126 protein-coding genes, 1 pseudogene and 1 riboswitch (1 of these 128 cut by a window edge) are annotated in these 115343 nt (G+C 41.6%); of the genes and pseudogenes, 35 read left to right on the top strand and 92 right to left on the bottom strand.

Going from position 1 to position 115343, the window contains the following annotated elements:
* On the top strand, positions 1-369 hold the end of the coding sequence (locus CKW02_RS15680; RefSeq protein ID WP_003213451.1) for a sodium/malate symporter MaeN. It extends 969 nt beyond the left edge of the window; 369 of the gene's 1338 nt are visible here — the last part of the coding sequence; its start codon lies off the left edge, out of view; it ends in the stop codon at positions 367-369.
* A gap of 74 nt (positions 370-443) precedes the next feature.
* On the opposite strand, the gene CKW02_RS15685 is transcribed toward CKW02_RS15680, so the two are convergent.
* Positions 444-653: a hypothetical protein gene (locus tag CKW02_RS15685; RefSeq protein ID WP_003213300.1), complete on the bottom strand. Its 210-nt coding sequence runs from the start codon at positions 651-653 to the stop codon at positions 444-446.
* A gap of 219 nt (positions 654-872) precedes the next feature.
* Between CKW02_RS15685 and CKW02_RS15690 the strand changes: the two genes are divergently transcribed.
* Genes CKW02_RS15690 through mnhG form a run of 7 tightly spaced genes read left to right on the top strand, consistent with a single transcriptional unit; the run spans position 873 to position 6649 of the window.
* On the top strand, positions 873-3284 hold the full coding sequence (locus CKW02_RS15690) for a Na+/H+ antiporter subunit A (RefSeq protein ID WP_003213519.1): 2412 nt from the start codon (positions 873-875) through the stop codon (positions 3282-3284).
* Positions 3281-3712, top strand: a complete 432-nt coding sequence (locus CKW02_RS15695; protein WP_034620105.1) for a Na(+)/H(+) antiporter subunit B — start codon at positions 3281-3283, stop codon at positions 3710-3712. The genes CKW02_RS15690 and CKW02_RS15695 overlap by 4 nt, the downstream gene beginning before the upstream one ends.
* Positions 3712-4053 carry a Na(+)/H(+) antiporter subunit C gene (locus tag CKW02_RS15700; protein WP_003213576.1) on the top strand — a complete coding sequence of 114 codons (342 nt, stop codon included), beginning with the start codon at positions 3712-3714 and terminating at the stop codon, positions 4051-4053. The genes CKW02_RS15695 and CKW02_RS15700 overlap by 1 nt, the downstream gene beginning before the upstream one ends.
* Positions 4046-5524 (top strand): Na+/H+ antiporter subunit D, encoded by a 1479-nt coding sequence (locus CKW02_RS15705; RefSeq protein ID WP_034620106.1) that lies wholly within the window; start codon positions 4046-4048, stop codon positions 5522-5524. Before CKW02_RS15700 ends, CKW02_RS15705 begins: the two co-directional genes overlap by 8 nt.
* 6 nt (positions 5525-5530) lie before the next feature.
* Positions 5531-6010, top strand: a complete 480-nt coding sequence (locus CKW02_RS15710) for a Na+/H+ antiporter subunit E (protein WP_003213059.1) — start codon at positions 5531-5533, stop codon at positions 6008-6010.
* Entirely contained in the window at positions 6010-6291 is a 282-nt protein-coding gene (locus CKW02_RS15715; protein WP_003213177.1) for a Na(+)/H(+) antiporter subunit F1, read from the top strand. Before CKW02_RS15710 ends, CKW02_RS15715 begins: the two co-directional genes overlap by 1 nt.
* The gene (gene mnhG, locus CKW02_RS15720) at positions 6275-6649 is read left to right on the top strand and encodes a monovalent cation/H(+) antiporter subunit G (protein WP_003213369.1); all 375 of its coding nucleotides are present in this window, start codon (positions 6275-6277) and stop codon (positions 6647-6649) included. The genes CKW02_RS15715 and mnhG overlap by 17 nt, the downstream gene beginning before the upstream one ends.
* A gap of 107 nt (positions 6650-6756) precedes the next feature.
* On the opposite strand, the gene CKW02_RS15725 is transcribed toward mnhG, so the two are convergent.
* The 6 genes from CKW02_RS15725 to degQ form a co-directional block, all read right to left on the bottom strand.
* Positions 6757-7146: a hotdog fold thioesterase gene (locus CKW02_RS15725; RefSeq protein ID WP_003213775.1), complete on the bottom strand. Its 390-nt coding sequence runs from the start codon at positions 7144-7146 to the stop codon at positions 6757-6759.
* Between the two features lie 23 nt (positions 7147-7169).
* Positions 7170-7811: a two-component system response regulator ComA gene (locus CKW02_RS15730; RefSeq protein WP_003213500.1), complete on the bottom strand. Its 642-nt coding sequence runs from the start codon at positions 7809-7811 to the stop codon at positions 7170-7172.
* 80 nt (positions 7812-7891) lie between these two features.
* The gene (locus tag CKW02_RS15735) at positions 7892-10183 is read right to left on the bottom strand and encodes an ATP-binding protein (RefSeq protein WP_003213749.1); all 2292 of its coding nucleotides are present in this window, start codon (positions 10181-10183) and stop codon (positions 7892-7894) included.
* Between the two features lie 6 nt (positions 10184-10189).
* Positions 10190-10369, bottom strand: a complete 180-nt coding sequence (gene comX / locus CKW02_RS15740) for a competence pheromone ComX (protein WP_034620107.1) — start codon at positions 10367-10369, stop codon at positions 10190-10192.
* Entirely contained in the window at positions 10347-11270 is a 924-nt protein-coding gene (locus tag CKW02_RS15745) for a polyprenyl synthetase family protein (RefSeq protein ID WP_003212977.1), read from the bottom strand. The genes comX and CKW02_RS15745 overlap by 23 nt, the downstream gene beginning before the upstream one ends.
* A 151-nt stretch (positions 11271-11421) precedes the next feature.
* Positions 11422-11562 carry a degradation enzyme regulation protein DegQ gene (gene degQ / locus CKW02_RS15750; protein ID WP_003213123.1) on the bottom strand — a complete coding sequence of 47 codons (141 nt, stop codon included), beginning with the start codon at positions 11560-11562 and terminating at the stop codon, positions 11422-11424.
* 505 nt (positions 11563-12067) lie between these two features.
* Here degQ and CKW02_RS15755 point away from each other — a divergent pair.
* Positions 12068-12421, top strand: a complete 354-nt coding sequence (locus tag CKW02_RS15755) for a YuzC family spore coat inner layer protein (RefSeq protein ID WP_034620108.1) — start codon at positions 12068-12070, stop codon at positions 12419-12421.
* A gap of 30 nt (positions 12422-12451) precedes the next feature.
* On the opposite strand, the gene CKW02_RS15760 is transcribed toward CKW02_RS15755, so the two are convergent.
* The 9 genes from CKW02_RS15760 to CKW02_RS15800 all read right to left on the bottom strand — a co-directional run bounded on the left by CKW02_RS15760 (position 12452) and on the right by CKW02_RS15800 (position 18835).
* Entirely contained in the window at positions 12452-13678 is a 1227-nt protein-coding gene (locus CKW02_RS15760; RefSeq protein WP_003212852.1) for an EAL and HDOD domain-containing protein, read from the bottom strand.
* A 139-nt stretch (positions 13679-13817) separates the two neighbouring features.
* A complete protein-coding gene (locus CKW02_RS15765; RefSeq protein ID WP_003212630.1) occupies positions 13818-15287 on the bottom strand; it encodes a nicotinate phosphoribosyltransferase in 1470 nt (489 codons plus the stop codon).
* A gap of 17 nt (positions 15288-15304) precedes the next feature.
* The gene (locus CKW02_RS15770; protein WP_003213138.1) at positions 15305-15856 is read right to left on the bottom strand and encodes a cysteine hydrolase family protein; all 552 of its coding nucleotides are present in this window, start codon (positions 15854-15856) and stop codon (positions 15305-15307) included.
* Positions 15857-15916: 60 nt separating this feature from the next.
* A complete protein-coding gene (locus tag CKW02_RS15775) occupies positions 15917-16324 on the bottom strand; it encodes a YueI family protein (protein ID WP_003212896.1) in 408 nt (135 codons plus the stop codon).
* A gap of 27 nt (positions 16325-16351) precedes the next feature.
* A complete protein-coding gene (locus CKW02_RS15780; RefSeq protein ID WP_034620109.1) occupies positions 16352-16600 on the bottom strand; it encodes a YueH family protein in 249 nt (82 codons plus the stop codon).
* A gap of 96 nt (positions 16601-16696) precedes the next feature.
* Positions 16697-16918, bottom strand: a complete 222-nt coding sequence (locus CKW02_RS15785; RefSeq protein WP_003212906.1) for a spore germination protein — start codon at positions 16916-16918, stop codon at positions 16697-16699.
* Between the two features lie 98 nt (positions 16919-17016).
* On the bottom strand, positions 17017-17238 hold the full coding sequence (locus CKW02_RS15790) for a spore germination protein (protein ID WP_003213446.1): 222 nt from the start codon (positions 17236-17238) through the stop codon (positions 17017-17019).
* 71 nt (positions 17239-17309) lie between these two features.
* Positions 17310-18413 carry an AI-2E family transporter gene (locus CKW02_RS15795; protein ID WP_003213254.1) on the bottom strand — a complete coding sequence of 368 codons (1104 nt, stop codon included), beginning with the start codon at positions 18411-18413 and terminating at the stop codon, positions 17310-17312.
* Between the two features lie 185 nt (positions 18414-18598).
* The gene (locus tag CKW02_RS15800) at positions 18599-18835 is read right to left on the bottom strand and encodes a YuzF family protein (RefSeq protein WP_003213721.1); all 237 of its coding nucleotides are present in this window, start codon (positions 18833-18835) and stop codon (positions 18599-18601) included.
* Between the two features lie 182 nt (positions 18836-19017).
* Here CKW02_RS15800 and CKW02_RS15805 point away from each other — a divergent pair, with 182 nt between their 5' ends.
* Complete coding sequence (locus tag CKW02_RS15805) at positions 19018-20502, top strand: esterase/lipase family protein (RefSeq protein WP_095117874.1); 1485 nt, start codon at positions 19018-19020, stop codon at positions 20500-20502.
* On the opposite strand, the gene CKW02_RS15810 is transcribed toward CKW02_RS15805, so the two are convergent.
* From CKW02_RS15810 to CKW02_RS15845, 8 genes are all read right to left on the bottom strand, one after another.
* Complete coding sequence (locus CKW02_RS15810; RefSeq protein ID WP_003212819.1) at positions 20499-21032, bottom strand: HD domain-containing protein; 534 nt, start codon at positions 21030-21032, stop codon at positions 20499-20501. The genes CKW02_RS15805 and CKW02_RS15810 overlap by 4 nt on opposite strands.
* A gap of 145 nt (positions 21033-21177) precedes the next feature.
* The gene (locus CKW02_RS15815) at positions 21178-21921 is read right to left on the bottom strand and encodes a (S)-benzoin forming benzil reductase (RefSeq protein ID WP_034620110.1); all 744 of its coding nucleotides are present in this window, start codon (positions 21919-21921) and stop codon (positions 21178-21180) included.
* A 99-nt stretch (positions 21922-22020) separates the two neighbouring features.
* Positions 22021-22506, bottom strand: a complete 486-nt coding sequence (gene essA, locus CKW02_RS15820; RefSeq protein ID WP_034620111.1) for a type VII secretion protein EssA — start codon at positions 22504-22506, stop codon at positions 22021-22023.
* The gene (gene esaA, locus CKW02_RS15825; protein WP_003213435.1) at positions 22496-25393 is read right to left on the bottom strand and encodes a type VII secretion protein EsaA; all 2898 of its coding nucleotides are present in this window, start codon (positions 25391-25393) and stop codon (positions 22496-22498) included. Before esaA ends, essA begins: the two co-directional genes overlap by 11 nt.
* Positions 25390-29865, bottom strand: coding sequence for a type VII secretion protein EssC (gene essC / locus CKW02_RS15830; RefSeq protein ID WP_003213214.1), 4476 nt, complete (start codon positions 29863-29865; stop codon positions 25390-25392). Before essC ends, esaA begins: the two co-directional genes overlap by 4 nt.
* A gap of 51 nt (positions 29866-29916) precedes the next feature.
* Positions 29917-31230, bottom strand: a complete 1314-nt coding sequence (gene essB, locus CKW02_RS15835) for a type VII secretion protein EssB (protein WP_003213460.1) — start codon at positions 31228-31230, stop codon at positions 29917-29919.
* 14 nt (positions 31231-31244) lie between these two features.
* Positions 31245-31484, bottom strand: coding sequence for an ESX secretion system protein YukD (gene yukD, locus CKW02_RS15840; RefSeq protein ID WP_003213579.1), 240 nt, complete (start codon positions 31482-31484; stop codon positions 31245-31247).
* Positions 31485-31579: 95 nt separating this feature from the next.
* Positions 31580-31873, bottom strand: a complete 294-nt coding sequence (locus tag CKW02_RS15845) for a WXG100 family type VII secretion target (protein WP_003213769.1) — start codon at positions 31871-31873, stop codon at positions 31580-31582.
* Between the two features lie 404 nt (positions 31874-32277).
* On the opposite strand from CKW02_RS15845, the gene CKW02_RS15850 reads away from it, so the two are divergent.
* From CKW02_RS15850 to CKW02_RS15860, 3 genes are all read left to right on the top strand, one after another.
* Complete coding sequence (locus CKW02_RS15850) at positions 32278-33507, top strand: sporulation transcriptional activator AdeR (protein WP_003212688.1); 1230 nt, start codon at positions 32278-32280, stop codon at positions 33505-33507.
* A 110-nt stretch (positions 33508-33617) separates the two neighbouring features.
* Entirely contained in the window at positions 33618-34754 is a 1137-nt protein-coding gene (gene ald / locus CKW02_RS15855; RefSeq protein ID WP_003213662.1) for an alanine dehydrogenase, read from the top strand.
* Positions 34755-34869: 115 nt separating this feature from the next.
* On the top strand, positions 34870-35466 hold the full coding sequence (locus CKW02_RS15860; RefSeq protein ID WP_003212636.1) for a biotin transporter BioY: 597 nt from the start codon (positions 34870-34872) through the stop codon (positions 35464-35466).
* A 70-nt stretch (positions 35467-35536) separates the two neighbouring features.
* Here the strand turns inward: CKW02_RS15860 and CKW02_RS15865 are convergent, their stop codons facing one another.
* The 3 genes from CKW02_RS15865 to CKW02_RS15875 form a co-directional block, all read right to left on the bottom strand.
* Positions 35537-36313 carry a sporulation protein gene (locus CKW02_RS15865; RefSeq protein ID WP_003212856.1) on the bottom strand — a complete coding sequence of 259 codons (777 nt, stop codon included), beginning with the start codon at positions 36311-36313 and terminating at the stop codon, positions 35537-35539.
* Between the two features lie 159 nt (positions 36314-36472).
* Complete coding sequence (locus tag CKW02_RS15870) at positions 36473-37801, bottom strand: Na+/H+ antiporter family protein (protein WP_003212911.1); 1329 nt, start codon at positions 37799-37801, stop codon at positions 36473-36475.
* Between the two features lie 141 nt (positions 37802-37942).
* Entirely contained in the window at positions 37943-39433 is a 1491-nt protein-coding gene (locus CKW02_RS15875) for a leucyl aminopeptidase (RefSeq protein WP_003213038.1), read from the bottom strand.
* A 325-nt stretch (positions 39434-39758) separates the two neighbouring features.
* Here CKW02_RS15875 and CKW02_RS15880 point away from each other — a divergent pair, with 325 nt between their 5' ends.
* Entirely contained in the window at positions 39759-40235 is a 477-nt protein-coding gene (locus CKW02_RS15880) for a divergent PAP2 family protein (protein WP_003212726.1), read from the top strand.
* Positions 40236-40277: 42 nt separating this feature from the next.
* Here the strand turns inward: CKW02_RS15880 and CKW02_RS15885 are convergent, their stop codons facing one another.
* From CKW02_RS15885 to CKW02_RS15895, 4 genes are all read right to left on the bottom strand, one after another.
* Entirely contained in the window at positions 40278-40922 is a 645-nt protein-coding gene (locus tag CKW02_RS15885; protein ID WP_003212854.1) for a 3D domain-containing protein, read from the bottom strand.
* A gap of 99 nt (positions 40923-41021) precedes the next feature.
* Positions 41022-41342 (bottom strand): YuiB family protein, encoded by a 321-nt coding sequence (locus tag CKW02_RS15890; RefSeq protein ID WP_003212933.1) that lies wholly within the window; start codon positions 41340-41342, stop codon positions 41022-41024.
* An 81-nt stretch (positions 41343-41423) separates the two neighbouring features.
* Positions 41424-41549, bottom strand: a complete 126-nt coding sequence (locus CKW02_RS20345; protein ID WP_157957789.1) for a YuiA family protein — start codon at positions 41547-41549, stop codon at positions 41424-41426.
* A gap of 128 nt (positions 41550-41677) precedes the next feature.
* Positions 41678-42895 carry an NAD(P)/FAD-dependent oxidoreductase gene (locus CKW02_RS15895; RefSeq protein ID WP_161792789.1) on the bottom strand — a complete coding sequence of 406 codons (1218 nt, stop codon included), beginning with the start codon at positions 42893-42895 and terminating at the stop codon, positions 41678-41680.
* 391 nt (positions 42896-43286) lie between these two features.
* On the opposite strand from CKW02_RS15895, the gene yumC reads away from it, so the two are divergent.
* Positions 43287-44285, top strand: a complete 999-nt coding sequence (yumC, locus tag CKW02_RS15900; protein ID WP_003212844.1) for a ferredoxin--NADP reductase 2 — start codon at positions 43287-43289, stop codon at positions 44283-44285.
* A 46-nt stretch (positions 44286-44331) separates the two neighbouring features.
* Here the strand turns inward: yumC and CKW02_RS15905 are convergent, their stop codons facing one another.
* Entirely contained in the window at positions 44332-44538 is a 207-nt protein-coding gene (locus CKW02_RS15905; protein ID WP_003212737.1) for a paraquat-inducible protein A, read from the bottom strand.
* A 195-nt stretch (positions 44539-44733) separates the two neighbouring features.
* On the opposite strand from CKW02_RS15905, the gene CKW02_RS15910 reads away from it, so the two are divergent.
* From CKW02_RS15910 to CKW02_RS15920, 3 genes are all read left to right on the top strand, one after another.
* On the top strand, positions 44734-45150 hold the full coding sequence (locus tag CKW02_RS15910) for a hypothetical protein (protein ID WP_003212807.1): 417 nt from the start codon (positions 44734-44736) through the stop codon (positions 45148-45150).
* A gap of 235 nt (positions 45151-45385) precedes the next feature.
* Positions 45386-46153 (top strand): MerR family transcriptional regulator, encoded by a 768-nt coding sequence (locus tag CKW02_RS15915; protein WP_003212704.1) that lies wholly within the window; start codon positions 45386-45388, stop codon positions 46151-46153.
* Positions 46137-47033, top strand: coding sequence for a DUF2268 domain-containing putative Zn-dependent protease (locus CKW02_RS15920; RefSeq protein ID WP_003213071.1), 897 nt, complete (start codon positions 46137-46139; stop codon positions 47031-47033). Before CKW02_RS15915 ends, CKW02_RS15920 begins: the two co-directional genes overlap by 17 nt.
* A gap of 153 nt (positions 47034-47186) precedes the next feature.
* Here CKW02_RS15920 and erpA read toward each other — a convergent pair whose 3' ends face one another.
* The 3 genes from erpA to CKW02_RS15935 form a co-directional block, all read right to left on the bottom strand.
* Complete coding sequence (erpA, locus tag CKW02_RS15925; protein ID WP_003212931.1) at positions 47187-47549, bottom strand: iron-sulfur cluster insertion protein ErpA; 363 nt, start codon at positions 47547-47549, stop codon at positions 47187-47189.
* A 73-nt stretch (positions 47550-47622) separates the two neighbouring features.
* A complete protein-coding gene (gene dapF, locus CKW02_RS15930; protein ID WP_003213441.1) occupies positions 47623-48477 on the bottom strand; it encodes a diaminopimelate epimerase in 855 nt (284 codons plus the stop codon).
* Between the two features lie 270 nt (positions 48478-48747).
* The gene (locus CKW02_RS15935; RefSeq protein ID WP_003213414.1) at positions 48748-48984 is read right to left on the bottom strand and encodes a YuzB family protein; all 237 of its coding nucleotides are present in this window, start codon (positions 48982-48984) and stop codon (positions 48748-48750) included.
* Positions 48985-49239: 255 nt separating this feature from the next.
* Here CKW02_RS15935 and CKW02_RS15940 point away from each other — a divergent pair, with 255 nt between their 5' ends.
* Complete coding sequence (locus CKW02_RS15940; RefSeq protein WP_003213534.1) at positions 49240-50307, top strand: NAD(P)/FAD-dependent oxidoreductase; 1068 nt, start codon at positions 49240-49242, stop codon at positions 50305-50307.
* Between the two features lie 50 nt (positions 50308-50357).
* Here CKW02_RS15940 and CKW02_RS15945 read toward each other — a convergent pair whose 3' ends face one another.
* A complete protein-coding gene (locus CKW02_RS15945; RefSeq protein ID WP_003213664.1) occupies positions 50358-50588 on the bottom strand; it encodes a hypothetical protein in 231 nt (76 codons plus the stop codon).
* Between the two features lie 100 nt (positions 50589-50688).
* A complete protein-coding gene (locus CKW02_RS15950; RefSeq protein WP_003212989.1) occupies positions 50689-51018 on the bottom strand; it encodes a YuzD family protein in 330 nt (109 codons plus the stop codon).
* Positions 51019-51139: 121 nt separating this feature from the next.
* Here CKW02_RS15950 and CKW02_RS15955 point away from each other — a divergent pair.
* Positions 51140-51439, top strand: a pseudogene (locus CKW02_RS15955) (NifU family protein).
* 211 nt (positions 51440-51650) lie between these two features.
* Here CKW02_RS15955 and CKW02_RS15960 read toward each other — a convergent pair.
* The 6 genes from CKW02_RS15960 to yutH form a co-directional block, all read right to left on the bottom strand.
* The gene (locus CKW02_RS15960) at positions 51651-53621 is read right to left on the bottom strand and encodes a S9 family peptidase (RefSeq protein WP_003212838.1); all 1971 of its coding nucleotides are present in this window, start codon (positions 53619-53621) and stop codon (positions 51651-51653) included.
* Between the two features lie 302 nt (positions 53622-53923).
* Complete coding sequence (gene thrB, locus CKW02_RS15965) at positions 53924-54856, bottom strand: homoserine kinase (protein ID WP_034620114.1); 933 nt, start codon at positions 54854-54856, stop codon at positions 53924-53926.
* Positions 54853-55914, bottom strand: a complete 1062-nt coding sequence (gene thrC / locus CKW02_RS15970; RefSeq protein ID WP_044140848.1) for a threonine synthase — start codon at positions 55912-55914, stop codon at positions 54853-54855. Before thrC ends, thrB begins: the two co-directional genes overlap by 4 nt.
* Complete coding sequence (locus tag CKW02_RS15975; protein WP_003213524.1) at positions 55914-57215, bottom strand: homoserine dehydrogenase; 1302 nt, start codon at positions 57213-57215, stop codon at positions 55914-55916. The genes thrC and CKW02_RS15975 overlap by 1 nt, the downstream gene beginning before the upstream one ends.
* A 208-nt stretch (positions 57216-57423) precedes the next feature.
* Positions 57424-58407 (bottom strand): 2-hydroxyacid dehydrogenase, encoded by a 984-nt coding sequence (locus tag CKW02_RS15980; protein ID WP_003213540.1) that lies wholly within the window; start codon positions 58405-58407, stop codon positions 57424-57426.
* Between the two features lie 85 nt (positions 58408-58492).
* Positions 58493-59503, bottom strand: coding sequence for a spore coat putative kinase YutH (gene yutH / locus CKW02_RS15985; RefSeq protein ID WP_034620180.1), 1011 nt, complete (start codon positions 59501-59503; stop codon positions 58493-58495).
* Positions 59504-59635: 132 nt separating this feature from the next.
* Here yutH and CKW02_RS15990 point away from each other — a divergent pair, with 132 nt between their 5' ends.
* Entirely contained in the window at positions 59636-60136 is a 501-nt protein-coding gene (locus CKW02_RS15990; RefSeq protein WP_003213652.1) for a phosphatidylglycerophosphatase A family protein, read from the top strand.
* 41 nt (positions 60137-60177) lie between these two features.
* On the opposite strand, the gene CKW02_RS15995 is transcribed toward CKW02_RS15990, so the two are convergent.
* Genes CKW02_RS15995 through CKW02_RS16005 form a run of 3 tightly spaced genes read right to left on the bottom strand, consistent with a single transcriptional unit; the run spans position 60178 to position 61699 of the window.
* Positions 60178-60951, bottom strand: coding sequence for a TIGR01457 family HAD-type hydrolase (locus CKW02_RS15995; RefSeq protein WP_095117955.1), 774 nt, complete (start codon positions 60949-60951; stop codon positions 60178-60180).
* An 18-nt stretch (positions 60952-60969) separates the two neighbouring features.
* Complete coding sequence (locus CKW02_RS16000) at positions 60970-61404, bottom strand: DUF86 domain-containing protein (protein ID WP_034620115.1); 435 nt, start codon at positions 61402-61404, stop codon at positions 60970-60972.
* A 19-nt stretch (positions 61405-61423) separates the two neighbouring features.
* Complete coding sequence (locus CKW02_RS16005; protein WP_003213192.1) at positions 61424-61699, bottom strand: YutD family protein; 276 nt, start codon at positions 61697-61699, stop codon at positions 61424-61426.
* Positions 61700-61819: 120 nt separating this feature from the next.
* Between CKW02_RS16005 and CKW02_RS16010 the strand changes: the two genes are divergently transcribed.
* Entirely contained in the window at positions 61820-62455 is a 636-nt protein-coding gene (locus CKW02_RS16010) for a YhcN/YlaJ family sporulation lipoprotein (RefSeq protein ID WP_003213612.1), read from the top strand.
* A 38-nt stretch (positions 62456-62493) separates the two neighbouring features.
* On the opposite strand, the gene lipA is transcribed toward CKW02_RS16010, so the two are convergent.
* Positions 62494-63390 (bottom strand): lipoyl synthase, encoded by an 897-nt coding sequence (gene lipA / locus CKW02_RS16015; protein WP_034317455.1) that lies wholly within the window; start codon positions 63388-63390, stop codon positions 62494-62496.
* Between the two features lie 326 nt (positions 63391-63716).
* On the opposite strand from lipA, the gene CKW02_RS16020 reads away from it, so the two are divergent.
* A complete protein-coding gene (locus CKW02_RS16020) occupies positions 63717-64661 on the top strand; it encodes a M23 family metallopeptidase (protein WP_223251234.1) in 945 nt (314 codons plus the stop codon).
* A gap of 56 nt (positions 64662-64717) precedes the next feature.
* On the opposite strand, the gene CKW02_RS16025 is transcribed toward CKW02_RS16020, so the two are convergent.
* From CKW02_RS16025 to CKW02_RS16045, 5 genes are all read right to left on the bottom strand, one after another.
* Positions 64718-64948: a hypothetical protein gene (locus tag CKW02_RS16025; RefSeq protein WP_003212760.1), complete on the bottom strand. Its 231-nt coding sequence runs from the start codon at positions 64946-64948 to the stop codon at positions 64718-64720.
* Between the two features lie 128 nt (positions 64949-65076).
* Positions 65077-65841 (bottom strand): sporulation protein YunB, encoded by a 765-nt coding sequence (gene yunB, locus CKW02_RS16030; protein ID WP_372706105.1) that lies wholly within the window; start codon positions 65839-65841, stop codon positions 65077-65079.
* A gap of 75 nt (positions 65842-65916) precedes the next feature.
* Complete coding sequence (locus CKW02_RS16035) at positions 65917-66222, bottom strand: YunC family protein (protein ID WP_003213694.1); 306 nt, start codon at positions 66220-66222, stop codon at positions 65917-65919.
* A gap of 67 nt (positions 66223-66289) precedes the next feature.
* Complete coding sequence (locus tag CKW02_RS16040; protein ID WP_003213502.1) at positions 66290-67663, bottom strand: bifunctional metallophosphatase/5'-nucleotidase; 1374 nt, start codon at positions 67661-67663, stop codon at positions 66290-66292.
* A gap of 63 nt (positions 67664-67726) precedes the next feature.
* Complete coding sequence (locus CKW02_RS16045) at positions 67727-68578, bottom strand: DUF72 domain-containing protein (RefSeq protein WP_003212748.1); 852 nt, start codon at positions 68576-68578, stop codon at positions 67727-67729.
* 320 nt (positions 68579-68898) lie between these two features.
* Between CKW02_RS16045 and CKW02_RS16050 the strand changes: the two genes are divergently transcribed.
* Both CKW02_RS16050 and CKW02_RS16055 read left to right on the top strand, forming a co-directional pair.
* On the top strand, positions 68899-70059 hold the full coding sequence (locus tag CKW02_RS16050) for a PucR family transcriptional regulator (RefSeq protein WP_003213151.1): 1161 nt from the start codon (positions 68899-68901) through the stop codon (positions 70057-70059).
* A gap of 64 nt (positions 70060-70123) precedes the next feature.
* Complete coding sequence (locus tag CKW02_RS16055) at positions 70124-71281, top strand: oxalate decarboxylase family bicupin (protein ID WP_003213134.1); 1158 nt, start codon at positions 70124-70126, stop codon at positions 71279-71281.
* Between the two features lie 53 nt (positions 71282-71334).
* On the opposite strand, the gene CKW02_RS16060 is transcribed toward CKW02_RS16055, so the two are convergent.
* On the bottom strand, positions 71335-72525 hold the full coding sequence (locus CKW02_RS16060; RefSeq protein WP_003213581.1) for a tetracycline resistance MFS efflux pump: 1191 nt from the start codon (positions 72523-72525) through the stop codon (positions 71335-71337).
* Between the two features lie 159 nt (positions 72526-72684).
* A complete protein-coding gene (locus CKW02_RS16065) occupies positions 72685-73920 on the bottom strand; it encodes a pyridoxal-phosphate-dependent aminotransferase family protein (RefSeq protein ID WP_034620181.1) in 1236 nt (411 codons plus the stop codon).
* Between the two features lie 169 nt (positions 73921-74089).
* On the opposite strand from CKW02_RS16065, the gene CKW02_RS16070 reads away from it, so the two are divergent.
* Positions 74090-74968: an endonuclease I family protein gene (locus CKW02_RS16070; RefSeq protein ID WP_003213322.1), complete on the top strand. Its 879-nt coding sequence runs from the start codon at positions 74090-74092 to the stop codon at positions 74966-74968.
* Between the two features lie 81 nt (positions 74969-75049).
* Here the strand turns inward: CKW02_RS16070 and CKW02_RS16075 are convergent, their stop codons facing one another.
* The 11 genes from CKW02_RS16075 to CKW02_RS16125 form a co-directional block, all read right to left on the bottom strand.
* Complete coding sequence (locus CKW02_RS16075; protein WP_003212829.1) at positions 75050-75508, bottom strand: hypothetical protein; 459 nt, start codon at positions 75506-75508, stop codon at positions 75050-75052.
* Between the two features lie 111 nt (positions 75509-75619).
* Entirely contained in the window at positions 75620-76339 is a 720-nt protein-coding gene (locus CKW02_RS16080) for an IucA/IucC family C-terminal-domain containing protein (protein ID WP_003213057.1), read from the bottom strand.
* A gap of 21 nt (positions 76340-76360) precedes the next feature.
* Positions 76361-77398, bottom strand: a complete 1038-nt coding sequence (locus CKW02_RS16085) for a FecCD family ABC transporter permease (RefSeq protein WP_003212627.1) — start codon at positions 77396-77398, stop codon at positions 76361-76363.
* On the bottom strand, positions 77391-78407 hold the full coding sequence (locus CKW02_RS16090) for a FecCD family ABC transporter permease (RefSeq protein WP_003213394.1): 1017 nt from the start codon (positions 78405-78407) through the stop codon (positions 77391-77393). Before CKW02_RS16090 ends, CKW02_RS16085 begins: the two co-directional genes overlap by 8 nt.
* A 70-nt stretch (positions 78408-78477) precedes the next feature.
* Positions 78478-79431, bottom strand: a complete 954-nt coding sequence (locus tag CKW02_RS16095; RefSeq protein WP_003213260.1) for an ABC transporter substrate-binding protein — start codon at positions 79429-79431, stop codon at positions 78478-78480.
* A 139-nt stretch (positions 79432-79570) separates the two neighbouring features.
* Positions 79571-80479 carry an alpha/beta fold hydrolase gene (locus CKW02_RS16100; RefSeq protein WP_003213600.1) on the bottom strand — a complete coding sequence of 303 codons (909 nt, stop codon included), beginning with the start codon at positions 80477-80479 and terminating at the stop codon, positions 79571-79573.
* A 257-nt stretch (positions 80480-80736) separates the two neighbouring features.
* A complete protein-coding gene (locus tag CKW02_RS16105; RefSeq protein WP_003212706.1) occupies positions 80737-81483 on the bottom strand; it encodes a hypothetical protein in 747 nt (248 codons plus the stop codon).
* Positions 81476-82021 carry a PadR family transcriptional regulator gene (locus CKW02_RS16110; RefSeq protein WP_003212810.1) on the bottom strand — a complete coding sequence of 182 codons (546 nt, stop codon included), beginning with the start codon at positions 82019-82021 and terminating at the stop codon, positions 81476-81478. The genes CKW02_RS16105 and CKW02_RS16110 overlap by 8 nt, the downstream gene beginning before the upstream one ends.
* A gap of 220 nt (positions 82022-82241) precedes the next feature.
* Positions 82242-82670, bottom strand: a complete 429-nt coding sequence (gene psiE, locus CKW02_RS16115; protein WP_003212694.1) for a phosphate-starvation-inducible protein PsiE — start codon at positions 82668-82670, stop codon at positions 82242-82244.
* A gap of 37 nt (positions 82671-82707) precedes the next feature.
* A complete protein-coding gene (locus CKW02_RS16120) occupies positions 82708-84015 on the bottom strand; it encodes a HAMP domain-containing sensor histidine kinase (RefSeq protein WP_003213249.1) in 1308 nt (435 codons plus the stop codon).
* The gene (locus tag CKW02_RS16125; RefSeq protein WP_003213710.1) at positions 84002-84697 is read right to left on the bottom strand and encodes a response regulator transcription factor; all 696 of its coding nucleotides are present in this window, start codon (positions 84695-84697) and stop codon (positions 84002-84004) included. The genes CKW02_RS16120 and CKW02_RS16125 overlap by 14 nt, the downstream gene beginning before the upstream one ends.
* Positions 84698-84951: 254 nt before the next feature.
* Here CKW02_RS16125 and CKW02_RS16130 point away from each other — a divergent pair, with 254 nt between their 5' ends.
* Entirely contained in the window at positions 84952-86151 is a 1200-nt protein-coding gene (locus tag CKW02_RS16130) for a DUF418 domain-containing protein (protein ID WP_003213374.1), read from the top strand.
* A gap of 76 nt (positions 86152-86227) precedes the next feature.
* Here the strand turns inward: CKW02_RS16130 and CKW02_RS16135 are convergent, their stop codons facing one another.
* Positions 86228-87157 carry a helix-turn-helix transcriptional regulator gene (locus CKW02_RS16135; protein ID WP_003213589.1) on the bottom strand — a complete coding sequence of 310 codons (930 nt, stop codon included), beginning with the start codon at positions 87155-87157 and terminating at the stop codon, positions 86228-86230.
* Positions 87158-87240: 83 nt separating this feature from the next.
* Here CKW02_RS16135 and CKW02_RS16140 point away from each other — a divergent pair, with 83 nt between their 5' ends.
* On the top strand, positions 87241-87891 hold the full coding sequence (locus tag CKW02_RS16140) for an FMN-dependent NADH-azoreductase (RefSeq protein ID WP_003212749.1): 651 nt from the start codon (positions 87241-87243) through the stop codon (positions 87889-87891).
* Between the two features lie 52 nt (positions 87892-87943).
* Here CKW02_RS16140 and sufB read toward each other — a convergent pair whose 3' ends face one another.
* From sufB to CKW02_RS16230, 19 genes are all read right to left on the bottom strand, one after another.
* Positions 87944-89341: a Fe-S cluster assembly protein SufB gene (gene sufB / locus CKW02_RS16145; RefSeq protein WP_003213112.1), complete on the bottom strand. Its 1398-nt coding sequence runs from the start codon at positions 89339-89341 to the stop codon at positions 87944-87946.
* Positions 89342-89358: 17 nt separating this feature from the next.
* Positions 89359-89805 carry a Fe-S cluster assembly sulfur transfer protein SufU gene (gene sufU / locus CKW02_RS16150; RefSeq protein WP_003212941.1) on the bottom strand — a complete coding sequence of 149 codons (447 nt, stop codon included), beginning with the start codon at positions 89803-89805 and terminating at the stop codon, positions 89359-89361.
* Entirely contained in the window at positions 89795-91015 is a 1221-nt protein-coding gene (locus CKW02_RS16155; RefSeq protein WP_003213010.1) for a cysteine desulfurase, read from the bottom strand. The genes sufU and CKW02_RS16155 overlap by 11 nt, the downstream gene beginning before the upstream one ends.
* On the bottom strand, positions 91015-92328 hold the full coding sequence (gene sufD / locus CKW02_RS16160; RefSeq protein ID WP_003213450.1) for a Fe-S cluster assembly protein SufD: 1314 nt from the start codon (positions 92326-92328) through the stop codon (positions 91015-91017). The genes CKW02_RS16155 and sufD overlap by 1 nt, the downstream gene beginning before the upstream one ends.
* Before the next feature lie 18 nt (positions 92329-92346).
* Positions 92347-93132 carry a Fe-S cluster assembly ATPase SufC gene (gene sufC / locus CKW02_RS16165; RefSeq protein ID WP_003213654.1) on the bottom strand — a complete coding sequence of 262 codons (786 nt, stop codon included), beginning with the start codon at positions 93130-93132 and terminating at the stop codon, positions 92347-92349.
* A 211-nt stretch (positions 93133-93343) separates the two neighbouring features.
* Positions 93344-93481 carry a YuzK family famiily protein gene (locus CKW02_RS20350; protein ID WP_162839378.1) on the bottom strand — a complete coding sequence of 46 codons (138 nt, stop codon included), beginning with the start codon at positions 93479-93481 and terminating at the stop codon, positions 93344-93346.
* A gap of 215 nt (positions 93482-93696) precedes the next feature.
* Entirely contained in the window at positions 93697-94065 is a 369-nt protein-coding gene (locus CKW02_RS16170) for a carboxymuconolactone decarboxylase family protein (protein WP_003212803.1), read from the bottom strand.
* A gap of 104 nt (positions 94066-94169) precedes the next feature.
* Complete coding sequence (gene metQ / locus CKW02_RS16175; protein ID WP_003212678.1) at positions 94170-94991, bottom strand: methionine ABC transporter substrate-binding lipoprotein MetQ; 822 nt, start codon at positions 94989-94991, stop codon at positions 94170-94172.
* 14 nt (positions 94992-95005) lie between these two features.
* Positions 95006-95674 (bottom strand): methionine ABC transporter permease, encoded by a 669-nt coding sequence (locus CKW02_RS16180; RefSeq protein ID WP_003213651.1) that lies wholly within the window; start codon positions 95672-95674, stop codon positions 95006-95008.
* Entirely contained in the window at positions 95667-96692 is a 1026-nt protein-coding gene (locus CKW02_RS16185; RefSeq protein ID WP_003213439.1) for a methionine ABC transporter ATP-binding protein, read from the bottom strand. The genes CKW02_RS16180 and CKW02_RS16185 overlap by 8 nt, the downstream gene beginning before the upstream one ends.
* 155 nt (positions 96693-96847) lie before the next feature.
* Positions 96848-96956: riboswitch (SAM riboswitch) on the bottom strand.
* Positions 96957-97058: 102 nt separating this feature from the next.
* Positions 97059-97400 (bottom strand): SCP2 sterol-binding domain-containing protein, encoded by a 342-nt coding sequence (locus CKW02_RS16190; RefSeq protein ID WP_003212918.1) that lies wholly within the window; start codon positions 97398-97400, stop codon positions 97059-97061.
* A gap of 120 nt (positions 97401-97520) precedes the next feature.
* Positions 97521-97823 carry a thioredoxin family protein gene (locus CKW02_RS16195; protein WP_003213095.1) on the bottom strand — a complete coding sequence of 101 codons (303 nt, stop codon included), beginning with the start codon at positions 97821-97823 and terminating at the stop codon, positions 97521-97523.
* Between the two features lie 12 nt (positions 97824-97835).
* The gene (locus CKW02_RS16200) at positions 97836-98180 is read right to left on the bottom strand and encodes a toprim domain-containing protein (RefSeq protein ID WP_003213068.1); all 345 of its coding nucleotides are present in this window, start codon (positions 98178-98180) and stop codon (positions 97836-97838) included.
* Positions 98181-98308: 128 nt separating this feature from the next.
* On the bottom strand, positions 98309-98545 hold the full coding sequence (locus CKW02_RS16205) for a YusG family protein (RefSeq protein ID WP_003212882.1): 237 nt from the start codon (positions 98543-98545) through the stop codon (positions 98309-98311).
* A 45-nt stretch (positions 98546-98590) separates the two neighbouring features.
* Complete coding sequence (gene gcvH / locus CKW02_RS16210; protein WP_003213614.1) at positions 98591-98974, bottom strand: glycine cleavage system protein GcvH; 384 nt, start codon at positions 98972-98974, stop codon at positions 98591-98593.
* Positions 98975-99040: 66 nt separating this feature from the next.
* On the bottom strand, positions 99041-99397 hold the full coding sequence (locus CKW02_RS16215) for an arsenate reductase family protein (protein ID WP_003213086.1): 357 nt from the start codon (positions 99395-99397) through the stop codon (positions 99041-99043).
* Positions 99398-99507: 110 nt separating this feature from the next.
* On the bottom strand, positions 99508-101289 hold the full coding sequence (locus tag CKW02_RS16220; protein ID WP_003213312.1) for an acyl-CoA dehydrogenase FadE: 1782 nt from the start codon (positions 101287-101289) through the stop codon (positions 99508-99510).
* A gap of 14 nt (positions 101290-101303) precedes the next feature.
* The gene (locus tag CKW02_RS16225; protein WP_003213349.1) at positions 101304-102479 is read right to left on the bottom strand and encodes an acetyl-CoA C-acetyltransferase; all 1176 of its coding nucleotides are present in this window, start codon (positions 102477-102479) and stop codon (positions 101304-101306) included.
* Positions 102480-102491: 12 nt separating this feature from the next.
* The gene (locus CKW02_RS16230; RefSeq protein WP_003213084.1) at positions 102492-104879 is read right to left on the bottom strand and encodes a 3-hydroxyacyl-CoA dehydrogenase/enoyl-CoA hydratase family protein; all 2388 of its coding nucleotides are present in this window, start codon (positions 104877-104879) and stop codon (positions 102492-102494) included.
* Between the two features lie 199 nt (positions 104880-105078).
* On the opposite strand from CKW02_RS16230, the gene CKW02_RS16235 reads away from it, so the two are divergent.
* Genes CKW02_RS16235 through CKW02_RS16245 form a run of 3 tightly spaced genes read left to right on the top strand, consistent with a single transcriptional unit; the run spans position 105079 to position 105854 of the window.
* A complete protein-coding gene (locus tag CKW02_RS16235; protein ID WP_003212904.1) occupies positions 105079-105216 on the top strand; it encodes a YuzL family protein in 138 nt (45 codons plus the stop codon).
* Between the two features lie 44 nt (positions 105217-105260).
* Entirely contained in the window at positions 105261-105494 is a 234-nt protein-coding gene (locus CKW02_RS16240) for a hypothetical protein (protein ID WP_223250686.1), read from the top strand.
* Between the two features lie 12 nt (positions 105495-105506).
* A complete protein-coding gene (locus CKW02_RS16245) occupies positions 105507-105854 on the top strand; it encodes a spore coat protein (protein WP_003213219.1) in 348 nt (115 codons plus the stop codon).
* A gap of 33 nt (positions 105855-105887) precedes the next feature.
* On the opposite strand, the gene CKW02_RS16250 is transcribed toward CKW02_RS16245, so the two are convergent.
* The 3 genes from CKW02_RS16250 to CKW02_RS16260 all read right to left on the bottom strand — a co-directional run bounded on the left by CKW02_RS16250 (position 105888) and on the right by CKW02_RS16260 (position 107637).
* Positions 105888-106139: a YusU family protein gene (locus tag CKW02_RS16250; RefSeq protein ID WP_003213733.1), complete on the bottom strand. Its 252-nt coding sequence runs from the start codon at positions 106137-106139 to the stop codon at positions 105888-105890.
* A 72-nt stretch (positions 106140-106211) separates the two neighbouring features.
* Entirely contained in the window at positions 106212-107042 is an 831-nt protein-coding gene (locus CKW02_RS16255; RefSeq protein ID WP_003213584.1) for an ABC transporter ATP-binding protein, read from the bottom strand.
* A 148-nt stretch (positions 107043-107190) separates the two neighbouring features.
* A complete protein-coding gene (locus CKW02_RS16260; RefSeq protein WP_189282639.1) occupies positions 107191-107637 on the bottom strand; it encodes a YusW family protein in 447 nt (148 codons plus the stop codon).
* Positions 107638-107748: 111 nt separating this feature from the next.
* Here CKW02_RS16260 and CKW02_RS16265 point away from each other — a divergent pair, with 111 nt between their 5' ends.
* Positions 107749-108594 (top strand): oxidoreductase, encoded by an 846-nt coding sequence (locus CKW02_RS16265; protein WP_003213363.1) that lies wholly within the window; start codon positions 107749-107751, stop codon positions 108592-108594.
* A 46-nt stretch (positions 108595-108640) separates the two neighbouring features.
* On the opposite strand, the gene CKW02_RS16270 is transcribed toward CKW02_RS16265, so the two are convergent.
* The gene (locus CKW02_RS16270) at positions 108641-110011 is read right to left on the bottom strand and encodes a S1C family serine protease (RefSeq protein ID WP_003213179.1); all 1371 of its coding nucleotides are present in this window, start codon (positions 110009-110011) and stop codon (positions 108641-108643) included.
* A gap of 336 nt (positions 110012-110347) precedes the next feature.
* On the opposite strand from CKW02_RS16270, the gene CKW02_RS16275 reads away from it, so the two are divergent.
* Positions 110348-111025, top strand: coding sequence for a response regulator transcription factor (locus CKW02_RS16275; RefSeq protein ID WP_003212732.1), 678 nt, complete (start codon positions 110348-110350; stop codon positions 111023-111025).
* Positions 111022-112353, top strand: coding sequence for a sensor histidine kinase (locus CKW02_RS16280; protein ID WP_003213777.1), 1332 nt, complete (start codon positions 111022-111024; stop codon positions 112351-112353). Before CKW02_RS16275 ends, CKW02_RS16280 begins: the two co-directional genes overlap by 4 nt.
* Before the next feature lie 20 nt (positions 112354-112373).
* Here CKW02_RS16280 and spxO read toward each other — a convergent pair whose 3' ends face one another.
* Positions 112374-112538: an anti-adapter protein SpxO gene (gene spxO / locus CKW02_RS20355; RefSeq protein ID WP_003212782.1), complete on the bottom strand. Its 165-nt coding sequence runs from the start codon at positions 112536-112538 to the stop codon at positions 112374-112376.
* A 192-nt stretch (positions 112539-112730) separates the two neighbouring features.
* Here spxO and CKW02_RS16290 point away from each other — a divergent pair, with 192 nt between their 5' ends.
* Positions 112731-113609: a TetR/AcrR family transcriptional regulator gene (locus CKW02_RS16290; RefSeq protein WP_003212684.1), complete on the top strand. Its 879-nt coding sequence runs from the start codon at positions 112731-112733 to the stop codon at positions 113607-113609.
* A gap of 79 nt (positions 113610-113688) precedes the next feature.
* On the opposite strand, the gene fumC is transcribed toward CKW02_RS16290, so the two are convergent.
* A complete protein-coding gene (gene fumC, locus CKW02_RS16295; protein ID WP_003213304.1) occupies positions 113689-115083 on the bottom strand; it encodes a class II fumarate hydratase in 1395 nt (464 codons plus the stop codon).
* A gap of 88 nt (positions 115084-115171) precedes the next feature.
* On the bottom strand, positions 115172-115339 hold the full coding sequence (locus tag CKW02_RS16300; RefSeq protein ID WP_003213147.1) for a YvzF family protein: 168 nt from the start codon (positions 115337-115339) through the stop codon (positions 115172-115174).
* Positions 115340-115343 lie beyond the last annotated feature (4 nt).

Genomic DNA, 115343 nt, shown 5'->3' on the forward strand with positions numbered 1-115343 from the left:
GGCTCACAGCAGTTCTACAAGTTTGTATCAAGAAGCTTTACATGGCCGCTTATGGTCGGTCTAGGGATTCTATACATTCCACTTGATGATGTAGCAACAGTGATTTCTATTCCATTCGTTTGTGTATGTATCGCTGTCGTTCTTGGAATGGTGGGTTCTGGTTACTTCGTTGGGAAATTGATGAACATGTACCCTGTAGAATCTGCGATTGTGACAGGCTGTCACAGCGGACTTGGCGGTACTGGTGACGTTGCGATCCTTTCAGCTTCTGGAAGAATGGGTCTCATGCCTTTCGCACAAGTATCTACACGTCTTGGCGGAGCAGCAACTGTGATCTGCGCAACAATCTTACTTAGAATGTTTACTTAAAACATTGAAACATCAAAAGCATGTGCCCTCTCATAGGCACATGCTTTTTTATATTTCTTTTATCCTATATGATTTTATTCATCAGCTAATACAATTCGTAAATATTCCCTAGGCTGAAAAGGATACAGCTTAGTTTCCTGATAGCTCATGCGGAAAAGGTGCTCAGAAAATAGCGGCCATTCACTGCCGTCCTGCCACCTTTTTTGATCATTTCGGTCAATCAAGAATGCTCCTCCTAAAATCGTGCAGAATATGCTTAAGCTGATGGCGATCTTTCGTTTCATTTAATCAGCTCCTTTAAGAAAAGCATGTACGAAAAACAAAACAATATACAATGAGTTTCATTTTTGATAAAATTATTTTTGTGGTCAAAAGAACCCAAAACAAATACAGTTTGCTCGAAATCGTTTCAAACCAATGCACTATGGCTGTATTTAAGATATAATTTTAATTACCAGTTCTTTAGAACGTGAATTTATATTGATCAAAGGAGGTTCATTTTCTTGCAGCTTATTCACTTCGCCATCCTATCACCTTTTTTACTCGCCTTTGTTGTACCTTTCCTTTTTAAATATGTAAGGCGTATACATACAGGGTGGTTTGTTCTCATCTTGCCGATTCTTTTATTCACCTATTTCATCCAAATGTTACACATTACCTCGAATGGACGAACGCTTTTCTCACAAGCTGAATGGATTCCATCTTTAGGGATGAATTTTACTGTATATGTTGATGGCCTTAGCTTGTTATTTGCATTATTAATTACAGGTATTGGCGCACTTGTGGTCTTGTACAGTATTTTCTACTTATCAAAAGAAAAAGAACAGCTTGGCTCTTTCTATACGTATTTGTTAATGTTTATGACCGCTATGCTTGGTGTGGTTCTCTCTGACAATATGGTGGTTCTGTACTTGTTTTGGGAGCTAACGAGTATTTCTTCCTTCCTCTTAATTGGGTATTGGTATAAGAGGGAGCGCTCTAGATATGGGGCAACCAAATCACTGCTTATTACTGTTTTTGGCGGATTAGCTATGCTTGGTGGCTTCATCCTCATCTACCTGATCACTGATTCATTCAGTATTCGTGAAGCAGTCAATCAGCTTCAGCTCATTATGGCATCACCTTACTTTATCCCTGCCATGATCCTGATCTTACTAGGTGCCTTTACGAAATCAGCGCAATTCCCATTCTATATCTGGCTGCCTGATGCAATGGAAGCACCTACCCCTGTGAGCAGTTATCTGCATTCTGCTACGATGGTGAAAGCTGGTATTTATCTTGTTGCCCGCTTCAGTCCGATCTTTGCTATATCAGAGGTGTGGTTCTGGACCATATCCATTGTCGGACTTATCACATTATTCTGGGGATCATTCCATGCCGTCCGGCAAAATGATTTGAAAGCCATTCTGGCCTACTCGACAGTTAGTCAGCTCGGCATGATTATGCTCATGCTTGGCGTCGGCGCAGCTGCGATTCATGAAAACAACTCTGCCTTTTTTGGCGCAGCCGTTCTTGCTGCTATTTTTCACCTCATTAACCATGCTACGTTTAAAGGCAGTCTCTTTATGGCAGCAGGTATTATCGATCACGAAACAGGTACTCGTGACATTCGGAAATTAGGTGGTTTAATGACCATCATGCCGATTACCTTTACGATTACGCTAATCGGTACATTTTCAATGGCTGGACTACCGCCATTTAACGGCTTCTTAAGTAAAGAGCTGTTTTTCACAAGTATGTTACGTATTTCTGAGATCAACTTTACAGATATTTCGACATGGGGCGCTATTTTTCCAGCAATTGCTTGGCTCGCTAGTGTCTTTACGTTCATTTACAGTATGATGCTTCTCTTTAAAACATTTAGAGGCAATCTTCAGTTAGATCAATTAGAGAAAAAGCCGCATGAAGCACCAATTGGCATGCTCATCCCGCCAATCATTCTCGCTGCACTTGTGGTCACTTTCTTCTTTTTCCCAAATATTCTAGCTTATTCTGTCATTGAACCTGCAATTGCAGCCATTATCCCTGATGCGATTGATCCTGGAAAACGCATTGTTGTCAAAATTGAAGCATGGCACGGCTTTAAGCCAGAGCTCTATATGACAATGGGTGTTGTCGCTTTAGGAATCATCGGATATTTGACGTTGTCAAAATGGCGTCCAATGTACAATATATTTAAGGAAAAATGGTCATTTAACACGTTATACGATCGTTCTCTAATCGGTTTAGAAAAAGGTTCATACCGCCTGACAAACAGTTATATGACCGGTTTCCTTCGTGATTACCTTGTCTATGTGTTTGGGTTCATGATTATTGTACTTGGCAGCGTGATGTTCTATCAGCAAGCTTTCTCATTTGAAACAGAAAAAGCTGCGCCAATTGGCACGTATGAAGCCATTCTTTCACTTGTGATGGTGGCGGCGACGGTCACGACCGTATTCGCCCGCTCACGCTTAACTGCCATTATTGCTCTAGGTGTCATGGGATACACGCTGTCATTATTCTTCGTGATTTTCAGGGCACCTGACCTTGCCCTGACACAGCTGATTATTGAAACGATTTCTGTCGCACTGTTTTTACTTTGCTTCTATCATTTACCGAAGCTGAGCTTGAAGCAAAAAACGAGAAAATTCAAATTAACCAATTTGATCATTTCAATAGGTGTTGGTCTCACTGTCACTTGTCTTGCTTTTGCTTCCACAAGTCAGCAGTCACTTGAGTCCATTTCAACTTACTTTATTGAAAACAGCTATAAACTTGCTGGCGGCGACAACATTGTCAATGTCATTCTTGTAGATTTCAGGGGCTTTGATACACTCTTTGAAATTACCGTACTTGCCATTGCGGCACTCGGTATTTATGGATTATTAAAGGCACAGGCACAAGGAAAACGGAAGAGAGGCGTGCGGCGATGAGGAAGATTGATACGAATGATATGCTCTTACAAGTCACAACAAAAATCACAGCATTCATCATCTTGCTTTTTTCCCTTCACTTATTTCTTGCGGGACATAACAATCCTGGCGGGGGGTTCATTGGCGGCCTGATGAGTGCCAGTGCTGTCGTCCTTCTGCTTTTAGCCTACGATCTGAAAACAGTGAGACGTATTCTGCCCTTTAACTTTATTTATGTTGCAGCGACCGGGCTGCTCGTCGCGATCCTGACGGGTATGGGATCCTTTCTATTCGGTGCACCTTTTCTATCCCATGCATTTGATTATTTTCAACTGCCGTTTTTAGGGAAAACAGAACTGGCGACAGCCGTACTGTTTGATATCGGTGTATATTTAGTTGTTGTCGGTGTCACCATGACCATTATTCAAACGATTGGAGAGAAGGAATAATGGAATTTCTAATGTCTATTATCGTCGGTATTATTTTTATGGCGGCGACCTATTTAATGCTTTCAAAAAGCCTTCTACGGGTCATCGTCGGTACTGCTGTTTTAAGTCACGGCGTCCATTTGCTTCTTTTGACAATGGGCGGCTTAAAAAAAGGAGCTCCACCTATTTTAAAAGAGGGGCTCACATCCTATGTAGATCCATTACCACAAGCATTAATTTTAACAGCCATTGTCATTGCTTTTGGTGTGACATCCTTTTTACTTGTCATGGCCTTCCGTGCCTTCCAAGAGCTGCGAACAGATGACATGGATCAAATGAGAGGAAATGATCAGCATGAATAATCTCGTGATCCTGCCAATTTTAATTCCATTATTAGCTGCTACACTATTGATCTTTATGAATAAGAACATCATGCTGTCGAGAGGCTTTAGTGTGTTTGCTTCGCTCTTAGCCATTGTCTGTAATGTGTATTTAGTCCAAACCATCTTTACTAATGGGATTCAAACTCTCTATTTAGGAGGCTGGAAAGCACCATTTGGGATTGCCCTTGTGGCCGATCAGTTTGCTGCGCTCCTTGTGCTCACCGCTTCCGTTGTTGGGCTAGTGACAGTTCTATTCTCCTTTCAAACAATTGGGAAGGAAAAGGAGCGGCTTTTCTATTACTCTGGCGTACAATTTTTGTTAGCTGGCGTAAGTGGGGCCTTTTTAACGGGCGATATTTTTAACCTGTTTGTCTTTTTTGAGTTGCTGCTAATGGCGTCTTATATGCTCATTGTGTTAGGCGGATCAAAGCCTCAGCTTCGAGAATCACTCAAATATATTGTATTTAATATCATCTCGTCGGCATTATTTATTGTCGGTGTCGCTTGCTTATATGCAGTCACGGGCACTTTGAATATGGCTGATTTAAGCGTGAAAATAGCTGAATCAGGGCAAACAGGATTAATCACTGTCATTTCTATTCTGTTTCTCATTGTATTTGGCTTAAAAGCTGGGATCTTCCCGCTTTATTTCTGGCTGCCAGGATCATATCATGCACCGCCAGCGGCTATTTCTGCTCTATTTGGTGCACTGCTGACAAAGGTTGGCTTATATGCGATTGCCAGAGTCTTTACGTTAATTTTTATACATGATACAGGGTTTACACATACACTCATGGCTTGGTTTGCCGCACTAACGGTGATATTCGGTGTGATTGGCTCTATTGCCTATTCTGATGTGCAAAAGATCGTCATCTATAACATTGTCACAGCAGTTGGGGTCATTTTGTTTGGGATTGCAGCCAATACACCCGCCTCACTCCAAGGGGCCATTTATTATCTCATTCATGACATGGTGATTAAAGGCGCTTTATTTATGCTGGCAGGTGCACTCTTTGTATACGCTGGCACAAACCACTTGAAAAAGATGGGCGGACTGATTCAATCTCAGCCTTTACTAGGGTGGATGTTTTTCATTTCGGCTTTATCCCTAGCAGGAATTCCTCCTCTGAGTGGGTTTGTTGGAAAGCTAAAGATTGTAGAAGGTGGATTTTCTGCTGGACACATGACCTTTTCTATCCTTGTCTTAATGTCCAGCCTTCTTGTCCTGTATTCGATTATGAGGATCTTCATACTCGCATTTTGGGGCGAGGATCAAGATATGCGAAGAAGGAAACCGTCGATTAAAGGAATGGTGTACCCTGGCGTACTGCTTGTGATCTTGTCGCTTGCCATTGGGTTAGGGACAGAGTTCATTGCCCCTTATATCAATCAAGCAGCGGAAATGCTCTCAACACCAGAAAAATATATTCAAGCTGTGCTGAAGGAGTAGATGAACATGGCCTTTCAAATATTACTAAACGCTCTCCTCGCCTTTACATGGATGTTTATGAATGATACATACAGAGCCGCAGACTTTGTATCAGGCTTTGTACTAGGGATGGTCGCCATTTTTATGCTTCGGCGGTTTTTCCCGCAGCGTTTTTACGGCTATGCCCTGTTTGCGATTTTCAAGCTCGTCATGATATTTATTCGAGAGCTGCTTCTTGCCAATTTAAGTGTATTAAAGACCGTATTATCTCCAAAGCTCACCATTAAGCCCGGTATTTTCGCCTTTCGTACAGACTTGAAAACGGATTGGGAAATCACCATACTGGCTAATATGATTACATTGACACCAGGCACACTCGTCATTGATATTTCTGATGATCGTTCCATTTTATACATTCATGCGATGGATATTGAAGATGCAGAAAAAGCCATTCACGATATCCGGGTTTCATTTGAAAAAGCGATTCAGGAGGTGAGCGGTAAGTAATGGAGCTCATATTACAAATTTCACTTGGCATTCTTGCACTGTCCACCTTTCTTTTTGTGATACGGGTTATCAAAGGTCCCTCTATTCCTGATCGTGTAAGTGCGCTTGATGCGATAGGAATCAATTTAATTGGGATGACAGCTATCGTTTCTATTTTGCTGAAAACGACAACGTTCTTTGAAATTATTTTACTGCTCGGTATCCTTGCCTTTATCGGCACTGTCGCTTTTTCCAAATTCCTTGAGAAAGGGGAAGTGATTGAAAATGATCGTCATCGCTAAAGCTATTGTCATTTTCTTTATCCTGCTCGGCGCCATCCTTTGTCTCATTTCAGCCATTGGCGTTCTTCGCCTGCCGGATGTTTATACACGTATGCATGCTGCATCAAAAGCATCGACACTTGGTGTTGTCCTCATATTAGTTGGGGTATTCTTTCACGAATGGTTTCTTGCAGGCATTATTTCTGCGAAGATTCTACTTGGGATTGTCTTTATCTTTTTAACAGCTCCGGTCGGCGCACACTTGATCGGAAGAGCCGCCTACAATACTGGTGTCAAGATGGACAAACGAAGTGTACAAGATGATTATGGTGGTTTTCGTAACTTCGTGATTAAACGCAAAGAAGACTCGTACTTATAAACCGAAAGAAGGACCTCACATGTGGGGTCCTTTCTTTTATTTCTATGGAAAAACCTTTTTATGAATCAATCCAACCTAAAAAAGCTTCCGCTGCACCGGGAGCTTTTTTATATGCGATCAATGACAGCAAGTGTGCATCTTGACGTACAGATGTGCCGGTCTCGATCATCTTTAATATCAATTTGAAATACCATTGTACGGCGCCCGACATGTACAGGAACAGCCGTCGCTGTCACTACTCCATCACGTACAGATTTTAAGTGATTGGCATTGATTTCAATCCCTGAGCAAACTTGCTGAGTTAAGTCTAAATGAGCCGCAGCTCCCATGCTTGCCACTGTTTCTGCTAGAGCAGCAGAAGCTCCTCCGTGCAGCAGTCCAAATGGCTGTTTTGTTCTGTGATCAACTGGCATTGTCGCTACGCATCGAGACTCATTACACTCTACAATCTCAATCCCCAGTGCCTCAAGCAGTGTATTTGATCCACTCACTTCCATCAGGGTTCTCTCCCTTCACACGTTTACAGCACACTTTCAGATTTTGCAATTAACACCGCTTCGGTTCGAGAGCCAACATTCAGCTTATTAAAGATGGACGTCAAGCTGTATTCAATCGAGCGTTTGCTCAAATGCAGCACATCGGCAATCTCTTGGTTCGTGTATCCTTTTTCCACTTCTCTGAGGATCAAACACTCTCGCTCTGTTAACAGCTCGTGATCGGTCTCCTGCGCCTGTTCTGGCTTTTCTTGCTGCTGTGAAATTAATTTCTTTAAATAGGATAGCTGAATGACAACTTCTCCTTGCAATGTGCGGTGTATGTATTCAATAATTTTGTCTTTTGTCTCTGTTTTACTAATTGCACCGTGCAATCCAGCCCGAATGGCCTCTTCAAAATAATCATCTACTTCATACCCTGTATAAATGATGATTTTCACTTGTTGGTTGGTTTCTAGAATTTGTTTCGCAATGTCCATTCCATTGATATCCCCGAGATTTAAATCCATCAAAATCACATCATAGATGGAAAAGTCATGCGTCTTTAAAAAGGCGGCTTCTGCATCAGGACTTAAACAATCGACTGATAGCTGCTGATCTGATTCTAATATGCTTTTTGTCCCTTCCATGACAGCCGGATGATCATCAATGACCAATATCTTCTTCATGTCTTCCTCCCTTTAAATCACTCACTTCCATTTTATATAAAAGACTTGGCAGATGCCAAGTCTTATTCCTTAATAAATCGTTACAATTCCATTTCAATTTTCACCTTCAGCCCTTTTTCAGGTGCTGTGTGAATGTGAAGCTTCCCATTTAACGCCTTGACTCGTTCTCTGATGCCAGAAAGGCCCATGCTCATGGTGTGCTGATCAAGATGTCTTGCGTCAAACCCAACTCCATCATCCTCGTAGTGAAGAACAACCTGATCTTTAATACAAATCAGCATTACGAGCACTTGGCTGGCTTGAGAATGTTTCAAGGCATTGGATAACAGCTCCTGAACAATTCGGTAAATATTGAGCTGGGAGTCAATATCAATGTCCAGCTCCTTATCAAAGCGTGTCGTATTCAGCCGAATATGAAATGGTGCTTCCTCCTGAATTTGAGAAGTCAGCTTCGATATCGCCTTCACTAAACCTAAATCGTACAGCAGCTGCGGCCGAAGTTCATGACACGTTTCTCTCGTCGTTTGAATCACCTTAGACATTTGCTCATTCCATGAGATAAGCGATTGTTCAATAGAAGTCGGGCATTGGTCATTTTGGAAATTCGTTAAAAACATCTCTGACTGCCTTTTCAGTGATATCAAATCCTGCAGCACAGAATCATGAAGATCTCTTGCTAAATCTGATCGCTGCTTTTCTTCCATCGCAAACATGACTTTTTTCAGCCAAGCTGGATTCGCTTCACGCTGCTTCAAATCTTCAAGATGCTCCATCAATTCTTCAATCTTGACGACATTTTCTAAACTGACACTTGTATAAAATGCCAATGTTTTCAGCCAAGAAATCTCATCACGCGTCAATTTTGGTATCCGTAAATTAGATAAACAGCAAATCACAAAAGAGTGACCGCCCCGCTCGCCAATTTTCATCATGAACCCTTTATCAAGCCCGACGATTTTTCCAACTTCACCTAATAATTCTTGAAATTGGTCTACATACTTTTTCCATAGCTCACTATCACCTGAAGATTCATCAATCTCTTCTATTTGTCCATCTGGCTTCACTTCAAGCACAAAGGCTTTATTAACAACTAGCACTTCTAAAATGGTGTATTTCAAATGATATAACACTTGGTGAAGTGATGATGCCTCGCGAATGAGCTGCGTAAATTTAAACACACTGTCCTGATAATTATGCTTCTCTGAAAAACGCTTCAGGCGAAAGCAAAAATCGATGATTTCTTTAAAGTAAAAGACTGTCAACATAAGAATATACGTGATAATCGTAAACTTCACTGTATAAAAGTTAGCACTAGGTTTTTGAATGAAATCAAATATGATAACCACTACTATAGTTGGTGTAATGGCTAAAAGGCAGTAATATTTGATCCTCCCCATAAAGAAATCCACATTATACAATTTATTTGACATAAATTGATAGACTAAGAAAAACGGAATTAATAATGCAAACGAAGCAAGAATATAAGGCGAAATAAAATACTTATGAAAAAAATATGGAATGATAAAGAACAGCATAAAAGGACTGAATGACGTGATTAAGACAAGTCCAAATGCACTAAGGACATTACCAATTTCCGTGCCTTTCCACCTTTTAGCTGATCTGAATGTGATAATAATCGTAATAAATGCAAGTGCAAAAAACGAAAGTAAGTTGAAAGCAGCTAAAACCATATTTTTAAAATAAATTTCTAAAACAAGATTTATAAATGGAACTGCATACAAAGAAAGAAGCACACGTACACTAATAATTTTCGTACCCAATTCCTTCAAATACTGATACATAAAGTGCATATATAAAGGAGGTACACAAGTCATCGTAGAAATGACGATAAAACCACTAATATACTCACCTTTACCAGAACCACCAGAACTGACATATGCTACAGCAACAGCCAATAAAAAAAGGGCAAGAATATATGCAGACTCTTTTTTCCTAGATTTGTTGATTTTTAAAATCATAAATATACAAAATAGACAGATTGAATAAAAAATGATCGGTATTAAGTAGATAAATAGATTTTCTTGACTTAATAACCTCACATTCTCTATGACAATTTCATCACCATGTCTATCAACAACTAAACTTTTGACGTTTGCTAAATAACCTCTTCTTACTTCTTCGGTTGGTTCTTTATTACCGTTCACTTCAAGGATGATATCGCCTTTTCTAACACCAGCATAATAACTGTCTGTAAAATCAACAACATCCTCTATTTCAAGTTGTCCGTCACTATTCACCGAAACGACTGCTCCTACAAAGATATTAAACACATTGATGTAAGAAATATAAATCACATAAATGAAGCTAAGGATGATTAAAATAACAGTTAATTTCGAGTAAAATTTTTGCATAGAGCCTCAATAATCACCAGCATCTCTCCATTTTTTTGATCTAATGGTATCTTCTTTCTGAAAACCTTCAACAATAATACTCGCAGTCACTTGATCAACGTGAAGTAACGATGCATTTCCATTAGCAACTTGCTTTAACGCCGAGGGGTTTCCCACTAGATAACTAACCAGTTTCTGAATGTTCATCTTCTCCATCTCCAATTAAAAAGAGTAACAGCTTTTCCTTTTTAGAAGCCTCTAAATGTAGTTTCTTGAATGATTCTTTAAACTTATTTCTGAGGAGGTTTCTCATAATAAATACATATTGTTGAACACCAGATTCTTTTAATTTATCCTTGAATTCTTCAGAACCTATGCTCTTATTCTCTGATTGAAAATAACTGAACAAGCCTGAACTGGATGGGTTAAATTCATTTTTTAAATAGACAAGCGGTAGTGTTTGCATTCTTTTAAAATCAATATTCTCTTTATTAAAAAGACCTAAATAGTCATTTTCAAGCTGTTCTGCCATACCTAGATAATACGCATATTCTTCTACATTCTTTTCAAAAGAACCTGTTGCCAAAATAACCCCTAACACACAGGGTAACACAAACAGTGATCCTGCTTTTGACTTCATGATATCTAAACAATCCTGCTCATTCTTCGGCTCCAGTGTCATATCCATATGCTGCCCTTGCATTGACTGAATGGAATAGGAATATACATTGTTTAACAGCTCTGTTGCATGGTCGAGCATTGAAAAGACTTCAAAACTCAATGTAAAAAGAACATTCGCCGCATTAATCGCAATTCCGCTCTGACGCTTCATCCAAGGATACGAATCTTTATCCTGATCTTCGATATCATCTAATATATCGGCTGATAAGATGAGAAGTTCAATCCCTGCTGCCAATTGTGTAATCGCTTGCTTGTCTTGTCCGCCAAATGCCTCATAATGCTTGTAAGCCAATTGCCCAAAGGGAAATTCATTCTTTATATCTGTAAATTCTAGAAGCAGTTGTTGTAAATCTTTCTGCCTGACTGCATGTTGAATAAAATCAGACATATTCTGCTTGATTTTTGTATTCTCTAGATAGTTTAGCATACTCGGTCTTGTCCCTCACCCTTCCGCCTTTTATTTTACTAAAAAGACATGAGCAAATGTCCACTGACATCACTATTTAACAATTATATAATAATATATCCTTTTTTTGTATGTATTTGGATAAAAAAAAGACTTGATGATTATCAAGTCTTTAAGAAATTTTCACATATTCATATTTGTCGTATTGATCAATGCTTTTGTTAATGTTATGAAGAGAAGCCGTTGTTTCTCTAATTTCGTTTTCAAGTTTCCATAATAATTGTTTAAGTTCTTCGATTTCATACTTTTCCATCGATTCCACTCTCCTTTTTTGGAAGATCAATGTATTTGTGTATGGTGATTGGGTCATAAGTATTTGATCTGTTACTAACAGTGTAAATGTAATTGAGTATTTTTTCACCGAAAAGTATGCACAAAATGTGTGCGTGATACCGCAAAATTCAATAGGTCTTTTTTCATCATTTTCTGACTTTTCAAATCATACTTTTATCTTAATTTCAAAGGAACTGCGTCATTTTTGCGACAAGAATAAGCATCATTCGTCACACTTCTCTCACAATAGAACATACGATCCCTTCTGTAACCTCGGTTTTGCGTGTTATAGGTCAGACGACAGACCCCATTGTGGACACCGCAATTTTTTGGCGACATTCACCGAAATTGACCGCAAAAGTACCTATTTTTATGTTAGATTTATAAAGATAGAAAGATCATTTTGATTCTTTATTCTGATTTTCTACATACATTTAGAACAGATATCCGTCCAATTTCACGTCAATGAGAGAAGAGGTGACGATGTGTTTTACTATGTTCCTTATCCTGCTTTGCAGGGTCCCGCAATGAGCCGTGCATATCCGCGCACGCCTATGACTTTTCCTCCAGTAGATGCCCACTCGTTTCAACGAGCCGCAAAGGAATCAGCCCGACTTGTTGCTGATGCTTCACTTATTACACAGCAAATTTCCAGCTCGCTTTCGTTTGCACAGCGGATCATGGAGGCTGCTGAGCGCTCTGATTCGACAAGTGTCATCAGAATGCTGAAACAAATCGGTGTGAAAAGTGGTATTGACATCCGCTTTAGTCCAGAAGGCATTCGTATCTACTTGTCTCTCGCCTCTAGCAGACTGTTTCTTCTTTTGCAGTGGGCATAACAAAAAAAGCCGCTCTGACGTGGGCGGCTTTTAAGATTCAAACATTTTATGACACCATTCAATGGCTTCTATATAACATCCGTAGGCTTCTTGCTTCGGGAGATTCCCATCTAACATCTCATCATCCCATTCATTTCGTTCAATCCGTTTGGCTACACCGAGTACAAATGAATAATCATTTTCATAGCCAAGCAGTGCCTCGCCCACTTCATCAGAAAGCGGCAGCTCTTTTACAAGTTCTGTGATATCTGCCCTGACAAGTGTATCAATGAGAGAAAACATGCCTGTCAGCATATAAGAGGCTGGGTGCTCTCGTTCGGTACGACTCGCAATCAGTTCACACGTTTTCGCCTGAATGAAGGACATTTTAATAATTTCTTTTTGGCTTGAGTTGGCTTGAACATTCAATTCTTTAAATGAAAGAATAAAGATCCAACGCCTAATTTCATTAAAACCAAGCAGAATAATCGCCTGCCGGATACTTTTGATTTGATAAAGACGTCTCATGCCGCCTGAATTGAGCATTTTTAATAATTGGTATGATAGCGAAAGGTCACTTTCAATAAAATGTGTCACGACCTGGATATTCGGCTGTTCCTTGCTCAGCTCATTTAATAGCTGGTGGTACGCATGGAAGCTGGTCGATAATGCTCGTCCTGATATAACATGCGGCTCACTAAAGAAATACCCTTGAAACAAATGGAAGCCGGCTTCTAGCGCTTCTTCATATTCTCTTCGCGTTTCCACCTTTTCTGCAAGGAAACGAAGTCGATATTTTTTATAGGTATGTAGAATTTTTCTACGTTCTTCCGAAGTGGTCTTTAGAAAGTCAATTTTTAAAATATCAATGCAATAGAGGAGTTCGTCAAGCAACTTGTCACTGAAATGTGATCCGCTTAGAAAAAAATCATCAAGTGCAATCGTATATCCCCATTTTTTTAATTCCTTACATCTCATAATAAGTGCCGGGGTAATCGGGACATTTTCTAATATCTCGATCACAAGCTGATGCGGATCAAAATAGGTGAGCAGATCAGACGAAAGTAAGCTTTCGGTGAAATTAATGTAGCATCTTTTGCCTTCTGTCAATGTTTCGATGCCGATATTTAAAAAACTGTTAATAATGAGGTCCGTTGTCGCTTTGTCACCATCTTCAGCGCTATATGTATTGGTTTCACTATCTCTATAAAGTAGCTCGTATGATACGACTTGTTCTTTTCTGTTAAAAATAGGCTGTCTCGCAACAAACACCCTCAACTGCTCCAATCCTCCTTTATGCAACGACAAACAAGATGTGCTTTCAGTATACCAAATGATTGCGCTTATGGTTCAATTTGAATCGGTCAAAAAATAAAAAAAGAGATCACCTGACTGGATGATCTCCTTTCTTCCAACGTTAGCTTTCATAAAGCTCTAGTTTAATTTTATTTTTCACGTCATGGATAAACTGCATCTTGTTATCCCAGCATTTTTGACTCAAATCGACTGGATATTCTTCTGGTTTGCTGATTCGTTTATATTCCTCCCAGAAAAGTCCGAGGCTATCCTGCACATAGGCTTGAATCGTTTGAATATCCGGATTGTCATATACAAGTTTTCCTTGTTCGAAAATCGGGACATGTAGATCCTTCGCCACAAAGTTTGTGACAAATTTGCTGATAAATGTATGCACAGGGTGGAACATTTTTAGCTTATCCTCACTATGAACATCTTCCTCTTCGAGCGCAATGTAGTCACCCTCTGAGTGATGATTCAATTGGTTGATAATGCGGTACACACGTTTACGTCCTGGTGTTGTCACTTTCTCTGGGTTGGACGAAATTTTGATGGTATCATTCATTTTGCCGTTTTCTTCAATGGACACAAGCTTATACACTGCACCGAGAGCTGGCTGATCAAATGCTGTGATCAGTTTTGTTCCAACACCCCACACATCAATTTTGGCACCCTGTGCTTTTAAATTCATGATGGTATGTTCATCGAGATCACTTGATGCAATGATTTTTGCGTCATGGAATCCAGCTTCATCCAGCATCGTTCTAGCTTTTTTAGACAAGTAGGCAAGGTCACCACTATCAAGTCTGACACCAATAAAGTTGATCTTGTCTCCGAATTCTTTCGCTACCTTAATGGCATTCGGAATACCGGATCTCACGGTATCATACGTATCGACTAAAAAGACACAGTCTGTATGGGTTTCAGCGTATTTTTTAAATGCCGTATATTCATCACGGTATGCTTGTACAAGTGCGTGAGCATGTGTTCCTGACACTGGGATGTTGAAGCGCTTCCCAGCACGAACATTACTTGTCGCCTGAAAACCGCCGATGAGTGCCGCCCTTGCTCCCCACATTGCTGCATCCATTTCATGTGCACGTCTTGTTCCAAATTCTAGTGCTGTCTCGTCTTCAATGATTCCTTTAATCCGAGCTGCCTTTGTTGCAATCAGCGTCTGGAAGTTCACAATATTCAGCAAAGCGGTTTCGATTAGCTGCGCTTCGACAAGCGTTGCCTCGATACGCATAATTGGTTCATTTGCAAAGACAATTTCGCCTTCCCGCATTGAATGAAGGGAGCCTGTAAAGGATAACCCGCTTAAATAATCAATGAAATCGCTTTTATAACCGAGTTCGTCTTTTAAATACGCTAGATCACTTTCGGTAAAGGAGAAGTCCGATAAATACTCAATCGCTTTCTCTAAACCAGCAAATACAGCGAAGCCATTGTCAAATGGAAGCTTTCTGAAGAAGAGTTCAAACACTGCCTTCTTCTCATGAATGCCGTCTCTCCAATACGTTTCTGCCATGTTAATTTGATAAAGGTCTGTATGTAGTGATAAACTGTCGTCAATAAACCGATGCTCCAACTTCCATTCTCCTTCCCTTACTTAACCACTTTCGCACCAAGCGACTGCTCAAAGTGAGAAAGTGCCCACTCGTGCCCCGCTTCATTAAAACTCGCTACAGCATTCTCGTGAATCACAAGTTCGAAGCCTTTATTGTACGCATCAACAGCTGTATGAAGTACACAAATATCGGTACATACGCCGGCTAAATGAAGTTCAGTGATGCCACGCTCACGCAGTTTCATTTCTAATTGAGTGCCTGCAAAAGCAGAGTATCTTGTTTTTTCCATATAGTAGACATGTTTTAAATGCTTTGACGTGTGAAATAGTGAACTTAGTTTTCCATAAAGTTCAATTCCCTTTGTCCCGCGAATATTATGGGGCGGAAATAACTTTGTCTCTGGATGATAAAGGTCTTGCTCCTCATGATGATCGACTGCAAAGACGACAAAGTGCCCTTCATCAATAAACGAAGAAGTGATCTCTGTGATCTTAGGCTCAATCGCCTGTCCAGGCTTTCCACATGTCAATTTTCCATCGTCTGCAACAAAATCAACGGTATAATCAATACAAATCAATGCTTTGCCCATCCGCATCTCTCCCATATGCTCTTTTGACTCATTATAGCTTATTCATTTCACTAGGGAAACCTATTCAACAGATTCGTGAGCAAAAGCCTTTTGAAACAGCTCATCTTCTATATAGATGTGCTCTTGATTGACCGCATTCGGCAGCTCTATCACAAGACCAAAAGGAGAATGTGCCTCATGATGATTCACCACTTTAAAGGAACATCCAGCGGCATTAGCCATTTTCACATATTGAGAATAAGAAGCATAGGACAACTCACCATTTAAAAGAACAGTGGCCTGACGGTTGGCCTTTAATATTTGTTCGACCTCTTGATACGGTTTATTTCGTGATACCTGTCCCTTTGTCAGGGCAAGAAGCGCTCGTTCTCTTAATGAACCGAGAAACATTCTTCGTTCATTGGGTTTTGTTTCAGCATGTCCAAATATCCCTTGCTGCAAATAAAAGTCTACGGATTCTTCTTTCATCGCTGTTTTCACTCCTGGTTTTAAAATTTACATTTCTGTGACCCAGTGCACAATCTTTAGTGCAAGGTCACGAGCTTCGTCTGTTTCTGCTCTTTCCATTAAGGATTGCTCGAGCGTATGGATCAGCTGCTCTTTTTCGTCCTCGTACGCAATGGAAATACTCCATTCAATATCAGGTACGGCAACAAGCGTTTTATATTCTTTTTTATTTTCATGTAAATATACATTGTAGGTCTTTGGCTGCCGGCTTGTGATGTGTGCTTTTCTAATTTTCATTTAACTCTGTTCACACCTCTTTTTTCTTCTTACATCCATATCCATTGTACCATAAAAAAAGACAGCTTCTGAAAAGGAGTTCCCTTTCAAAGCTGGCTACGCATTGAAGCTTTTTTGCTGACTAATAAGATTAGAATCCCAAACAAATGTGACGTTTGGACTGTTAAAAAATTGGACGTGGTCCCCTGCATTATAGGTACCTGAACCACCGGCGGAGTGATCAACACTTTTTGGTGAAATGGCAAAAACATCACCGAAATGTGCCGCCCCATTTCCGTACACACGATCTATATGAATAGGTCCAACAATCGCTGGCATTGCTCCACCACCTTTTCTATCTACATCATATGCCCAGCTCAACAATACGTGTATCACAAATAAAAAAGACAGCTGATATGTCATCACCAGCTGTCTTTCTATGCATTAAATGATTGAGGCTGGCCAAACAATGTGAAGTCCCAAAGCATCGTCGCATTTGGATCACTTGTAAGAGACATATAATCACCTGAATTAAAGGCTCCAGCCCCGCCAGTCGAGTGGTCTACAGCTAAAGGAGCAATGGCCAGTACATCACCAAAAGTAGCTGCACCATTTCCTCCTAATGACTCGATATGAATAGGTCCAACGATGGCAGGCATCAGAATCTCCCCCTATCTGCTTATGTCAATCATCTTATGCAGAGAGGGAAAAGTTGTGCATTTGCCCTGCCTTAGACGTTTAAATGCTGTTCTTTACGAGACCGCTGACGCAGCTGAACCAATCTGACAATATTCAGGGTGATGGCTTTGAGCAGTGCATAGACAGGAACCGCAAAGATCATGCCAAGGATGCCACCAAAGCTTCCTGCCCCAATTAATAACAGGATAATGGTCAAAGGATGTGTGTTCAGGCGTTTCCCAATGATCAATGGAGAAATGACATTTCCGTCAATTTGCTGCACGACAAGAATCACAATCACTGTCACCACTGCTTTTCCAGGCGAATCAAGAAAGGCAATAAGCACAGCTGGTGCCGCTCCAAGATATGGTCCAAGGTATGGAATCACATTTGTGACCGCAATGATAATACCGAGAATAAGCGCATATTTCACACCAATTAATAAGTATCCAATAAAACAAGCGACTCCGACAAACAAACAGACAATAATCTGCCCCTGTATGTAGGCTGCGAGCGTGTCGTTTAATTCTTTGAAGATCTTGAGCCCTTCCTTGCGGTAAGGCATTGGTAAGAACTGAACGAGCTTGTCCGGAAACTTATGCCCGTCTTTCAACATATAAAATAAAATAAATGGAACTGTGATGACGGCTAAGGCAATATTCGCAATCACGCCAAACACCGCAGACATGCTTGAAGCAATGTTTTCCGGTAATGCCTTTAATGTCGAAACGACCGTCTGTTCAAACTTTGAGACAGACACATAATCTTGGCTCATCATCCAAGTAAATGTTTTAGAATGCGAAAAGTCATTGATAAATTTCTGCATGTCCGTCACATATCCAGGGAAGCTTTTGACAAGTCCGCCTAACTGCGTGACAATGACAGGTCCGGCAGCATTGACGATGAATGTGATGAGTCCGATGAACAGGAGATAAATAATCAGGATGGCGAGTGACCTAGGAATCTTCTTGGACAAGAATCGCACAATTGGATTAAAAATGAAAAAGAGAATACCTGCCAGCAAGATAGGAACAAACAGTGTTGACGCAAATAAAATAATCGGCTGAAATAAAAACGAAACCTTTGTTGATACATACACAATGAGTAAAACAAGTAATATTTGGAATGTCCAAAAATGAACTTTAGATTTTAACAAAGATGCTCCTCCTGTTACGTATTGATCTTATTAAAAAACTACTATTCAACCCACCATCTGTCAACTGCTTCTTGTTTTTAGAACCTCATTTTTTGAAAAAAAAAGAACAATTGGTATATCATGCACTTTTTCTAGATATACATTCTATAAGCATGAAAAAAAGCAGACACCTGTGCGTCTGCTTGTTACACTCTTTCACTGTGATCAGGCATCACCGACACGATTTGCTGGATCCGCACATAAAAAACTGATTTCGCCCCCGCTTCTATGACAATATGATCCGGCATGACTTCCTTCAATTTCCCACGGACCGTATCTTTCACTGTTTGCACAATTAATCTCATACCGACCACTTTCTGCAATGTTTGATAAACATATGGATCAACTAATGAAACAAGCTGTGGACTTCCTTGTTGTGCCATACTACCCGCCCCTTTACTTGTGTATTTACCCACAGCGTATGCATGAACCCATGTGAATGTCACTCAGGGCAATCCCACAACATTAATACCATATTTTAACAATTGATACGTTTTTACATTTTTTAGAAGTATAATAGATTGGTGCTGCCAACCATTTAAAACATTTGAAGAGGTGAATTGTCTTGAAAAAACTCATCTGTATTGTTGCTGTGATGCTCTTTCTATCCTCTGCATGTTATGCGCATGCAGGGACAATTGGAGACCCACCAGGGACGCCAGGAAAGTGGTTTAAAGGCGAAGAGCCCGTTCAAAAAGACGGATCAAAACCACCACTTGTTTTTGTTCATGGCATTAACAACTCCTCCTCCACTTGGTCCAATCGAAACGATATGGCAAATCAGGCTGTTTTGAACGGATACGAAAGCGCATTCATAGATTTGCACCCAGATCAGGACATGAAAAAGAACGGCAAACTATTAGCGGAAAAGCTCAAAGAAATCTATGATGCGTTTGGTAGAAAATTCATTGTGATTGGTCATAGTAAAGGAGGGGTCGATACACAGTCCGCCCTGGTGTATTTCAAAGCCCATCCCTATGTGGAAAAGGTCATTACTCTCGGCTCTCCTCATAACGGGACACCGCTTGCGGATCTAGCGTATAGCAAGGGCGGAAGCTGGCTTGCGGAAATTCTTGGACAAAAAAGCGACGCGCTTTATTCTTTGCAAACCGGTCTGATGGCGGCTTTTCGAAGTGAAACCGACCAGCTTGAGGCGTTTCCCAATAAATATGTCACCTACTCTGGTTCAGAATGGGGTACATTTGGCGGTGCGCTGTATTTAGGCGGCATGTATTTAAAGAGCTTTGGTACAAATGATGGTGCCGTCACGGTAAACAGCACAAAACTATCATATGCAAACAATATTTTAACAGGAAAATGGGATCACTATTCAATCAAAAACGGCACAAGTATGTTTCCTGTGTTCCAGCATCAGCTGCTGACAAATGCCTCGAGCGCTGAAAATAAACATAAAGAGGAACAAGAGCCCGTCTCTGCTGAGCTCAATACAGATGTTTATGTGAAAGGTGGAGAAAGTGAAAAGGATAAAACAGAAGCGTTCTATGTAGAGGAAGGAACGAATGGCTTATCGATCCAGTGGTTAAATGAAAGGCAGGAGACGCAGCCCGAAATTATTGCCCCAAATGGAGACGTCTTAACAAACCTTAAGACATCGGAAGCATCTTTCCCATATGAAGGCGCATATTCACACCATGTAAAAATCAATAAACCCGTTCCCGGAAAATGGACGATTCAATCGAATTCAGGAAAAAAGGTTCCTTATCTGCTGCTTGTATCCTTTGATTCACCATTAAATGAAGAAATTAAAGAAGCTGCATCGAAATCAGGGGGTGCATCGACCCATTCAAGCGGTCTGATTAAGCGGTTAAGCAAATCAGTGGAAACCAATTACTTTAAAGACGCACAAAAGGATCATCCACTGAAAACAAGTACCTCATCAGCTATTCAATTGAAAGAAGAAGGTGCTTATTCCGTCACGGTGCAATACACTGGACTCACTACGTCAGGGACATCTGCGTTTAACCGTACCGTTATTCGAACATTGTATGTCGATCAGCACGGAACGATTCATGGAGACATTCCATATTAAACAGAGCGTTTCATGGGCTGAAGTGCCTGCTGCACTTTCTGATCCAAATCGGCAATTTTTTTCATTGCGAGTGATTCGTCTATTTGTCTGTAATGGTGGTGTCCGCCAGGCTCTTCATCCATTTCATCTGCTTTCTTCACAATTTGTTGAAGTGTGTCCTTATGAAGGTCGCCCTCTGGCAAATAGGAATCTGTATGAAGCAGAATCGCAAGTGCAATATCTTTGGCTGCTTTTGGTTCCTCCCCGAGCCGTATGAGCAGTTTATGTGCCCGCTCTGCACCTTTAATGGCATGAATATCATTTCGTCTATATGTCTCGTAATCCCACTCTCCGCCGGCTGTATACCATTCATAATGGCCGATGTCATGCAAGAGTGCTGCTTTCACAGCAAGATCTGGGTTAATTCCAGCCTTCATCGCCAGCTTGAATGCGTGATAAGCACAAGCAATCGCATGGGCTTTTCCTGAACGATTTAAATACTTTTGAGCAACTGGATGGGTGTAAACATCCATTAATGTAACCTTTCTCATGGAAACCCCTCCTTATCTATATTTTTAGCATCCTAACATATTCTGAAAAGAAACTCAAATGTTCTGTTATATTTTCTATGAGTCTCAAGATTAGCTTATGTCAAATTAGCCGGTTTTGCTTGTACAAGACGGAAAAAAGCAGTCGTTATGACTGCTTTTTTCCATAGTCACGTGCATCGTATACGCAGCCGCCAGCTGGATCATCCGCTAATAGATCGAGCAAAATACTTGCGACTTCATCTGGACTCTTCAAAGTACCTGTTTCATATAATTGCTGAAAACGTTCAATTTGTTCGAAGTCCTGTTTTGATGATTTCCGAATCTCTCCCTGCATATCTGTATCAATCGTGCCTGGGGAAAATGAAAACGTGTTGATTGGATATTCCTCGTCCTGCTGTTCCTCATGCAAAGTCCTCATAAACATATCAAGTCCTGCCTTTGAGCTGCAATACGCACTCCAGCCTTTATATGGATTTTTCGCCGCTCCAGAAGAAAGGTGAACAATCGTTTTCTTTCCATTAAATGATTGAGTCTGCTTAACAAACACATGGCTCAGCAAAACAGGAATCACAAGATTCAGCGTATAATGCTGATGAAGCGTATCCTGTCCGCCTTGCCCCACACGTTTGATTGGTGTCACCATGCCTGCATTATTGACGAATATGATATCATCAGCTGCTGTCAGTGTTTGCGGCGTGAGACAATCTTGAAGCCATTTGGCTGCTGCTTGCTCATCTGTCAGATCGACCTGTGTATGTGTAAGCTTCGGATGAGAAATCGGTGATGCACTTCTTGCTGCCGTGTACACATGATCTCCGCGTGAGAGCAGCCGGTTCACAAGTGCTAGGCCAAATCCTTTTGATCCGCCTGTAACGATTGAAATTCGAATGACAATCTCCTCCCTTGATAACTCTATTTTACGTAGGGAAACGGTACGACTTCAAGCAATCTGCATAAAGAAAAACCTGCCTCTTTTTAAAGAGACAGGCTATTTCTTCTCAGCCTTCACATTCACCTTTGGAATTAGAATAAACATCACAACGATGCCAAAGACGATTAAGAAACCAAAGATGATCGGAAGCAGTGCGGATGACTGCTTCTCATAATCATCTCCAGAAGGTGCCGATACAGCGGCATCACGAAAAGAGATATTCATCTCTTCCATCATGTGAGCTGATGTTTTGGGCGGGTTCTCTTTTAGATCACTGAAAAGCTGCGGAGAAAGAGACCCTCCCGGAGTTTTAGGCGGTTCAGCAAAATGAATGTCTGTTTTAACTGTTGATGTCTTTTTACTTTGTTCGTATTTCGTTTGATCCCTCAATATACTTGAGTTAATATTGAGCTCTTTTTCTTGATATTCATTCGGCTTGACATTTGTATCCGTATCTTCACCAGCAGCGAAAGCAGCAGGAATGAGGAGAAAAAGGGACATGACACCAAGTGCCATCCCTTTCACGAACAGATTAAGCCTCATGAGTCACATCACGTTCCTCCGTTTTATCTTTCCATAGCTTTGTCACAAGCGGGATGGCCATGAAGAGGACAGTTAAAATCACTAATCCTATAACACCCATTCCAAAGTGATCTCCATTTCCATATTGGATGGACAGGTACACGTCTGTCACTGGATTTGTGAAATGGAAATTCGGCATCACCAAATCAATTAATGGTGCGACAAAGAAGAAAATAAGCGCCGTTGCTGCCATCCATCCGGCAATAGAGCCGAAAAGGAACGCCGTGCGAATAAAGGCGGAACAAGCCACTAATAGTAAAATCGTGAAAATGGACCACTGAATCGCTTGATCATCTGCAAGCTTGTAAATGTTCAGTCCGAACAAGCTGATCATGAGTCCGACTAATAGATTTAAGATGCCAAACAGTGCACCTTTAACCAGCATCGGAGCTGCCGCATAATACGAGCTGAAAAAGCCAATTAACAAACTACTGATCATCACAATGACCAAAATGACCACTGGCGGTACAGTCTGCGTTTTTTCTTCTGGTACATCACCGCTAATTTTCAGCGGATTGGCTAAGTGATTATACACATAGTTGCTGTTGCCTTGATCACTTAATGTGTTTCCTAAAATACCTTTCAAATCTTGCTGAACAAGCTTCGTGGAATGAACATTCTTGCTCCAGTTTTCATTCAGCGTATCCGCTTTTTCTTGAACTGTTGTCACACTCTCTTCAATGTTATTCGTATAATCCGCCACCCCTTTTTGGCGGTCGGTTAACGAGCTCATATTTTCAGAAAGTCGAAGCACTTCCTGACCAATTGAATCCTGCGCACTGACAACAATAGAACTGCCTGCAAGGTCTGCCGTATACACTGCATCTCCTTGATCAGCCATTTGCTCCGCAACATTGTCCGCACTTTCAGAAATTGTGTTTAATTCCTGTTCCATGCTTGCCTGCTGAGTCGAAATGTATTCTGCATAGCCATCTGAAAACTTCTGCATCTCATCAATAAAAGTAGACACATCATCGTTTGACGTCAGCATTTGTTTTTTGAGCGTATCCCAGTTTTCTGTTTCCTCTTTTTTGATGGAGAGGATGGACTGGATATTCTCTTCTTTTGCGTCATATAAAGAAGAGTTATTAGATGGTTGATAGACATTTGCGATCATCAGCTCTAGCTGAGAGAGTTGATTGGAATACTCCATTAATTTTTTAGTTCTTGTTGATTTTGTTTCGAACTTTTTCTCAAAAAGATTGTCATTAAAAGCTTCACCAATCGGTGAGTTTCTGCGCTTCAGCTCTTTTACTTTGCTTAAAATAGTGGATTCCTGATTTTTGATTTCATTTGGAATCACATTATATCGATCTTGTAACCATAGGAACATCTTTTCAAGCTTTTCTACTTTTTTCGTAAGTTTCTCAAGCTCTTTACTCATTTGACTCACTTTGTCTTTCAATTCGTCATTATGAGCGGAAGCTTTTTCTTGAATTTTCTTTTTCACTTCATCTAAGCGGGTTGAGAGTGCTTTTAGGTCATCCTGCGATGAATTCTTGTTGCCGGTATCTGGCTGAGCAGGATTTTCGCCCGCTTCACCTTCTTCCCCATCTCCGGTCGAAGGAGGTGTCTCTTGTTCTCCTAATTGATCCGCAAGGTCGTTCATTTCTATTGAAATTTGCGAGAGCTCATTTGTTTCTTCATCTAGGTTAATCCCAATCTCTTCTGGGTTTTCATTATCTTGATCTGATGGCCCGTCATCTTCAGAATCAACTGGCGGCTCAGGCTCATCCATCAACTCTTGCCGTTTAGCCAATAGCTTTGTCTGCAAGGCTGATATCTTATTTCGATAGTCTTCTAAGTAACGCTCTTCATACTTTTTAATCAGTTCTTCCTGAGACTCCTGAACAAGCTTAGTTAATCCCGTCGATTGCTTAGGAATAGCGTCCTCTCTTGACTTTTGAACAGATTGGATGGCGCTGTCCGTTGTGTTTAGCTGACTTTGTACGCCGTTGATGTCTGTTTTGAGTCCACCCATTTGATCACTAAAGCTGCGGGCATTTTGGTTTTGAATATCAGCAAGCTGTTTGAGCCCCTGCTGGATTTGTTTTTGGTTTGTCGATTGCGCTTTGATCAAGAGGTCCTTTTGTTTGTCTTGATACTGCTGGTATTGATCGACTACTTTCACAAAGCCCTTTAACTGGCTCTTTGCTTCTTCTGTTGTACTCAGACCATCTTTATATTGTTTTTGCGAGTCGGTCATCGCATTTTTTAATTCTTCTATTTGTTTCTTCTGCTGCTGAACAGCATCTGATAGTTTGTTTGAGTTCGGCTTATAGAAGTTATACATCGTGTTTTGGAATTCGACTTCTTTGCCGACAATATGCTCAAACTCTTCTCTGACATTGCCGATTTCCTGTGATACAAAGCTCCAGTATAAAGTCGACATCTGTTCATTCATTTTCTTTTGCGCATTTTCCAGCTCTCTTTGCACTTTCTCTTTATTGACTGAATTGAGCTGATCTTGAATGGAAAATTGAATGGATGCCTTTTCAGGATGATCTTTATCATAGCTCAGCACATTTTTAGAGAAATCAGACGGAATATAGAGGACAGCGTCATACTTTCTGCTTTTCAGTCCATTTTCCGCCGCACTGCGGTTCACTACTGTCCATGTATAATCTGGACGCTCTGATAATGCGGCGACGACATCCTGTCCGAAACGAGCGGTGTTTTCACTTTCGCTCGCTCCCATATCCTCATTGACCACAGCAATATTACGCGTGGCATTCTTTTTCTGTTTTGCCGGATCATCTCCAATAAGGTGGAAAAATAAAACCGGCAGAACAAGAATCAATATCATCGTCGATACGATTTTGATGGAGCTTTTTTGCTGCTCTGTCATTGAACACTCTTCCTTTCTACCGCACATAAAGGAACCTGGATTTTCTTCTCTTTCCCGTTTTCAACCAAATATCCAAAGCCTGGCTGAATGTCTGGTTCTTGTCTTGCATACGGAAGCGGTATGATGTTTTGCTCTGATTTTTTCATAAGTAACATGGCATGACGAACTTGTTTGATTTCGTTTGTGAGTGCATCATAGCCTTTACTGAATTCGGTATGATTTCCTGATGCGATCAGGCTAAAGCCTAGGTGTGCATATGACTTCATGAAATCAGCCAATTGATCTTGAAGACGCGGGTCGATTGTCTGCTGAAAACGCGTAATGCCATCAATCACAAGCACAATTTGAGAGAACGACAACTGATCAGTCTCTCCCCGGCGCACAGCTTCGACGTACATCTCTTCACGCACCTTGAATAAACGGTCTATTTCCTCAGCCCATTCGGTGATATCACCTTTTGTTTCAAGGTAATCAATGTTCTCTTCTTTTGCATAATGAGAGAGACCCCGATCAATCGAATCAAAGACGGCTAGCTTCTCAGGTTTTGCTGCTAAAAGCTGATCAAGCATCAGTTTTGTCACGTTTGTTTTCCCTCGCTGCGTTTGACCGATGATGAGGCAGTGTTTATTCTTCTTCAAGTCAAAGTAAACAGGAGCAACAGATTCCTCATCTAGTCCGACTGGAATGTCATACGGCTGTTTTTGTTCTTCTAAGCGACTCTCTAGCTCCCAAATGGTTAGTTTATCAGGAAGCATTGGTACAGGTTTTGGTTTTTCAGCTGATGCAAAGCGATCATGAAGAAGCTGGATCTCTTGTTTCAAATGCTCAAACAGCTCGAGGTCGTTATCTCCTTCAACTGGTAGGAACATTTGTGCAAAGTAAAGCTCTTCTTTGTTGATAATAACTCGTCCTGGAATCGGCTCTAAGCTAAATTTCGGTCTGCCAATAATCGAGTACGCCTCTCCTTGATCCATTAAGTAATGAACGACCTTTGTTTTCAAGTTGTTCATAAGAGATTGACGGACTGCGTTTACCCGAGTCGCTGTAATTAAGAAGTAAATTCCTAATGATTGTCCGTCACGGCTCAGCTGGATAAATTCAGATTCAAGTTCATGCATTTCGTCTTTGACAATGTCAAAGTTGTCGATCACGATGAAAATGAATGGGAGCTTTTTCTCATTTAAGGCGTTGTACATTTTGATATGACTCATTTCTTGCTGCCTGAATAAACGCTTGCGGTATTCAACCTCTTCCCGCAGACGCGTCATCGACTTTTGAATCTTTCTCATTTGATCCATTAAGAAATAATCCGCCGTGTGCGGCAGCTTGGCCAACGGAAGCAATGTTCCATTTCCGAAGTCATAAATATACGCATGCCATTCTTCAGGTGAATATCTCTCCGCAAAGCTCATGAGTAGTGTTGTTGCAGCAAGTGATTTTCCGTAGCCAGAGGAACCAAAGATCCCAATGTTCCCATCCTCCATCATTTGATAAGAAAGTGGATGCTGGCTTTGCTGATCTGGCTCATCGACAAGCGCAAAATGGAAGACATGCTCTTCACTCGACGCGTAACGTGATTTTGGAATCCGTTCTTCGAGCGGTGGAAGCCAAGGACTTGGGAGCTTCTCAATCCCAAGCTCCTGCTGCATACGTTCAATTTCATCCACAACAGCAGAAATCTCCGACACTGTCTCTTTTTTCACAGCCGGCTCTGTGCTTACCCCTGATAACGGAATAAGTCCAGTATCAGTCACAATGGCAATATCATCTTCTGATCCGTAGCCATCTTCCATATAAGGCGCACCGCTCCAAGCTGATTGGAACAATTCATAGATTTCATTGTTCCCCACTTGTAAGTAGCCGCGGCCTGTAACGGTAATAGACGCCGCATCACTATTTTTCAATATTTCCTTACTGTCTGACGCATCTTGTACTTTTAGTGCGACCTTAAAGCGGGAGTTACTCCAAATCTGATCATCAATGACCCCGCCTGGCTTTTGGGTAGCCAAAATAAGATGAACCCCAAGGCTTCGGCCGATACGTGCAGCACTGACAAGCTCTCTAATAAAGTCCGGCTCTTCACTTTTTAATTCAGCGAACTCATCAGAGATTAAGAATAAATGAGGCATTGCCTGTTCAGCTTTTTTCTCCTTATAGAGCTTCGTATAATCATTGATGTGATTCACATGATATTGATCAAACAAGCGTTGTCTTTTCTTCAATTCACTTTTAATTGAGGCAAGCGCCCTTTCACTAAAGTTCTTACTGCCTTCAATATTGGTGATCGTGCCAAGTAAATGTGGAATATTCCGGAACGGCTGCGCCATTCCGCCTCCTTTATAGTCAATCAATAGGAAAGCGACTTCATGCGGGTGAAAGTGTACAGCGAGCGATAAAATGTACGTCTGTAAAAATTCACTTTTCCCTGATCCTGTTGTTCCCGCCAACAGGCCGTGCGGACCGTGTGCTTTTTCGTGCAGGTTCAGATCCACAATGTCATTTTTCCCTTTATAACCGATTGGCACAGAGAGTGATTTGGCCGTTTCTGATGTGAGCCACTTTTCACGAATACCAATCTCGTCTACCTGTTTGGCATGAAAAAGATCAAGGAAGGAGACCGTTTCAGGAATCGAATTGGTCATGCCAACTTGATGATCTAATGTTCTCAGCGTTCTGGCAAACAGCTCATTGTCCCCGCGCTCATGTGTATCAAGCTGAAATGGAATTCGGACGGCTTTCTTGTGCTGAATGAGAATATCTCCTTCTTCCTCGTTAATATAACGGACAAGCGTCGAGATATTTTCAGCTAAGCTTTCCTTTGTTTCAGCAGCAAAAATAATGGAGATGCCAAGGTCCGTTCGGCTGCCTTCTAAATATTCTAAAATCACATGTTCCGCAATGAGCTCATGATTTGTCACGATAAACACAAAGTGAGGCGTAAAGATCTTCTTCTCTTTTTCTTCTTCTAGATCACGCTCACGTAAAATTTCATAAATGGAGGACAACAGCTGATCACGTGTTTGTTCGTTGTAAATAAACCCTTTGCCGTATGTATGAGGCAGCTGGAAATGCGGAAGCCATTTCATCCATTCCCACTTCTCATACTCCTGCTCATGAAAAATAAAGACAAATCTTAAATCATGATAGCTGTGCGAGAAAGCAAGCTGTCCGACAAGCTGATGAAGCTCCTTTTTCACAATGGCTGGCTTTCCAATCAATCCAGTTGGGCCATCGGCAAGACCGAATGTGATGGGTACATCCTTTACTTCACGATAGACCTGTTGCATGTGCTGCGTTTGTTCCATTAATTCATCGATATCACGATTGGCCATATCGCCGCCGCTCATCGATAGTTCATAGCTTGACGGGACTGCGCCCGTCCCAAGACGCAACTGCAAGAAATCATCACTCATCAGTGTTTTTTCCCAAATTCGGCCGCTAATTTCTGACGTTAAATACTTCATTTGTTCAAATGACGGATAATGATACGTCAAAATATATTGCTGGCGGTCGTAGAGCTCTTGCAGTTCTTTTCGTTTATTTTCTAAGTAAAGAGAATAGACTCGCTGCCGTTTCTCTTCCCTTCTTTTGCGTTGTGATTTCTCTTTAAAGTATTGAACAGACGATGTGATTAACGTCATGATAAACATCGCCATCGACACGACAATAAAGATCCCGCGCGGCTGGACAAGAGCGACAATTCCCATCACAAGAAGCATCACAAGCGGCGGGAGGACAACAAGCCAAAGCCCTCTGCTGCTATTTTCACTCTCCTGCGAAGGAAAGCTAAAGGAAACCCGGTCATCTGGCAGATCATAAATTAAACGCGGTGTTCGTCTATATAAAGGATATTTTTGTTTTGTTTCTGTGCTTGGTGCTCTTGTTTTTTCCAAACGTGTTTGAAATGGTTCATATGCAGTCACCTGCAATAAATCATCATCTTTCAATGTCACCGTTAGAAAGTTCCAGAACAGCTCATCTCCAGCATCAATTGTCTCTGGACCGCGAATTTTTTGCCCGTTCACATAAATCGTTTCGTCCTGAGGCATGACATACCAAGTTCCTTCGATTTTCTCCAAAGTAAATTGGCTCGCATCTTGAAACATGGAATGCGCTTGTTCTTTCCACACATCGATATCATCTTTGTTCTCACGAGAAAAAGACAGCTCGACTCTATTTCCTAGGTAATAAATGTGTTGATCATGATGTGCTTCCATTAAAACAAGTGTCAGTGTACCAAGCTTATATGGTTCATGTGGAAGTAATGTGCCTTTCTTCTCTTCACCCTGATAAATGGAAAAGCCATCATTCGGTTCATCAGGAGTTAAACGGATGACCCCTTCATCAAACGAAAGTGAAGGGATTGTCACCGTATGCTCTATTTCAGGTCCAATCACAGCTTCTCGATTGAACTGCTCGTCTAAACGGACGGTTTGATAATCCTCCTCATAAAAAACCCAAAGAAGACTCAAACGCTCCACCTCCTCATGGGACAGCACCAACTGTCAGTTATATCGAAAGAATTATTTTTTCTCATCTTTTTTCGTCTGAGAGGTTTTCTTTTTCGCTTCAGATTCTTTCTCTTTTTTCTCTTGATCGGCTTTTGACTGCTCTTTTTGTTCAGCTGTTTCATCTGTTTGACTTGCGCCCGAGGAGTCATTGGTGCTTGTCTCCGTTGTTTCTTTTTCTTCATATTTCGCCATTTCCTTAATGATCGGATCTAGCTGTTTTTGTTTTTCTTCCGCAGAAAGACTGTCATCGTTTTGAATGTCGTTGCGGTAGGCGACGAGTGCCGTAAATATGTACCGGTCGTCTCCAAGTACCCGTGCAATATCAAGTGCTTCCTTGCTATTGCCTTGCCCAATATGAATCCAGAAAAGGAAATATTGCGGATCAGTCTGTAATGTGTATGTATCTGTGATTTCTTTTTTATGCTGATCGAGTAACAGGTTGCCTTGATTTGTTTGTACATACGAAATGGCCAGTTCATATTGAAGAGAGACCGGCATTTGATTGGCTGAATATTTTTCTAACGTATCCACCACTTGGCTGTACTGTTTGTTGAGATAATATTTGTTTGCCTCGACATACGCTTCTTGTTTCGGCATCGCAAAAAAGAAGGTGTAAATGGTGTACACCAATGCAGGGATTAATAGGACAAGCAGACCTAGTCCGATATATCGTTCGACCTTCCATTTCTTTTTCGGAATGGTCAATAGCGTTTTCTCTTTCGTTTCAATCGCTTCGATCTTTTGCTGAATCAGGGCAGACAATTCTTCCAGAGACTGCGTTTCGCTGATCTCTTTTGCCAGTTCAGATAATTTCAGTGTCTCGCTGTAAGCCACATATTCTTGAAACTGATATTCATGGTCTACCACTCGAAGAATGACGGCTTTGACCTCTTTTAACAGACGATGCTCATCCGTTTCATATGGCGGGATGCTTTCTTTGACGCCGTAATGCAAAAATGCAGGAGCTAAGCCTTGATGAAAAACAATGTTTTCAGGAGAAACAATAGGATGCAGCCGCTTCACGTCGTGTTTGCACACTGCATCGACAAGCTGGTATGAAAAAATCCATTTGCTTTTTTCATCCTTCGCATGGATGAAACGAAATTCCTGATAGGCAGGAGGCGGTTGAATCGAAATAATGACCTCATCTTCAGTTAATTGAATCTCTTTTTTGAATGAAGGGTTGATGTCTTTGATCGGTGCCGCTTCTAAACCGTCTAAGAGTTTAATGGTCTCTCTTTGAAAAATGAAGCTGTAGGTTACGCCCTCTTTTTTCATCACTGCTTCTAATTGTTCTTCTAAATAGGAACTCTTTTTATCTGCCATTTACAAAAGTCCTTTCATAGTATTTCCAGCCTGTCTCCTGTGGTGATTCCACAGTCTGACAGCTTATATTCGCCTGAAAACACAGCTTTCTTATTGACTACTCGCACCCAGCCGCCTTCTCGCTTAGGAAGTGAGATTTGTTTTGCCTGCCAGGCGATATGGATGACTTGTTTAATATGTAAATAATTTGATAGTCTCAAATCAAACACACTGCCATCATAATTTTTTAAGTCGATGGTAATATCGATATACACAAATTTCCACCTCACAAAATAGAAAGAGCGCCGGCATCCATTGACAGACTCGGCGCTTTTTCTGCTTTTCACACTTAGAAAGGAAATCCCTTTGATTAGCCGCGGATTTGGCTAGCGATGTCTTGGTCAGTGCTTTCAAGTGTATTTGCCGTTTGATCAAGCTGATTGCTGACATCTGTTAATAGATCAGACATTTTGATGAATGAAGGCTTTAACTGCTCGTATTGATCAGCAAATGCTTCACTAGAAGCACCTTCCCACATTCCTTTTAAATCTGAGATCATTCTATTTAGACGATCAACTTGGTTTAACACTTCTTGACTTTCAACACCATATTGCTTAGCGGTCGCTCTTAGTTCTTCTGGGGTTACGCGAATAATTCCTGACATATTCCTCATTACCTCCCGTGCATAGCCGCCATATAATGGGCTAATCCACTTATTTTTTGACGTTATTATTATAAAAACAGAAATGATACACAGTCAAACAAATCTGTTTTTATTTTACAAAATGAGTCTATAGAATTACTGTATTTTCGCTTTTTATCTAGTATTTAACATTTTTTTGGTCATATATTCTTAATAAGTGTAGACACACTTCACTGAATCTTTCCGCCTATTGATTTATTACTACGTTATTATTGTACTATTTCTTTTTCGCCTTCTTTCAGCATGATACGCTCGCTTCTCATAGCGATCTCTTTTTTAAATTTATGGCATTTTGTTATTGATTTACGTACCGCTTTCTCTTCATAATGTAAGTACGTGAAATATTCGAAAAAGCAGGGGTTTTTATGAAAAAAAAGACAGATCCATTTAAGTATAGTCTTGATCGTTTAGAGGATGTGGCAGACCAAATTAGTGATGTGCTCAATTGCCCTATTACTATAGAAGATACGCATCATCGATTGCTCGCTTATAGCACACATAATGATTTTACTGATCCCGCCAGAACTTCAACCATTATCTCCCGCCGTGTACCGGAAAAGGTCATTAATCGGCTTTGGAAGGACGGCATCATTCCTACACTCCTTAAAACAGACGAACCGCTTCGTGTCCCTCAAATTGCAGAGGTGGGTTTATCTAGCAGGGTTGCCATTTCAATCTGGAAGGACAAAGAAGTACTCGGATTTATCTGGGCGATTGAATCCACACAGCCTTTTTCAGAAGAAGAAATAGACCTTTTGAAGATGGCAGCACATGCTGTTAAAAACAAATTACTTAACTTACAAATTCGCAAAACGAAAACAGAAGAACGCAATCAGGAGCTTTTTTGGAAGATGCTCACAGGTCATATTCATGAAAAGGATGAGATGCTCGACCTATTTTTAAGACTCGGCATCAGATGTCCAGACACGTATGCCATCATCATCTTCCGACTTCGTGACGAACTCACAGAGGACACAGAAAAAAAGCTATCTTATCTGCTTGAAACAACACAGCAAGTCCAAGTGCTGTTAACGACTGTTGATTTTCACGAATTCATTATTCTTGTCTCACCAAAAACAGAGCACCCACTGCAGGATATTAAACAATTCACAAGCGGCATGCTGCAGCAGCTGTCTGATCGTTATCATATCCATCACGTTCAAGCAGCGATTGGTGGAATTTACGATAACATCTCTCATATTCAGCCATCCTATAAAGAAGCACTGGCTGTATTAAAAACAAAAGAGCGCTTCCCTGTTGAAACCGAACGTTTACACAGTTTTTCTGAGCTTGGTATTTATCAATATTTAGATGTCCTCGCTGAAAAACGAAGGGGCTCATCTTACTCCAGTTACTCTTTATCAAAGCTGGAAGATTACGACCTGAGGCATCATTCCAACCTAGTCGAAACCCTTGAACGGTTTATTGACTGTGACAGCAATGCCAATATTGCCGCAAAGCAATTAAACATCCACATCAATACATTGAATTACAGATTAAAACGCATTACGGACATTGCAGAAATCGATTTAAAAAACATGAATGAGAAAATGACCATATACCTTGATATGAAGCTAAAAAACGTCCATTTGTGAAATTTCACAAAGAGGCGTTTTTTTATTTTTTATTTCAACCGAAGCATTTTTTAAACATTCAGGATACACTAGACATACAATATGAATAGATAAGCATGGGAGGAATAAACATGATCATCGGCATTCCGAAAGAGATTAAGAACAATGAAAACCGAGTGGCATTAACACCAGGAGCAGCTTCTCAATTACTTTCAGCTGGACATCAGATTTTGATTGAAACAAACGCTGGTTTTGGAAGCGGATTCACTGATGACGATTATGTATCTGTTGGTGCAGAAATTCTTGATCAAGCGAAAGATGTGTGGGCATCTTCTGATATGATCATGAAGGTAAAAGAACCATTACCTGAGGAATATTCATATTTCAGAGAAGGACTCATCTTATTTACGTACCTGCATCTTGCCGCAGAGCCCTCCTTGGCTGAAGCGTTAAAACAAAAAGGCGTTACAGCTATTGCTTATGAAACAGTAACGGACGGAAAATCACTCCCTCTCTTAACACCTATGTCTGAGGTGGCAGGCAGAATGGCCGCCCAAATCGGTGCACAATTTTTAGAAAAGCCAAAAGGCGGTAAAGGCATCTTGCTCGCAGGCGTACCAGGGGTATCAAGAGGGAAGGTCACGATTATAGGCGGCGGTGTTGTTGGAACAAACGCAGCGAAAATGGCGATTGGACTTGGCGCAGATGTCACTCTGATTGACGTAAACGCAGAACGCTTACGTCAGCTGGACGATCAATTTGGTCATCAAATGAAAACGTTAATGTCTAACCCTGTCAACATCGCCGATTCAGTCAGCGAGGCAGACCTTCTCATTTGTGCGGTGCTGATCCCAGGTGCCAAAGCGCCGACGCTTGTGACGGAAGAAATGGTGAAGCAAATGAAGCCCGGTTCCGTCATCGTAGACGTAGCCATTGACCAAGGCGGCATTGTCGAAACCATAGATCATATCACAACACATGATCAACCTACTTATGAAAAACACGGTATTTTACATTATGCTGTCGCCAATATGCCTGGAGCCGTTCCACGGACATCGACTGTTGCTTTAACGAATGTCACCGTTCCCTACGCACTGCAAATTGCTAATAAAGGCGCTGCAAAAGCCATTCAAGAAAACAAAGCCATCGCAGAAGGTGTCAATGTCATGAACGGACATATCACATATGAAGCCGTCGCTCGTGATCTCGGCTATGATTATGTACCTGTTCATCAAGCGATCGATGCGTCCTCTATGACAGAAGCTTAATACAGACCCGCCCTTTTGATGGGCGGGTTTTATTGTTAACCAATATTAAAAACAGGTTGACAAATAACCTTCATCCCCTTAATCTATTTGTACAGATAAGACAGGGGGAAACATCATGCAACAGAAAACAAGAACCGCTGATTTTGTGCTAGTCGGAATGTTTGCTGCACTCATGGCGATTGGAGCCAATATCACATCCATTGTGCCGTTTTTACAAGTCGGCGGAATTCCACTTACGATGCAGCCATTTTTTTGTGTACTTGCTGGTCTTTTGCTCGGCAGACGGCTTGGTGCTTTAGCGATGATTGTATATGCCTTGGTCGGAATTGCTGGCGCACCTGTATTCGCACAGTTTTCAGCAGGCTTTGGGGTGATTTTAGGCAAAAGCGGTGGTTTTGTCTTATCGTATATTCCTGCTGCCTGGCTAGCTGGATTCATTTTAGAAAAAAGAAAAAATCCTGGATTTGGCCGCTTTTTACTTGCAGCTATTGCAGGTACGACCGTCATGTATGTGATCGGAACGACTTATACGTACCTCGCATTAAATGTGTGGCTGAATGCCCCGATTTCTTATCAAACCACGTGGTTCTTTATGATCTGGTTTATGGTGAAAGATTACGCATTGACGATATTACTTGCGATGCTGGCACCTAAAATTTATCGCTCTGTTTCAAAAGCCACGTCCTTTCGAAAACAACAAGCCGCATCATAAGTGCAGACATCATCTACAAGTTGAACATAGAGAAAAGAGCCTATCTTCATTTAGGCTCTTTTTTCATCATTTATTCAGCGTATTGGTCGATGATTCCTTCTAGCATCCCTTCAAGCACTTCTACATCTTCAAGATCTGATGGACTGAAGCGGTAGCGCACAAGCTGTTCTCCATCATGATACATCTCCTCAAGCCACCCTCTGAGTCCTCTTGCTCTGCGGTCGACTTCGAAAACAATGTCTAATCCACCTTCATCTATCAAAAAAATTAGCTCTAATTCATCAAGCATATAACGATAGTCATCTGATGTCGGAATAAACTCAAATTCTTGAACAAATGGAAGACGACGCTGGAAGTAAGGTGCTTGTTCACAGTCTGCTTCGTTCAAGTGGAAGCCAAGATTTCTAGTGGCTTCTAGCACATTTTTCACCCAAGGATGTGCTTCAACGAAAATGCGATCATAGTCCGATTTATCAATTCCGCCTTGGATATCAAGGTCCGTCTCTACGGCAATTTCTACTTTTCCGATCGTCATCGGGGTATCAATAGGAAGAATAAATGAGAACGGAAATTCATGCTTTTCGCCAGGCTGGATGGTAAAAGAATCCGTCACCCGTAAAGTATAGATGTTCGCATATTTTCTACGCTCTTCATCATCTTTCACAATCACATACTGTGTTTCAATCTTGACATTGATATAGCGGATGTCCTGAGAGATTTTCCCGCCTTTTGCATGGACAGTTCCCCTTACCTCTTGTCCAGGATAATAAGTGTTTTTCTCCAAAATGGTATCTACCTTTGCCGCACCAATCCCTGCACTTGCCGCTAGCTTTTTAAAAAATGACATCTCTCATCTTCCCCTTTTCGTTTTTATCAGCATATATACGTAAGATAGAGGAAGAAAGATTCATTTAATTCATACTTTAGTCCTAATTATTTTTTCGCTTGTGAACAACAAAAAAGCTTATAGAAAAAACATCATCGTTTTCTCTACAAGCTTTTCATCTTACAGGATAATCGCTGCAAGCCAGCCGAATAGAACAAGCGGGATATTATAATAGATAAAAGTCGGGACACATGTACCCCAAATGTGGTGATGCTGTCCATCCATGTTCAATCCAGATGTCGGTCCAAGCGTACTGTCACTTGCAGGTGAACCTGCATCACCAACAGCCGCAGCTGAACCAATAATGGCAATGGTCGCCATTGGACTAAATCCAAGGTGTAAACAAAGTGGAACAAAGATGGTCGTAATAATTGGAATCGTGGCAAATGATGATCCGATCCCCATTGTCACAAGCAGACCCACAAGCAGCATTAAAATGGCCGCGAGACTTTGGCTGTTGCCGATAAATTGTGAAGATGCTTTAACAAGCGTTTCAATGTCTCCTGTTTTGGTTAAAACGTTGGCAAATCCAGCCGCAACAAGCATGACAAAACCGATAAATGCCATCATGTTCATTCCTGATGTAATCAGTTGATCTGCTTCATCACGTTTCATCATTCCGGTCACAAACAAGACAAGCAGTCCTGCAAGTGCACCGAAGATCATCCCTTCCACGCCAAGGCTTTGAGACAGATAGAGCTGGACAATCAATGACACGAGAATGGCAAGACCGGCAAAGAATAGACTTTTTGTCGTATAGGCTGATTTCTCTACATCTGTAATATCGCGATCCTCATATACTTTTGGCTTACGATACATGAATAGAGAGACGATCAATCCTAGTACCATCCCACCAACAGGGATCAGCATGGCATATGGAATATCTGCTAAATTCACAGCTAGACCTGCATCCTTCATATTGTCACGGAGCATTCCGTGGAAAATCTGTCCAAAACCGACTGGAAGTAAAATATATGGTGCAGTGAGTCCGAAGGTCATGACACACGCTAGCAGTCTACGGTCAATTTGAAGCTCGTTAAACACTTTTAATAATGGCGGAATTAAGACCGGAATAAAGGCAATGTGAACAGGAACGACGTTTTGTGAAAAACAAGATACGATCAAAATCACAAGAATGATCAGTACTTTTGATAATGTTTTTCTTCTTGAGTCGCCTTCTTTTCCTAAAAGCTTCACTGCTCCTTCAACCATGGCATCTGGAAGACCCGTTTTTGTCAGCGCCGCAGCAAATGCCCCTAAAAGCGCATAACTAATCGCCACTGTCGCATTTCCTCCGAGCCCGTCAGTAAAGGCTTCCACTGTTCCTCCCAGGCCTAATCCACCTGCAAGTCCGCCAGCTAAAGCACCGAGTGCCAGCGCAATCACGACATTGACCCGCAGCAAGCTTAATATCAACATTAAAACAACCGCTAAAACAACTGCATTCATGGTGAAACCCCCGAAATCCTTTAGTTTACTAATGTAGTAGATAATTAAAGTACCAACGTATGTTACCATAGAAAAAATACTACGTCAAATGGCGTTTGACCTACATAAAAAAGGCCCTGCCATTTGGCAGAGCCTCATCCTTTATTTCTTTCCTTCAAATCGTTCCACAAATGTGGCCAATGACCGTACCATCACACCTGTCGCCCCTGTTGGCCCAAAGCATGAAGGCTTTTCTGTTGTGGCTGTTCCTGCAATATCCAAGTGAACCCAAGGCGTATCCTCAGCAAATTCACCGATGAAAGCTCCTGCCATGATCGCATGTCCATCACGTCCTGGTGAGTTATTGAGATCTGCCATTTTGCTGTTTCGTACGCGCTTTTTATCTTTTTCAGTGATTGGCAGCTGCCAAATCATTTCACCGCATTCTTCTGATGCCTCTTTAAACTGGGCATACAGTTCATCGTTATTTGTCATGACGCCTGTTGTCTCATTTCCAAGTGCCACAATGACTCCGCCTGTTAATGTCGCCACGTCTACAAGAACAGAGGCACCGTGCTGCTTCGCATATGTCACCCCATCTGCTAAAACAAGACGGCCTTCTGCATCCGTATTCAGCACTTCGATTGTTTTACCGCTAAGCGACACAATGACGTCATCCGGCTTCATAGCGTCAGCCGAGATCATATTGTCTGTCGAGGCAATGACAGCAATGACATTTTGTTCTGGGCGCAGTTCACCGATGATTTCCATAGCACCTAAAACAGAGGCTGAGCCGCCCATATCCGTTTTCATCCCAACCATACTGGCTCTTGGCTTTAACGAATAGCCACCAGTATCATATGTGATGCCTTTACCGACAAGCCCAATCACGTCCGTCCATTCTTCCTTGCCTTGATATTTCAGAACGATGAGCTTTGGTGGTTCTGTTGAGCCTCTATTGACAGCTAGAATCCCGCCCATCCCGAGCTCTTCCATTTGTTCTTTATCTAAAATTTCAATCTCAAATTCGTATTTATACGCAAGCTCTGCCGCGTACGAAGCCAGATCAGAGGATGTGAGCATGTTCGGCGGCATATTCACAAGGGTACGAGCCGAATTGACGGACTGTCCGTAGACCTCGCCCACTTTCAGACTTGCCTGAATTTCAGTCGTATCATGATCCGTCATTGCATAAACAAATTCGATGAAGCGATCCGGCTCATTTGTTTTATGTTTAAAATCTTGTAATTCATATGTAGCTAAAAGGCAGCTTTCAGAAAGGGCATGGGCTGCATCTTGGGCAGGCAGATCCTTTCCAATAAACGTGTCCAGAAAGACCGAAACCGCTTGCTTTTTATCTTGATGAAGCTTTTTAAATAAATGGGCAAATCCTTCTTTTGCCTCTTCAAACGTGTAATCTGATTCCTTCCCAAGCCCGACAAAATAAATGCGTTTGATGCCTGTTTCAGGGGATGGGAAAAACTTCGAAAGCTGATTTCGTTTAGATGAAATATCGCCTTCTTTTAATAATTCAGTGATTCGTCCTTCAAGTAATTCATCCATTTCCTTTGCTTTTCCTGATAATTGGCTCTTTTGAAAAAGTCCGATCGCCAGTGTATCTTTATGTTGCCATTCATTTGTCGAGAAAAACATATTTATCACACGCTCCTTCAATGAACTCCATTTTTCACATTGGAACTTCTATTATATCAAAATTTGCGGGTCTATACGATCATTGCCAGTCTGTCTTTACTTGATGAACATTTATATTTTCACACGCGGAAGGGCATCATGAAAAAGCGATGAAAACTTGTACAGCCCGTCCGCGTCTCCTCGTTCCACATCTACTTTCTTTAATGTTATAATTGAACATGGACTTGGCAGCATTTGAATCTGCTATCATTTTTTCATCATACTAGGGTACACAGTCCACCATTTTGCACGATATTTTTTCTTACAGAGAGGATGTTTCTTGTTCATGAGCGTACTGACGAATTTTCCGCTGCTTGCCAGCCTTGCAGCCATCTTTTTTGCTCAATTTGTAAAAGTACCGATTCAATTTATCATTTCTAGACGACTAGATTGGTCGCTCATTACAAGCACAGGCGGAATGCCAAGTTCACACTCCGCAGCCGTAACAGCACTCTCAACAGCAGTGGCTTTAGAGCACGGGCTAAATACATCAATCTTTGCGATTTCCGCCATCTTTGCGATTATTACCATGTTTGATGCGACAGGTGTGCGCAGACAGGCAGGAGAACAGGCAACTGTACTGAACAAGCTGGTAACAGATTTTAACCGATTTGTTTCTGAAGCAAAGAATTTCCCGAGTGCGGAAGAAAAAGAAAAGCAAAAGAAATTGAAAGAGCTTCTTGGTCATAAGCCGATTGAAGTCTTCTTTGGCGGCTTAACAGGGATCTTGCTGACACTTATCTTAGATTATTACTTCATGTAGAAGCGAAAAAAGCTTTGGACCTAAAACTTGTCCAAAGCTTTTTTATTCTTTATTGGCTTGAAACTGCTGACGGAATACTTGCATTGATTTTGCTTCATTAAGCTGGTTTAAGTCTTTTTCCGTTAACGTTCCTTCGCCCTTTTTAATGATATACACATCGAGCACTTTTTTACCCCATTCTCTATACACATCATCTACGGTTTCATAGTATAAATCAAGCTTATGACCTTTAATGGCTTTTCCCGTATCTGCGACCACTCCGTAGCCATAGTTTGGGATAAAGAGTACCGTTCCAATCGGAAAGACTGATGGGTCCGCAGCCACAGTTGAATATAAATCACGTTTCACTTTGACGCCTGAATATGTAATGCCATATGCATGGTGTTCCTTCGTTTTACCTGTTGATTCCACACCTGCTGTATAGCCTGTGGCGACAACCTTTTGCTTCGGGTAATCGTTCCAATTGAACGCTTCTTCGAGAGAAATAGCCCGCAAGTCATCACTTTTGAGTGCCATCGTTTCTCTTTTTTGCTGTTGGAAAAAAGAAGATACTTGCTTGCCAGGATCAGTCTCTTTCACCCAGGCAGCTACATCACTTGGTTCAACTCCAGATATGCCCGTAAAGCTTGTCAAAAGAGCAAGCATAAAAAGGGCTGTCATGAACAATCGTTTCATCCATGTTTTCATCTTTATTTGTCACTCCTCTACCCATCTATTTGTTTCCAAACAAAATGGAAACTATGCAAAGGAGAAACAAAAAAACCCACTTGCCTATCTACAAGTGAGTTAAAACATTTGATACCCTCTTTTTCGAAGTGCATTAATGACAAAACCTGATGCAATTGCACCAATCAGACCGCTTAACAAAATAATGATATCAGCCGCTGCTAAAGAGACAATGCGGTCCCCTATTCCTGAAAAAGCGATGCCCGGTTCTCTGACATAAGCAATCATCTTTTGATTGTTGATAATGAAAAGGCATACAATTGGATATAAAATAGCCATAATCCATGACATTCTCAGCAGCATATTGAGCAAAAAGCCAATGCCGAAGAATAACACGAAAAATAAAATAACGGAAATAATAACGACTGGTAAACTGATCACTTCATCTCCACCCCCAAATATCCCATCATTAGTTTAACTTGGAAATAGAGATGAAGTCAATCAATGGAAAAAGCAGATGGATTAAAGCTTCTTTCCTGTCCCTTTACATTCCTCACATGTTTCAGATCCGCCGAGCAATAGCTGAAAATATCCTTTCCCCGAACAATATTGACAGGTGGACTTCTTTTCTTTTGTATGTGCATTCATATTGCTCACTCCCTTAATCTAAATTTTCTGATAATTTATCATACCATACTTTACTGCCGATAACCAAGTAAGAAAATATGTCAAAAAAAACGTGTATCACGAGGATACACGTTTTTGTCTATATCGGTTTAGAAGAACTTGAATTTTCCTTTTTTCAGAACAAGTCCTGGTCCGCCAACCATGAATAAAGAGCGGTTGTCGATGATTTTCTTCATTGCTGAAGCTTTTGTTCCTTGAAGTTTTTTACCAAACGCAACACCTACAGCGTCGTGTTCACCAAGTGAAGCAACTGTTCCTTTGATGTCTGGCTTAAAGCTTTCAAGAGAACCACCTTTCACTAGTGCTGCAAGGTTTTTCGCTACTGTTTCACCTTGCTGCATAGCGATTTGTGCAGTTGGTGGGTATGGACGGTTGATTTCTTCATTGATGATCAATGAACAGTCACCGATGATGAATACATCATCATTTTCTGGTACACGAAGATCTGGAGATACTTTTACGCGTCCGCGCATGTTTTCAAATCCAGCTTCTTCAACGATTGGGTTACCGCGTACACCAGCAGCCCAAACAACAGTTTCAGCTTTGATTTCTTCAGTATCATCGTCTTTTCCAACAATGATGCCTTCTGGCGTACATTCTTTGATCGCTGTACCAATTTTGAACTCAACGCCTTTACCTTGAAGGTAGTTCATTGCATAGTCGATCAATGCAGGATCGAATCCTGGAAGAGCTGTTGGTGCAGCTTCTACACAGATGATGCGCACATCTTTTTGATCAATATCATACTCTTTGCAAAGCTCAGGCACACGGTTTCCAAGCTCACCAAGGAACTCAATACCTGTAAAGCCCGCACCGCCGACAACGATTGTCAAGCGCTCTGGACGTTTTTCAGCTTCCGTATTATACGTCGCAAATTGAAGCTCAATATGCTCACGAAGCTGACGAGCAGAGTTGATGTTAGAGATTGAGAATGCGTATTCTTTCAGTCCTGCAATACCAAATGTTTCAGGAACAGCACCAAGCGCAACAACAAGGTAGTCGTAAGAAAGTTCGCCATCTGATGTCACGACTTTCTTCTCTTCCTTATTAATGCTTTCAACTGTTGCTTGTACAAAGTTGACACGGGAACTGTTAATCACATCTTTGATTTGATAACGACAGCGGTCATGATGAAGTGTACCTGCACTTGCTTCATGTAACCATGTTGTTTCGTAATGATAATTATGCTTGTTCACAAGAGTAATGTCCGCATCATTTGTGCCAAGCTGTTTTGTTAATCTTGTTACAGTCATTAATCCGCCATAACCTGCACCTAATACAACGATTTTCGGTTTATTCACTGGAATCACATCCACCTTTTTTAAATTTGCTGTAAAACGGATAAAGAATTACATATCGTTATTCTCAACCGCTTTGCGGCATTTTATGAAATTTAAACAAAAAAATAAGTATGTGAAAATCTGAACTTTCACCTACATAAAACGAAAGCATTTGACCGTATCCGACAAAAATTCATAAAAAATTAATATTTAGTTCCCTTAACAATAATAGCGAGTTCTGATCCAATTTTCAAGGCTTTAAACTGAAAATCCTTATGATAAACGGTCTTTCTCACTTTTTCCTCTTTTTCAAAGCTTCGGCATCAAAAAACGACAAGTTTTTCAAAACAAGTCAAACGACGATGTGTGGTATGATATGATATAGTGATAACAATTTTCATTTGGGAGGATTAAAGGAATGCAAGAAGATTCTAAGGTATATGACATTACCGTTATCGGGGGCGGCCCAGTAGGATTGTTTACTGCGTTTTACGGTGGCATGAGACAGGCAAGTGTGAAAATCATTGAAAGCCTTCCTCAGCTCGGCGGTCAATTATCCGCTCTTTACCCTGAAAAATACATTTATGATGTGGCTGGTTTTCCAAAAATCCGCGCACAAGAATTAATTGATAACTTAAAGGAACAAATGGATAAATTTGATCAAACCATTTGCTTAGAGCAAGCAGTTGAAACAGTTGAAAAACAGGCAGATGGTATCTTTAAACTTGTGACAAATCAAGAGGTTCATTATTCTAAAACGATCATCATCACAGCTGGTAACGGTGCATTCCAACCGAGAAAGCTTGAACTAGATGCAGCAGAATCATTTGAAGGAAGCAACCTGCATTACTTCATTAATGATTTGAATCAATTTGCTGGCAGACGTGTCGCTGTTCTTGGCGGCGGAGACTCTGCGGTGGACTGGGCACTGATGCTTGAACCTATCGCAAAAGAGGTTTCCATTATTCACCGCCGCGATAAATTCCGTGCGCATGAGCACAGTGTAGAAAACCTGCACAATTCGAAAGTCAATGTCGTGACGCCATTTGTTCCAACCGAGCTCATTGGTGAAGACCGCATTGAACAGATTGTGCTAGAAGAAGTCAAAGGCGACAAAAAACAAGTGCTTGATGTGGACGACGTGATCGTCAACTTCGGTTTTGTTTCCTCTCTTGGGCCAATTAAGCAATGGGGTCTTGAAATCGAAAAGAACTCGATCGTCGTGAAATCCACAATGGAAACAAACATTGAAGGCTTCTATGCGGCAGGAGACATTTGTACGTATGAAGGAAAAGTCAAATTGATTGCCAGCGGATTTGGTGAAGCACCAACGGCTGTCAACAATGCGAAAGCCTACATGGACCCGAAAGCCCGTGTACAGCCTCTTCATTCCACAAGCTTATTTGAAAACAAATAAGCGAAATCAAAAAAAGGAGTTCCCACTCGCGGAACTCCTTTTTCGTTTATTTAAAAACCCCAATATAGGCATTTGCCATTCCAAGTACCATTGCAGCAAGCAGCACCACAACAATCCCTGCCACAACCAAAATCACCCGATCCTTCACACGTTCCTTTTTCGGAAGCGGCTTCTCAATCCCGCAAGATGGACACCTTTTGGAACGATAAGGAATCAGTTCATGACAGTTCCTGCAATTGATTTGTTCACTCAAACCTCAGCAACCTCTTTTCTCACTACAGTTTATGTTTGGTTTTCATGATACTCTTTTCGGGTGGAAATAGCCAGTTGTGAGAGCAAGCTGTAACAAAATTGAGCGATTTATAAATTGTTGAAGAGAGAATGAAGGTTTTATCTGATCAACCGATATAGGAAAAGAAGAAGATCATAATGAAGGATAGGTGGAAAAATGTTAAAGCGTTTCATGATCAGTTTGATCTTGTTACTGATGATTGGTGGCTCAGTTGAGCTGTTTGCAAAAGACTATAACAAACATTATGCGCAGTTCGCAGCAGGACTGAATATTGATGTTGATCAGCTAGAACCTTTTTTAAAGCGTGTGTCCACTTCCATTTTAGATTCTGGTTTGAGTGATCAAGAAATCAAACAGATACTCTCTAAAGTCCAAAAAATGAATAAAAACAATGAAACGAAAAAAGTGGGTACTTTTGAAGTAATGTATCATGAAAAACCAGCAAATATTAAAATTGTGATTGAAGTCCATGTGGAAGATGGCAATAAAGAAGTGGTGATCTATATGTTTAGCACCCAAGAGCTGGTGGATGTCTTGGATAAAGAGCTGTTGAAAATAGAAGAAGCAATATGAGAAAGAGATACTGGATGAGTGTCTCTTTCTCATATTGCTTCTCCACCTTTAACATCACATGCTGTTCCACTTAGTCATTTCCAATCATGTCATTATTTTAATAGGCTTAGATTAAGTGAAATCCCCAAAATTAATCAGGTTATTTTAATAACAAATTTTCCATTCATCAATCCTTTTTCTATTGACCCTCACGTAACGTCATATTTTATAGTGATATCAAGAGAGGTGAATTGAAATGAAAGTAAAAGAAGTAGCTGAATTGTTTGGTATTAGTATTCGGACACTTCATCATTACGATCAGATTGGCTTATTGATTCCGAAAGAAGTCACAGATAATCGTTATCGACTCTATTCAGAAGAAAACCTTGAAACATTACAGCAGATATTATTTTTCAGAGAACTTGGATTTCCATTGAAGGAAATAAAAAAGATGATGCATAATCCTTCATTTGAGAAGAAAGAAGCATTTATTTTACAAAGAAAAATGTTAATAGAGAAACGAGATAAATTTGATAAAATGATCGAAAATATTGATAAGACGCTACAGCATTTGATGGGAGAATCTCTCTACACCCATAAAGAAAGGTTCGAGAATATGAATATGAAATTTAGTCAATATGGAGAAGAAGCTCGTCACCGTTGGGGAAATGAAACTGTTGATCAAGTCAGCTCAAAACTAAATCATTTGTCTAAAGATGAACAAATTGAATTATCTGATAGCTGGGATAGCATATTTAATAAACTAGCCTCTCTTCGCAATCATTCCCTTAAATCCAAAGAGGTGCAAATCGTAATCAAACAATGGTACGACTTTTTAAACGAAAACTTTAGTTATTACTCTCTTGATGCTTTTTACGGTTTAGGCCAACTCTATATTCAAGATGAACGTTTCACAAAGAATATAGATCAATATGGTGAGGGCTTGGCATCATTTATGAGCGAAGCGATGAAAGTCTTTACTACTCTTCATAAAAGAGGGAACAGCTATGAAAATTATGATTGAGAATACAATCGATCAATACGAAAAATTATTCTCAACGAAACACAATAAAGAACGTTTTTTCCAACACACCATGATGAAACCTTTTGAAAAGATGTGGAATATGATTAACGTTCCGCTAAAAGCTAAACAGCAAAATGGATATGATGTAATAATGGCAACCAAGATGCTTGGCTATCTTGATGTAACAGATACACAAACTGGACAACAGGCATTGAAGAGACTACGAGAAATTCAGGCTCTTCAAACAGCAGATATCACCTTAAACCATTGTATGAATTTCATAGAAAAGCACAACCTTCAAATAAATGCTGATGAGTTGAGATTTGGTCTATATATAGCTGATCCGAAAAAGCTTGAACTGCAAAAAGGATATTGTGGCTTTGGGGGAATTCCTGGATTTATTCAAGTATCACTATATCCAAATTCATATAATATCCCTAGAATTCCTGCTCTCATTGCACATGAATTCCATCATAATATCCGTTTTTCACATTTTGAATGGGATTACGGAAACGTCACGGTTGGAGATTATTTAATTATAGAGGGTTTAGCTGAATCATTTGTAAAAGAGCTTTATGGTGAACATGTGTTAGGACCTTGGGTCACTTCTTTTGATAAAGAGGAATTAGACTATTCAAAAGAAGTGATAAAAGAGGCTTTACATACAAAAGGGTTTGCTGAGGTCAGCAGTTATATGTTTGGTGATATCATTGCAAAAGAACAAGGCTTTCAGCCTGTCGGATTATCACCCTTTGCAGGCTATGCAGTAGGCTATCAAGCTGTACAATCTTTTATGAGAAAAAATAATATAGGAATAGAAGAAGCCACCTTACTTGGTACAGATGAAATATTAAGAAATTGCGAACTTTTTTATACTTAAATACCATACAAAAAAAAGACGGTGCTGAGTGATTTAAGTTATCTCCCCTTTTCACATCTTTAATACAATACAAAAAAACCTCCTCGAATCATAACCAATTTGAGGAGGTTTTAAATATTCAATATGGATTTACAAAATTAATTGTTACTAACCTTAACACTCTTCCGGCGTACCGGTATTCTTCGCTGTTCTAAAAGAAGAGCCGCATCCGCATGATGCGATGGCGTTCGGATTATCAATAGTGAAACCGCCGCCCATTAGTGATTGTTTGAAATCAATGATAGTGCCGTTCATGATATCAAGGCTTTCGGAGTCGACAAGGACCTGGATGCCTTGCTGTTCGAACTGCGTGTCTTTCTCTGAAACTTCATGGTCAAAGCCCATTCCGTATGAAAGACCGCTACAGCCGCCGCCTTTTACGCCAACTCGTAGGAACGCATTTTCTTCTTCATGTTCTTTCATCATATCTTTAATCTGCAGTGCAGCAGCTTCTGTAATGGTTACTGGTGTACTCATGATCATCCCTCCTTTTGACTGGATGTTTCTTTTCAATTATAAACGTGATGGTGCCTTTTCTCAAATAAATGGTTTACAGATAAAATGTGCCGTCACAAATCGTTTCAGCAGGTCCTGTCATGAGCACATGCTCATTGTCTTTCCAGCGAATGATGAGATCTCCGCCTGCTAAGTGAACCGTCATGTCGGTTTCTTTTTTCGCCTGTCCATTCACAATCGTGGATACGGCCGCCGCACAAGCTCCCGTTCCGCAGGCTTGAGTAATGCCAGACCCTCTTTCCCACACGCGAAAATGCAGTTCTGTTTCACTGACCACTTCTACAAATTCTACATTGACGCCTTCTGGGAACATGTCATGTTTTTCGATGATTGGCCCAATTGTATCAAGCGGAGCTTTTTCAATGTCCTCTAAATAAAAAACGATGTGCGGGTTTCCCATTGAAACAGCCGTTCCATTTAAGGTTGTCGTGCCAAAATCAAGTGTTTCATTAATCGTTGTGCTTGCTGGTTCACCAAGCATCGGCATCGCTTCTTTTTCAAAACGAGGTTTTCCCATATCAACTGTCACTAAATGTACGTGACCATCCTGCACATGAACGGTCGCTTCAACGAGTCCTGACAATGTTTCAATCTGAAACGTTGTGTCTGTTACGATTTGATGCTCATACACATATTTTGCGACGCAGCGCAGACCGTTGCCGCAGTTTTTCCCCTCTGATCCATCATTATTGAAAATGCGCATTTTCACAGGTGCAATATCTGATGGACAAATGAGGATCATACCATCTGAACCGATTCCTGTATAAACAGAAGACACACGGATTGCTATCTCTGATAGCTGCTCTTCTGGAAGCTGTTCCTTCATCTGATTGACGTAAATATAATTATTTCCTAGTCCGTGCATTTTCGTGAATTGAAATGATGTCATGAGCGTCCTCCAAAAATGTTGTTTCTTTATAGTATAAAAGGAGTCGATTCAGGAGACAATCTTATCATCCCCCGTTTTTCATACATAAAAGCTCTTTGCTGCCATGGCAAGGGGCTTTTATTATGCATATGCCTCATTTTCTCTCGTGTGATGCTTCATTTCGAAGATATTTTATTAGCATAACATATTGAATGCGCTTTCTATTCATTATCCTTAAAAATGGAAACTGAAAGTATGAAAAAAATGCACCTCATGACCCATGTGGTGCATTTAAAACATCTCATTTTCCTCTATAAAAGCATAAATACGCTCAACTAGCTGCTCTGCATTTTCTCCGGAAACAAATTCTCCATTCACGAGTGCAAATGGGGAGTCCATACATTTGCCGCAGTAGCTTAAACAGCCGTATTCCATAACGTCTAGGTTTGGGTCTTTATCAAGCTTCTCTTTTGCTTCTTGAGACCCTTGTGCAAGATTACTTACACAAAATTCGATCAGTGGGAACACTTTGCTTCACCTCACATTGCTTTACCATCCTACCGAAATTCCTTCTATTAGTCAAAACATGAGCTTCACCTGTATCGTTACGCCTATTCCTCGTAAAATGTTTTACTATTTAGGACTAACTAATGAATATGTAGGTTATTTTGAAACAATTATTGTGGTTTCACAGTAAATTCGATATAATTTTATTTGGTATTTTAACTTAAAGTTTTTTAGTATAAGTGTTTTTCAATGTCTACGGGGAAAAGGAGAATCGTCATGAAAAATTTAGTCTTGATCGGCGGAGGTTACGGGAATATGCGGGTTCTCCACCGCTTATTGCCAAATCAATTACCTGATGATGTTACTATCACATTAATTGATCGAAATCCTTACCACTGTTTAAAAACAGAATATTATGCACTCGCTGCTGGAACGATCTCTGATCATCACATTCGAGTATCTTTTCCAGAGCATCCGAAGCTGGATATTCAATATGGGGAAGTAGAAAAAATTGATATTGAAAACAAACAGATCTTATTCAGCGACCGTGAACCCATTCCTTATGACGACACGGTGATTGGACTCGGCTGTGAGGACAAGTATCATAATGTCCCTGGTGCGAAAGAACATACATACAGCATTCAAACCATTGATCAGTCAAGACATACGTATAACAAATTAAACAATTTGGGTGCAGGTGCAACGGTTGGTATCGTCGGTGCTGGACTTAGCGGGGTAGAGCTAGCCAGTGAATTAAGAGAAAGCCGTGCTGATTTAAACATTATTCTTTTTGACCGCGGAGAGCTGATTCTATCAAGCTTCCCAAAAAGATTAAGTTTATATGTGCAAAAGTGGTTTGAAGAAAATGACGTAAAGATCATTAACTGTGCCAATATTACAAAGGTTGAAGAAGGTGTTGTTTACAACCATGATGACGCCATTGAAGCAGAGGTCATCGTATGGACAGCAGGCATTCAGCCAAGCAAAGTGGTACGGGAGATGGATGTTGAAAAAGACGCACAAGGCCGCGTCGTATTAACACCTCATCACAATCTCCCTGGAAATGAGCACGTCTATGTCGTGGGTGATTGCGCAAGTCTTCCGCATGCCCCAAGTGCACAGCTTGCCGAGGCGCAGGCAGAACAAATTGTCCAATCTCTGCAAAAACGCTGGAAAAACGAGCCGCTTCCTGAGGCTTATCCTCAGTTTAAGCTAAAAGGTGTCTTAGGCTCTTTAGGGAAAAAAGCCGGCTTTGGCTTAGTAGCAGATCGTCCACTTATTGGCCGTGTACCAAGACTTCTAAAATCCGGACTCCTTTGGATGTATAAGCATCACAATGGCTAACATCATGTGAATTTTATCTCAAAGCTCCTTCTCGTCGAGGGAGCTTTTTTCTATGAAACGGCATGTGCCGATGAACGGGTCCATTTGATCGGAGCAAGGGCAAGGATGCAGTCTTTACGAAACGTTCTCATCGTCTTTTTTGATAAACAATACGCTTGGATGAGCTGGTCTGTTTGACGGTGGACAATGATTTTACGCTTCGTGCACTCTCCGTTTTTCTTCATATAAATCATCTCAATTGGTATTTGCTGTTGAAGAGATTGTTTCAGTAAATAATTCATGATGCTCACGCTCCTTTCATTTCATTATAATCGAACAAACGTTCTTTTTCAACCCGAAAAGGAACGTTTGTTCTATTTGTTTTCTCAAAAAAAGAACAGTTTATTCACTGCTCTCCGTGTAACCGTATTTCTCCATTTCTTGATAAATGTCTTTTAATTTTGGATTGCCCTCTCCGACAATTTGATCCTCCACTAAGACAAGCGGATAAAAGAATTCATCATCAAGAATTCGTTCAGACAATTCCTTTTGGTGTTCGTTTTCTGGTGGGTGCTCAATATCAATATATGTGATGCGAAACGGCTGATTTGGATATTTTCGTTTTAACGCTGCATCTAACCACTCAAATGTGTCTTTTGATGAAGGTAGATTCACGCAGCTAGCGCAAAGTACATCTCTTCCATATACATAAAGATCGACAGTTTGATTCATTTGACAAGCCCCCTATTCTTTCTTTATTTTAGCTGAATTTTCTGTATGAAAAAAGTCAAAATCACTTTTTGTTTCAAGATGAGATTGTGCTATAATGAGAAGGAAACTTTGAAACCAATCAATAGATTTTTATCGTCCAGATGAATATAATGGTGATATGTTGTGAAAGGAGCGATTGTATCTAATGACTGAAGTCGAAATGAAAGACCAAGTACAGGAAGTACTAGACAAACTTCGTCCATTTCTATTACGTGATGGTGGAGACTGTGAGCTTGTAGACATTGAAGATGGCATTGTCAAATTGCGTCTTCTTGGTGCATGCGGCAGCTGCCCAAGTTCAACCATTACATTGAAAGCCGGTATTGAGCGCGCATTATTAGAAGAAGTGCCTGGCGTTGTAGAAGTTGAACAGGTTTTCTAATTCATATATGACATGAAAACGACCCGAATTTGGGTCGTTTTTTTCAGTATTAGCCTTTTTCAGCGTGATATGAAAACCCTTGAATTCTAGGAAGGACGAGTACTGGCGCGGAGCGAATTGATATTCGTGAGCACCAGCACGCAGGACTGACACGGAATGCGAGGGTTTGTCATCACGCTGAAACGACCCGATTTGGGTCGTTTTTTTATTATTAGCTTAGCTTCTCTCTAAACCAACCCTTTATAAAGGTCAGTCTTTGAATACGCTGCCCCGGATGGCCACTTCTGGATAAATCATGAGATGCTTTCGGGAATTTGACGAGCCTTGTGTCTTTCCCAAGCTCCTTCAGTGCTACAAAAAGCTGTTCTGCTTGATCGACTGGGCAGCGATAGTCTTCGTCGCTGTGTAGGATGAGAAGCGGCGTATTTACCTGCTTCACATACTTTAGCGGCGAACGATCCCATAGCTTATCGGCTGAATCATAAATATCCCCATCCATCTGCCACCTTGTGAAATAATAACCGATATCACTGATGCCATAAAAGCTAATCCAGTTTGAAATGGACCGCTGTGTGACGGCTGCGCGAAAACGGTCGGTCTGTCCGACAATCCAGTTGGTCATAAAACCGCCATAGCTGCCGCCTGTCACTCCAAGTCTTGTTTCATCAAGGAAATCATAGGCTTTCAGCACATGATCAACAGCCTGCATGACATCCTCATAATCAACGTCACCATAACTCCCTCTCACACGGTCGGTAAACATTTGTCCGTATCCATGACTGCCATGAGGATTGATATATACGATGGCATAGCCTTCCGCGGCGAGCATTTGAAATTCATGAAAATACGTATAACCATACATGGCATGCGGTCCGCCATGAATTTCTAAAATAAGCGGATAAGTCTTCCCCTCTTCCAATTGGGATGGCTTCATAAACCAGCCATGCACCTCGTCGCCTTCTTTTGACTGAAACGAAAATGGCTCTGGTACCGATAGGACATGCTCCTTGAGGAATTCATCATGCTCGAACGTGATTCGCTTTAGATCCGCCTCCCCTAATGTCAGCTCATACAGCTCACTTGGAGAAACGGGTGACAGCCGGCTCAGCAGCATTTTGGATTCATTCGGATGAAGGCTGAAGTTTGTGATATGCTCTGCCTCTAATCGAACAGGATAGGCTAAGCCTTCAACAGAGAAATAATAAATCCCTGTACTGCCTTGATCAGAAACAAGCGCATAAAACCCTTGGCTATCCTTTGTCCACTGCGGAAGCTGATTGGCTTCGCCCATAACACTATCCCCTGCCATACAGTTGCCCACATACATATCGAGCATTTCTGACAGCTGAACGACGTTTCCCTCCTTCAGATCATACAGCCATAATGCTGGGAAAGTAGCATTTTTAAATTCTCGCTCATGTCCGATATACACGAGGCTTTCTCCATTAGGAGCAAAAGACACGGTGGAATAAGCGCCTGATGATTGTGTGATTTTCTTTGTCGTACCTTCCTCTAATGATCGGAGGCACACGTCACTTATGTAAGGTTTCTGAGGATTTGATTGAATATAGGCAAGCCATTTCCCGCACGGAGAGAGCGTGTGATTCACATGATGATGCTGCCCGCTTGTGACAGCCTCTACCTCTTCTGAGTGAGTATCCACTTGAATGATCTGCGTAAAACGCCCATCTAAAAAACCTCTGCCATCTGCTTTATAGGTCAAATCATCATATACCGCAGGAGCGAACTCATCTCGCTCTTCCTTCTTTTCATCATGAACAGATTCTGATGGTTTCAATGACACAGCCGCATAAATGAAAGCTCCATCTAGTGAAAAGACAGGATGAGATACCCCGTAAGGAACCGCCGTTAAAGTGCGCACACCGCCTCCCTCGCTCTGAATCAGTGCAAGCTGGGGAGCTTCCTTTGGCTTTTGCAAAATAAACGCAAGCTGCCTGCTGTCTTTTGACCACACTGGCTGATGATGCTTTCCATCCTCAAATGTCCATTGTGACAGCTCCTCTGTCTCTTCATCTCGAACCCATAAATGGATGTTGTAATCGTCCTTTTTGTCATTCACCGTGACCTTTGTAAAAACCGCCTTTTTTCCATCTGGTGAATAAACCGGATGAGAAACAGAAACAATCTTCGTTAAATCTTCTGCTGTCATCAATTTCTTCATGAATGTATCTCCTCCTTTTATGCATAAAAAATAGTTCGATCCTCTAAATAATAATCCCTGCTTCATTTTATAAAAACAAGAATAAAAAAAGAACGTACATTTTTACAGCACGTTCTCGGGTTATTGAAAAAGGGCTAAAATGATCTTTATTTTAGCTCTTTTTCTTCTTTTCAGCGTGATAGAAAACCTTTGCAGTCTAGGAAGGACGAGTACTGGAGCGGAGCGAATTAATATTCGTGAGCACCAGCACGCAGGACTGACACCGAATGCGAGGGTTTGCCTACACGCTGGAACGTGCATTTTTACAGCACGTTCTTTACTTGATTGACTGGATCATGCTCCACGACAACACCTTCTACTGGTACTGTCAGCAAATCTACTTCGCAATGCGGGAAGTTTTGGGCAAGCTGCTTTTTCAGCGCTTCTCCCTTCCCTTTTTCAACTAAGGTTAAGATTGTCGGACCAGCACCGCTTAATGCCGTTCCATATGCTCCTTTTAGCGAAGCGACATGCTCTACCTTCGACAGCTCTGGGACGAGCATTGTGCGGTAAGGCTGATGAAATAAATCCTTATTCATCATTTCTCCAACAAGCGGCCAGTTTTGCGTCATTAAGGCGGCAACAAGCACGTTGCTCACAGCACTCGCACTGACAGCATGTTTATAGGAAAAATCCTCTGGCAGGACATCACGGGCATCCTTTGTCAGTACTTCATAAAAAGGAATCACGACAACAACATCTATATCCACATGCTTCACTTTGACAGCATGTGTCTTGTCTTCTTCATGAAGACCAATCAGTAAACCTCCGAATAAAGAAGCACCCGCATTATCTGGATGACCTTCTACCTCACTTGCAAAAAAGAGCTTTTGATCATCCGGCATATTTAATTCGAGAAGCTGATTGGCTAGCTCAATGGCTGCCACAATTGCAGCAGCACTGCTGCCCAGCCCCCGTGCCAATGGAATATCACTCCACACTTTGACATAAACAGGCGGGAGTGTTTTTCCAAAGTGATCTGCGACCTTTTTGGCTGTTTGATAAATGAGGTTGTCGGTGCCTGATGGAATTCCAGACACGACATCTGATTCTGCTTCAAACAGCCAGCTATCATGGTCATAGACCGATAGCTTTAAATAGCGGCTGAGCGCCATTCCAACTGAATCAAAGCCTGGTCCTAAATTGGCAGTGCTTCCCGGTACTGTGATTGAAAAAAGCATGGAGGCTTTACTCATACGCGCGCGGCCTTTTCTAAGTGTTCAAGAATTTGATCTTCATCTGCATCAAGTGTGACCGGCTTAATTTGTGAAATATCAATGGCCGTATTCGGATCTTTCAATCCGTTGCCTGTTAATACCGCAACAACTTTACTGCCTGGCTTGATTTCTCCGGATTTCACCTGCTTTAGCACACCTGCGATAGACGCACATGAGCCTGGCTCTGCAAACACACCTTCTTCACGAGCAATCAATTGATATGCATGGAGAATTTCTTCGTCTGTCACTTCATCAATCTTTCCGTTTGATTCATCTGCCGCTGCCACAGCTTGTTTCCAGCTTGCAGGATTTCCGATACGGATGGCAGTTGCCACTGTTTCTGGCTGTTCAATCACTTCATTTCGCACGATCGCTGCTGCGCCTTCTGCTTCAAAGCCGCGCATAACAGGCAGTCCAGTTCCTTTTTTCTCATGGTATTCCTTGAAGCCTTTCCAGTAGGCGGTAATATTCCCCGCATTTCCAACAGGAATCGCCAGTACGTCCGGGGCCGAGCCTAGCTGCTCACAGATTTCAAATGCCGCCGTTTTTTGTCCTTCAATTCGGTACGGATTGACAGAGTTAACAAGGGCAATCGGCGATTTTTCACAGATGCTGCGGACGATTTTCAGTGCATCATCAAAGTTACCGTCAATTGCAATGATCTCTGCTCCGTACATCACAGCCTGTGCAAGCTTGCCAAAGGCAATTTTTCCGTCTGGAATGATGACGATACATTTCATATCAGCACGAGCAGCATAAGCCGCTGCCGCTGCAGAAGTATTCCCTGTCGAAGCACACATGACCGTATCATTGCCTTCTTCTTTTGCCTTTGCAACAGCCATGACCATCCCGCGGTCCTTGAAAGAGCCTGTTGGATTGACGCCTTCTGTTTTCACATGAAGCTCAATCCCTAGCTTTTCCGAAAGCTTGGCAAGGTGGATCAGCGGTGTATTCCCTTCATTTAATGTTAGTTTTGGTGTTGATTCGTTTACTGGTAAGAATTCTTGGAATTCTTCAATAAGTCCATTCCACTTCATCAGCTTAAACCGTTCCCTTCTACTCGGTACGTGCTCTTCACTTGAACCACCACGTCGAGATCGTTTAATTTTTGCAGGATATTTGAGAAATCTTCTTCTGAGGTCCGGTGTGTAATAATCACAATTTCAGCCAGCTCATCATGCCCTTTCACAGGAAGCTGAAGGATCTTTTCAAAGCTGATGCCTCTTTCAGAAAAAATAGATGTAATGCGGGAAAATGCCCCGACTTGATCTCTAACATGAATTCTTAAAAATTGCTGAGCAAATACTTCCGACGGTGATTTGATCTTTTTCTCAAACTCCGGTGCGATAAATCCGCTTCCGTTCACGCCAAGGCGCATGTTTTTCATGACTGCGACTAAGTCTGATACCACAGCGGTTGCCGTTGGCAGACTTCCAGCTCCAGGTCCGTAAAACATCGTTTCCCCTACAGCACTCCCATAGACATACACCGCATTGAATTCATTGTTGACTGATGATAACGGATGGTGATCAGGGAGTAAGGTTGGCTGGACACTGACTTCCACTTTCTCTCCGTCCCGCTGGGCTATTCCGATCAGCTTCATTGTGTAGCCAAATCGTTTACTGAAATTAATGTCTTCATCAGAAACGTCAGAGATGCCTCTCACCTTCACATCGTCTAATTCCACATTCATGGAAAAACCGAGTCTTGCAAGAATCGCCATTTTCCTTGCTGCATCCAGTCCTTCTACATCAGCTGTTGGGTCTGCTTCTGCAAAGCCAAGATCCTGCGCTTCTTTTAAGACATCCTCATATGCGCTTTTATCGACGTTCATTTTCGTTAATATAAAATTGGTTGTGCCGTTCACAATTCCCATCATTTTCGTAATTCGGTCAGAGGCCAATCCTTCCTCCAGCGTACGCAGGATCGGAATTCCTCCGGCGACACTTGCTTCATAATAAAGATCACAGCCATTTTCTTTCGCCACATGTAAAAGTTCTGTTCCGTAAAGTGCCATTAAATCTTTATTGGCGGTAATGACATGCTTCTTTTCATTTAACGCATCTATTAAATATTGTTTTGTCTCTTCAATGCCGCCCATCACTTCAATAATGACGTCGACCTCTGGATCTCTAATCACATCGTATACTTCAGTTGTGAAGACTTCTCTTGCCACATCCACATCTCTCTTTTTATCGGGATTGCTCACAAGCACTTTTTGTATTAATACCGGACAGCCGATCTGGTGCATTAATTTATCCTGATGATCTTGGATAATCTTGACGACACCGCTTCCCACTGTTCCTAATCCTAATAGTCCAACTCGAATTGCCTTCACCTGAAATTCCACCTTTCTCCGTCAATGTCCTCTCTAAAAAGACATTTGTTAACCTAACACAGACATTCAATGTACACACATTATAAAGGGGTATCCTCATTTTGACAAGGTAATAAAATATGAGATTGTTAGAATGAAACCGCTTAACAGCTATTTATATCAAGATTCTATATTTTCAAAATATTTTTGTCAGAAAAGCTCCCGAAACTCAGGGAGCCTGAAATGATGAACGAACCGGCGTTTTGGCTTGCTGACCTTGTAGGACAAGCGCAATATTATCAGCACATAAACGCATCATCGTTTTTCTCGTTTCGACACTTGCACTTCCAATATGAGGGAGAACCGTGACGTTACGTAATGTTGTTAACGGATGAGATGGGCTGACAGGCTCCTGTCTAAATACATCCAGACCAGCGCCGCCAATTTTTCCTGTCGTGACTGCCTCATATAAAGCATCCTCATCCACCGTCTGTCCTCTTGATACGTTAATGAAATAAGCAGAGTTCTTCATCAGATCAAATGCCTTTTCATTAAACATGTCTTTCGTTTCTGGGGTTAACGGCGTCAGGCAGACGATGAAATCAGACTGCGTGAGCAAGTCCTCAAAAGCCGCATAGGTCACGCCGAGCTGCGCTTCTGCCTCTGGCTTTCTTGACCGGTTATGGTACAGCACCTTCATGTCAAAGCCTGCTGCCCGCTTGGCAAGCGCTGTTCCGATACTGCCCATGCCGACAATTCCAAGGGTTTTGTGATGAACATCAGCTCCTGCAAGAAGAAGCGGTCCCCAGCCTGTCCAATTTCCTTCCTTAATCCAATCACTCGCCTCGACAATCCGTCTAGCTGACGTCATCAGAAGGGCAAAGGCTAAATCAGCCGTGGATTCCGTTAATACATCAGGCGTATGACAAATGGTGATGTTGCGCTTATTAGCGGCTTCAAGATCAATATTGTCATAACCCACAGCAAGGTTTGCGATCACCTTAACATGTGGAGCCTTTGATAAAAGGGCTTCATCTACTTGATCTGACAGCATGGTGAGAAGCGCATCCGCTTTCGCTGCTTGTTTTTCTAATTCTTCTCGTGGACATGGCTCATCTTCGCTTGGCCACATCTCGATATGAGCGACTTCTTTTAGTGGTGTAAGTGATGCTTCATCCAGCTTTCTTGTGATATAGACATAAGGTTTCGGCAAGAAGAACACTCCTTTGATTGATTTCTTTAAGCATAACGAAAAACGCCTCAAGAGAAAAGAGACGTTTCATCTGTTCACTGAAACTTCAAATCAGTGGACCTGTGATCCAGCCAACAGGTGGAATGAGGCTCCCGCCGCTTCGCATGGCACTCATTTCTTGAAAGACCTTTAGAAAGTATTCATAGCGATTGGCATCATTTAAGACGTAATCTAGCCGTTCTTCATAATATGATTTTTCATTTTCTCCCGACATGTAGTAGCCTTCTACAATTTCAAAGTAATGAAGCGGGAACAACAGGCGGCTGTATAACAAACGCTTAGAAAAGGAAGAAAGTGGTGTCACCTGCTCATATTGCTGTAGAAAAGAGAAGCCCTCCTCAATTAAATCTTCCTTATGCTGGACAAAGGTTTCTCTTAAGTATTCGGCAATATCCCGGGTTGGATGATCAAAGACCCAATCTACAGGTAAACGAAGCGGCTGCTCATGCGGCCATGTCCTTCGCGAAAAACGCTGGTGGCAGACAGTGCCTGAGTCACATTCTTTCGGTTCATCATCCAGCTCAGTATCCACTAAATATTGAATGGCGTTTTCCGTTAATCCAAGATAATAAGGAAAGGATTCGATGAATTTTTTTTCAAACCGTTCTAGTGGTTTTTGGTGCATTTGCTGCATCCAAAAGCCTTCAAGCTGATCTAACCGTTTTGCCCATAATTCCTTCCAGGCTCCCACACGTTTTGTTTCAGACACCTCATATGGAAATCCTCTTCCCCTGACATGAAAGGCCGCCAGCTCTGACGCCTGTTGAAACGAGCGGCTCGAGATCGGCGGTGCTGCCTTTAATAAAGCATACAGCTCCTTTCCATGAGTAAAGGTGGGCTTCTCTTCATTTGTTAATTCAAACACAGCGACGTATGGGTCTCCGGCATTCAGTAAATACTGACTGATATGAAACAGCTCTGTGAGTTCTTCTTCTCGCAAGTGAGACACAGGAACAATGATAAAGAGAGCCTCCGACGTTTGAAAGCTCTGATAACTGCCATATGGCATAAGTTGACGCACATCAATACCAAATGTGTGATAAATGGTTTCTTTCATGTTTTCACCTGCGTTCATATGATCGATCTCTTATCATATCGTAGTCGCAGGTTGAGGGATTTATGAATACTATTTACTATCCGAAGCTTTTTACACGTTGTGGACAAATTACGAGGATTGGGTGAGGAATATATGCCGCATCATCATGAGATGAACGAAGTAGAAAAAACAGCAAGACGCCGTTTACAAGAACGAGGCGTATCCATTCAAGATATAGCAGACCTTGTCTACTTTTTACAGGAAAAATATCATCCTGGCTTAGACATGACAGAATGCATCCACAATGTGGAGCGTGTCATCGCAAAACGAGAAGTCCAAAATGCGATATTAACTGGCGTCGAACTAGACGTACTCGCCGAGCAAAAAAAACTGACCGAGCCGCTTCAGTCTATTCTAGAAACAGACGAAAGCCTGTATGGTGTTGATGAAATTTTATCGTTTGCTATCGTCAATATTTATGGTTCGATCGGCTTTACGAATTACGGATATATCGATAAAGAAAAACCAGGAATTCTCGGGATACTCAACGATAAATCCACAGGGGAGTGCCACACCTTTTTAGATGACATTGTCGGCGCCATTGCTGCTGCAGCATCAAGCAGACTGGCACATAGTGCGAGAAATGTGGAATAAAGCAAAAAAGAGGACGCGCGCATAACGCTTGTCCTCTTTTTTTATGATAATCGTTCAATCCACTCTGATAATGAATCAATGACATAGGTTGGCTGTTTGTCATATTTCTGAAGCAGCTCTTTTGTTGTCACGCCTGTATGAACGAGTAATGTGTCCATTCCTGCATTCATCCCTGCCATAATATCCGTATCATAGTTATCGCCCACCATGAGCGTCTCAGACACATCGGTCCCGAGCACCCGCATGGCTTGTTCCATGATGATGGATTCTGGTTTTCCGATAAATGTTGGCTGGACTGTAGTGGTGACGGTTAATACAGATGTTAACGAGCCGTTGCCTGGCAAAAGCCCTCTTTCTGTTGGAATGGCAATGTCTCCATTTGTTGAAACAAATTGTGCGCCTTGACGGATGGCAATCGCACCGACTGCGAATTTTTCATATGTAATGTCGCGGTCAATTCCAACAACAACGAAATCAGCGTCTTCCTGACCAAACGTCAGCCCTTTTTCTTCAATGGCCTGCTTGATTCCTTCTTCACCGATGACGTAAACAGACGCGTCTTTCTTTTGTTCGGCAATATAATTGGCTGTTGCCATACTTGTTGTAAAGACTTGTTCTTCTGTTGCTGGGATATTGAATGAAACAAGTTTTTCTGCTACCTGCTTTGGCGTGCGTGACGAGTTATTCGTGACAAACAAGTAGGGAATGTTTAGCTCATTTAACTTTTGAACAAATTGACCTGCTTCTTCGATCTTTTCTGTTCCTTTATACATGGTTCCGTCTAAATCAATTAAATAGCCTTTGTATTTCATGATGTTCACAACTCCAATGGATTATTTAAACGCTGATACTGGGCCTAGCTCCTGCTCTAAGTAGGTACGGATGCGGTTTGGGAAAACCTGTAGCGCATGCTCAACCTCGCTGATCACCTGCAGCAAGTCGTGATGAACCACTTCTTGGTATTGCTGTACAAGTGTTTTGCGGCACGAGACAAGCTTTTTCAGCTGACTGCCTTCCTCTTCTGGTACAACCTTTTCATCAACAAGAATATCCATGATGTCATCATAGCTTCCTGGATCACGCATAATAAAGCCATCAATCATGTCATTGCCCGTATCAAGAATACATTCGACGAGCAAATGGACAATTCGTTCCAGCGCTTTTTTCTCTAGTGGACTTGTCCATGTTTGATGACTGCGCATCAACTCATATTGCACCTCGAAAAAACGTAATGTCTCTTCAATTTTTTTTCTGTCTACGAAATACATCATGACGCTCCCCTTTGCGTTATTTTCTGATTCGTTTTAAGACAAAATAGGCACAGCCGAAATTACAGTATTCATAAATGTATTCATCGAGTGTGCTGATTTTTGTATCAAATGTGGCCTTTTGGTTTTGGTCATCAAAGAACCCCTTCAATCTCAGCTGATTGTAGCCCCAGTCCCCCACAATATAATCGTACTTATTTAAAATATCTGAGTACCTTGCTTTAAACGCTTCTTCATCAAAACCGTCTTTAATATCTCTTACAAGATCAAAAGTAGCATTCTGAATGACGATCATCTTCTCACCTCTTTTTAAACGATCCATCTTTAATGATAATTCATTGGAAGAACTCCATCAATTGCTAAAGCATGTTTTTTCCGATTTAGCCGAAGCTAAAGAAAAAAGGAGGTCACATTTATGAAGAAACAACTGACAGCCGCGATTCTTCTCAGCATGCTTTTAGGCGGGTGCGGCTTTCAATCAGGTATGAACCGGCAAGTGGATGAAGATTCTTCAAGTAAAACCATCCGTCTGTCGGATCGTCATGAAGGAAATAATTCCAACATGCCAGAAGCAGACACAAACAGAGCAGGGTATGTTCGTTATCAGCACCAGCAAGTAACGGATCAGAAAGAAAGAACACCTGCTTTAAATCGCGAGCATCTTGCCCACGTCATTACAAGTTTAACTGTGCAGCTGCCAAACATCAAAGATGCAGCCACACTTGTGACAGATGAGGATGCACTGATTGTGTATCAAACAGGAAACAAAAATCGGGAAGAATCTGCCGATCAAGTAAAGAAAACGGCGGTTTCTGTTCTCCCTCGTTATTATCATGTATACGTCTCTGATAATCCAGAGCACTTTCAATCCATTGCCAATTTTTCACGTCTTCAAACCAATTCACGTGATTTTGATCAAATCTTAACCAAAACAATTCAACAAATGAAATATTCTCCTCAAGGTGGAGATATTTCTACGAAAGAAGATGCAAATGGTATGACGAATTCCGACCGTACCATGAGAAGAAATGCCCCTTACGGCCAAAATTAATACGAGAAAAAACGCCAGAGAGCTCTGGCGTTTTCTTGTTATGCTTGCGCCTGACGCTTTTTAGACGCTTCATTTACTTGTTCATCTGCATGGTAGGAAGAGCGCACAAGCGGTCCAGCTTCACAATGGCTGAAGCCTTTTGACATCGCAATTTCTTTCAGCTCTGCAAACTCATCCGGATGATAGTATTTTTGAACTTTTAGATGTTTTTTCGAAGGCTGTAAATACTGACCAATCGCCATAATATCGACGTTGTTAGCAAGAAGATCATCCATGACTTCAATGATTTCTTCCTTCGTTTCACCGAGTCCAATCATAATGCTTGATTTCGTTGGAATGTCGGGCTGCATTTCTTTTGCACGGCGCAAGAATTCTAATGAACGATCATATGTAGCACGCGCACGAACCCTTGGCGTTAATCTGCGAACTGTTTCAATATTGTGATTTAAAATGTCAGGACGTGTGTCCATTAACGTCTTCAAGTTATCATAATTGCCGCCCATATCTGAAGGGAGAACTTCAATTGTCGTAAATGGGCTTTTTCTTCTAATGGCACGAACGGTTTCAGCAAACACACCTGCTCCGCCATCCTTTTGGTCATCCCTTGCAACCGCTGTTATGACAGCATGCTTTAAGTTCATCAAAGCCACTGAATCTGCCACGCGTTCTGGCTCTTGCAGGTCTAGCTCAGTTGGAAGTCCAGTTTTCACCGCACAGAAACGGCATGCGCGCGTACAAACAGATCCAAGGATCATAAATGTAGCGGTTCTTCTCACTGCCCAGCATTCATGAATATTCGGACATTTTGCTTCCTCACAAACGGTATTCAGGTTGTTTTCCCGCATCATTTTTTTCAAACCGGTATAGTTTTCATTCGTATTCAGCTTAATTTTAAGCCAGTCCGGTTTTCTTACGTGCTCTTCCTTCTTTGCCAATTCCATCATCTCCATATGAATTCGTTAAAGGTGCATCTACAAAAATCTTCCTGCTATATACGATGGATGCAGCTAAGAAGCTGCAAAAAATTGAATCTTCGGCCTAAAGCCTTTTCTTTAGACACTTTAACATAGTACAGATTGAACAACAAGGGAATGAGCTGCAAAAATACCCAAAAGCCTCCTAAAAAATCACAAGAAAATTACTAACATTTTCTTCTTATGAAATAGGGTGATCTAACCACACTAAACGGTAGAAGACGATGCTTGATGAAAGGAGATGGACGTTTGTGAAAGTGGTTTTAGCCATCATGATCGCTCTTTCAATGCTTCCTTTACCTGTTCATGCACAGGGGGAAGGCAAGCAGCCAGATGTACTGAAGCAGCGAATGGCACTTTACGAAAAAGTCGCCATCACGACACAAGTTCCATGGTATGTACTTGCTGCGGTTGATCAGTATGAGCACAATATTCGAAAAAGCAGAAGAGATTTACCGAAACAAAAAGGCGTCATTGGCATCTACATTCCCCGGGAAATGTGGATCGGCCCTGAAAACCCGAATAAGCAGGATACCTCTCCTTTAAGCATTAAAGTGTTTGATGGAATTGGACTTGATGGAAACGGGGATGGAAAAGCGAACAGCGATGACGATGAGGATGTATTATTCACGTTTGCTCAATACTTGCTTCATTACGGCAACAGCATTGATCAATTAAAAATTGCTTTATGGGACTATTATGGACGAGATCAAACCGTTGGAATCATTTCATCTTTTATGAAGCTATATCAGCACTATGGCCATCTTGACCTCGGAAAGCACGCTTTCCCTCTTCCAGTCGGAGCTGACTACAGCTACCGGAGTACATGGGGAGATGCAAGAGGATTTGGAGGCAGAAGAATTCATGAGGGTACGGATTTATTTGCCCATTATGGACTTCCCGTTCGTGCGACATCGTATGGTGTGATTGAAATGAAAGGCTGGAACCGCTTTGGCGGCTGGCGGATTGGGATTCGAGATATTCATAACCATTATCATTACTTCGCTCATTTAAATGGCTTTGCAAAAGGACTCAAAACAGGTCAAATTGTTGAACCCGGACAGGTCATTGGATCTGTCGGAAGCTCCGGTTATGGCCCCCCAGGCACAGCAGGAAAATTTCCGCCGCATCTTCACTATGGCATGTATAAAGACAACGGCAGAACTGAATGGTCTTTTGATCCATACCCTCATTTAAGGGCGTGGGAAAGAGCTGAGCGAAAACGACATTAAAGAAAAGGAGAAGTTTAGCGTTTTCGCACCCTTCTCCTTTTTCATGTCTAAGCAAGTTACTGCTCATTTTTCTCCTTCAAACCTAAAATTAAAAATAGAATTCCCATGATGAGAAAAATGAAATACACAACGGTTACTTCCAATGGAATCATGTCAAACATACCTCTAAAAATATCGATACTTAAGCTTTCATTTCTGACCAGTAAAATGGATGCTGTGATATATTTAGCACTAAATACTATAGCAAAAACCAAAAAACAAATACCACTTACATAAAGTTTCTTCATAAAGCTCCCCCCCTAATAACAATTAAAATTGATCATGACACATTCATCTATATGGAATCAAGTAGTGAATGAGGTTTTTATTTCCAATGACTGCACATCAAAAAACAGCCCAATCATTCCTTGGGCTGTTATTCTTTCTTCTCCTTTTTCTCTGGGAGAACAATCGATGGGGCGCCTGAGTTCGTTCCGCTGCCATTGTAATAATCTGGTACATCTCCTTGAACGGCTTGGATGGAGACGGGAACTGAATTTTTGACTACGATTGTTTCAGATGCAAACGGGATGATGACTCTCACCTTGACCTCAATTAGAACACTAATATCAATCAAGGCATTGTTGATGCCATAAGGCTTAATGTTTTTTTCAACGTCCGTATGCGGATCGCCAATGAGACTAAACCGTACAGGCACTTTTGGTCCTAGGTTGGCGATGAGTGCATTTCCGGACGCTTGCCCAAGCGGAATGTTATATATAATGCCGTCATGTCCATCTGTTTGATCCTTTAATGCTTCTTTTGCCTCTTTTTGAAAATTCCCCTTTTCAATGTCCTCTAAATTTTTTTGAAGATGACGTGACAGGTCAGCCATTGCTTTCGATGTTGCTTGCGCATTAAAATCGATGGTCGTTACTTTTCCGTTCTCACTTGTATTCATGACCACCATATCCTTCATATTCTCCTGATCTTCTGCAAAGTCTTGGACGGAATATTGAATCAGATGATTGGCGATACGCTCTGTTTCTAGTTCAGCAATGTGAATAAGGGTTGGTTTAATGGAGCGGTTAATAAAAAATAGACTTATGACGGTTGAGAGTACAAAGAATAAGATCGCAAGCAGCATGACGTATCGGAATGGCAAAGGGCCCTTTTTATAGGGGCGATAGCGGCGGTTCATTCTCAATAAAAAATCCCCCCTTCTCCATTACAAGTGTATGCAGACAGGCGGGGGGATAGGAATCATCTCTTCATTTTATTTCACCATTTTTAATAAGGCGTCTCTTCCAATGGTTCCAACTGTAATGTCTAACGCTTCTGCAGCGTATGTCACAGATTCTAAAGGGGCATCAAGCAATTGCTCTATCGTTCTCACACCAACTGCTCTCCCTGCGATAATACCTCTATCTGCAAGCTTTTCATTTAAGAGCCCGACATCCAGTGCACCGCACATAATATACCCATGTTCATTTGTCACTGCCATAAAATTCGTCTTCGGCAATTGGACGGTGACGGCTGTAAAGGAATGTCCATCAATATTAATAGGTGTTAAATTCACCAAATCCCTTCACTCCTCTCATCACAATCTATGTGACAAGAGGGGGAGTGTTGTTAGGCTAAAGCGGATTTCATGTGGCTTCCTTCAGGCGCCAAGTAAGCACATCACGTAAAAATTCCGGCATGAAATATTCAATGTGTTCATGATCACGGATATGAGGAAATAGAGAGCCTAATGTATACATATCGACTGTGCCAACCGTATATAAGGCGTCTTTTCTGATCAATTGATCATGCACAAAAACATCCTTTACTCGTTTGGTTTCACCTTCTTCTACTGTATAGGTGAGGCCGCTATACAGCATTTTCCCCATCAGCTCACCTCTAAAGCCGAAGCCCTTGATGCGTAGCTGTTCCATTTTTTCTTCACAGGCACGCCGAACGGTTTCGATGAGCTGTTGACCGGTAAGCGTCACCCGAATTGGATTAATTGGGTGCGGGCAGATTCGGTGGACTTCTTCTCTAGTCACGATTCCTGCCTCTAATGAATCAAGCACCATACCTGCATTCATCATGCCGATATCTGCCCCGCACCAATCTTTAATGGCATCTGTTAAGAGCTGCGGAAGCGGGGATTCATCAAACCACTTCGTTTCTAACCTTGACTCAATCGCGGTTACTTTTTCCTGCATGAGGGCTTTCGCTCTTCTCCCTGCTTGCTGTAAGGTTGTGATCGCTTCATCTGATTCACTGATCAGCTGCTCCACTGACTGCACCGTTGCTTTTTTCTCGATTAACTCTTTGCTCGCTGTGTCAACGGTCAGCTCGACACAGCCAATATAATGCCCATACTTTTCAGCGCATGCAAGCAGTACGCCATTGTCCATTTCACCCTGTTCTAACAAATGATGCGTGTGTGAGCCTAGGATAATATCGATGTCAGGAAAATCACGGGCGACCTCCCGATCATGGATAATACCAAGATGGGATAAGAGCACAATGATATCCGCTTGTCCCTTCACTTCCTGCAGCATGTCCCGTATGCTGTCAAACGGATCTGTAATCTCCCAGCCCAGCTTTTCATAGACAGGTGTATACGCAATGGTCACGCCTAAGAGACATATTTTCAGTCCGTTTTCCATTTGGATTATATGATAGGGCTTTGCCCACGCTGGCCTTTTGCCTTTCTCAAATAAATTAGACAGGATCACTGGAAATTGTGCATGCTCGTATAATTGATCGAGCTGATCATGAGGCAGCGTAATGCCTTCATTATTCCCAATCGTGACCCCATCATAGCCAAGTTGATTGAGAAGCTTGACGTTTACCTTTCCATAATCAGCTTCTGACACAAGGTTCACTCGGTCCATATGATCGCCAATATCAAACAAGAGCATCTGATCGTGAACTTGACGCTTTTCCTCAATATAAGCTGCGATTTTGGGCCAGTTCTCAAAGTGGCTGTGCAAGTCGTTTGTATGATATAACCATAGCTTCTGCAGCATGTTGATCTCTCCCTCAAGTTGTCACTGAACCGTCTCATTCAAGTTGAAAGCCGCAGCTCTCATTTAACTAAATAAATCTAACTGCTTCGGAGAAAGGCTTGAATACGTAATATCCAGCAAATCAATCATCTGCTGACCATTCGCCGCTGCATCTCCGCCGGAGTTATTATTAAACACGACATAGACATCTTTTGATTGCTGATGCAGGATGTCGAGATTCTTTTTCCACTCTTTTAATTCAGCTTCATTATATAAATATAAGTAGCGCACTTCACGCCAATTTTCATGATCTGCAGGGTGAAGCCAACCCTGTTTATTTCTTCCGTGAAAACGGACCAAAGTTTTATCACGGTGCGTAGCTTGTATGACTGGCGGAATGGAGCCTTCTCCAACTTGCGGCTCATCACAAACAGAATGAATCCAGCCTTCTTTTTCCATAAAGGACAAGGTCTGCTCATAAAATTCATCTGAGAACCATGTGCGGTTACGGAATTCGAGGGCACACGGAATGTCCCCCATCTTCTCTTTACACCATCTTAAATAAAGGACGTGCTCTTTTTTGCAATCAAACCATGGTGGAAATTGAAATAGAACCATGGCTAGTTTCCCTTCACGAATAAGCGGAGTCAATGAAAGAATAAATGCGTCAAACATCTCTTCCTTCGAAGCAAACGGAATTTCGCCTCTCTGATGACCGGTCATTCCTTGATATGCTTTCACGACAAATTGAAAGGTATCTGGCGTATCCTTGATCCACTTTTCATGATTACGTTCAGGCTGAACTGCATAAAAGCTGGCATCCAGCTCCACAATGGGAAACGTAGACGAATAGTGAAACAGCTTTTGCGCGCTGCCGATTTTCGGCGGATAAAGACTGTCATGGTCACCCCAGCCAGTTAATCCGATATAAATCATGTTTCTCACCTCTTGCCACTCTCATGTATAGACGGCTTCCTCACATGAAAGCCTTTTTCTCTTGTCATACCCATCTTTCTGAAAGAAATTCTTCTGTCTACAACATATCATATTTGCCGGTAATTCTGAATGAAGATGACTGGTGGTGCGTGATTTTATCAAGAACTCTGTTTGTTTGTGATATTAGTTGACAACTTTCTATCTTAAATGATTTGAGCTGATAACATAAAATGCATATCAGAGAAGTGAACAGTGATTGTCCATTTATTTATTCATCTTCACCAAGAACTAAAGTTCTCAATAAAGGAGACTTAGTGGATATGAACTTAGACGATAACCAGTTTGAAGCATTGCAAAGAATCGCCGAAAGGATTCACAAGCCTGTCTATTTGTGTAACCAGCATGGGCGCCTTCTCTGCAACTCGCACATCATCATCACGAGCCCAGATTGGATTCGCATTCTCCCCTTTTTCAAAAGCCGGACACCCCATTATTTTTCAATAATAGATACGAAGCAAACCTTTTCTGTCTTTCCGATTGATCTAACCGAACAAACATGTGAGTATGTGGTCATTCCTTCCTTCATCCTTCCGCTGGATGAAACACTGCAAGTCATCATTGAACAAGCAGTACACGAAATCTCGATTGCGCGAATGAGACAATATTCTGCCCAGCAAACGGCCAAGCGTGCCAGAAATGAAGGATTTCGCAGATGGATAGAGGGTTCATCGTATTCTCAGCAAGACGCTGCAAACATTGCGAAGGCGTTTGGATTAAATGTAGATAGCAGCTATCTATGTATGATCTGTCAGCTTGATCAGTGTCATGAGACCACTCATTTTTTGAAGCAGCAACTGATGTTAGAACAAGTCGTTGATCTGCTCGACAGCGCACTTCCAAGCTCTCCTTTCCCTTCCTTTTTATTTGTCAAAGGTGATATGGGCATTGTATTAATGGAAGAGACGGGCAGTTGGTCAGAGATGAGTGACAGACTCCTTTCTTTTTTGAAACAGCTGCAGATGCTCGTTAGCATTCAAGTGAATCACACCATTTCCTTTGGCGCGAGCTTGACTAGTTGTCGCATCAATTACCTGTCTGAGGGGTACAGAGAAGCATTAGAAGCGCTTCAAGCCGGACATCTCTCGGCGCAGTCGGAATATATACACTTCTATCAGGCAAAGGATGTGCCAGATTTATTAAAGCTTATTCCAAGAAAGGATTTAGTCACGTTTCACCAGATGCACCTTCACCCGTTATATGAAGCCGGTCAAAATCTCCTCCACACCTTATCTGTCTATTTAGAAACGCATTGCCACATTTCAGAAACAGCGAAACGTTTGTCTATTCATCGCAACACGGTCATTTATCGATTGGAGAAGTGTGAGGAGCTGCTGCGGATCAGCTTAAAAGACCCTGAAACCACATTAAGGCTGCGCTTAGCATTACGTATTCACATGCTTCTTTCACCCCATCCTGAGTGAATGTTTTCTTCCGAAGTTTCATATAGTTTGGAGGAGAAAAATGATACAAGAGGAGGGATGATAAATGGATGATGAGCTGCGTCACATCCCGCAGCCCATTCGAGAGGATGGTGCTGGTGCCACCGATCTAGGCCCGCGGGACGTCCTTCGAGATATCGAGAACCCAGATATGCTTGTTCCACCTAAAACCGATGCCGGAATCATTCCTAATTTAAAATTTTCATATTCCGATACACATATGCATTTAAATCATGGCGGCTGGTCGAGAGAAATTACGAAGCGAGAGCTGCCTGTTTCCACAACGATTGCGGGTGTCAACATGCGGCTGACTCGAGGCGGAGTGCGAGAGCTCCATTGGCATAAGCAGGCTGAATGGGCGTATATGATTTTAGGAAAAGCCCGCATCACCTCTGTAGATGCAGAAGGGCGAAATATGATCGCTGATGTAGCAGAAGGAGATTTATGGTATTTCCCCCCAGGTATTCCGCACTCCATTCAAGGACTTGAGGACGGGTGTGAATTTCTTTTAGTCTTTGATGATGGCGCTTTTTCTGAATTTGATACGTTCACCATCACAGACTGGTTTGCCCATACACCGAAAAACATTCTCTCCGACAATTTTGGCGTTCCTGAGAAGCTATTTGACCATATTCCGAATAAGCAGCGCTACATGTTTCAAGGCTCTCCGCCAGCATCAATAGAAAGCCAAACGGTATCTGATCCATACGGAAGCATCGAGCCGCCATTTACGTACCAGCTGCTTCGCCAAAAACCGCTGACGACCTCTGGGGGAACTGTCCGCATTGTCGATTCACGAAACTTCCCTGTTTCAAAAACCATTGCAGCTGCGCTTGTTGAAGTAAAGCCTGGCGGCATGAGAGAAATGCACTGGCACCCTAATAATGATGAGTGGCAATACTATTTAACCGGTACAGCCAAAATGACGGTCTTTGGAGCCGGGGGCACTGCCCGCACCTTTAATTACAGAGCAGGTGATGTCGGATATGTTCCTTTTGGTATGGGACATTACATCCAAAATATCGGCCAAACGAGCCTTTGGTTTTTAGAAATGTTTAAAAGTGATCGCTTTGCAGATATTTCGTTGAATCAGTGGATGGCCTTAACACCTCCTCAATTAGTGAAAGAGCATTTGCATGTAGATGATGCCATGATTCGTGCGCTTCATAAAGAAAAATCACCTGTCGTGAAATATAAGAGATGATGCGCATCAAAAAACCGATCAAGCCGTACTGATCGGTTTTTTATAAACAAATTTTAAGAAACTGTCGAAGGATGCTGCACTTTTTTCCCCCACACGATGGATGCAATGAAGCTTATGCAAAGCACCAGTGTTCCGAGCATAAAAGGAAACTCGATATTCACATCAAATAAAATGCCCGCAAGGCTCGGTCCGACAATATTGGCAAGGCTCATAAAGGATGTATTGAGGCCACCCGCTACTCCTTGCTGATTACCTGCCATTTTGGACAGCAATGTATTGAGGGCTGGACGAACAAATGATGTAGCCGACAAAAATAAAATAGAGCCTGCAAAGATCAGCCAAAAGGACGGCGCAACACGGCAGACGATGAGCATCAAAGCCGCTCCTAGCAGTGCATAACGCACGACGCGCATTTCACCAAATCGTTTCACAGAGGCATTCACCAACGCACCTTGGACAAGCACGCCTGCAAGACCCGCAACCGTAATCACAAACGCAATATCCTTCGGTGTAAATCCATGTTTTTGGTCTACATATAAGCCGAAAATCGATTCAAAATGAATGATGCCAAAATTGAGGACAAACGCCAATATAAACAAAAAACCGTAGGATGTCTTTAAAGCTTGCAGCATTTGTACAAACGGGTTGAAATGAATGTCTTTGTTTAACCTCGCTTCTTCCTGCTTTTCCTTTGTTAATGTTTCAGGTAAAAACAGGATGGACAATAGGGTAGAAAGAGCTGCAAAGGAACCTGCGATGAGAAAAGGAAAAGCGATTCCGTACTCGACCAAATAGCCGCCTACGCCTGGTCCAATGACAAAGCCTAACGTCATTGCAGCACTAAATAGCCCCATTCCTTTCCCTCGATCCTTCTCACTTGTGATATCAGCGATGTATGCAAACATGGCTGGCATGAGTAAAGCCCCGGCAGCACCACCTAAAAACCGAGACACAAACAGCATCCAAAGCTGATCAGCAAATGCAAAAATAAACTGGGCAATCGTAAAGCCGGCAATCCCCGCAATGATCAATTTTCTACGTCCAAATCGATCGGTCAATGCGCCTGCGACCGGCGATAAAGCAAACTGTGTGAGACCTGTTGCAGCGACAAGAAAACCGAGTGTTTTTCCTGTTGCGCCAAAGGCTTCAATGTAACTTGGCATGACAGGGACAATGAGGCCAAAGCCAAGCATGGCAATAAAAATATTGAGCATCAAAATATATAATCTGCCCATTTTCTTCATATCAAAAAACCTCTTTCTGCAAAATAAATGAAAATGATGACAAAAATGATCAGAACTTCTTCAGTATAGCGATATCACTGTCTATAAGTCTAGTTTTTCAAAATTTAGTTTTCTTTTCCAAATAAAAAATACCCGCAAATAGCGAGTATCCTTATGACTTTATTCACCTTGTTCATAGATAGAAAGAGCCGCCTGAAGCCCTGCGCCGCAATGGATGGATGCACCATGCTTGATTAAAATTGCTTCTAGCCCTGCTAACACAAACAGCACATTTTCTTTTCGGCAGCTATAGCCCATTGTGCCAATTCTCCATATACGTCCGGCTAGCGGTCCAAAGGAGCTGGCAATTTCGATACCAAAATGCTTAAGCAGATCGGCACGTACCGCTTCTCCATCCATACCACTTGGAATCTCAATACATGTCACAACTGGCATTTTACAATGTGGATCACCGAACAATTCAAATCCCATCGCTTCAAGGCCTTTCATCAAGGCTTTCTCGTGAAATGCATGCCTTTGGAAACGCTCAGACAGACCTTCTTCCAGCACAACACGAACCCCTTCTCGAAGTGCATAGAGCATCGTTGTCGCTTCTGTATGATGATTTAATCGCCTAGGGCTCCAATAATCCTGAAGCTGGCTGAGATCAAAGTAATTGCTTTTAATTGGAGAAATATCCATTTGCTCCTGCAATTCATCCTGTGTCGCAATTCCCTTTTCCACTTTCTTTCTCGATTCAACGACAGCTGCAACCCGGTCATTATACGTGATAGGGGACATACCTGATGGAACAGACAAGCACTTCTGCGTACCGCCAATCGCCGCATCAATCTTCCATTCATCCACTTTCACCTGAACCCCGCCAATGGTTGCTACAGCGTCTACAATGAACAATGCATCCAGTGCCCGGCACGCTTCACCAATTTGCTCAAGTGGCTGCAACCGCCCGGTGGATGTTTCACCATGGACCATCGCAACGATTTTAGGCTTGACCTGCTTCATTTCCTGAATGATATCGCTAGGGTCAAAAACGGTTCCCCATTCACATTCCATTGTATGTACCTCAGCACCATAGCGCTGTCCTATTTCAATGAGAAGATGACCGAACCGGCCAAAGACAGGCACAAGCATCGAATCTCCCGGCTCAATGACACTGGCAAGCACAGCTTCAAGCCCTGAACGAGACGTGCCGTCAATTGGAAAAGCCCATTCATTTTCTGTTTGGAAAAGGGACCGCAATAAGGTCATCGTCTCATTCATGATATGTGTAAATGCTGGATCAAATTGACCGAGAATTGGCGTACTCATTACACGGAGCACCCTGGGATCTACTTCAACAGGTCCTGGTGTCATAATCGTTCTTGAAGGTATTTGCAGTTCTTTCACGTTATCCATCCTTTCCCTTGCTGTCATCCTATATGCCCACTTATACAGTAATGCTGATAAAATAGCAATCTCTTTTCCTATGAACTCATTACATAAAATTTACGAGAAATCCATTTATTTCTTTCTGACATTATGATAGAAATAAAGAGAATACATTCCCTATCAAGGAGGAAATCGAATGAAGAGAACCTTATTTGGAACTGTGGCTGCCGGAATCATGATATTCGGTACGTTAGCCGCCCCGCTGCCGCAAACTGCGAATGCTCAAAGCTTTACTTTGAATGAACCGAGCCAAACCATCACATTTTCCCCGTTACAGCTTCAAAACGAAACATCTACACAACAAGCGAAAACAACCGCTACAAGTCAAATCGATTCCTATTATCAATCTGCTAATGGCAAATCAGGACCCGCTTTAAAGAAAGCTTTACACGATATTATTGATGATCATAAGCAGCTATCCTACAGCCAAGTTTGGGATGCCTTAAAGAAAACAGATGAAGATCCAAAAAATCCAAACAACGTGCTCTTGCTCTATAGCGGTGTCTCCCGCTCAAAGCAATCGAATGGCGGAAATGTTGGCCAGTGGAACCGGGAGCATGTGTGGGCTAAGTCACACGGCAATTTTGGGACAAGCCAGGGCCCTGGTACAGATCTCCATCATCTGCGAGCAACAGACGTGCAAACGAATAGCACACGAGGAAATTTAGATTTTGATCTGGGCGGAAATGAATACAAGGGAGCGCCGGGCAATTTTTACGATAGCGACTCATTCGAACCTCACAGCCGGGTGAAAGGGGATGTGGCAAGAATGCTCTTTTATATGGCGGTGCGGTACGAGGGCGATGACCGCTTTCCAGATTTAGAATTAAACGACAAAGTGAATAATGGTAGCGCCCCTCTTCACGGCAAAATGTCCGTACTTCTCAAGTGGCACAAACAAGATCCTGTCGATCAAATCGAACGAAACCGCAACGAGATTATTTATGAAACGTATCAGAACAACCGCAATCCCTTTATCGATCACCCAGAATGGGCAAGTGCGATTTGGGAATAAAAAAGAAAGGCACTGCTACGAACAAGCAGTGCCTTTTAAAATAAAATGACTTCACCGCTCATACACATTCTGGATATTCCGTTATTCCTTAAATTCACTAATGATTATTCTCTCTAAATTTTTATCTAAGTAGAAAAATTCTATTTTGATATCATGCTCCGAATCCTTATAACCTATTATGTTATATCCTTGGTCATCGTCTCTACCGTATGTATTTTCACCAAAATAATCATATATATCTTTCTTAGTTGAATGAATATTTATTGTGTTGTTTATATTACTTTGATTATTTTCTAAAGAAATTGCCACTATTTCTTTTCTTCTATTCACTTTAAAATAATTTGAATTTGAAGTTTTCATCCATTCATTTTCACTGCTTTTTTCCTTTTTCAACCCCAACTTCAAATGTCCTACCTTTAATTCAGTCAGATTTGTATTTTTTACTGTAAGAAAAGAAATTTGGTTTTTAAGTGGTTGAATAAAAAACAAGCCCACGATGATTGTCATCATAAAAATGATACATATTATAATTTTTTTCATATGAGTTCCTTCCATAAAATATGAGATGATGAAATAACAAAAAAACTTTATTTAATTTTACACCTAACTATTTAAACCAATAAAAAAACACCTTCAGTATAAGGTGTTTTTTTATTTTAGCGGACAGACAAGACAATAATCGAGACTCTCAGATTTTTTCTCGAGCTTATAATACATACAGCAAGTCTTTCGGTTGGATGTTTCTAGTAAACTGTCATCTAAGTTTAAGCTGTGATGAAATGGATTTTGTTTTGCTCCAAATACATCACCAGCTGCTTGCTTCAGATACAGATAATCCTCTCGCACGCGCTGCTTCACCGCAGGGTCTTCAGCCTCTCGCATCATGCTGCGATAAAGAGAATTGATGCGAACTGCTATATTCTCCCACAAAATGGTATACGGAAGTCTTGACGTACGCTTCAGTACATCTAAAAGAGGTGTGACACACTCCGTAAACAGCGCATGCACAACCTGCTCTCTCCATTCATTCCGATCTCCTTCTAATGGAACAAACGAACACAATGACTCATCAATTTCGATTTTCCGATCCTCTCTAAAGACACATGCCTCTGGTGGAAACTGATAAACACCGTCATACAGTGTCATCATGTACAAAGAGGAACTGACCGCTAAGTAGGCATAACGCTTTGAAAACATCGACGCTGCTACCGCCACATTCGGTGCATGCATAGCTTCCTTTTCAGCCTCTAATAAACGCAGGACAGATGCTTCTGAAAAAAGCGCAGCAAGTGTGCGATCAGATGTCATTGGTCCATTTGTGATGTGTACCCCGAAATCAAGTAATTCTCTCTCAACCCACTCTGGCCTCATATCAAAACCTCCATCTTTCGTTTATCGATTTCTCTGCTGGTATAACAAATAAATAAAGAACGGTGCCCCAATTGCAGCTGTGAATACACCTGCTGGTACATCTAACGGTAGAAAAGCCGTTCTAGCGACTAAATCTGCGAGCATCACGAGAATACTTCCAACAAGCGCAGATGCCGGGACCAGCGCAATGAAGGAACGGCCGATGATCATCCGTGCAACATGCGGCGCCATCAGTCCAACAAATTCAATACCGCCAGCAAAGGCAACAGCAATCCCTGCCAATGTCACACTCATCAGCAGAAAGAATAACCGTTTTGCCTGCACTTTTACCCCGAGACCTGTTGCAAGATCATCTCCAAGCTCCTTCACATTCATCGTTCTTGCTAACACCATGACAATCGGTAAAATGATCATGATCCAAGGAAGCATCGACGTGACGTCCTTCATCGTAGAACCATATAAACTGCCTGTCAGCCAGATATATGACTTTGTCGTTGTCATCGTATCACTAAGAACAAGAGTAAACGTCACACACGCCTTCATAATGGCAGAAATCCCAATGCCCATTAGGACAAGTGTGATCGGCTTGACCCCTTTTTTCCATGAAAGCAAATAAATCAGACACGAGACAGCAAACGCACCTGCAATCGCCCATAAGGATTGATATGCAATAGGCACAGTGCCCATCCAAAAGACAATAAACATAATCGCACCGAACGAAGCACCACTCGTAATCCCAATGATGTCAGGCGATGCAAGCGGATTGCGGATTAATCCTTGCAAAATGAGCCCTGATACCGCAAGTGCGGCCCCTACTAAGACAGCCAGCAGTGTTCTTGGAATCCTCAGTGTATTGAGCACAAAGGTATTTCCCTCTCCCTGACCGATTATATGAAGAAGCACATCCACAGGCGAAATAAATCGGCTGCCCATACAGAGACTGAGAATAAATAACCCAAAAGCAATGGCCGTCAATAAAAGTAAAATCAAAAACGTCCGCTTTGAAAATTGAAATGAAATGCGCCCGCCCTTTGAACGCACTGTATATGTTTTAGCCACCTGTCTTCAACCCCTTGCGCACGAGATAAACAAATAGAGGCGCTCCTGCTACCGCCGTCATGACACCAATCGGTACTTCCTGCGGCATGATCAGAAAACGAGCCGCAAGGTCTGCGACAAGTAAAAGCGACGCCCCCACTACGGCACAATACGGCAGTACCCAGCGGTGGTCAGGTCCGACAAGCTTTTTCACAATATGCGGCACTAGAAAACCAACAAATCCAATCGATCCTGCGACAGCGACGGAACCACCCGCTAAAAAGACGACGAGAACTCCCATCGTGATTTTCAGCGCCAGCGTACGTTGACCAAGTCCCTTCGCAATATCATCTCCTGACAAAAGGACATTGATGGAGCGTCCAAGAAGCAGCGCGACAACTGTCGCACCTAAAATATAAGGCAAAACAGGCAGCAGCATATCAATGCTTCTTCCAGACACTGAACCCGCCATCCAAAACAGGATGCTTTGAATCGACTGTTCATTCACGATTAAAAGACCTTGTGTAAAGGACGCAAACAGTGCAGATATCGCCGCACCTGCAAGGACAATTTTGACCGGTGTCAAACCATCTCTTCCAATGGAGCCCAAAAGAAAAACGAGCATCCCTGCAATTGCCGCACCTAAAAAGGCTGTCCACATATAGCCTGTTAATGACTCTGTTGAAAAGAAAACAATCGAAATGACGATAAAAAATAGTCCACCTGCATTAATTCCTAACAAATCTGGCGCTGCAAGCGGATTTCTCGTTAATGCCTGCATCAGTGCACCTGAAATGGCTAGACTTGATCCAACAACTGTTGCAATTAAAGCTCTTGATAATCTGGATGTCATGACAATGACACTGTTTGGATCCGATTCATCAAAATGAAGAAACGCATGGATGGTGGCTTTGAGGGAAATCGAGGTTTGCCCAAGAGAAATGCTGAGTATAAAAAAGACCACCATCAATACGACGAATCCAGCAAACAGCAGCGCCTTGCTCGAATCCTTTTTTAATAAACTTCTCATCTGATTCCCGCTTTCAATCTGTTATGGAAAAAGGAGAAAATGGTTTTTCACATTTTCTCCTCTGTTATCCTTATTTATCAATTCCGAGACGATCATCAATATCATCAAGCATCATGTTTGCAGCAATAATACCGCCGCCCATGTTCCAAGTGATTTCATCGACTTTATGCACTTGTTTCGCTTTCACTGCGTCAAGCTGCTTCCATAAAGGATGACTCGTCCACTCTTTATATGCTTTTTCAACGGCTTTATCCTGATCATCCATGAAGTAATAGATCACATCTGCATCCATTTGCGGGATGCTCTCTTTGTCTGTCAGTGTAATGATGTCTTGCTTTTTATCTTTGACATTCTTAGGTCCTTCAAAGCCTAGCTCTGTTAAAATGGACCCTGCGAATCCAGTTTGATAGATTCTAGCATGATCTGCACGGAAGTTCACTACAGACACACTCATTGGCCAGTTTTTGATGTCTTTTTTCGCTTTTTCTTTGAAGTCAGCGACGCGGTCATCCCACTTCGTTAGCAATTCTTTTGACTTGTCTTGCTGGTTTAACGCTTCACCCATTAATTTCACTGTATCTTTAAATGTAAACACTGTTTCTGTTGCAACAGTTGGAGCGATTTCTTTCAGCTGATCAAAAATTTGCTCATGGCGGACTTTTGATGCAATGATCAAATCTGGGTTAAGCTTTTCAATTTCCTCTAAGTTTGGCTGTATTTCCTGTCCAACAATTTTGACATCCTTTAAATCATCTCTTAAATATTTATACGTAGGTGCCTCAAGCCAAGATTCTACAACACCCACTGGTTTAATGCCCATCGCGACTGCTGCATCTGTTGCTCCTTGGTACAGCGTCACCACACGTTTAGGCGATCCTTTAATTTCAGTTGAACCGATAGCGCTTTCAACGGTTCTTGCTTTTTCTTTACTGTTTGACTTGCCTTCACTGCTATTGCTGCCGCAAGCTGCAAGTAAAACGATGGAGAGCACAACTAATAGCGACCAAAAAGATTTTTTGAACATGTACCTCACCTATCCATTCTATATGTAGTCATATCATTTGATAACGATTCTCATTATCACACTATGATTTTATCATAGAAAAGGATGGTGTCAATGTAAATTTTTAAGAAAAAGGGAGAGTGTTGACTAGTTGTTCATACTAAATAGAACGATTCCACATTTGGATGGCCCTTCCAATCTGTTTTCCCGCTTCTAGTAACACCGACAAATGGGTATGTCCATCCAGCACTTGATAGACTGATTGTTTTCTGATCGTTTCATCGGGCAGTTCATGATAGGCAGGAAATTTTTCTATATCATACAGCTCATCCTCACTTCCTACTAACATCGCATATGGCCGATCCATCATCGCAAATTGTTTTTTAGGTGCAGACGGGGTTAAGGCAAGTGCTAGATTGACGGTGATGGCTGTCAACAAAAGCGGGTCCTGCTCAACTGCCCATGCCGGATAATGAAAACGCACGGCTTCAGAATGACTCATCAACAATCCTTTTGTCATGGCAGACAAAACGAATTTCCATACTTGAACGCTCGCAAAAGGGATTTGATCAGGCCTTGCTGTGCCTGATTGATAGCCAAATTCAGGGGCAATAAAAAAGTAACCATCTACTTCTCTTTTTTTCGGCCAAGATAGGTAGTTTAGCAGTAATCCCGCTCCAGATGAATGACCGCAGAGATAAACGGCTCCTTTATGCTGCTGTTTGACCGTATCCACAAACTGCGAAATATCGTGCCACACATCTGTGACACTAGGTGTATCACCCTTTTTCCCTTCCGAATGGCCGTGACCTCTTAAATCGATTAAAAACGTATTCACATGAAAATCATGTTGCAGCGTATCGGCAATATGCTCATAACCAGCTAGGCTGTGAGCGCCTCCGCCATGGATCAAGATGACATTTGCCTCGTTCTTTTTTTCTGCTAAAAACGGATAATACGCAAGGCTTGTGCCGTCGTGTGATGGCATGAATTGTCTTTCTGGAATATGAACAGGAGCTGCCTGCTGCATAATTGCAAATGAGAATGGTTCGGTCTTAGTGTCTGTCAATTTTTTCGCTCCTTCAAACAGAAACGAGAATGGCAAGCGATACTGGCCATTCTCATGACTACATTCTATTAAGTAATCTCCCACAAAGGGAAGGTCTTGCTTTGAATAATGGCAACAATTTATTTTAACGCTTTTTTTGCATCGGAGATAGGGAAGACAGGAAAGACGTCATTTACTTCACAGCTTTTCATGAACAAATCCATTGATTTCATTTTTATGTATTGTCCATGTTTTATGATGAGCTGTATGTATTGAATCTAATTGTTTACTAAATATACATTTTCTATTTTTGTTATAGACTTAGATTGCAAACTTTGATTATCCATTTCTACGTAAAGGGAAAAATCATTGTTTTCAACAAAAATTATATCGCTTCCATTATTAAGTTTTATTTTTAATGAATTGCCTTCTTTTTGAGTATTACGAAAGGTATTCTCAATCATATTGTAGTCTAATTCAGTCCACTTGCCATTGATTATAATTTTGGTCATCCCCATTATCTTATGACTGATACTATTGGGGATCATTTTCTTTTGAAATTTTTCAGAAATTTCTTCGTTATCTAATTGCTGAAATCCAATTTGAAATGCCTCTTTTTCAAAAAAAGGTAAGTACATGTTTCTCCATCGTGATGAAATTTTAAGTAGTCCAAATAATTTATATTCGATTCTTTCTGGCGTTTGTACATCAAATGCTTTGTCTAAAAGCGATTGATGTAAAGAATCAATATCTGATACATCAATCATTAAGCATATTGCTCCTCTTGTGCCTCGATTATACAACTCTGTCCAATCTTTTTTCCAGCCACCGCCATCCTTCTTTGTTATATTCACTAATTCAAGATACTCCTTTCCAATCCAAAGATTGCTTATTTTAAAGCCTTTTGTTCTTTTACCTTTTTTAGGTGCATACGGGAAACCATTTTGTTGTATCATATCTATCATTTTTTTGTCTTTTTGATATTTTTCATCAACATTGATAACAATATGATCAATTTTATTCATCGGTTAATCCCCCCGTCTTAATTAAATGAATAACTTCATGAAGATACTTCATTTTCATTTCTTCCATTTCATAAATGTAATCAAACGTTAGCCTTGTTAAAGGAGATAAATTCATTTGTTTCTCTTTTTCTTCTTCACCCTTTTTTATTTCTGCTAAATGTCTTTTTTGCGCTTCAATTTGAACATTTAATGATTTAACAGCTTCTTGTTTTTCAATTTCGTCAGCAAACATGAGTCCAGCAAAAAGTTGAGTTGGATAAGTATTTTGAGATTCTACAAGGCATTTCATCACACATTCTTTCTTGTATTCTTTTCCAAGTTCTGTGATTTTATAGACTTTCGTACTCTTTTTCCCTATCGTCCTTGTTTCACAAATTTTTATATAGTTTCCTTTTTCTAATTTATTTAGCGCATAATAGATTGAGCCAACTAGAATTCCACCCCATATATCCACCATTGTATTTTTTAAATTCTGCTCAACATCATACCCTGACATCGGTTTCATCGATATTAATCCTAATATATATAAGTCCGTCATCAGATTCCTCCTATTCAATATCTATTTACACAATACTCAACATTGAGTATTATTTCAAGATTAGATTTAAATTTTCTTTCATGCTAAGCACTTTTTCAGAGCTCTCAAAAAATCCTGTAAGCAAGCGTTAGCGTGATGTTTATAGAGGTGTGCAATACGATGAGTGAGCCACCTTGATCAAACAAAAAAAAGACGAACGGCAACCGTTCGTCTTCTTCCCTCACTTCACTTCTTCATGCTCCTGAACAGCATGTCGTTTACTGGCGATAAAGAGTGCAACGGTCATGGCTAGAATGGTCAGCGCCCACCAGAAGGTCGATACAGCCTCTTTATGATCGATGATAATCAAACGGATGACGGCTGTGATGCCAATATAAATAAAATAGCGAAGCGGAAAATGAAAGTTTGATTTAAAGTACTTAATAATTAAGGCAATAAACTCAAAGTACATAAAGAAGATCAGCAGCTCACCAAGCATTTCATAATAGCTTTCTCCTTTGTTGACCACATTCTTGTAGACAAATTGGACAATATACCAAGTTTCACTAATTAAGAGGACGCTTAAAGCAAGGGCTAGAAAGAACAGACAGATATTCAGAAGACCTTGCAAGAGATCGGGTACCTTTTGGAAGTTGTTGAATCGTTTCATTAGATTGTCTCTCCATTCCATGTTATTCATTTGTCATCTATATTTTGATGTGCCAGAAGCGCAGCACGATGTAGTAAACATCGTTCTTTTCCATCTTTTCAAACTGCCCGTGCATGCGGGTCATCATTCGTTTTATGCTTCGTTCACCAAGTCCAGTGCTTTCCTGCGTGCCATTTGTCTCTTTTATCGCATTGCTGACATGGATCTCAAACATTTCTTGATCGGATAGAAAGGTGAAATTGATGTCTTTTTTCGGATCGGCGTATTTCAGTATGTTGGACATCAGATTATCAAACACTCGGCCAAGTTCCTCGACATTCACGTTGATATAGCTGTCAGGAAGCTCTCCTAAAAGATGAACCTTGAATGTCTCTTGCTGCAAGATCGCCACCTGATCTGATAAAAGATCGTAAATGACCTCTTTGACTGCAACGGTCTCAAGCTCAGGTTCTTGTTCTTTATCAAGTAGAAAATAGGCAAACAGATTATCAGACAGATTTTTCAATTGCAATGCTTTCTCATAAGCACTTGCTATATATTGATCTTTACGGGGATCCGCTCCAGCCTCCTCTTTTTTCGCAAACTCCAGGTTCATCATGAGCGACGTCAGCGGTGTTCTCATATCGTGTGACATTTCGGTCACCAGACTGCGACTCTCTTCTTGCAACTCGTCAATGGCTTGGAGCTTGTCCAGAAAAGCTTTACGAAGATCCTCAATACTTTTGGCAATCATCGCTAATTCATCATGCCCTTTTACCGTCATCTCATAGTCTAGCTCGCCGCCTTCAAGAATATGAATGTCTTGGTGAATCGTTTGCAGATAGCGTAAACTTTTGCGAATGCCAAGCAGAACAATGAGGAGAAAAATAAGCGTCGCCCCGAGCAGCTCGAGTGTAAAGGCAAGATCGTGGTAACGAGATGAATAGAAACCATCCACCATGACGCGACCTTCACCGTCGCTAAACTGAACTGGATACGAATGATGCTCAGCGTACTGGGTCACCTTTTCTTTTCCATACGCCGATTCATCAGCAGCCGAATAGATGGAGTCATATTGCAGCACTTCATCCTTGAAGATGGTCAAATTAATGTAATTCTCTTTTTTTACCCACTCACCAAACGCTTTTCGGTCTGTTGAAGACAGCTCATTCTCAGACACATAGTGGCTGAATTTTTGAATATACCTGGCTGACTCCTCCTCGTAATACTCGTCCGAACTCAAGTATCCATCAATGAGGTCATTGGTGATCTTTTGCAGCGTCAAAAAGACAAGTCCACTCACGACCGTAGCTGTCAAAATCAATAGTGCTAGCTTTTTGGCTAGTGTATATTTACGATGTGCCAAATCGGTATCCTCTTCCCCATTCTGTTTTGATATATACAGGACGTGCAGGATCATCTTCAATTTTGGCACGCAGCTTTCGAATATGCACCATCACCGTATTGTTGGAACAATAGAAATAAGGCTGTCCCCATACACTCTCATAAATATTTTGGGCTGAAAAGATTTTGTTTCGCCTGCTCATGAGCAGCTTCAACATACGATATTCTAAATCAGACAGCTTGAGTTGTTGATTTCCTTTCCACACTTCATTAAATTCTTCGCTCACCCTCAGCTTGCCCCCAACAAGAAACGTTTCTTCCTGTTCCTTCTTTTCCTGATAGACGGTGTACCTGCGTAATTGTGCAATCACTCTAGCATGAAGCTCCTCTTGTGAAAAAGGTTTTGTCATATAATCATCCCCGCCGGCAAGTAAGCCTTCGGTTTTATCGAATGTACTTGATTTGGCTGTTAGAAATAGAATCGGGACATTAGAAGAGGCTCTCATCTGCTGGCACGTTTCAATGCCTGATATGCCTGGCATCATCACATCCAAAATCACCAAATCGAGCGAATCGTCCACAAACTTCAATGCTTGCTCGCCATTCATCGCTCTTTGCACCTCATATCCAGCACGTGTAAGGGATTCCTGCAAAAGGTCTCCAATATCTTGATCATCTTCTACGATTAATATTCGATGCGTCATGTCTCTCTCACCTCATGATACGTGATGTACTTTCTTTTATGTCTTTACTATATATCATCTAGCTATGTGAAAAGATACAGCATAAACCTTAACAGTTTATGAATTTGCCCCTCTGCCATCAATTCGTCACATTTATTTTCAAAATATTGGATCTTCATAAATTATTAAGAATTGGACCGTATATTGATTCATTGTAGGGATCGATGAATTGATTCGAATGACATTTTTATCATAACAAGAAAAGGAGCATGGATATGAATACAAACAAAGTAGCACACGCGATGAATTTGAAGGATCGGGTTCATTTCTTAGACATCGTACGGGGATTTGCCTTAATGGGAATTATTTTGGTCAATTACTTTTTAATCGTGGATTCGGCGAAGGGGTTCGATATGGAATCAAATGATGTCTTTCATAACTTAGTGAATTGGTTTGCCTCTGGGAAATTCATTACGTTGTTCTCCTTCCTATTCGGGGTTGGGTTTATGATTTTTATGGATCGAGCTGCTCAGAAGGTGGACAGTCCGAACAAGCTGTTTGCCCGCAGATTAACCATTCTCTTAGGGTTTGGCCTTCTGCATTTAACTTTTGTTTGGATTGGTGATATTTTGGCCTATTATGCAGTTGCTGGTTTTTTATTGCTTTTCTTTTACAAACGCACAGCCAAAACCATCCGAAACTGGCTGATCACACTCTTTGTGATTCAATTGCTCACACCCTTTTTCACAATGCTGCTCAATACCATCAGTTCAGGATCATCAGGCAAGCCGGACTTTGCCGATTTTGAATTAATCAGCCACAACAGTCTGACTTATTTAGCATCTATTGGTGACCGGTGGGCAGATATGGTGACAATGGCTTCCAGTTCATTTTTCACTGTCTATTCCATGTTCTTCATGTTTTTACTTGGTGTGTATTTTGTGAAAATGGAGTTTTTCAAAAACATGGAGGCGAAAAAAGCAATTTGGAATCGCATTTGGATCATCTGTACAATCGCTTTTCTCATCACTCAAAGCAGTACGATCATAGTAGCGATCAATCCTTTTGAACATACACTCTGGGTGAACATTGCCACTGCCCTTGAACAAAACGGAGGACTAACTGGCAGTATGTTTTATATGAGTACACTTGCGATGCTGTTTCTGCACGTTCCTCAGCTGCGAGGTGCTTTGATGGTCTTTACAAAAGTCGGACGGATGTCCCTGACCTGTTACTTGCTTCACTCGATCATTGGAACCTTGCTATTTCTAAAGTATGGAGCGGGGCTTGTCGATCATCTTCAGCCGGCTGGTACGTTTTTCATGGCTATTGGCGTGTATGTCTTCCTTGTGCTTTTCAGTACGTTTTGGTTAAAGCGGTTTAAGTATGGACCGATGGAATTTATTTGGCGTCAGCTGACGTATGGGAAGGTCAATGACAGATCGAAAACCAATACATTTCATGCGGCGAAGTAAAAGAAAAAAGGCGAATGGCTACAGTTCGCCTTTTTTAATATGTTAAGTTTGTGATTCAGAGACAATCCGTTCACTTTCAATACTGCTCAATCATTTCTTGTAATTGAGTCAAATAACTCTCTTTTAATTCATCTGGGTATTCAATTTTCACATGCTTCCCAAATGAGATCAAATAGTGAGTCATATACGATAATTCTTCTTGGTTGTACCCACCCATAATATATGGAGTATCATCAATGATCTCCAATCTCATATTCGGGTAATGATTCTTCAAAAACTTTTCTTTTCCTTGTTCCGTTAATCGACATTTAAATGAGATGTCATGATAAGTTTTTTCGTACTCGAGCTGCAGTGCTTTTAATTCTTCCTTCGTAAAGGTGTCTCTGCCTTCTTCAATGATCAAGTCCTTCATAAAGTCACATCTATAGATGTCCCACTTTTTATTTTGAACATCATATGCTTTGGTGAACCAAATCCCATTTCGATAAAACAACTCAAGAAATTGCAGCCTGATCCTTTTATTTTCATATTGCGTGTACGTCATCTTCACGATTTGATCTTCCATCATCGCCTGTAAAATCAATTCCAAATGATTTTGTTCACTAACTGGTGCGACATTATAGTAATGAATCACATCCAAAGTCTCTGTGATCATTTGTTTTCTCTCATCAGACATTGTGGCAAACAGCTTTTGCCGAATTTGTGAGTAGGACTTTTTAAATGGTGTTGCTGACACCAGGTCTAGCGCTTTAAGCGCGAAAAAAATAGCTTGAACTTCATCGGTATTGAAATAAATAGGGACCATTGGAGATTGTTTCACCAGTCGATATCCTCCATGTCTGCCATTTTCAACGTAAAAAGCTAAGCCCATGGACTCTAGCTCTTCCATATCTCTCAAAGCCGTACGTTTCGATATGCCAAATTCGGTTTCTAAATCCTTTAATTGAAATGAGTATTTATCACTTAAAAAAATAAGCTCTTGGTTTAATCGTTCTGATTTTTTCATTTGAATTTCCTTTTAAAAAAGGTGACATGTTTTGTCACCTTTATATTTTATACTCAGTTTATCAAAAGAAAAGGAGCATGTATATGCAAACATTAATCATTAACGCGCACCCTGATTTCACTCATCGAGAAAGTTATTCAAACAAACTGCAAACACTATTTTTAGAACAGTTTAAAGAAAGATACCCTCATGATGAACCAACCATTTTACATTTACATGAAACTGAAATTCCTCGTATCGAAAAAGACCAGCTGTTACGTATTTGGAATAAGCAAGCATCTGAACAAACATTAACAGCTACCGAAGAAAACATCGCTGCTGCTTCATCTGCTTTATTGGCTCAATTCAAAGCACATCATCGAATCGTCATTGTGTCACCTGTTCATAATTTCAATGTGACGTCACGTATGAAAGATTATATAGATAATATTTTTATTGCGAGAGAAACGTTTAAATATACAGAAAATGGTTCAGTTGGTCTGATGACTGACGATTATCGTGTACTTTTGCTTCAAGCAAGTGGCTCAATTTTCACAAATAACGATCGATACACACCTCTGGAATTTTCACATTACTACCTAAAAGAAATATTCCAAAACTTGATGGGCTTTCAACAATTTCATATTGTCCGAGCACAAGGAACAGCGATTTTAGAGGAAGAAACGATCTTGACATCTGCAACTGACGATTTGTCTAAAGCCTTTGATGCGTTTTACCAGCCTAGCGGGATGTAAGCAAAACAAAAAGACCAAAAACGTTTGATATCACGTTTTTGGTCTTTTTTTATTAACCGATTGAACCTTCCATTTCAAACTTAATCAAACGGTTCATTTCAACGGCATATTCCATTGGTAGTTCTTTTGTGAATGGTTCGATGAAGCCCATGACGATCATTTCTGTTGCTTCTTCTTCAGAAATTCCGCGGCTCATCAAGTAGAATAGCTGCTCTTCTGATACTTTTGAAACCTTGGCTTCGTGCTCTAATGAAATGTTGTCGTTTAAGATTTCATTGTAAGGAATCGTATCAGATGTTGATTTGTTATCCATGATGAGTGTGTCACACTCGATGTTTGAGCGTGCACCTTCTGCTTTACGTCCGAAGTGAACGATTCCGCGGTATGTGACTTTACCGCCTTGTTTGGAAATCGATTTCGATACGATCGTTGAAGATGTGTTTGGTGCAAGGTGAATCATTTTTGCACCTGCATCTTGGTGCTGACCTTTACCTGCTAGGGCAATACTTAATGTCATACCACGTGCGCCTTCACCTTTTAAGATGACTGCTGGGTATTTCATTGTCAGCTTAGAACCGATGTTTCCATCAATCCATTCCATTGTCGCATTTTCTTCACATACTGTACGTTTCGTCACAAGGTTGAAAACGTTGTTTGCCCAGTTTTGAATCGTTGTATAACGGCAGTAGCCGCCTTTTTTCACGACGATTTCAACAACCGCACTGTGAAGTGAGTTTGTTGTGTAAACTGGTGCTGTACAGCCTTCTACGTAATGCACATGTGCGCCTTCATCAACGATGATCAGTGTACGCTCGAACTGACCCATGTTTTCAGAGTTGATACGGAAGTATGCTTGAAGTGGTGTATCTACTTTGACGCCCTTCGGTACGTAGATAAATGAACCACCAGACCATACAGCCGAGTTAAGCGCAGCAAATTTGTTGTCAGTCGGAGGAATGACTTTTGCCCAGTGCTCACGGAAGATGTCTTCGTTCTCTTTTAATGCGCTGTCTGTATCTTTAAACACAATGCCTAGATCTTCAAGGTCTTGCTTCATGTTGTGATACACAACTTCAGATTCATACTGAGCAGATACACCTGCTAAGTACTTTTGCTCTGCTTCAGGGATCCCAAGCTTATCAAAGGTTTCTTTGATTTCTTCTGGTACTTCATCCCAAGAACGCTCAGAGCGCTCTGATGGCTTTACGTAGTACGTAATTTCATCAAAGTTTAATGCATTTAAATCTCCGCCCCATTGTGGCATCGGCATGTTGTAAAAGAGCTCAAGAGATTTCAAACGGAAGTCGAGCATCCACTGAGGCTCTTCTTTCATACGAGAAATTTCTTCAACGATCTCTTTTGTCAGTCCGCGCTCTGAACGGAAAATGGAAACGTCTTTATCAGAAAAGCCGTATTTATATTCACCAACATCTGGCATTTTTTTAGCCATCCATTTTCACTCCAATCTTATGATTTGCCGTTATCTTCGGCAGATGCGCCTTTTTCAAGCGCCTTCCAGGATAATGTTGCACATTTGATGCGGGCAGGGAATTTTGCCACTCCCTGCAGCGCCTCAATGTCACCAAGATCAATGGAATCGTCGTATTCTTTTCCTAGCATCATATCGGAGAAAATCTGAGACATTTTCAAAGCTGTTTCAATATCTTTCCCTTTAATCGCCTGCGTCATCATAGAGGCAGATGCCATCGAAATGGAGCATCCTTCTCCTTCAAATTTCGCATCCATGACTTTTTCGTCTTCGATTTTCATCGTGAGACGAATGCGGTCACCACACGTTGGGTTGTTCATATCGACGACAATGCTGTCGTTTAACACACCTTTGTTTCTCGGATTTTTATAATGATCCATAATCACTTGTCTGTACAGTGTGTCTAAGTTTACATTAAAAGACATTCGTAAAATACTCCTTTGTCTTACGGAGCGCTGCAATGAGCTCGTCAATCTCTTCTTCTGTATTGTACAGATAGAAGCTTGCTCTTGCAGTCGCTGATACACCAAGCCATTTCATGAGCGGCTGTGCACAGTGATGTCCAGCACGAATGGCGACACCTTCTGTATCCAGAACAGTTGACGCATCATGCGGATGGACGTCGTCTAAGTTAAACGTCACAAGTCCAGCCCGGTGCTGCGGTCCATAAACAGTCGCACCTTCAAGCTCCTTAAAGCGCTCAAGCGCGTAAGTGGCAAGCTGATGCTCGTAACGGCTGACTTCCTCCATACCAATGTCATTTAAGAAATCAATCGCTTTTCCTAGTCCAACTGCTCCGGCAATAATCGGTGTTCCCGCTTCAAATTTCCACGGGAGCTCTTTCCAAGTAGAATCATACAGATCCACAAAGTCGATCATTTCACCGCCAAACTCAGCAGGCTCCATATTATTCAAAAGGTCCTTCTTCCCGTAAAGCACACCGATGCCAGTCGGTCCACACATTTTATGCCCGGAGAATGCGAAAAAGTCACAATCTAGATCCTGAACATCAATTTGCATATGCGGCGTGCTTTGTGCACCATCGACGACAATGATTGCCCCATGATCATGGGCTATTTTGGCGATTTCTTTAATCGGGTTGATGGTTCCTAATACGTTTGAAACATGTGTGACAGCGACGATTTTCGTTTGATGTGTGATTGTTTGCTTCACATCTTCCAGCGATAGCGTGCCGTCTTCCTGTAACGGAATATATTTCAATGTGGCGCCAGTTGCTTTTGCTGCTTGCTGCCAAGGGATGATATTTGCATGGTGCTCCATGTGCGTAATGACAATCTCATCGCCTTCTTTGAGGTTTGCTCTAGCATAGCTGATCGCCACTGTGTTTAGTGCAGTTGTTGTACCTCTAGTAAAAATAATTTCTTGGACAGATGAAGCACGGATGAATGCACGAACTTTCTCTCTCGCACCCTCGTATGCGTCCGTTGCTTTTGTGCCAAGGGTATGAACACCCCGGTGGACGTTCGAGTTGTAAGACCGGTAATACTCATTCATTGCATCAATGACCACTCTTGGTTTTTGAGAAGTCGCTGCACTGTCCAAATACACCAAATCATGTCCGTTCACTTGCTGATGAAGGATTGGAAATTGCTCACGAACGTCTTTGATATTCATTATTTTACTTTCCTTTCAATCACAGAAACGAGCTGCTTTTTAACTCCTTCAATCGGCAGTTCTTTGACGACTGGATTTAAGAAGCCATAAATCACAAGTCTTTCTGCATCTTCTTTGGAAATCCCGCGGCTCATGAGGTAATAGAGTTGAATTGGATCGACACGTCCAACAGAAGCAGCATGCCCTGCTGTTACATCATCTTCATCAATTAATAGAATTGGGTTTGCATCACCGCGTGCTTTCTCACTCAGCATGAGAACACGTGATTCCTGCTCGGCATTTGACTTCGTTGCGCCATGCTCGATTTTACCAATTCCGTTAAAGATAGAGGATGCTTGATCCTTCATCACACCATGCTTCAAGATATACCCTTCAGAGTTTTTACCGAAGTGGATGATGCTTGTTGTAAAGTTTTCCGTTTGATTCCCGCGGCCGACAACAACTGATTTTGTATCACCGAATGTCCCGTCGCCCATAAGCTTTGTGATGTTTTCAGACACGACGTCTCCATCATTCATAAGGCCAAGCGCCCATTCGATTTTACTGTCACGGCCACTTGCCATACCGCGTCTGTTCACATAGACTGTGACACCTTCTGAAAGGTTATCTACTGCGCCGTATGTGACGCGGGCATTAGCTCCCGTGAACACTTCGGACACGATATTGAAGATTGCTTCTTCAGGTTTTGCTGTACTAATGTAGTTTTCTACATATGTCACTGCACTATGATCGTCTGCTACGACGATGACATGATTGAACAAAGTCGTGTCGTCATTTTCATGCAGGTAGATGGCTTGAATTGGCGCTTCAAGTTCTACATTTTTTGGTACATAGAGGAAAGCTCCGCCATTGACTAAAGCAGCATGTAATGCTGTTAGTTTATGCTCATCTACTTTCACTGCATCCGTCATGAAGTATTTCTTCACTAGATCACCATGTTCGCGAAGCGCTGTATGAAGATCAGTGAAGATCACGCCTTTGTCTTTCGCTTCTGTTGAAAGAGACAAGTATGCTGGCGTTTGATCACGCTGAATGTAGACTGTCTTATCCGTGTCCTCTAAATCAATGAGAGATTTCACTTCTTCAGGAAGCTCTTCTAATGATCCAAATGGCGCACTTTCGACTGTGTGCTGTTTGAAATTGGTTAAATTCCATTTAGAAATATTCGTTTTGTCAGGCTTTGGCATTGGAAGGTCTTCTGCTTTTTCAAGAGCCTGTAAGCGAAGGGAACTCATCCATGCCGGTTCCTGATGCTTCTCGGAGAAGCTTTTGACATAATCTTGATCTACTGATAATTTCGTTTCTAATGTCATCAATAATCCTCCTAACGCTTACGCTTCTTGACCAACAGTTTCGTCTTCAATTCCTAACTCTTTTTTAATCCAGTCATAGCCTTCTGCTTCTAGACGTTGTGCAAGCTCTGGTCCGCCAGATTTCACGATACGTCCTTGCATCATGACATGAACGTGATCTGGTGTGATGTAGTTCAGTAGACGCTGATAGTGAGTGATCATTAAGCAGCCGAAGCTTTCGCCGCGCATTCTGTTAATTCCTTTAGAAACCACTTTCAACGCATCGATATCAAGACCAGAATCGATTTCATCAAGGATCGCAATTTTAGGTTCAATCATCATTAATTGAAGAATTTCATTGCGTTTTTTCTCTCCGCCTGAGAAACCTTCGTTTAGGTAGCGTTGCGCCATGTCTGGGTCCATTTCAAGGAACTCCATGTTTTCGTCCATTTTGCGGATGAATTTCATTAGAGAGATTTCATCGCCTTCTTCTCTGCGAGCGTTAATAGCAGAACGAAGGAAGTCCGCATTTGTCACACCACTAATTTCAGATGGGTATTGCATCGCAAGGAAAAGACCTGCTTGAGCGCGCTCATCTACTTCCATTTCAAGTACATCTTCGCCATCAAGCAAAATGCTACCTTTTGTTACTTCATATTTAGGGTGACCCATAATGGCAGCAGATAAAGTTGATTTACCTGTACCGTTTGGTCCCATTACTGCGTGGAATTCTCCACCTTTTATCTCGAGGTTTACACCCTTTAAGATTTCTTTCCCTTCAATCTCAACGTGCAAGTCCTTAATTGTTAATGTCGAAGCAGTCATATATCGATACCTCCAAAATAATCATTATTCTCAATTTATTCTCATTCTAATTTTATAACAAATTAAAACTGAATACAACACATTCACGATATGCGTGAGAGGATGCTCTCAAAATTCTAACAAAAAAAGCCGGTAGATAAAAGGATTTATGTCGAAAAGACTGTTTTCATAAAGAAAGGACGGGAATCTGTTCTCCCCGCCCCTTAGCTATTTAATAGCCTCGTATATTCATTTTTGCGAGCTGTCTTTTCTCATCTCGATAGGACTGCTCTCGTTTATATTCCACTTTCATCCGTAAGTCATGGTCTCTTTCGTACTCTGCATAGCTCATGCCATGAGCCTTATGCATGGCCTTTTCCATCTCGGCGGTATAATCCAATCCCAGTGTACTATGGTCCGAACAAATAATAAACCATTCCCTTCTTTGAGTGTAGCTTCATTGTATCAAAGACATGTGGCTTCACTCAAAAGGGATATGACGCGCTATGCTGGCATATTTTCTCACACAATCGGCTGAGAAGGACTCAACTCCCTGATATGGATAAATGCCATCTTATCCTTCCCTTAATGCGTCTGTCCTCCAAATTCGTCAATACATTGCTGAACAACTGTGATGCCTTGACTTAGTGCAGCACCGCCGCCGAACGCTGCCGCCACACTGACGACCTCTAGCAAATTCTCTTCTGTCGCGCCTTGGTCGAGCGCTCCCTTTGTATGATAAATCATGCAGTATTCATCCTGTGCATGAATACTGATGCCAAGGGCAATCATTTGTTTTTCCTTTTGCGTTAATGAATCGCTCTGAAAGCACTGCTCCGTGAATTCATTGAATTTCTTCCCAAACACCGGCATTTTCTTCTGAAATTCACCCATTGCCGTTTTATAATCAGTCAGTGATTGCTGCATGGATCCGCTCATATGCTGTTCATTCATCTTCATTCCATCCCTTCAGGTCATTTGTACATTTTTATTATGAGCGAGATTTGAAAAAATACACAAAAAAACCTCGCTTTGATGAAAGCGAGGTTAACACATTGTTATTCAGATACCGGTAGTACAGCACCGTCATATTTTTTGTCGATGAATTCTTTGATTTTATCAGAGTGAAGAACTTCCATTAATGTCTTGATCTTATCTGATTTTTCTTCACCTTTGCGAACCGCCACGATGTTTGCATATGGGTTGTTCTTTGTTTGCTCAAGTTCAATTGAATCTTTTTTCGGATTCAATTTATTTTGAATCGCATAGTTGACGTTAATAAACACAGCATCGCCTTCACTGTTTTCATAAGCTTTCGCTGTTAGTTCAGGAGCGATTTTTTTGAACTTTAGGTTCTTCGGGTTTTCTTTGATGTTCTTTACTGTTGCGTTGATTGTATCAACTTTAGGATCAATCTTAATGACACCAGCATTTTGCAATAGTGCAAGCATACGGCCTTGTTCAGCCACGTTGTTTGTCATGATGATCGTTCCGCCGTTTGGAATATCTTTTACTGATTTGTATTTCTTAGAGTAGATACCGAAAGGCTCAAGGTGAACCGCACCAGCACTAACTAGATTGTAATCTTTGTTTGATTTATTTTCTTCATTTAAGTAAGGGATATGTTGGAAAAAGTTTGCATCCACTTCTTTTTCAGCTAACGCTTTGTTGTACATTTTATAATCACTAAGTACTTTCACTTTTAGATCGTAGCCTTTTTCTTTTAGAAGTGGTTTTGCTTCTTCAAGAATTTCGGCATGTGGTGTTTTTGAAGCGGCAACCGTAATGGTTTTGCTATCACTTGCGTTATTAGATGAACCGCATGCAGCTAAGATGCCTGCAAATGCTAGAAATAGTGCACTTAAAATCAATTTCTTCATGAATAAATCCTCCCTTAACGTTTATCAATTTTATTTGTAATCAAATCACCGATTATTTGAATAATAAAGACGATGATGAGAATAAACACAGTAGCTACAAGTGTGACATCTGTATTACCAGATTGGTATCCTTCCACATAAGCAAGGTCACCAAGTCCGCCTGCTCCAATTGCACCTGCAATCGCAGTTGAGCCAATTAAAGCAATCGCTGTTACGGTAATACCTGAAATGAGGGCTGGCAATGATTCTGGCAGCAATACTTTGAAAATGATGGTCGACGTTTTCGCTCCCATTGACCGTGCTGCTTCAATGACTCCTTTGTCTACCTCACGCAGTGCAATTTCGACAAGACGTGCATAGAATGGAGCTGACCCAATGACAAGGGCAGGGAGTGCTGCATTTGGACCTAGAATTGTATGCATTAAGAATTTCGTGAACCCTAATAAAAGAATAATTAAGATGATAAAAGGAATCGATCTGAAAATGTTGACGACTGCACCGATGACAGCATTGATCGGTTTATTTTCCCAAAGACCGCCTTTTCCTGTAAGGAAGAGCAGGAGTCCTAGGATAATCCCGATTGCAAAAGCAAATGCCAATGAAATGAGTGTCATGTACACCGTTTCACCCGTTGCATTCCAAATCACATCTAGGTCAACGTTCGGAAACCATTTCTCAAACATGTGTCATCACCTCAATTTCAACCTGTTTACTTTGGATATAGGCGATGGCTTTTTCAACCTCGGTCTCTTCTCCATTAATATGGATAAAGAGTGTTCCAAACGCGCCTTCCTGCGTTTGAGAAATCTTTCCTTGAAGGATGTTTACATCGACCTTGAAGGATCGAATGATTTCAGTGATGAGCGGTTGCTCGGCAGAATCGCCAATAAAGGACAACCGTACGACCTGACCTTCTTTTACTCGCTCTAAGACGTGTTCGATTGTTTCTTTCGCTTCCTCTGGTTCAGCAAGCTGCTGTACAAATCGCTTCGTCATCTCTTCCTTCGGCTGTCTGAAGACGCGTAATACTTCGCCTTCTTCGACAATGCGTCCATTTTCCATGACCGCGACGCGATGACAAATTTTGCGAATGACGTGCATTTCGTGTGTGATGAGCACAATTGTCAGCCCTAAACGTTTATTGATATCCGCTAAAAGATCAAGGATAGAATCCGTTGTTTGCGGATCAAGCGCTGATGTTGCTTCGTCACAAAGAAGAACCTTTGGATCATTTGCTAATGCTCTCGCAATCCCCACACGCTGCTTTTGTCCGCCGCTAAGCTGAGACGGATACGCATTTTCTTTTCCTTCTAAACCGACTAATTTAATCAGTTCATTCGCACGCTCTCTCCGTTTCGATGTAGGTACACCTGCGATCTCAAGCGGGAACATAATATTTTGTCTCACTGTTCTTGACCAAAGTAGGTTAAAGTGCTGGAAAATCATGCTGATTTCTTGTCTTGCTTTCCGAAGTTTCGCATTCGATACTTCATTGATCCGGTTGCCTGCCACTTCAACAATTCCTTCTGTTGGCAGCTCCAGACCGTTTAATAGGCGAATAAGCGAGCTTTTTCCGGCACCGCTATACCCGATAATTCCGAATATTTCACCTTTATCAATATCTAAGTTGACGTCTTTTACTGCGTCAACATTTCCACTTTTTGAGTAGTACGTTTTTGATACATTCTGTAAATGGATCACAGTCTGCTCACCTGCTTTCTTGCTGAATCTATAGGTTGCCATCACATACGTTCATTTATTCTTCGTGCTGTCATGACTCTAGCCTGTTGCCAGATCAGTAAAAAAGACCTAACTGCAACGCAAGCAGAAAGGCCTTTTATTTCAAATACGCCTTTCTCTCATCTTTCAAAGCGTTGCGACTTTGAGTGAATTGGCACCAATTTCAGCTATGCTGACGGTTGCCGGGTTTCATAGGGCACGTCCCTCCACCTCTCTTAATAAGAGAAAATATGTTGTTTTATGTGATGTTCATGTTTTTACTAACGTAGAATATCATGCCACCCGAGATATGTCAACGCTGTAAATCGCTAATTTCCAAGTAAACGACTAAGTTATCATTTTTCGAAAAAAACCGTTCGTCAGCCAAAGTACCGCCTCTAGTCTTAGGAGCGCACGGAATGACCCTTTTACTTTCACTTGTCCCCTGCTAATTAACTGCTGTAAGGACATATCTCCATCTAATAATTGAAGTATTTCTTTTCTCTCACCATAAAAGATGAGATCCGATAACTCAATTGCAGGTAGTTTCTTCACTTCACCACGCTCATCCACAATCAATGTACAAGAGTCAGTTTCCGCCTCAAATGTAATCTTCAAGGATGATGATGAGAGCAGCGGTTTTAGCAATAATCGCTGCCCTGTGTTTCCATGGGTTTTCACTTTTTCCACATGTATAACCTCCCTGTCATTTGGTTATACATAACATTTCTCTACAAACATTCGCTTGTCCTTTATAAATAACTCGACAAATTTTCAGATGAATTGCTTGAAATATGACAAAAAACCGCTTTATTTAGCGGTTTCAATCATTTCATGAAGATATGGTACGGAGTGAAAGGCATAGCCTTTTTGCACCAGCTCACCTTTTTTAAACAGTAGAAAGCAAGGAACGCTTTCGATCTCAAAAGCCTTCGCAAAGCCTGGTGAGTAGTTTAAGTTATTTTCATAAAAAGGTACATCCGGCTGCATGGTGTCTACGACAGCCAGCATTTTCTTTGCCAGCTGACATGTTCCGCAAAACGGTGTATATAAGTATAAAAGAAATAAATCGTCCTTTATCTCCTTGAATTCGTGTTCTTCAATCTCTTTCATATACGTCCACCCTCATAAATATTTCGAATGAACATCAATGTTTGCAGCTAATAGGATAGATGCAATGTGGGCTGACGGTGAAGCGGCCACTTCGCGGTACGTTCTGTCGACAAAAAGATGAAATGCTTCAGGGAATTCTTTTCGAAATTGCTTCCGCAGTTTGTCGCCTGCATCGTCACTGTCTGCTAATATGTAAACGTCTTTCCCCAATAATTCGTCTACGAGCTGATCCAGCTTCGATGTACTGATCGTGCCATTGGTGCAAATGATGGTAACAGGTTCACTTATGACTTCTTTTAGCTTTTGTTTGTCTGTTTTACCTTCTACAATGATGACCTTTTCTACCTCTACATTCATCACGATCACCCGGCCCTTTTGACGTTGTTCACTTCTCCCTTAGATTACAATTTTTCATTCAGGTTGTAAAGATTGGGCGCTTGCACTAAAAAGACTGCAGCTTATGCTCACTGCAGCCTCATCTGTGATTAGCACCAGCCATTTTCATCATCACAGTCTACATATTTTTCTGTTCCGTGGGTCAATGTATCCGTCAGACGATAAAAACGATTTTGCTCATAGGAATAACCTGATTTTAACTCATATTGGTTTTCACTAATCATCGTGCCAATCTCTTCATTTTGATGATACAGCACCATGCCGCTTTCTTTGAATCGTCCAGTGACATGATCTGTTATATCCACATGTTCTTTTTGAAAAGACAAATTGGACACCCCCCCATAAAGGTAGAGTGTCCAATTTCACGTGAATTAGTCTTCTTTTGTCATTTCTTCATATTGCTCAGCAGTCATCAAGTTCTCAATTTCAGATGTATCAGCTGGCTCTACCACGATCATCCATGCTTTTTCGTATGGAGAGTCGTTGACGAATTCAGGGCTGTCATCCAGCTCATCGTTCACTTCGACGATTGTACCGTTGATCGGTGCGTAAAGCTCAGAAACTGTTTTCACTGATTCTACACTTCCGAAAGGCTCGTCCGCTGTAATTTTGTCTCCTACTTCAGGAAGCTCAACGAACACGATATCGCCTAGCTCAGATTGAGCAAAATGCGTAATACCGATACGCACCTTATCTCCTTCTACTTTGACCCATTCATGTTCTTCTGAATAACGTAAATCTTTTGGTGTGCTCATTCAATACCCCTCCAGTCTTTTCTTTCAATCTATATTGAAGATACCACAATCTGAATGAAAGTTACATCATTTCCAGACGCTTTTAAATGTATCTTCATTAAATCCAACTGTGACTCGTTTACCGTCTGTTGTAATCGGGCGCTTGATCAGCATTCCGTTAGATGCGAGTAATTCTAGCTGCTCGCCTTCTGACATTGCAGGAAGTTGATCTTTCAGCTGTAGCTCTCGGTATTTCTGTCCGCTTGTATTAAAGAACTTCTTCAGCTCTAAGCCACTTTTTTCGTAAAGCGCTTTTAATGTTTCTTTATCAGGCGTCTCTTCGACGATATGTATGCTGTTGATATCTTTATTGTGTTCTTCCAGCCATTTTTTTGCTTTTCGGCATGTACCGCAAGATGGGTATTCATAAAAATCTAAAGCCACTATTTTCACCTCCTGCAAGTAGTGAGAACATTTTATCACAAAATATTTTAAAAACCTAAATGTATGCTTACAAAAAGGTGCGGAGTGATACCCGCACCTTTTCAGCCGTCTTATACGATATATTTCTCTGCTTCAAAGATTCGTTTCGCCACTTCGCGCTTTTTGGCGATGACATTGATCGGGGTGAATCTTGTCAGTTTGCGAAGAGCTGACAGACTCATGCGGAGTGCATCTCCTTCTTCCATCGCGATCAAGGATTCTTTTGCATGAGCTTCAATTTTTAAGAAGGCTTCCTGCGTGAAAATTTGTGTGTAAGCAAGCTTTTGAGTATTCTTATCTAGCCCTGATGCAGCGATTGCCTTTTCAGTACGCAGAATCGCCGATTCAGCAGCAAAAATTTCATTGACGATATCCGCTATGTTCACAAGAATCTCTTGCTCTTTGTCTAATGCTTTTCCATACTTCATCGCCGCCATTCCAGATACCATTAAGGCGATCTTTTTCGCATGGGCGAGCAAGTATTTTTCTTGATCGAGCGGCTGATCACCTGGCTCTTCCGGCATCATCATCATGAGCTCTTCCTGTAAGGTTTGCGCCTTTTGAAGCAGCGGAAGCTCTCCCTTCATCGCTTTCTTCAAGAATGTGCCTGGTACAAGCAGACGGTTGATTTCGTTAGTCCCTTCAAAAATACGGTTAATCCGCGAGTCACGATAGGCTCTTTCGACCTCGTATTCTTGCATGAATCCATATCCGCCGTGAATCTGCACGCCCTCATCCGCTATATAGTCTAAAGTTTCAGAGCCAAGTACTTTACAAAGAGAGCATTCAATCGCATATTCTGCAATGGACTGGGCAATTTGTTTGCCATCCTTTTGCTCTTCTTCACTTAATAGACCCATGCGCTGTTCAAATAATCCGACTGTGCGGTAAACAGCACTTTCCATCGCATAGAGCTTTGCCGACATGTTGGCTACTTTTTCACCAATTAAGCTAAATCGAGAAATTGGCGTTTGGAATTGCTTACGTTGGTTTGCATATTCTGCCGATAATTGAATGACACGTTTTGACGCACCAACTGTTCCGACAGCCAGCTTGTAGCGTCCGATATTCAAAATGTTAAAGGCAATGACATGACCTCTGCCAGCCTCACCTAGTAAATTCTCCTTCGGCACTTGAGCATCTTCGAGAATTAACGTTCTTGTCGATGAACCTTTAATGCCCATCTTTTTCTCTTCAGGTCCCGTTTTGACACCTGGAAAATCCTTTTCTACGATAAAAGCAGAGAAGTGTTCACCATCAATTTTCGCATATACGACAAAGACGTCGGCAAATGCGGAGTTTGTGATCCACTGTTTTTCCCCATTCAGCACATAATGAGTTCCGGCTTCATTTAAGACCGCAGTTGTCTTTGCTCCAAGGGCGTCAGAGCCTGATCCTGGCTCAGTGAGGGCGTACGCTGCAATTGTTTCTCCAGAAGCGAGTCCAGGAAGATATGTTTCCTTTTGCGCTTGATTTCCAAACAGCACGATTGGCAGAGACCCAATGCCGACATGGGCGCCATAGGAAAGCGAGAAGCTCCCTGCTCTGGAAAATTTCTCGGTAATAATGGCTGAACTGATTTTATCTAATCCGAGCCCGCCGAATTCTTCAGGCACGTCAGCTCCTAGCAGCCCAAGCTCTCCAGCCTTTTTGAGAAGCCTGACAGAATGCTCAAATTCATGGTTTTCAATTTGATCTATATATGGAACAACGTCTTGTAAAATATAATCCTCTGTTGTCTTTCCAATCATTTGATGCTCATCAGAGAAATCCTCTGGTGTAAAGATATGCTCATAATTCGTCTCATCAATTAAGAAGCTTCCACCCTTTTTTACCTCTTCCATTGCTTTCATTCTGTTTTCCCCCTTTAGATCAATTCAAAAATTCCTGCTGCTCCCATGCCCCCGCCGATACACATTGTGACGATGCCAAATTGCTCGTTTCGCCGCTTCATTTCATGAATGAGTGACAGTGTCAGTTTTGTTCCTGTACAGCCGAGCGGATGTCCTAGCGCGATTGCCCCGCCATTGACATTCACTTTCTCTTCATCAATCCCTAAATGACGAATAACTTGAATGGCCTGAGAGGCAAACGCTTCGTTTAATTCAAACAGCCCGATATCCTTCAGCTCAAGTCCAGCGATTTTCAGCGCACGCGGAATGGCTTCAATTGGACCGATTCCCATCACCTCAGGCGGTACACCGCCAACAGCAAACGCCCGAAACTTGGCGAGCGGCTGAAGGGAAAGTGAGGATGCTTTCTCACGATCCATCATCATCACACACGCAGCACCGTCACTTGTTTGTGAAGAGTTTCCTGCGGTCACCGTGCCTTTTGTCGAGAAAGCCGGACGCAAAGTAGAAAGAATCTCTTCCGTTGTCCCTGCTCTCACGCCTTCATCCTGTGAAAACTTAAATTGATGTTCTTCTAATTGATATTGCTCCCCTACCCGCCGCTCTGTTACATCAACGGAGACAATTTCATCTGAAAATTTTCCTTCCTGTAATGCTTTGGCTGCCTTTTGATGACTTCTTACCGCAAAGGCGTCCTGATCTTGACGTGTGACCTGATACTTTTGCGCCACCTGCTCTGCCGTGTGCCCCATGCTCATATAGTATTCAGGCGCTTGTTCTGCCAATTGAGCATTCGGACGAATGGAATGACCCATCATCGGCACCTGTGACATCGATTCGACTCCTCCAGCTAAGATCGTTTCTGCCTGACCGAGCATAATCCGCTCACCTGCATAAGCGATTGACTGAAGACCAGATGAGCAGTAGCGGTTGATGGTGATGGCAGGTACTGTATACGGAAGTCCTGCTAACGCCCCAATATTCCGAGCCACATTTAACCCCTGCTCTGCTTCTGGTGTTGCACATCCGATGATCAAATCATCTATCTGTCCGTCGTAATCACCAGCACGCTTTAATGTTTCTTTTACACACAACGCGCCCATATCGTCAGGTCGAACATGTTTTAACGATCCTTTTTTCGCCTTCCCTACTGGTGTTCTCGCGCCAGCGACAATGACTGCTTCTCTCATTTTGACTCCCCCTTAGTTACGTAAAGGTTTTCCTTTGACGAGCATGTGCTGCATGCGTGCTTGTGATTTCACTTCTCCTACAAGACTTAAAAAGGCTTCCCTTTCAAGCTCTAATAAGTATTGCTCCTCTACCTCTGTTCCAAATGGCAGTTTCCCGCCGGAAATAACATGAGCTAATTTTTTAACTATGGTCATGTCATGCTCTGAAATGTATCCAGACAGTCTCATATTTTCAGCAGCCAATATCATCGCTGCATAGCCTGTTTCTCCCATGACGGGCACCTTTTGCGTAAGCGGCGCACGATAACCCGATTCATCAAGAGAGAGCACGAGTTGTTTCGCATCATAGATCAGGTGGTCTCCGTTCATGCTGATTCGGTCACTCGCGCGCAGCATGTTCATATCCCGCGCTTCCTCTGCCGAAGTGGATACTTTCGCCATTGCAATTGTTTCAAATGTTTTCATCGTGGCGTCTTGTATAGCGGTCTGCGATGGCTTCGCTGATCCTTGCAGATGGCGAAGGTATAATTCTTTGTTTCCACCGCCGCCTGGAATCAGTCCAACTCCCGCTTCGACAAGACCCATGTATGCTTCACTCGACGCCTGAATAGCTGCTGCCGGCAGACAAACCTCTGTTCCGCCTCCAAGTGTCATACCAAACGGAGCAGCAACGACTGGACGGTCGCTATATTTCACCTTCATCATTGCCTGCTGGAAGCGGCGGATCACAAAGTCAATTTCAAAGAAATTATCGTCCTGAGCCTCCATTAAAATGAGAGCAAGGTTGGCACCAACACAGAAGTTCTTCCCTTGGTTTCCGATGACAAGCCCTCTATAACTCTGTTCCACCTCATCGACAGCGCGATTGATCATGTCAATGACATCTAGTCCAATGGCATTGCTTTTGGAGTGAAATTCGAGCAAGGCGACATCATCACCGATATCAATCAAGCTCGCACCAGCATTTTTGAAAATCACGCCGTTCTTCTTTTTCAATTTCGCTAAGGAAATATTCTTGTCGTTTCCTTTTTCCTGTTCGTAAGCCCCATTGTGATAAAACGCACGCTCTCCATCAGCATTTTCTTGATAGAATGTGTCGTGTCCTTCTGACAGCATGTCTTGCACCCACTGCGGGATGCTGTGACCTTCTGCTTCCATGCGCTCGACTGCTTTTTTCACACCAATTGCATCCCATAGCTCAAATGGACCGTGCTGCCAGCCAAATCCCCATTTCATTGCGTTATCGATGGACTGAATATCATCCGCAATTTCGCCTGTTAACTGAGCTGAGTAAAGGAGCACAGGTGCCGTCATGTTCCAGAGCAATTGTCCTGCACGACCATCTTGATAAATAAGCGCTTTCAATTTCGCTTTCGTTCCCTTTTGCTGCTTCGCCATCTCAATGCCTGGATCTTTCAGCTTCGTTCGTTCTCCGTATGTGAGCGTCACAGGGTCAAGTTCTAAAATGGTCTTCCCATTTTTTTGATAAAATCCTTGCCCTGCCTTGCTGCCAATCCATCCCTTTTCAAGCATTCTTTCAATAAACTCAGGCAGCTGGAAAATATCTTTTTCCTTTCCTTCTACTTGGTCATATACGTTGCGGGCTACATGGAAAAACGTGTCGATCCCTACGACATCAAGTGTACGGAAGGTCGCACTTTTCGGTCTTCCAATGAGGGGTCCTGTGACCGAATCCACCTCTCCGATGGTGTATTTGTTTTCAAGCATTTCACGCACTGTCACAAGGAGTCCATAAGTACCAATACGATTGGAAATAAAATTCGGCGTATCTTTCGCTTCAACGACGCCTTTACCAAGTACATCCTCGCCAAACGTTTTCATAAATTGGAGTACTTCTGGATCTGTTTCTTGAATAGGAATGATTTCTAAAAGCTTTAAATAACGAGCTGGGTTAAAAAAATGTGTACCTAAAAAGTGGCGTTTAAAATCCTCTGATCGGCCTTCTGCCATTTTTTCAACCGAAATTCCGGATGTATTACTTGATACGATACTGCCTTCTTTGCGGTGTTCGTCGATGAGAGAGAATACGTGCTTTTTGATGCTGAGCTTTTCAGTAACGACTTCAATAATCCAGTCAGCGTCATGTAATAAGGAAAGGTGGTCTGTGAGATTTCCCGGTGTGATGTATGATAGGTTTTTTGCTGAAGTAAGAGGTGCTGGCTTTTGCTTTAATAATTTTTTCATCGCTTCTTGACTTAATCTATTCCGAACACTAGGGTGATCAAGCGTTCGCTTTTTTGCCGTTTCTTCCTTTGTCAGTTCGTTTGGCACAATATCTAGCAATGTGACTGGTATCCCGATATTGGCTAGATGCGCAGCAATGCCTGAGCCCATGACACCTGAACCAATGACAGCTGCCTTGCGAATATGTTTGCCCATAAATATCCCCCTAAACATTTTGAATGAACAGTCATTCATTTTTTGTGCAAAAAAAAGCAATGCCTCTTTCTTTATCTTAAAAGATTTTCCGAAACAGTTCAAGAGCGGATTTCAAAATTTTACACATTCTCATGTGCCTTATTTTACGGCGTATGAATTAAAGAGGAGAGGGCATTGTAAGAATGGAGGTGATGTCCACATGTCTCGTTTGAAGAAAAATCCATCGAAAGCAGGCGTAAGTGCTGCAAGTGTAAAAGGAAACGCAGGTCCATCACAGGAAGCAGACCTAGGCGGAAAAAAGACCAGTCAAAATCAGCAATATAAAAAGAATCAGTAAGGAAACAAAATTGTAAGGAGGAACACACCTTGAACAATCAGCAAATGAATATGCCCCCGCAAGTCATTTCAGTAAAGGATTCCTTGTACTTAGAGGATATGCTGAATTGGAACTTGATCGCTATGAAAAAGGCTCACTTTATGGCCGAGCATTGCCAGGACCAAACATTGAAACAAGAATTAAACCAAGTGGGCCAAATGCACCATCAGCATTACACACAAATTCTTCAGCATTTAGGCAGCTCAGGGCAAGGCCAGTCTACTGGCTTTATGCAATAGGAGGAAAAAAACATGGAACAACAAAACCAACAAAAAATCGGGAATCCTCAAACTCCGGTTCCCACGACAACAAACATGAATGATCGTGATTTTATCACAGATCTGCTGTCGACTGAGAAATATATGACAAGCGGATACAACACAGCGCTCAATGAATTCAGTCATGAATCTCTTTATCAGGATATTCAGCGAATTGCGCTAGAAACTCAGAAAACACAAAGACATTTATATGATGTCATGTTCCAATACGGCTGGTATTCTGTTGAAGCCGCTGAACAGCAAAAGCTCCAGCAGGCGCACCAGAAATTTCAGCAAACACTGACAGAACAATCTCCATACGGACCATCACAGATGTCATAAAGAAAAACTGCCAGTATGTAGCTGGCAGTTTTTTTAACGATCTTGATTCGCTCGATGAGCTTCGTTCATTTGTTTGATTCGCTGAATGGTTTCTTTGATTTCTTCCTTAGCCTCTGGATACGATTCATTAAAATGCTTTGCTAGAGGCGGCATGCTTTTTGCGATATGAGAGTAGATCACCCATTGTTTCACATCTTGTTTCAGTGCGTCTGTTGATTCGCCAAGCAGTAGCTCAGTATATTTCTCAAGCAAGCCTTCCAGCTTTTCATCTAGTTCATTTCCCATTGATCTTCCGCTCCTTTTTTCAGAAAAAAGCCTGACTCTGTACGTAACAGATGTCAGGCTTTTGACATATGATTATCTTGCAGCGAGAAATGTCTCCGCTTGCGCTTGCTGCACAATACAGCGTCCTCTTCCATGCGGAATACATAATGGAGTTCCGAATAAAGGATCTGTTGTCACTTGGCAGTTCATATCGAAAACATTTTTCACAAGATCACAATTAATGACCGTTTCTGGTCTTCCTTCTGCATAAATCGTCTTGTCTTTAATCGCTACAAGGTGATGAGCATATCTACATGCGAGATTCAGGTCATGAAGTACCATGACGATCGTGCGCTGCTCTTTTTCATTTAAGTCAAACAGAAGGTCGAGAATTTCAATTTGATGCGTCATATCTAAATACGTCGTCGGCTCATCTAACAAAATGATATCCGTCTCCTGCGCTAACGTCATCGCAATCCATGCACGCTGCCTTTGTCCACCTGATAATGAATCGACCGTTCGATCAGCGAGGTCTTCCATCTTTGTTGACTTCAGTGCACGATTCACTGCTTCTTCGTCTTGCTTTGACCACTGCTTCAGCCAATTTTGATAAGGATATCTGCCTTGCTTCACTAGCTGATGCACGGTTAATCCTTCTGGCGCTTCTGGTCCTTGCGGAAGAATAGCGAGCTGTTTCGCTACTTCCTTTGTTGGTAATTTGGCAATGGAATGACCTTCAAGCAGGACAGACCCACCCATTGGCTTCATGAGACGGGCCAAAGAGCGAAGTAGCGTGGATTTACCGCATCCATTGCTGCCAATAAATACTGTGATTTCACCCTTAGGGATTGATACATTTAGTTCATCTATGATCATTGTTTCTCCGTAGCCTAAGCTTAAACCTTCAGTAGAAATGGCACTCATTCCGCTCAAACGCTCCTTTTCTCATGCAAATTTTTTATATGAAATATCGTCTATATATAGACGCAAAAGATCACTTATCTCAATTTAGTGTATCAGATTTAAGTGATTTTGAAAATCATTTTCAATTAAAAAATGAGAAAGTTCCGTTTTACTTCTTCTTTTGGAATGTACGTTTGGTCCCATCTTCAAGCTTCATATCGACCTGAATTCGCTGATAATCATCGTCTAAATTAAAAGCAGCTAATAGCTCATTGACATACGTTTCATTGATCTTCGCACTAGGAATCGACATATCATTTAGCTTCATCTTCATCTCGCGTAAAGCTTCTTCACCTTCATAGCGGACACCGTTCATATGATCACGAATCAGTGCTTCTTCTTTTCCTTTCGCCTGACGATAGGTGGCTTCGTATAATTCGCTTTTCTGCCCGTATTGAACATGCAGGTGGAGATGCTCAAATGGAAGTTCCTTCATTTGAATCGCTGAGAGACTCTCTGCTTCTGCTTCCTTTGTTTGCTGGAGCGGCTCAATCGATTGGCAGCCAGACAGCATAAAAAGCAGCACTCCTATTTGTCCCGCCTTCTTCCAACACATCATGCGCTTCCTCCTATTTCTTATCATCGCTTTTTATTCTTCTCCATCCTTCTTTTCGTTATTCAATAAAAGAGCGGTCTATGGTAAATTGAAACAAAAAGGAGGTACGAGATGATGAAAAGGACAGCCATTGTAACTGGTGCCAATAGCGGCTTTGGCAAGCTCATCACGACTGGTCTCGCCAAGCAAGGCTATACAGTGATTGCAGGTGTCAGGCAGGAAGCCAATGCGAAAAAGCTTGCTGAAGAAATCGAGCAAGCCTCGTTAGCCGAAGCGATACATATTGAAGCATTAGATGTGACAGACACGCAGTCAATTCAAGCATTTCAGAAAAAGTTGCATACTTACGCCCCCATTACCTTGCTTGTCAACAATGCTGGAACAGCCTATGCGGGTTTTGCTGAAGAGGTTCCTGTTGACACGTACCGCCAGCAATTTGATGTCAATGTTTTCGGAGTCATGGAAGTGACACAAGCCGTCCTTCCGCTGATGACAAATGGTGCAAAGATATTCAATATGAGCAGCATCAGCGGATTAATGGGAATGCCCGCACTTTCTCCTTATGTATCCTCCAAGTTTGCTTTAGAGGGCTACACAGAGAGCTTGCGCATTGAACTGGCATCGTTCGGTATACAGGCAGCCTTGATCGAGCCAGGCTCTTTCCAAACGAATATTTGGAACACGTCTATGAACGAGCACATGTTGCAGCCAGAGGAAGGCTCGAAATACATTCACCTCTATCAAAAAATGATGGCCCATATCAATGCCCAGAAATCAAACTACGGGGACCCGCGTGAAGTCGCAGAGCTTGTGATTCGATTAGCCGAGAAGAAGCGGCTGAAAAAGCTGAGATATCCGATTGGGAAAGGAGTGCGGCTTTCATTCACAGCAAAGCAGCTCCTGCCTTGGAGCATGTGGGAAAAGATCATATTACGTACACTCTCTTCAAAAAAATAAGCATAAAAAAACAGGTAGACCTTTAACGTCCACCTGTTTTTTTCATTTATTCAGTTTCAGACTGTCCAAGGGTAATGTCTAGGTTCTTGTTTTTCCCTTCACGAATAACAGTCATTGTCGTTTTATCGCCGACTTTTGTTTCTTTGTACAAAATTTCTTTCAGCTGAGAGCTGTTCGCCACGTTTTTCCCTTTAAACTTGATGATGACATCTCCAGACTTCAAGCCTGCTTTTTGTGCAGGTGATCCTTTTGATACATCCTTTACGTAAATCCCTTTGCCGATTTGTTTATCAAATAGGCCGAGCGTATTTTCTTGATACGTTTCAGGCACTTGCTCAAGGTCAATCATTTGTACGCCAAGATAAGGACGTTCAACCTTTCCGTTTTTCAACAGCTCATCTACAATCGGTTTGACATCGTTACTTGGAATCGCAAAGCCGAGTGATTCCACACCGCTTTCGCTAATTTTTAAGCTATTGATACCAATGACTTGACCATCTGTATTGATAAGCGGTCCACCGCTGTTTCCTGGATTGATCGCTGCATCTGTTTGCAGTACATTCATTTCCACCGTACCAGATGATGTGTTCGCTTCAACTGTACGATCAAGACCACTAATAATCCCTTCTGTCACAGTACCAGAGAACTGGGCACCAAGCGGGTTCCCAATTGCAATCACTTTGTCTCCAGCACGGAGCTTAGAAGAATCACCAAAGCTCGCCACTTTATCAATGCCGTCTGCATTGATTTCGACAACAGCTAAATCTGTCATCACGTCACTGCCGACAAGCTTCGCGTCTTTTGTTTTTCCGTCATAAAGTGTGACCTTCAATTTATTGGCACCCTCGACTACGTGGTTATTTGTAATAATGTACGCTTTTTTGCCATCTTTTTTAAAGATGACACCAGAACCCGTTCCAGCTTCAGCTTCTGTTGAATCACCGCTAAGGCCAAACGAATTTTGGGTAGATTGGTAGTTTGAGACTCCCACAATGGTTGGCTCTAAATCTTCTACCATATCAGAGACATTCGTGGCATTGGTGATTTGTTTTGTTGAGAAATTTTCAGAGGCTGCCGGTTCACTTGACGCTGTTTGCGTTTGAGTGTTTGCTGCTGTGTTCTGTGACTGCGGCAAAAGCGGTGTAATGCCAAGCACAAGGCCTCCGCCAATAATTCCTCCAAGGATCGGACTGAGCCATGCTGCTTTCCGCTTTTTCTCCTTTTTCGACACACGGTCATCCTCCATTTGAGGAGAATGGTTTGTCACACTCTCCTGAGTGGCAGAAGCTTCGTTTTCATGAGGTTGAAAAACGAGTTCCTTTTCTTTTTCAGGTTCGTCTATTTGTTTCTCATTCTCTTGATGTACATCTTCTTGTTGATTCAACTTCTTCTCTTCATCTTCTCTTCGGAAATCCATCGCTTACACTCCTTTACATCATGTTCATGACCTGCTTGATTCATATGTGTAGATCGGACTCATGTCCTCTTAATGGCAACATCATTGAAGATACTACATGACAATATGTCAAATTATATAATACTTATTCATAGAAAAAAAGCAAGGTGCGCACATTCGTGAAAAGCACCTATTGATCTGCCTTTTGTCTATGCCCTTTTTTCCCTTGAGCTTATCATAAACAAACATTATGGGATAATGATGAGAAGAATATGTGAAATTGTGAAAAAAGCATGTGATTGTTGACATGCCGCCTTTGTATCCCGTTATAATGACGTTGAGAGGATGTGGAAGACTTTGTCGTACACCATTTATTTAGTGGAAGATGAACAAAACTTAAACGAACTTTTAACCAAATATTTAGAAAGTGAAAATTGGAATGTCTCCTCTTTTTTAACCGGAGAAGCGGCACGCGAAGCAATGAATAAGCCGCCGCATCTATGGATTTTAGATATTATGCTGCCTGATACAGATGGCTACACACTGATTAAAGAAATCAAAGCCGCATCACCTGACGTACCGGTCATTTTCATTTCAGCACGCGACGCTGATATTGATCGTGTCCTCGGTTTAGAGCTGGGAAGCAGTGATTATATTGCGAAACCATTTCTTCCGCGCGAGCTGATCATTCGGGTGCAAAAGCTGCTTGAGCTTGTGTATAAAAACAGCGATACTCCGCAGCAGCAAAGTGTTACACCCGTTTCCTCTTATGTCATTCATGAGGATGTAAGAGAGGTGTATGAAGGAGATCAGCTGATTAACTTAACTTCTAAGGAATTTGACTTGCTGCTTTTATTTACACATCATCAAGGACATGCTTTTTCTCGTGAAGATATTCTCGTCAAAATTTGGGGACACGATTACTTTGGGACAGATCGTGTGGTGGATGACCTTGTCAGACGATTGCGCAAAAAAATGCCCGACTTAAAGGTCGAGACCATCTATGGATTTGGCTATAGGATGCTAAAAGGATGAAGAACAAACCACTCGCTTTTCAAATTTGGATCGTCATCTCTGGTATTTTACTCACCATCTCGATTGTTCTGATCATCCTATTTTCCAATACATTACGAAATTTTTTCACGAATGAGATTTATAAAAATATCGAAAATGAACAGCAGGTGCTCACAGAATATCCGTTGAACCGAGACGGCTCGCCAAAGTCGACACCGGAAAACCGCTCGGTGCAACACATTCTGATTCCGTCAGATGAATTAAACCAAATGGGGCAGTTTTTCCCACACGCCTTTATTGAGAAAATCCAAGCCTTTGTGAAAAAACAAAAAAGCGCAACGAAACGCTATTCTGAAGAGGTGAATGGCCAGCACATCTTTTTTGTCATCAAAAAAGTATCAACAGGCAATACACAATATATTCTTTTGTCTTATGCGCCAGACTCTTATCGAGATGACCTGTCCTTTACGCTGTTTAAACAGCTGATCTTTATCTTGGGCACCGTTATTTTATTAAGCTGGATTCCATCGATTTGGCTCGCCCGCTACTTATCCCGTCCAATCGTTGCGTTTGAAAAACACGTGAAGCGGATTGCACAAGAAGACTGGGACGATCCTGTCATCGTTGACCGGCAAGATGAAATTGGAAAGCTTGGTCATACCATTGAAGAAATGAGACAAAAACTCATTCAAAAGGATGAAACAGAACGGACTCTTTTGCAAAATATATCACATGACTTAAAGACACCTGTCATGGTCATCCGCGGCTATACGCAGTCGATTAAAGATGGTATTTTTCCTAAGGGAGATCTTGAACAAACAGTGGAAGTCATTGAAGGTGAAGCGGAAAAGCTTGAGAAGAAAATCAAGGATTTGCTGTACTTAACAAAGCTTGATTATTTATCAAATCAACACCCTGCACATGCTTCCTTCCTACTCAGTAATACGATGCTGGAAGTGGTCGACCGAATACGCTGGTCGAAAAATGAATTACAGTGGAACGTGGACTTAGATGATGAGGCTGCTCTTGAAGGCGATCCAGAACAATGGAGCAAATTATTTGAAAATGTCCTAGAAAATCAACTTCGCTACGCAAAAAGGAAAATTGATATTCAAATGAAACAGGAAGAGGAACAAATACGCATTGTCATTCGTAATGACGGTCCTCCAATTGAAGAACATATGCTATCCAGCCTATACGAACCTTTTAGTAAGGGAAAAAAGGGCGAATTCGGTATTGGATTAAGCATTGTCAAAAAAATTCTCTCCATGCATCAAGCGTCTATATCAATTGAAAATGATGATCTAGGTGTACGTTATACGATCACGGTACCAAAGAAGAGACTGTAGGTTTTTGACCGCAGTCTTTTTTAGATGAATGAATACCCATTGAAATCACGGTATGTGGCTTTGATTTTCTTGCCAGCTTGATACATCCATTTCTTTTCAATGGTTGTCTCTTTTGGCATTTTGACTTTTTCTACTTGAATTCCTTTTGTTCGCAAGCGTCTTATCATATCATCGATTTCTCTCATGGAACATCATCCTTTCACATTTTTTGACCAGTTGGTCACCTTACTTTATAATATAAAGAATTACACTGTAAAAAACAAGTTACAATCTGATTAATTTTTGAAAACTTTCGTCGTTTATGACCGATAAGTCACATCTCTTTGCGCACGTTTCCTAAGACATTTGTCTCTCGGTAAGAAAGGATGACATTCATATTGAAAAAGAAAGAGAAAATGATCATTGAGGCTGGCATGAAATTGTTTGCCAGTAAAGGCTACAATACAACGTCTGTTCAGGAAATTGCGGATGAATGCCACATGTCAAAGGGTGCTTTTTATCTTTATTTTAAATCAAAGGAAGCACTGCTCATTTCAATCTTACATTACTATTACGATAAGGTATTTACCCGGATCCACGAGGTTCAAACAGAGGGCGGCACACCAAAGGAAGCCTACCGCAAGCAGCTTACTGTCTACTACGATAATATTTTGCAGCAAAAGGATTTTATTAAAATGCAGCTGAGCGATCGAGCACTGCCAATGAATGAAGAAACGCAGCAGCTCGCAAAACAAATCAGACTTGCCACCATTCAGCTGCATATTGATAACATTAAGCAGGTATATGGAGATGCAGCGATTCCTTATATGGCTGATCTTTGTTTGACAATTGAGGGCATGAGTCACGTTTATTTTGAGCTTGCGATTTTATATGATTTTCAGCTGGAGGCTGAGGAGCTAGCCGCAACGATGATTCACCGTATCGATGATTTGATAGGCGGTATGATGGCGCGACATGATCTTCCGCTCATCTCTGTAGATCAAGCGAGCGATTGGTTTGGTCCTATTTATGAACGGTCATTCGACCCGCTGACAGAATCTCTTTTAAAAGAATTAAGAGAGCAGGCTGAAGCACACTATGAGGTGAAAGACGAGCCTGATTTATTTGAAGCACTCGGCATTCTAGAAAATGAATTAAACAAACAGAAACCTAGACAAGTCATCGTGAAAGGCATGCTGCATCAATTAAAATTATACGCACCGCTCCAAACCCACTCTGAATCACTTTTGCGTATTTTGAAAGAGGATCATTTGTAGAACCCAAGGCACAACCTGGGTTTCATTTTTGTCCACATCACGTTCAATGAAAAAAACCAAGGGCAGCCGCCCCTGGTTTTTATTTTGCTTTCGGTGTCACCATTTCTTCTGGTTTCACAAACTCTTCAAACTGCTCTTCTGTTAACAGCTCTAATTGAAGTGCTGCTTCTTTTAACGTTAAACCTTCTTTGTGAGCAAGCTTTGCAATTTTCGCTGCATTTTCATATCCGATGTGCGGGTTAAGTGCCGTCACAAGCATCAATGAATTGTTCAAGTTTTTCTCGATTGTTTCTAGGTTTGGTTCGATTCCAACTGCACACTTGTCATGGAATGAGTTCATACCGTCAGCAAGTAATTCAACTGATTGCAAGAAGTTATAGATGATGACCGGCTTAAATACGTTCAGCTCAAAGTTTCCTTGGCTCGCGGCAAAACCGATTGTTGCGTCATTCCCCATAATTTGTGCTGCGATCATTGTTAAGGCTTCACTTTGAGTTGGGTTGACTTTACCTGGCATAATGGAGCTTCCTGGCTCATTTTCAGGAATGATCAATTCACCAATTCCGCAGCGAGGACCACTTGCCAGCCATCTCACATCGTTGGCAATTTTCATTAAATCAGCTGCAAGTGCTTTTAGGGCACCGTGTGCATACGTAATTTCATCATGGCTTGTCAGCGCATGGAATTTGTTTGGTGAAGAATTGAAATTTTGACCTGTCAGCTTGCTGATTTCCTCAGCGACATATTGACCAAACTCAGGATGTGCGTTAATTCCTGTACCAACAGCTGTTCCGCCAATCGCAAGCTCTCTCATTTTTTCAGTTGATTCTAGAATCATTTCTTTTGAACGGTCCAGCATGTACACCCAGCCGCTAATTTCTTGACCTACTGTCAGTGGAGTTGCGTCTTGCAAATGCGTACGACCGATTTTAACAATCTCTTGATATGCTTTTGCTTTCTCATCAAGAGTCGCTCTTAATTGATCAATCGCAGGCAATAATTTTTTGTACACAGCTAAAACAGCTGCCACGTGCATAGCAGTTGGGAATGTGTCATTTGAGCTTTGGCTACGGTTGACGTCATCATTCGGATGAATGCTGAACTCACTATTTTTATCTTTCAAGTAAGCAGTTGCTCTATTTGCAACGACTTCGTTCATATTCATGTTACTTTGTGTCCCGCTACCTGTTTGCCATACAACAAGCGGGAAATGCTCGTCATACTTTCCGCTGATGATGTCATCACATACAGCAGCAATTGCTTCTGCTTTTTCGCTCTCAAGGTTGCCAAGACGTTCGTTGGCAATCGCTGTGCTACGTTTCAAAATTGCAAACGCATTCACAACTTCCTTTGGCATTTTCTCAGAACCGATTTTGAAATTTTCTTTGCTTCGTTGTGTTTGTGCACCCCAGAACTTGTCCTTTGGCACCTTGATTTCGCCCATTGTATCTTTTTCGATTCTAAATTCTGTCATTATGTATCCCTCCATAGCTTTATACACTCAACTCTATTCTATACAAAAAACCAAAATCCTTTAAGCGTTTTCAATTAAAATTTTATCTTTATTTTAATTTTAGTTCAATATAAACGCGGACATCTTTCGAATATTTGTATTTTGGGTTCGTTTTTCCGTAATCCTTTGATGTATATGTCACTTCATAATGCTTGTCAAACGACTGTAGAATACGGTCAATCTCCTCTTTTGTTCCTGCTAAACGAATTTGTGCCATCTTG

This window comes from Bacillus pumilus (genome assembly GCF_900186955.1).
Classification (GTDB): domain Bacteria; phylum Bacillota; class Bacilli; order Bacillales; family Bacillaceae; genus Bacillus; species Bacillus pumilus.

What these genes read in the sequence shown, in the direction of transcription:
- CKW02_RS15695 (WP_034620105.1), top strand. Translation starts at nt 3,281, where the DNA reads ATGAGGAAGATTGATACGAATGATATGCTCTTACAAGTCACAACAAAA.
- CKW02_RS16050 (WP_003213151.1), top strand. Translation starts at nt 68,899, where the DNA reads ATGAACTTAGACGATAACCAGTTTGAAGCATTGCAAAGAATCGCCGAA.
- CKW02_RS15705 (WP_034620106.1), top strand. Translation starts at nt 4,046, where the DNA reads ATGAATAATCTCGTGATCCTGCCAATTTTAATTCCATTATTAGCTGCT.
- CKW02_RS16270 (WP_003213179.1), bottom strand. Translation starts at nt 110,011, where the DNA reads ATGGATTTCCGAAGAGAAGATGAAGAGAAGAAGTTGAATCAACAAGAA.
- gcvH (WP_003213614.1), bottom strand. Translation starts at nt 98,974, where the DNA reads ATGAGCACACCAAAAGATTTACGTTATTCAGAAGAACATGAATGGGTC.
- CKW02_RS16140 (WP_003212749.1), top strand. Translation starts at nt 87,241, where the DNA reads ATGCAAACATTAATCATTAACGCGCACCCTGATTTCACTCATCGAGAA.
- CKW02_RS15810 (WP_003212819.1), bottom strand. Translation starts at nt 21,032, where the DNA reads ATGAGAAAGGTTACATTAATGGATGTTTACACCCATCCAGTTGCTCAA.
- CKW02_RS16235 (WP_003212904.1), top strand. Translation starts at nt 105,079, where the DNA reads ATGTCTCGTTTGAAGAAAAATCCATCGAAAGCAGGCGTAAGTGCTGCA.
- erpA (WP_003212931.1), bottom strand. Translation starts at nt 47,549, where the DNA reads ATGAGTACACCAGTAACCATTACAGAAGCTGCTGCACTGCAGATTAAA.
- CKW02_RS16130 (WP_003213374.1), top strand. Translation starts at nt 84,952, where the DNA reads ATGAATACAAACAAAGTAGCACACGCGATGAATTTGAAGGATCGGGTT.
- CKW02_RS15715 (WP_003213177.1), top strand. Translation starts at nt 6,010, where the DNA reads ATGGAGCTCATATTACAAATTTCACTTGGCATTCTTGCACTGTCCACC.
- CKW02_RS15945 (WP_003213664.1), bottom strand. Translation starts at nt 50,588, where the DNA reads ATGAATTATTTACTGAAACAATCTCTTCAACAGCAAATACCAATTGAG.
- sufC (WP_003213654.1), bottom strand. Translation starts at nt 93,132, where the DNA reads ATGACTGCTTCGACATTAACAATTAAGGACTTGCACGTTGAGATTGAA.
- CKW02_RS16065 (WP_034620181.1), bottom strand. Translation starts at nt 73,920, where the DNA reads ATGGATAACGTGAAAGAACTGCAAATACCTTCAAGAACGATTATGACA.
- esaA (WP_003213435.1), bottom strand. Translation starts at nt 25,393, where the DNA reads ATGACAGAGCAGCAAAAAAGCTCCATCAAAATCGTATCGACGATGATA.
- CKW02_RS16040 (WP_003213502.1), bottom strand. Translation starts at nt 67,663, where the DNA reads ATGCTGCAGAAGCTATGGTTATATCATACAAACGACTTGCACAGCCAC.
- CKW02_RS15685 (WP_003213300.1), bottom strand. Translation starts at nt 653, where the DNA reads ATGAAACGAAAGATCGCCATCAGCTTAAGCATATTCTGCACGATTTTA.
- CKW02_RS16090 (WP_003213394.1), bottom strand. Translation starts at nt 78,407, where the DNA reads ATGAGAAGTTTATTAAAAAAGGATTCGAGCAAGGCGCTGCTGTTTGCT.
- CKW02_RS15860 (WP_003212636.1), top strand. Translation starts at nt 34,870, where the DNA reads ATGCAACAGAAAACAAGAACCGCTGATTTTGTGCTAGTCGGAATGTTT.
- comX (WP_034620107.1), bottom strand. Translation starts at nt 10,369, where the DNA reads ATGAACATTCAGAAACTGGTTAGTTATCTAGTGGGAAACCCCTCGGCG.
- dapF (WP_003213441.1), bottom strand. Translation starts at nt 48,477, where the DNA reads ATGACATCATTTCAATTCACGAAAATGCACGGACTAGGAAATAATTAT.
- CKW02_RS16000 (WP_034620115.1), bottom strand. Translation starts at nt 61,404, where the DNA reads ATGTATTTCGTAGACAGAAAAAAAATTGAAGAGACATTACGTTTTTTC.
- CKW02_RS15725 (WP_003213775.1), bottom strand. Translation starts at nt 7,146, where the DNA reads ATGGAAGTGAGTGGATCAAATACACTGCTTGAGGCACTGGGGATTGAG.
- CKW02_RS15915 (WP_003212704.1), top strand. Translation starts at nt 45,386, where the DNA reads ATGAAAGTAAAAGAAGTAGCTGAATTGTTTGGTATTAGTATTCGGACA.
- thrC (WP_044140848.1), bottom strand. Translation starts at nt 55,914, where the DNA reads ATGAAGTGGAATGGACTTATTGAAGAATTCCAAGAATTCTTACCAGTA.
- essA (WP_034620111.1), bottom strand. Translation starts at nt 22,506, where the DNA reads ATGAGGCTTAATCTGTTCGTGAAAGGGATGGCACTTGGTGTCATGTCC.
- yutH (WP_034620180.1), bottom strand. Translation starts at nt 59,503, where the DNA reads ATGAAAGAAACCATTTATCACACATTTGGTATTGATGTGCGTCAACTT.
- CKW02_RS16195 (WP_003213095.1), bottom strand. Translation starts at nt 97,823, where the DNA reads ATGAAAGAGATTGAAGAACACGAATTCAAGGAGATAAAGGACGATTTA.
- CKW02_RS15700 (WP_003213576.1), top strand. Translation starts at nt 3,712, where the DNA reads ATGGAATTTCTAATGTCTATTATCGTCGGTATTATTTTTATGGCGGCG.
- CKW02_RS15875 (WP_003213038.1), bottom strand. Translation starts at nt 39,433, where the DNA reads ATGTTTTTCTCGACAAATGAATGGCAACATAAAGATACACTGGCGATC.
- CKW02_RS15845 (WP_003213769.1), bottom strand. Translation starts at nt 31,873, where the DNA reads ATGTCAGGAATTATTCGCGTAACCCCAGAAGAACTAAGAGCGACCGCT.
- CKW02_RS15745 (WP_003212977.1), bottom strand. Translation starts at nt 11,270, where the DNA reads ATGCTAAACTATCTAGAGAATACAAAAATCAAGCAGAATATGTCTGAT.
- CKW02_RS16280 (WP_003213777.1), top strand. Translation starts at nt 111,022, where the DNA reads ATGAAGAACAAACCACTCGCTTTTCAAATTTGGATCGTCATCTCTGGT.
- CKW02_RS15865 (WP_003212856.1), bottom strand. Translation starts at nt 36,313, where the DNA reads ATGTCATTTTTTAAAAAGCTAGCGGCAAGTGCAGGGATTGGTGCGGCA.
- CKW02_RS15960 (WP_003212838.1), bottom strand. Translation starts at nt 53,621, where the DNA reads ATGAAGAAATTGATGACAGCAGAAGATTTAACGAAGATTGTTTCTGTT.
- CKW02_RS15880 (WP_003212726.1), top strand. Translation starts at nt 39,759, where the DNA reads ATGAGCGTACTGACGAATTTTCCGCTGCTTGCCAGCCTTGCAGCCATC.
- fumC (WP_003213304.1), bottom strand. Translation starts at nt 115,083, where the DNA reads ATGACAGAATTTAGAATCGAAAAAGATACAATGGGCGAAATCAAGGTG.
- CKW02_RS15850 (WP_003212688.1), top strand. Translation starts at nt 32,278, where the DNA reads ATGAAAAAAAAGACAGATCCATTTAAGTATAGTCTTGATCGTTTAGAG.
- CKW02_RS16070 (WP_003213322.1), top strand. Translation starts at nt 74,090, where the DNA reads ATGAAGAGAACCTTATTTGGAACTGTGGCTGCCGGAATCATGATATTC.
- CKW02_RS15775 (WP_003212896.1), bottom strand. Translation starts at nt 16,324, where the DNA reads ATGAAAGAAGAATCCGTAGACTTTTATTTGCAGCAAGGGATATTTGGA.
- metQ (WP_003212678.1), bottom strand. Translation starts at nt 94,991, where the DNA reads ATGAAGAAATTGATTTTAAGTGCACTATTTCTAGCATTTGCAGGCATC.
- CKW02_RS16225 (WP_003213349.1), bottom strand. Translation starts at nt 102,479, where the DNA reads ATGAGAGAAGCAGTCATTGTCGCTGGCGCGAGAACACCAGTAGGGAAG.
- CKW02_RS16180 (WP_003213651.1), bottom strand. Translation starts at nt 95,674, where the DNA reads ATGTTTGAGAAATGGTTTCCGAACGTTGACCTAGATGTGATTTGGAAT.
- CKW02_RS16110 (WP_003212810.1), bottom strand. Translation starts at nt 82,021, where the DNA reads ATGACGGACTTATATATATTAGGATTAATATCGATGAAACCGATGTCA.
- CKW02_RS15920 (WP_003213071.1), top strand. Translation starts at nt 46,137, where the DNA reads ATGAAAATTATGATTGAGAATACAATCGATCAATACGAAAAATTATTC.
- CKW02_RS16260 (WP_189282639.1), bottom strand. Translation starts at nt 107,637, where the DNA reads ATGTGTTGGAAGAAGGCGGGACAAATAGGAGTGCTGCTTTTTATGCTG.
- CKW02_RS15800 (WP_003213721.1), bottom strand. Translation starts at nt 18,835, where the DNA reads ATGGCACAACAAGGAAGTCCACAGCTTGTTTCATTAGTTGATCCATAT.
- essB (WP_003213460.1), bottom strand. Translation starts at nt 31,230, where the DNA reads ATGGCAGATAAAAAGAGTTCCTATTTAGAAGAACAATTAGAAGCAGTG.
- ald (WP_003213662.1), top strand. Translation starts at nt 33,618, where the DNA reads ATGATCATCGGCATTCCGAAAGAGATTAAGAACAATGAAAACCGAGTG.
- CKW02_RS16080 (WP_003213057.1), bottom strand. Translation starts at nt 76,339, where the DNA reads ATGAGGCCAGAGTGGGTTGAGAGAGAATTACTTGATTTCGGGGTACAC.
- psiE (WP_003212694.1), bottom strand. Translation starts at nt 82,670, where the DNA reads ATGAAACGATTCAACAACTTCCAAAAGGTACCCGATCTCTTGCAAGGT.
- degQ (WP_003213123.1), bottom strand. Translation starts at nt 11,562, where the DNA reads ATGGAAAAGTATGAAATCGAAGAACTTAAACAATTATTATGGAAACTT.
- CKW02_RS16135 (WP_003213589.1), bottom strand. Translation starts at nt 87,157, where the DNA reads ATGAAAAAATCAGAACGATTAAACCAAGAGCTTATTTTTTTAAGTGAT.
- CKW02_RS15735 (WP_003213749.1), bottom strand. Translation starts at nt 10,183, where the DNA reads ATGCAAAAATTTTACTCGAAATTAACTGTTATTTTAATCATCCTTAGC.
- CKW02_RS16020 (WP_223251234.1), top strand. Translation starts at nt 63,717, where the DNA reads ATGCTTCCTTTACCTGTTCATGCACAGGGGGAAGGCAAGCAGCCAGAT.
- CKW02_RS15710 (WP_003213059.1), top strand. Translation starts at nt 5,531, where the DNA reads ATGGCCTTTCAAATATTACTAAACGCTCTCCTCGCCTTTACATGGATG.
- CKW02_RS16005 (WP_003213192.1), bottom strand. Translation starts at nt 61,699, where the DNA reads ATGATCGTCATTCAGAATGCTACTTTTGATCTTGTAAGAGATATTAAA.
- CKW02_RS15730 (WP_003213500.1), bottom strand. Translation starts at nt 7,811, where the DNA reads ATGAAGAAGATATTGGTCATTGATGATCATCCGGCTGTCATGGAAGGG.
- CKW02_RS15770 (WP_003213138.1), bottom strand. Translation starts at nt 15,856, where the DNA reads ATGGGCAAAGCATTGATTTGTATTGATTATACCGTTGATTTTGTTGCA.
- sufD (WP_003213450.1), bottom strand. Translation starts at nt 92,328, where the DNA reads ATGACATTAGAAACGAAATTATCAGTAGATCAAGATTATGTCAAAAGC.
- CKW02_RS15870 (WP_003212911.1), bottom strand. Translation starts at nt 37,801, where the DNA reads ATGAATGCAGTTGTTTTAGCGGTTGTTTTAATGTTGATATTAAGCTTG.
- sufU (WP_003212941.1), bottom strand. Translation starts at nt 89,805, where the DNA reads ATGTCTTTTAATGTAAACTTAGACACACTGTACAGACAAGTGATTATG.
- CKW02_RS16245 (WP_003213219.1), top strand. Translation starts at nt 105,507, where the DNA reads ATGGAACAACAAAACCAACAAAAAATCGGGAATCCTCAAACTCCGGTT.
- thrB (WP_034620114.1), bottom strand. Translation starts at nt 54,856, where the DNA reads ATGAGTAAAGCCTCCATGCTTTTTTCAATCACAGTACCGGGAAGCACT.
- CKW02_RS16025 (WP_003212760.1), bottom strand. Translation starts at nt 64,948, where the DNA reads ATGAAGAAACTTTATGTAAGTGGTATTTGTTTTTTGGTTTTTGCTATA.
- CKW02_RS16055 (WP_003213134.1), top strand. Translation starts at nt 70,124, where the DNA reads ATGGATGATGAGCTGCGTCACATCCCGCAGCCCATTCGAGAGGATGGT.
- CKW02_RS16060 (WP_003213581.1), bottom strand. Translation starts at nt 72,525, where the DNA reads ATGAAGAAAATGGGCAGATTATATATTTTGATGCTCAATATTTTTATT.
- CKW02_RS16045 (WP_003212748.1), bottom strand. Translation starts at nt 68,578, where the DNA reads ATGATTTATATCGGATTAACTGGCTGGGGTGACCATGACAGTCTTTAT.
- CKW02_RS16010 (WP_003213612.1), top strand. Translation starts at nt 61,820, where the DNA reads ATGAAGAAACAACTGACAGCCGCGATTCTTCTCAGCATGCTTTTAGGC.
- CKW02_RS15950 (WP_003212989.1), bottom strand. Translation starts at nt 51,018, where the DNA reads ATGAATCAAACTGTCGATCTTTATGTATATGGAAGAGATGTACTTTGC.
- CKW02_RS16075 (WP_003212829.1), bottom strand. Translation starts at nt 75,508, where the DNA reads ATGAAAAAAATTATAATATGTATCATTTTTATGATGACAATCATCGTG.
- CKW02_RS20350 (WP_162839378.1), bottom strand. Translation starts at nt 93,481, where the DNA reads ATGCATAAGGCTCATGGCATGAGCTATGCAGAGTACGAAAGAGACCAT.
- CKW02_RS16125 (WP_003213710.1), bottom strand. Translation starts at nt 84,697, where the DNA reads ATGACGCATCGAATATTAATCGTAGAAGATGATCAAGATATTGGAGAC.
- CKW02_RS16255 (WP_003213584.1), bottom strand. Translation starts at nt 107,042, where the DNA reads ATGAGTGCCATTTCTACTGAAGGTTTAAGCTTAGGCTACGGAGAAACA.
- CKW02_RS15780 (WP_034620109.1), bottom strand. Translation starts at nt 16,600, where the DNA reads ATGAAAATTAGAAAAGCACACATCACAAGCCGGCAGCCAAAGACCTAC.
- CKW02_RS15940 (WP_003213534.1), top strand. Translation starts at nt 49,240, where the DNA reads ATGAAAAATTTAGTCTTGATCGGCGGAGGTTACGGGAATATGCGGGTT.
- CKW02_RS16095 (WP_003213260.1), bottom strand. Translation starts at nt 79,431, where the DNA reads ATGTTCAAAAAATCTTTTTGGTCGCTATTAGTTGTGCTCTCCATCGTT.
- CKW02_RS16250 (WP_003213733.1), bottom strand. Translation starts at nt 106,139, where the DNA reads ATGGGAAATGAACTAGATGAAAAGCTGGAAGGCTTGCTTGAGAAATAT.
- CKW02_RS15790 (WP_003213446.1), bottom strand. Translation starts at nt 17,238, where the DNA reads ATGCCTGCCATCGTTGGACCTATTCATATCGAGTCATTAGGAGGAAAT.
- spxO (WP_003212782.1), bottom strand. Translation starts at nt 112,538, where the DNA reads ATGAGAGAAATCGATGATATGATAAGACGCTTGCGAACAAAAGGAATT.
- CKW02_RS20345 (WP_157957789.1), bottom strand. Translation starts at nt 41,549, where the DNA reads ATGAATGCACATACAAAAGAAAAGAAGTCCACCTGTCAATATTGTTCG.
- sufB (WP_003213112.1), bottom strand. Translation starts at nt 89,341, where the DNA reads ATGGCTAAAAAAATGCCAGATGTTGGTGAATATAAATACGGCTTTTCT.
- yunB (WP_372706105.1), bottom strand. Translation starts at nt 65,841, where the DNA reads ATGAACCGCCGCTATCGCCCCTATAAAAAGGGCCCTTTGCCATTCCGA.
- CKW02_RS16170 (WP_003212803.1), bottom strand. Translation starts at nt 94,065, where the DNA reads ATGAATGAACAGCATATGAGCGGATCCATGCAGCAATCACTGACTGAT.
- CKW02_RS16265 (WP_003213363.1), top strand. Translation starts at nt 107,749, where the DNA reads ATGATGAAAAGGACAGCCATTGTAACTGGTGCCAATAGCGGCTTTGGC.
- CKW02_RS15910 (WP_003212807.1), top strand. Translation starts at nt 44,734, where the DNA reads ATGTTAAAGCGTTTCATGATCAGTTTGATCTTGTTACTGATGATTGGT.
- CKW02_RS16105 (WP_003212706.1), bottom strand. Translation starts at nt 81,483, where the DNA reads ATGAATAAAATTGATCATATTGTTATCAATGTTGATGAAAAATATCAA.
- CKW02_RS16240 (WP_223250686.1), top strand. Translation starts at nt 105,261, where the DNA reads ATGAATATGCCCCCGCAAGTCATTTCAGTAAAGGATTCCTTGTACTTA.
- CKW02_RS16220 (WP_003213312.1), bottom strand. Translation starts at nt 101,289, where the DNA reads ATGAAAGCAATGGAAGAGGTAAAAAAGGGTGGAAGCTTCTTAATTGAT.
- yumC (WP_003212844.1), top strand. Translation starts at nt 43,287, where the DNA reads ATGCAAGAAGATTCTAAGGTATATGACATTACCGTTATCGGGGGCGGC.
- CKW02_RS15990 (WP_003213652.1), top strand. Translation starts at nt 59,636, where the DNA reads ATGCCGCATCATCATGAGATGAACGAAGTAGAAAAAACAGCAAGACGC.
- mnhG (WP_003213369.1), top strand. Translation starts at nt 6,275, where the DNA reads ATGATCGTCATCGCTAAAGCTATTGTCATTTTCTTTATCCTGCTCGGC.
- CKW02_RS15785 (WP_003212906.1), bottom strand. Translation starts at nt 16,918, where the DNA reads ATGCCAGCGATTGTTGGACCTATTCATATAGATCGTGTGTACGGAAAT.
- CKW02_RS15885 (WP_003212854.1), bottom strand. Translation starts at nt 40,922, where the DNA reads ATGAAAACATGGATGAAACGATTGTTCATGACAGCCCTTTTTATGCTT.
- CKW02_RS16300 (WP_003213147.1), bottom strand. Translation starts at nt 115,339, where the DNA reads ATGGCACAAATTCGTTTAGCAGGAACAAAAGAGGAGATTGACCGTATT.
- CKW02_RS16200 (WP_003213068.1), bottom strand. Translation starts at nt 98,180, where the DNA reads ATGAATGTAGAGGTAGAAAAGGTCATCATTGTAGAAGGTAAAACAGAC.
- CKW02_RS16230 (WP_003213084.1), bottom strand. Translation starts at nt 104,879, where the DNA reads ATGGGCAAACATATTCGCAAGGCAGCTGTCATTGGTTCAGGTGTCATG.
- CKW02_RS16155 (WP_003213010.1), bottom strand. Translation starts at nt 91,015, where the DNA reads ATGAATATCAAAGACGTTCGTGAGCAATTTCCAATCCTTCATCAGCAA.